Origin of the sequence: Lysobacter sp. S4-A87 (assembly GCF_022637455.1) — a bacterium.
Taxonomy (GTDB): domain Bacteria; phylum Pseudomonadota; class Gammaproteobacteria; order Xanthomonadales; family Xanthomonadaceae; genus Lysobacter_J.
Window position 1 is genome coordinate 2,851,629 of sequence record NZ_CP093341.1, and the last position, 115,343, is coordinate 2,966,971.

97 protein-coding genes and 2 pseudogenes (2 of these 99 cut by a window edge) are annotated in these 115,343 nt (G+C 67.7%); 52 read left to right on the forward strand and 47 right to left on the reverse strand.

The window, feature by feature from the left end; translation table 11 throughout:
* A protein-coding gene (locus MNR01_RS12780; protein WP_241918159.1) for a hypothetical protein crosses the window boundary here: on the forward strand, window positions 1-289 show its final stretch. 299 nt of this gene lie to the left of the window's left edge; only the last 289 of its 588 coding nucleotides appear in the window; its start codon lies beyond the left edge, outside the window; the stop codon is at window positions 287-289.
* A gap of 49 nt (window positions 290-338) precedes the next feature.
* Here MNR01_RS12780 and MNR01_RS12785 read toward each other — a convergent pair whose 3' ends face one another.
* From MNR01_RS12785 to MNR01_RS12800, 4 genes are read right to left on the reverse strand one after another with little or no spacing between them, the layout of a single operon-like run.
* Window positions 339-3,515 (reverse strand): CusA/CzcA family heavy metal efflux RND transporter, encoded by a 3,177-nt coding sequence (locus MNR01_RS12785; protein WP_241918160.1) that lies wholly within the window; start codon window positions 3,513-3,515, stop codon window positions 339-341.
* Window positions 3,516-3,525: 10 nt separating this feature from the next.
* Window positions 3,526-4,803: an efflux RND transporter periplasmic adaptor subunit gene (locus MNR01_RS12790; protein WP_241918161.1), complete on the reverse strand. Its 1,278-nt coding sequence runs from the start codon at window positions 4,801-4,803 to the stop codon at window positions 3,526-3,528.
* On the reverse strand, window positions 4,800-6,092 hold the full coding sequence (locus tag MNR01_RS12795; protein WP_241918162.1) for a TolC family protein: 1,293 nt from the start codon (window positions 6,090-6,092) through the stop codon (window positions 4,800-4,802). Before MNR01_RS12795 ends, MNR01_RS12790 begins: the two co-directional genes overlap by 4 nt.
* A gap of 54 nt (window positions 6,093-6,146) precedes the next feature.
* Complete coding sequence (locus MNR01_RS12800; RefSeq protein ID WP_241918163.1) at window positions 6,147-6,518, reverse strand: hypothetical protein; 372 nt, start codon at window positions 6,516-6,518, stop codon at window positions 6,147-6,149.
* A 171-nt stretch (window positions 6,519-6,689) separates the two neighbouring features.
* On the opposite strand from MNR01_RS12800, the gene MNR01_RS12805 reads away from it, so the two are divergent.
* The 3 genes from MNR01_RS12805 to hemC all read left to right on the forward strand — a co-directional run bounded on the left by MNR01_RS12805 (window position 6,690) and on the right by hemC (window position 9,174).
* Window positions 6,690-7,388: an alpha/beta hydrolase gene (locus tag MNR01_RS12805; RefSeq protein WP_241918164.1), complete on the forward strand. Its 699-nt coding sequence runs from the start codon at window positions 6,690-6,692 to the stop codon at window positions 7,386-7,388.
* 82 nt (window positions 7,389-7,470) lie between these two features.
* On the forward strand, window positions 7,471-8,208 hold the full coding sequence (locus MNR01_RS12810; RefSeq protein ID WP_241918165.1) for a LytTR family DNA-binding domain-containing protein: 738 nt from the start codon (window positions 7,471-7,473) through the stop codon (window positions 8,206-8,208).
* 51 nt (window positions 8,209-8,259) lie between these two features.
* On the forward strand, window positions 8,260-9,174 hold the full coding sequence (gene hemC / locus MNR01_RS12815) for a hydroxymethylbilane synthase (RefSeq protein ID WP_241918166.1): 915 nt from the start codon (window positions 8,260-8,262) through the stop codon (window positions 9,172-9,174).
* A gap of 22 nt (window positions 9,175-9,196) precedes the next feature.
* Here hemC and MNR01_RS12820 read toward each other — a convergent pair whose 3' ends face one another.
* From MNR01_RS12820 to MNR01_RS12840, 5 genes are all read right to left on the reverse strand, one after another.
* Window positions 9,197-9,847 carry a DUF481 domain-containing protein gene (locus MNR01_RS12820; protein WP_241918167.1) on the reverse strand — a complete coding sequence of 217 codons (651 nt, stop codon included), beginning with the start codon at window positions 9,845-9,847 and terminating at the stop codon, window positions 9,197-9,199.
* Window positions 9,848-9,944: 97 nt separating this feature from the next.
* Window positions 9,945-10,943 (reverse strand): DmsC/YnfH family molybdoenzyme membrane anchor subunit, encoded by a 999-nt coding sequence (locus MNR01_RS12825; RefSeq protein ID WP_241918168.1) that lies wholly within the window; start codon window positions 10,941-10,943, stop codon window positions 9,945-9,947.
* Window positions 10,944-10,970: 27 nt separating this feature from the next.
* Entirely contained in the window at window positions 10,971-11,756 is a 786-nt protein-coding gene (locus tag MNR01_RS12830) for a 4Fe-4S dicluster domain-containing protein (RefSeq protein ID WP_305852237.1), read from the reverse strand.
* Window positions 11,753-11,971, reverse strand: coding sequence for a hypothetical protein (locus MNR01_RS12835; protein ID WP_241918169.1), 219 nt, complete (start codon window positions 11,969-11,971; stop codon window positions 11,753-11,755). Before MNR01_RS12835 ends, MNR01_RS12830 begins: the two co-directional genes overlap by 4 nt.
* Window positions 11,968-14,967, reverse strand: a complete 3,000-nt coding sequence (locus tag MNR01_RS12840) for a molybdopterin oxidoreductase family protein (RefSeq protein WP_241918170.1) — start codon at window positions 14,965-14,967, stop codon at window positions 11,968-11,970. The genes MNR01_RS12835 and MNR01_RS12840 overlap by 4 nt, the downstream gene beginning before the upstream one ends.
* Window positions 14,968-15,386: 419 nt before the next feature.
* On the opposite strand from MNR01_RS12840, the gene MNR01_RS12845 reads away from it, so the two are divergent.
* The 11 genes from MNR01_RS12845 (at window position 15,387) to hslU (ending at window position 26,770) form a co-directional block, all read left to right on the forward strand.
* Complete coding sequence (locus MNR01_RS12845; protein ID WP_241918171.1) at window positions 15,387-16,355, forward strand: YafY family protein; 969 nt, start codon at window positions 15,387-15,389, stop codon at window positions 16,353-16,355.
* A gap of 68 nt (window positions 16,356-16,423) precedes the next feature.
* On the forward strand, window positions 16,424-16,786 hold the full coding sequence (locus MNR01_RS12850) for a hypothetical protein (protein WP_241918172.1): 363 nt from the start codon (window positions 16,424-16,426) through the stop codon (window positions 16,784-16,786).
* Window positions 16,787-16,963: 177 nt separating this feature from the next.
* Window positions 16,964-19,120, forward strand: a complete 2,157-nt coding sequence (locus MNR01_RS12855) for a prolyl oligopeptidase family serine peptidase (RefSeq protein WP_241918173.1) — start codon at window positions 16,964-16,966, stop codon at window positions 19,118-19,120.
* Between the two features lie 31 nt (window positions 19,121-19,151).
* Entirely contained in the window at window positions 19,152-21,284 is a 2,133-nt protein-coding gene (locus MNR01_RS12860; RefSeq protein WP_241918174.1) for a S9 family peptidase, read from the forward strand.
* 111 nt (window positions 21,285-21,395) lie between these two features.
* On the forward strand, window positions 21,396-21,824 hold the full coding sequence (locus MNR01_RS12865; RefSeq protein WP_241918175.1) for a YbaN family protein: 429 nt from the start codon (window positions 21,396-21,398) through the stop codon (window positions 21,822-21,824).
* A 53-nt stretch (window positions 21,825-21,877) separates the two neighbouring features.
* Window positions 21,878-22,183 (forward strand): lipoprotein, encoded by a 306-nt coding sequence (locus MNR01_RS12870; RefSeq protein WP_241918176.1) that lies wholly within the window; start codon window positions 21,878-21,880, stop codon window positions 22,181-22,183.
* The gene (dapF, locus tag MNR01_RS12875) at window positions 22,176-23,045 is read left to right on the forward strand and encodes a diaminopimelate epimerase (protein WP_241918177.1); all 870 of its coding nucleotides are present in this window, start codon (window positions 22,176-22,178) and stop codon (window positions 23,043-23,045) included. Before MNR01_RS12870 ends, dapF begins: the two co-directional genes overlap by 8 nt.
* A complete protein-coding gene (locus tag MNR01_RS12880; protein ID WP_241918178.1) occupies window positions 23,042-23,716 on the forward strand; it encodes a DUF484 family protein in 675 nt (224 codons plus the stop codon). The genes dapF and MNR01_RS12880 overlap by 4 nt, the downstream gene beginning before the upstream one ends.
* 73 nt (window positions 23,717-23,789) lie before the next feature.
* Window positions 23,790-24,701 (forward strand): tyrosine recombinase XerC, encoded by a 912-nt coding sequence (xerC, locus tag MNR01_RS12885; protein WP_305852238.1) that lies wholly within the window; start codon window positions 23,790-23,792, stop codon window positions 24,699-24,701.
* Window positions 24,702-24,825: 124 nt separating this feature from the next.
* Window positions 24,826-25,377: an ATP-dependent protease subunit HslV gene (gene hslV / locus MNR01_RS12890; protein WP_241918180.1), complete on the forward strand. Its 552-nt coding sequence runs from the start codon at window positions 24,826-24,828 to the stop codon at window positions 25,375-25,377.
* 4 nt (window positions 25,378-25,381) lie between these two features.
* Complete coding sequence (gene hslU, locus MNR01_RS12895) at window positions 25,382-26,770, forward strand: ATP-dependent protease ATPase subunit HslU (RefSeq protein WP_305852239.1); 1,389 nt, start codon at window positions 25,382-25,384, stop codon at window positions 26,768-26,770.
* A 76-nt stretch (window positions 26,771-26,846) separates the two neighbouring features.
* Here hslU and MNR01_RS12900 read toward each other — a convergent pair whose 3' ends face one another.
* The 4 genes from MNR01_RS12900 to MNR01_RS12915 all read right to left on the reverse strand — a co-directional run bounded on the left by MNR01_RS12900 (window position 26,847) and on the right by MNR01_RS12915 (window position 29,745).
* Entirely contained in the window at window positions 26,847-27,299 is a 453-nt protein-coding gene (locus MNR01_RS12900; protein ID WP_241918181.1) for an OsmC family protein, read from the reverse strand.
* A 46-nt stretch (window positions 27,300-27,345) separates the two neighbouring features.
* Window positions 27,346-28,413, reverse strand: coding sequence for a hypothetical protein (locus tag MNR01_RS12905; protein WP_241918182.1), 1,068 nt, complete (start codon window positions 28,411-28,413; stop codon window positions 27,346-27,348).
* Window positions 28,414-28,457: 44 nt separating this feature from the next.
* Window positions 28,458-29,174, reverse strand: a complete 717-nt coding sequence (locus MNR01_RS12910) for a helix-turn-helix domain-containing protein (RefSeq protein WP_241918183.1) — start codon at window positions 29,172-29,174, stop codon at window positions 28,458-28,460.
* Between the two features lie 115 nt (window positions 29,175-29,289).
* On the reverse strand, window positions 29,290-29,745 hold the full coding sequence (locus MNR01_RS12915) for a nucleoside deaminase (RefSeq protein ID WP_241918184.1): 456 nt from the start codon (window positions 29,743-29,745) through the stop codon (window positions 29,290-29,292).
* Window positions 29,746-29,871: 126 nt separating this feature from the next.
* Between MNR01_RS12915 and MNR01_RS12920 the strand changes: the two genes are divergently transcribed.
* Window positions 29,872-30,759: a DUF417 family protein gene (locus MNR01_RS12920; protein ID WP_241918185.1), complete on the forward strand. Its 888-nt coding sequence runs from the start codon at window positions 29,872-29,874 to the stop codon at window positions 30,757-30,759.
* On the opposite strand, the gene MNR01_RS12925 is transcribed toward MNR01_RS12920, so the two are convergent.
* The 3 genes from MNR01_RS12925 to MNR01_RS12935 all read right to left on the reverse strand — a co-directional run bounded on the left by MNR01_RS12925 (window position 30,756) and on the right by MNR01_RS12935 (window position 34,059).
* Window positions 30,756-31,226: a GNAT family N-acetyltransferase gene (locus MNR01_RS12925; protein WP_241918186.1), complete on the reverse strand. Its 471-nt coding sequence runs from the start codon at window positions 31,224-31,226 to the stop codon at window positions 30,756-30,758. The genes MNR01_RS12920 and MNR01_RS12925 overlap by 4 nt on opposite strands.
* Before the next feature lie 65 nt (window positions 31,227-31,291).
* Window positions 31,292-32,410, reverse strand: a complete 1,119-nt coding sequence (locus tag MNR01_RS12930) for an HlyD family secretion protein (RefSeq protein ID WP_241918187.1) — start codon at window positions 32,408-32,410, stop codon at window positions 31,292-31,294.
* Entirely contained in the window at window positions 32,407-34,059 is a 1,653-nt protein-coding gene (locus MNR01_RS12935; protein WP_345779011.1) for an MFS transporter, read from the reverse strand. The genes MNR01_RS12930 and MNR01_RS12935 overlap by 4 nt, the downstream gene beginning before the upstream one ends.
* A 71-nt stretch (window positions 34,060-34,130) precedes the next feature.
* Here MNR01_RS12935 and ubiE point away from each other — a divergent pair, with 71 nt between their 5' ends.
* Entirely contained in the window at window positions 34,131-34,907 is a 777-nt protein-coding gene (gene ubiE / locus MNR01_RS12940; RefSeq protein ID WP_241918188.1) for a bifunctional demethylmenaquinone methyltransferase/2-methoxy-6-polyprenyl-1,4-benzoquinol methylase UbiE, read from the forward strand.
* 110 nt (window positions 34,908-35,017) lie between these two features.
* Here the strand turns inward: ubiE and MNR01_RS12945 are convergent, their stop codons facing one another.
* On the reverse strand, window positions 35,018-35,332 hold the full coding sequence (locus MNR01_RS12945; RefSeq protein WP_241920620.1) for a multidrug efflux SMR transporter: 315 nt from the start codon (window positions 35,330-35,332) through the stop codon (window positions 35,018-35,020).
* Between the two features lie 205 nt (window positions 35,333-35,537).
* Between MNR01_RS12945 and MNR01_RS12950 the strand changes: the two genes are divergently transcribed.
* The 4 genes from MNR01_RS12950 to MNR01_RS12965 all read left to right on the forward strand — a co-directional run bounded on the left by MNR01_RS12950 (window position 35,538) and on the right by MNR01_RS12965 (window position 39,919).
* Window positions 35,538-37,481: a M1 family metallopeptidase gene (locus MNR01_RS12950; RefSeq protein ID WP_241918189.1), complete on the forward strand. Its 1,944-nt coding sequence runs from the start codon at window positions 35,538-35,540 to the stop codon at window positions 37,479-37,481.
* 82 nt (window positions 37,482-37,563) lie between these two features.
* Window positions 37,564-38,538: an alpha/beta hydrolase gene (locus MNR01_RS12955; RefSeq protein WP_241918190.1), complete on the forward strand. Its 975-nt coding sequence runs from the start codon at window positions 37,564-37,566 to the stop codon at window positions 38,536-38,538.
* An 11-nt stretch (window positions 38,539-38,549) separates the two neighbouring features.
* Complete coding sequence (locus MNR01_RS12960) at window positions 38,550-39,272, forward strand: hypothetical protein (protein ID WP_241920621.1); 723 nt, start codon at window positions 38,550-38,552, stop codon at window positions 39,270-39,272.
* 179 nt (window positions 39,273-39,451) lie between these two features.
* Window positions 39,452-39,919 (forward strand): YbaK/EbsC family protein, encoded by a 468-nt coding sequence (locus MNR01_RS12965; protein ID WP_241918191.1) that lies wholly within the window; start codon window positions 39,452-39,454, stop codon window positions 39,917-39,919.
* A 36-nt stretch (window positions 39,920-39,955) separates the two neighbouring features.
* Here MNR01_RS12965 and MNR01_RS12970 read toward each other — a convergent pair whose 3' ends face one another.
* Window positions 39,956-40,888 carry a carbohydrate kinase family protein gene (locus MNR01_RS12970; protein WP_200607328.1) on the reverse strand — a complete coding sequence of 311 codons (933 nt, stop codon included), beginning with the start codon at window positions 40,886-40,888 and terminating at the stop codon, window positions 39,956-39,958.
* 292 nt (window positions 40,889-41,180) lie between these two features.
* Between MNR01_RS12970 and MNR01_RS12975 the strand changes: the two are divergent.
* From MNR01_RS12975 to MNR01_RS13035, 13 genes and pseudogenes are all read left to right on the forward strand, one after another.
* Window positions 41,181-42,225: pseudogene (locus MNR01_RS12975) on the forward strand (rod shape-determining protein).
* A 238-nt stretch (window positions 42,226-42,463) separates the two neighbouring features.
* Window positions 42,464-43,462 (forward strand): rod shape-determining protein MreC, encoded by a 999-nt coding sequence (mreC, locus tag MNR01_RS12980; RefSeq protein WP_241918192.1) that lies wholly within the window; start codon window positions 42,464-42,466, stop codon window positions 43,460-43,462.
* Window positions 43,459-43,944, forward strand: a complete 486-nt coding sequence (mreD, locus tag MNR01_RS12985) for a rod shape-determining protein MreD (protein ID WP_241918193.1) — start codon at window positions 43,459-43,461, stop codon at window positions 43,942-43,944. The genes mreC and mreD overlap by 4 nt, the downstream gene beginning before the upstream one ends.
* A 2-nt stretch (window positions 43,945-43,946) precedes the next feature.
* Window positions 43,947-45,980, forward strand: coding sequence for a penicillin-binding protein 2 (gene mrdA / locus MNR01_RS12990; RefSeq protein WP_241918194.1), 2,034 nt, complete (start codon window positions 43,947-43,949; stop codon window positions 45,978-45,980).
* The gene (rodA, locus tag MNR01_RS12995; RefSeq protein ID WP_241918195.1) at window positions 45,977-47,089 is read left to right on the forward strand and encodes a rod shape-determining protein RodA; all 1,113 of its coding nucleotides are present in this window, start codon (window positions 45,977-45,979) and stop codon (window positions 47,087-47,089) included. The genes mrdA and rodA overlap by 4 nt, the downstream gene beginning before the upstream one ends.
* A gap of 213 nt (window positions 47,090-47,302) precedes the next feature.
* On the forward strand, window positions 47,303-48,409 hold the full coding sequence (gene mltB, locus MNR01_RS13000) for a lytic murein transglycosylase B (RefSeq protein ID WP_241920622.1): 1,107 nt from the start codon (window positions 47,303-47,305) through the stop codon (window positions 48,407-48,409).
* A gap of 11 nt (window positions 48,410-48,420) precedes the next feature.
* Complete coding sequence (locus tag MNR01_RS13005; protein WP_241918196.1) at window positions 48,421-49,611, forward strand: septal ring lytic transglycosylase RlpA family protein; 1,191 nt, start codon at window positions 48,421-48,423, stop codon at window positions 49,609-49,611.
* A 73-nt stretch (window positions 49,612-49,684) separates the two neighbouring features.
* Complete coding sequence (locus MNR01_RS13010) at window positions 49,685-50,905, forward strand: D-alanyl-D-alanine carboxypeptidase family protein (protein ID WP_241918197.1); 1,221 nt, start codon at window positions 49,685-49,687, stop codon at window positions 50,903-50,905.
* 220 nt (window positions 50,906-51,125) lie between these two features.
* A complete protein-coding gene (locus tag MNR01_RS13015) occupies window positions 51,126-51,404 on the forward strand; it encodes a DUF493 family protein (protein WP_241918198.1) in 279 nt (92 codons plus the stop codon).
* 68 nt (window positions 51,405-51,472) lie between these two features.
* A complete protein-coding gene (lipB, locus tag MNR01_RS13020) occupies window positions 51,473-52,114 on the forward strand; it encodes a lipoyl(octanoyl) transferase LipB (protein ID WP_241918199.1) in 642 nt (213 codons plus the stop codon).
* 55 nt (window positions 52,115-52,169) lie between these two features.
* Window positions 52,170-53,216, forward strand: a complete 1,047-nt coding sequence (gene lipA / locus MNR01_RS13025; RefSeq protein WP_241918200.1) for a lipoyl synthase — start codon at window positions 52,170-52,172, stop codon at window positions 53,214-53,216.
* A gap of 286 nt (window positions 53,217-53,502) precedes the next feature.
* Entirely contained in the window at window positions 53,503-55,752 is a 2,250-nt protein-coding gene (locus MNR01_RS13030) for a carboxy terminal-processing peptidase (protein WP_241918201.1), read from the forward strand.
* A 123-nt stretch (window positions 55,753-55,875) separates the two neighbouring features.
* Complete coding sequence (locus tag MNR01_RS13035; protein ID WP_241918202.1) at window positions 55,876-56,706, forward strand: methylated-DNA--[protein]-cysteine S-methyltransferase; 831 nt, start codon at window positions 55,876-55,878, stop codon at window positions 56,704-56,706.
* A gap of 5 nt (window positions 56,707-56,711) precedes the next feature.
* Here the strand turns inward: MNR01_RS13035 and MNR01_RS13040 are convergent, their stop codons facing one another.
* Window positions 56,712-57,185 (reverse strand): Lrp/AsnC family transcriptional regulator, encoded by a 474-nt coding sequence (locus MNR01_RS13040; protein WP_241918203.1) that lies wholly within the window; start codon window positions 57,183-57,185, stop codon window positions 56,712-56,714.
* 205 nt (window positions 57,186-57,390) lie between these two features.
* On the opposite strand from MNR01_RS13040, the gene yedA reads away from it, so the two are divergent.
* Window positions 57,391-58,350: a drug/metabolite exporter YedA gene (yedA, locus tag MNR01_RS13045; RefSeq protein ID WP_241918204.1), complete on the forward strand. Its 960-nt coding sequence runs from the start codon at window positions 57,391-57,393 to the stop codon at window positions 58,348-58,350.
* Window positions 58,347-59,252: an EamA family transporter RarD gene (gene rarD, locus MNR01_RS13050; protein WP_241918205.1), complete on the forward strand. Its 906-nt coding sequence runs from the start codon at window positions 58,347-58,349 to the stop codon at window positions 59,250-59,252. Before yedA ends, rarD begins: the two co-directional genes overlap by 4 nt.
* Before the next feature lie 208 nt (window positions 59,253-59,460).
* Here rarD and MNR01_RS13055 read toward each other — a convergent pair whose 3' ends face one another.
* From MNR01_RS13055 to MNR01_RS13105, 11 genes and pseudogenes are all read right to left on the reverse strand, one after another.
* A complete protein-coding gene (locus MNR01_RS13055) occupies window positions 59,461-60,768 on the reverse strand; it encodes an ABC transporter permease (protein WP_241920623.1) in 1,308 nt (435 codons plus the stop codon).
* Between the two features lie 21 nt (window positions 60,769-60,789).
* Window positions 60,790-61,947: an FtsX-like permease family protein gene (locus tag MNR01_RS13060; RefSeq protein WP_241918206.1), complete on the reverse strand. Its 1,158-nt coding sequence runs from the start codon at window positions 61,945-61,947 to the stop codon at window positions 60,790-60,792.
* 148 nt (window positions 61,948-62,095) lie between these two features.
* Complete coding sequence (locus MNR01_RS13065) at window positions 62,096-62,791, reverse strand: ABC transporter ATP-binding protein (protein WP_200607298.1); 696 nt, start codon at window positions 62,789-62,791, stop codon at window positions 62,096-62,098.
* Between the two features lie 78 nt (window positions 62,792-62,869).
* On the reverse strand, window positions 62,870-64,129 hold the full coding sequence (locus MNR01_RS13070) for an efflux RND transporter periplasmic adaptor subunit (RefSeq protein ID WP_241918207.1): 1,260 nt from the start codon (window positions 64,127-64,129) through the stop codon (window positions 62,870-62,872).
* A gap of 151 nt (window positions 64,130-64,280) precedes the next feature.
* On the reverse strand, window positions 64,281-65,654 hold the full coding sequence (locus tag MNR01_RS13075; RefSeq protein ID WP_241918208.1) for a leucyl aminopeptidase family protein: 1,374 nt from the start codon (window positions 65,652-65,654) through the stop codon (window positions 64,281-64,283).
* A complete protein-coding gene (locus tag MNR01_RS13080) occupies window positions 65,651-66,367 on the reverse strand; it encodes an HAD-IA family hydrolase (RefSeq protein ID WP_241918209.1) in 717 nt (238 codons plus the stop codon). Before MNR01_RS13080 ends, MNR01_RS13075 begins: the two co-directional genes overlap by 4 nt.
* A gap of 193 nt (window positions 66,368-66,560) precedes the next feature.
* Window positions 66,561-67,610: an AI-2E family transporter gene (locus MNR01_RS13085; protein ID WP_241920624.1), complete on the reverse strand. Its 1,050-nt coding sequence runs from the start codon at window positions 67,608-67,610 to the stop codon at window positions 66,561-66,563.
* A gap of 77 nt (window positions 67,611-67,687) precedes the next feature.
* Window positions 67,688-68,122, reverse strand: a complete 435-nt coding sequence (locus MNR01_RS13090; protein WP_241918210.1) for a hypothetical protein — start codon at window positions 68,120-68,122, stop codon at window positions 67,688-67,690.
* A 156-nt stretch (window positions 68,123-68,278) separates the two neighbouring features.
* Window positions 68,279-68,707: pseudogene (locus tag MNR01_RS13095) on the reverse strand (phage holin family protein); the annotation flags it as partial.
* 6 nt (window positions 68,708-68,713) lie between these two features.
* Window positions 68,714-69,076, reverse strand: a complete 363-nt coding sequence (locus tag MNR01_RS13100; protein WP_241918212.1) for a hypothetical protein — start codon at window positions 69,074-69,076, stop codon at window positions 68,714-68,716.
* A 69-nt stretch (window positions 69,077-69,145) separates the two neighbouring features.
* Window positions 69,146-70,579: a trypsin-like peptidase domain-containing protein gene (locus tag MNR01_RS13105; RefSeq protein WP_241918213.1), complete on the reverse strand. Its 1,434-nt coding sequence runs from the start codon at window positions 70,577-70,579 to the stop codon at window positions 69,146-69,148.
* Window positions 70,580-71,126: 547 nt separating this feature from the next.
* Here MNR01_RS13105 and MNR01_RS13110 point away from each other — a divergent pair.
* The 3 genes from MNR01_RS13110 (at window position 71,127) to MNR01_RS13120 (ending at window position 75,053) form a co-directional block, all read left to right on the forward strand.
* Window positions 71,127-73,295, forward strand: a complete 2,169-nt coding sequence (locus MNR01_RS13110; RefSeq protein ID WP_241918214.1) for an adenosylcobalamin-dependent ribonucleoside-diphosphate reductase — start codon at window positions 71,127-71,129, stop codon at window positions 73,293-73,295.
* Between the two features lie 287 nt (window positions 73,296-73,582).
* The gene (locus MNR01_RS13115) at window positions 73,583-74,176 is read left to right on the forward strand and encodes a hypothetical protein (RefSeq protein WP_241918215.1); all 594 of its coding nucleotides are present in this window, start codon (window positions 73,583-73,585) and stop codon (window positions 74,174-74,176) included.
* A gap of 91 nt (window positions 74,177-74,267) precedes the next feature.
* Window positions 74,268-75,053, forward strand: coding sequence for an NrdJb (locus MNR01_RS13120; RefSeq protein ID WP_241918216.1), 786 nt, complete (start codon window positions 74,268-74,270; stop codon window positions 75,051-75,053).
* A gap of 115 nt (window positions 75,054-75,168) precedes the next feature.
* On the opposite strand, the gene MNR01_RS13125 is transcribed toward MNR01_RS13120, so the two are convergent.
* The 3 genes from MNR01_RS13125 to MNR01_RS13135 form a co-directional block, all read right to left on the reverse strand.
* On the reverse strand, window positions 75,169-76,878 hold the full coding sequence (locus MNR01_RS13125) for an autotransporter outer membrane beta-barrel domain-containing protein (RefSeq protein ID WP_345779012.1): 1,710 nt from the start codon (window positions 76,876-76,878) through the stop codon (window positions 75,169-75,171).
* 38 nt (window positions 76,879-76,916) lie between these two features.
* Window positions 76,917-78,932: a hypothetical protein gene (locus tag MNR01_RS13130; protein WP_241918218.1), complete on the reverse strand. Its 2,016-nt coding sequence runs from the start codon at window positions 78,930-78,932 to the stop codon at window positions 76,917-76,919.
* Window positions 78,933-79,194: 262 nt separating this feature from the next.
* Window positions 79,195-82,776 (reverse strand): autotransporter outer membrane beta-barrel domain-containing protein, encoded by a 3,582-nt coding sequence (locus tag MNR01_RS13135; RefSeq protein WP_241918219.1) that lies wholly within the window; start codon window positions 82,774-82,776, stop codon window positions 79,195-79,197.
* A 269-nt stretch (window positions 82,777-83,045) separates the two neighbouring features.
* Here MNR01_RS13135 and MNR01_RS13140 point away from each other — a divergent pair, with 269 nt between their 5' ends.
* The 4 genes from MNR01_RS13140 (at window position 83,046) to MNR01_RS13155 (ending at window position 87,714) form a co-directional block, all read left to right on the forward strand.
* Window positions 83,046-83,237: a hypothetical protein gene (locus MNR01_RS13140; RefSeq protein ID WP_256451877.1), complete on the forward strand. Its 192-nt coding sequence runs from the start codon at window positions 83,046-83,048 to the stop codon at window positions 83,235-83,237.
* 212 nt (window positions 83,238-83,449) lie between these two features.
* The gene (locus tag MNR01_RS13145; protein WP_241918221.1) at window positions 83,450-85,411 is read left to right on the forward strand and encodes a hypothetical protein; all 1,962 of its coding nucleotides are present in this window, start codon (window positions 83,450-83,452) and stop codon (window positions 85,409-85,411) included.
* A gap of 2 nt (window positions 85,412-85,413) precedes the next feature.
* Complete coding sequence (locus MNR01_RS13150; RefSeq protein WP_241918222.1) at window positions 85,414-87,384, forward strand: TIR domain-containing protein; 1,971 nt, start codon at window positions 85,414-85,416, stop codon at window positions 87,382-87,384.
* 27 nt (window positions 87,385-87,411) lie between these two features.
* A complete protein-coding gene (locus tag MNR01_RS13155) occupies window positions 87,412-87,714 on the forward strand; it encodes a hypothetical protein (RefSeq protein WP_241918223.1) in 303 nt (100 codons plus the stop codon).
* A 31-nt stretch (window positions 87,715-87,745) separates the two neighbouring features.
* Here the strand turns inward: MNR01_RS13155 and MNR01_RS13160 are convergent, their stop codons facing one another.
* From MNR01_RS13160 to MNR01_RS13175, 4 genes are all read right to left on the reverse strand, one after another.
* A complete protein-coding gene (locus MNR01_RS13160) occupies window positions 87,746-88,885 on the reverse strand; it encodes a serine protease (RefSeq protein ID WP_241918224.1) in 1,140 nt (379 codons plus the stop codon).
* Window positions 88,882-90,921 carry a caspase family protein gene (locus MNR01_RS13165; RefSeq protein WP_241918225.1) on the reverse strand — a complete coding sequence of 680 codons (2,040 nt, stop codon included), beginning with the start codon at window positions 90,919-90,921 and terminating at the stop codon, window positions 88,882-88,884. Before MNR01_RS13165 ends, MNR01_RS13160 begins: the two co-directional genes overlap by 4 nt.
* Window positions 90,918-94,340: a caspase family protein gene (locus tag MNR01_RS13170; RefSeq protein ID WP_241918226.1), complete on the reverse strand. Its 3,423-nt coding sequence runs from the start codon at window positions 94,338-94,340 to the stop codon at window positions 90,918-90,920. Before MNR01_RS13170 ends, MNR01_RS13165 begins: the two co-directional genes overlap by 4 nt.
* Window positions 94,341-94,560: 220 nt before the next feature.
* Window positions 94,561-95,154 carry a dihydrofolate reductase family protein gene (locus tag MNR01_RS13175; protein ID WP_241918227.1) on the reverse strand — a complete coding sequence of 198 codons (594 nt, stop codon included), beginning with the start codon at window positions 95,152-95,154 and terminating at the stop codon, window positions 94,561-94,563.
* 151 nt (window positions 95,155-95,305) lie between these two features.
* On the opposite strand from MNR01_RS13175, the gene MNR01_RS13180 reads away from it, so the two are divergent.
* Complete coding sequence (locus MNR01_RS13180) at window positions 95,306-95,734, forward strand: hypothetical protein (RefSeq protein WP_241918228.1); 429 nt, start codon at window positions 95,306-95,308, stop codon at window positions 95,732-95,734.
* A 4-nt stretch (window positions 95,735-95,738) separates the two neighbouring features.
* Here MNR01_RS13180 and MNR01_RS13185 read toward each other — a convergent pair whose 3' ends face one another.
* Window positions 95,739-96,215: a 5-carboxymethyl-2-hydroxymuconate Delta-isomerase gene (locus MNR01_RS13185; RefSeq protein WP_241918229.1), complete on the reverse strand. Its 477-nt coding sequence runs from the start codon at window positions 96,213-96,215 to the stop codon at window positions 95,739-95,741.
* Between the two features lie 42 nt (window positions 96,216-96,257).
* A complete protein-coding gene (locus tag MNR01_RS13190) occupies window positions 96,258-97,025 on the reverse strand; it encodes a TerC family protein (protein ID WP_241918230.1) in 768 nt (255 codons plus the stop codon).
* 472 nt (window positions 97,026-97,497) lie between these two features.
* Between MNR01_RS13190 and MNR01_RS13195 the strand changes: the two genes are divergently transcribed.
* Both MNR01_RS13195 and MNR01_RS13200 read left to right on the forward strand, forming a co-directional pair.
* Window positions 97,498-99,174 (forward strand): NAD(P)/FAD-dependent oxidoreductase, encoded by a 1,677-nt coding sequence (locus tag MNR01_RS13195; RefSeq protein ID WP_241918231.1) that lies wholly within the window; start codon window positions 97,498-97,500, stop codon window positions 99,172-99,174.
* 218 nt (window positions 99,175-99,392) lie between these two features.
* On the forward strand, window positions 99,393-100,817 hold the full coding sequence (locus tag MNR01_RS13200) for a DUF1214 domain-containing protein (protein ID WP_241918232.1): 1,425 nt from the start codon (window positions 99,393-99,395) through the stop codon (window positions 100,815-100,817).
* A gap of 74 nt (window positions 100,818-100,891) precedes the next feature.
* On the opposite strand, the gene MNR01_RS13205 is transcribed toward MNR01_RS13200, so the two are convergent.
* The 3 genes from MNR01_RS13205 to MNR01_RS13215 form a co-directional block, all read right to left on the reverse strand.
* Window positions 100,892-102,715 (reverse strand): DUF885 domain-containing protein, encoded by a 1,824-nt coding sequence (locus MNR01_RS13205; RefSeq protein ID WP_241918233.1) that lies wholly within the window; start codon window positions 102,713-102,715, stop codon window positions 100,892-100,894.
* 195 nt (window positions 102,716-102,910) lie between these two features.
* Window positions 102,911-103,459: a DUF805 domain-containing protein gene (locus MNR01_RS13210; protein ID WP_241918234.1), complete on the reverse strand. Its 549-nt coding sequence runs from the start codon at window positions 103,457-103,459 to the stop codon at window positions 102,911-102,913.
* Between the two features lie 175 nt (window positions 103,460-103,634).
* On the reverse strand, window positions 103,635-104,684 hold the full coding sequence (locus MNR01_RS13215) for an oxidoreductase (RefSeq protein ID WP_241918235.1): 1,050 nt from the start codon (window positions 104,682-104,684) through the stop codon (window positions 103,635-103,637).
* A gap of 66 nt (window positions 104,685-104,750) precedes the next feature.
* Here MNR01_RS13215 and MNR01_RS13220 point away from each other — a divergent pair, with 66 nt between their 5' ends.
* The 3 genes from MNR01_RS13220 to MNR01_RS13230 all read left to right on the forward strand — a co-directional run bounded on the left by MNR01_RS13220 (window position 104,751) and on the right by MNR01_RS13230 (window position 108,153).
* Window positions 104,751-106,130, forward strand: a complete 1,380-nt coding sequence (locus MNR01_RS13220; protein WP_241918236.1) for a Xaa-Pro peptidase family protein — start codon at window positions 104,751-104,753, stop codon at window positions 106,128-106,130.
* Window positions 106,131-106,243: 113 nt separating this feature from the next.
* On the forward strand, window positions 106,244-107,794 hold the full coding sequence (locus tag MNR01_RS13225; protein ID WP_241918237.1) for an arylsulfatase: 1,551 nt from the start codon (window positions 106,244-106,246) through the stop codon (window positions 107,792-107,794).
* 119 nt (window positions 107,795-107,913) lie between these two features.
* A complete protein-coding gene (locus tag MNR01_RS13230; RefSeq protein ID WP_241920625.1) occupies window positions 107,914-108,153 on the forward strand; it encodes a DUF1272 domain-containing protein in 240 nt (79 codons plus the stop codon).
* 103 nt (window positions 108,154-108,256) lie between these two features.
* Here MNR01_RS13230 and MNR01_RS13235 read toward each other — a convergent pair whose 3' ends face one another.
* On the reverse strand, window positions 108,257-108,664 hold the full coding sequence (locus tag MNR01_RS13235) for a hypothetical protein (protein WP_241918238.1): 408 nt from the start codon (window positions 108,662-108,664) through the stop codon (window positions 108,257-108,259).
* Between the two features lie 412 nt (window positions 108,665-109,076).
* Between MNR01_RS13235 and MNR01_RS13240 the strand changes: the two genes are divergently transcribed.
* Window positions 109,077-110,069, forward strand: coding sequence for a CheR family methyltransferase (locus MNR01_RS13240; protein WP_241918239.1), 993 nt, complete (start codon window positions 109,077-109,079; stop codon window positions 110,067-110,069).
* Between the two features lie 80 nt (window positions 110,070-110,149).
* Here the strand turns inward: MNR01_RS13240 and MNR01_RS13245 are convergent, their stop codons facing one another.
* Window positions 110,150-111,082 carry an alpha/beta hydrolase gene (locus MNR01_RS13245; RefSeq protein WP_241918240.1) on the reverse strand — a complete coding sequence of 311 codons (933 nt, stop codon included), beginning with the start codon at window positions 111,080-111,082 and terminating at the stop codon, window positions 110,150-110,152.
* A 237-nt stretch (window positions 111,083-111,319) separates the two neighbouring features.
* Between MNR01_RS13245 and MNR01_RS13250 the strand changes: the two genes are divergently transcribed.
* Window positions 111,320-111,754, forward strand: coding sequence for a hypothetical protein (locus tag MNR01_RS13250; protein ID WP_241918241.1), 435 nt, complete (start codon window positions 111,320-111,322; stop codon window positions 111,752-111,754).
* Between the two features lie 22 nt (window positions 111,755-111,776).
* Here MNR01_RS13250 and MNR01_RS13255 read toward each other — a convergent pair whose 3' ends face one another.
* On the reverse strand, window positions 111,777-113,360 hold the full coding sequence (locus MNR01_RS13255) for a phospholipase D family protein (RefSeq protein WP_241918242.1): 1,584 nt from the start codon (window positions 113,358-113,360) through the stop codon (window positions 111,777-111,779).
* A gap of 66 nt (window positions 113,361-113,426) precedes the next feature.
* Window positions 113,427-114,512: a LysR family transcriptional regulator gene (locus MNR01_RS13260; protein ID WP_345779013.1), complete on the reverse strand. Its 1,086-nt coding sequence runs from the start codon at window positions 114,510-114,512 to the stop codon at window positions 113,427-113,429.
* Here MNR01_RS13260 and MNR01_RS13265 point away from each other — a divergent pair.
* Entirely contained in the window at window positions 114,505-115,134 is a 630-nt protein-coding gene (locus MNR01_RS13265; protein ID WP_241918243.1) for a TetR/AcrR family transcriptional regulator, read from the forward strand. The genes MNR01_RS13260 and MNR01_RS13265 overlap by 8 nt on opposite strands.
* Window positions 115,135-115,148: 14 nt before the next feature.
* On the opposite strand, the gene MNR01_RS13270 is transcribed toward MNR01_RS13265, so the two are convergent.
* Window positions 115,149-115,343 carry the 3' portion of an alternative oxidase gene (locus tag MNR01_RS13270; protein ID WP_241918244.1) on the reverse strand. Its footprint extends 453 nt past the window's final position, so 195 of the gene's 648 nt are visible here — the last part of the coding sequence; its start codon lies beyond the right edge, outside the window; its stop codon occupies window positions 115,149-115,151.

The window sequence follows — 115,343 nt, forward strand, 5'->3', positions numbered from 1 at the left end:
GAACGCACCACCGGGCGCGCCGCACTGGTCGTTGCCACCGCCGGATCACCGGATGGCGTGGATTGGCCTGCCTGCCGCGCAGCTGTGCGAGATGATCAAGGATCGCAAGAGCAACGGCGACCGCGACTTCAATGCACTGTTCAAGCACGTCGCCGAGGACAAGCTGGTGCTGTGGGGCTGGGCGCCCGGCGGCAACCGCGCGCCGGTGCCGGTGCCGCACGACCAGTTCGTGCTGGCGTTCAAGACCTGGATCGATGCCGGCGGGCCGTGCCCCGAAGCAAAGGGCTAGCGCATCGCGTGTTGCAGGAGCCAGCGGGCCGGCTCCTGCAACTGGATGGTCAGGCGTGATCGTTGCCGTTGTCCTTCCGGTGCAGCCAGCGATACAGCACCGGCAGCACCAGCAAGGTCAACAGCGTCGACGACACGATGCCGCCGATCACCACGGTCGCCAGCGGCCGCTGGACCTCGGCGCCGGCGCCCTGGTTGAACGCCATCGGCACGAAGCCCAGCGACGCCACCAGCGCGGTCATCAGCACCGGCCGCAGCCGTCCCAGCGCGCCGTCGACAATCGCCACGTCGAGACAAGCACCCTGTTCGCGCAGCTTGCGGATGAAGGCGATCATCACCAGTCCGTTGAGCACGGCCACACCCGACAGCGCGATGAAGCCGACGCCGGCGGAGATCGACAGCGCAATCCCGCGCAGGGCCAGCGCCACCACGCCGCCGGTCAGCGCCAGCGGGACGCCGCTGAACACGATCGCGGCGTCGCGCACCGAGCCCAGTGACCAGAACAGCAAGGCGAAGATGATCGCCAGCGTCACCGGCACCACCACCGACAGTCGCTGGCTGGCCGAGATCAGCTGTTCGAACGTGCCGCCGTAGTCGATCCAGTAACCGCTGGGCATCTCGACCTGGGCGCCGACACGCTCGCGCAGCTCGGCGACGAAGCCGCCCAGGTCGCGACCGCGCACGTTCGCCGTCACCACCACGCGGCGCTTGCCGTTCTCGCGATTGATCTGGTTGGGGCCGAGCCGGGTTTCGATGGTCGCGACCTCGCGCAGCGGCACGGTGCGCGGCGTGCCGGCGGTCCAGCTGCCGGCCAGGCTGGACTCGTCGGTGTCGCCGGAGTCCCGCTTGAGCGGAATCGGCAGGTCGGCCAATGCCGCCGGGTCCTGACGCAGCCGTTCCGGCAGGCGCACGACGATGTCGAAACGGCGGTCGCCTTCGAACAGCTGTCCGGCCACTTCGCCGCCGACCGCAGTGGCCAGCGTCGCCTGCACGTCGCCGGGGTTGAGGCCGTAACGCACCAGCGCCTGGCGATCGGGAACCACCGTCAGCAGCGGCAGGCCGGTGGCCTGTTCGAGCTTGACGTCGGCCGCGCCCGCCACCGACCGGGTCACTTCTTCTATCCGCCTGCCGACCTCGACCAGCGTCTCGAGGTCGTCGCCGTACACCTTCACCGCGACGTCGGCGCGAACGCCCGAGATCAACTCGTTCATGCGCATCTGGATCGGCTGGGTGAACTCGTAGTTGTTGCCGGGCAGGCTGCGCGCCGCCGCCTCGAACTCGGCGAGCAGCGTTGCCTTGGGCTTGCCCGGGTCGGGCCAGTCCTCGCGCGGCTTGAGCATCACGAACGTGTCGGTCACCGACGGCGGCATCGGGTCGTTGGCGATTTCGGCAGTGCCAATCTTGCTGAAGACGCGCTCGACCTCGGGCAGCGAGCCCAGCGTGCGTTCCAGCGTGGTCTGCATCGCCACCGCCTGGGTCAGGCTGGTGCCGGGGATGCGCATCGCATGGATGGTCAGGTCGCCTTCGTCGAGGTTGGGGATGAACTCGGTGCCCAGCCGCGTCGCCAGTACGCCGCAGCCCACCACCAGCGTGACCGCGGTGCCCAGTGCCCAGGCGCGGTGACGAAGCGTCCATGCCAGCAGCGGCGCATAGCGACGGCTGCACCACTGCATCACCCGGTTGTCCTTCTCCTCGACGCGACCGCCGAGGAACAGCGCGATCGCCGCCGGCACGAAGGTCAGCGACAGCAGCATCGCTCCGCTCAGCGCCAGCACCACGGTGATCGCCATCGGATGGAACATCTTTCCCTCGATACCGGTGAGGGCGAAGATCGGCAGGTAAACCGCGGTGATGATGCCGACGCCGAACAGGCTGGGCCTTATCACCTCGGCAGTGGCCTTGGCGGTCAGTTCGAAGCGCTCTTCCTTCTCCAGCGTGCGGCCCAGCGCATGCTGCATCTCGCCGAAGCGGCGCAGGCAGTTCTCGATGATGATCACCGCGCCGTCGACGATCAGGCCGAAATCGAGCGCGCCCAGGCTCATCAGGTTGCCCGACACGCCACCGCGGACCATGCCCCACACCGTGAACAGCATCGCCAGCGGGATCACGGCGGCGGTGATCAGCGCCGCGCGGAAGTTGCCGAGCAGCAGGAACAGCACGACCACGACCAGCAACGCACCTTCGGCCAGGTTCCTGGCGACCGTGGCGATGGTGCGGTCGACCAGCGCGGTCCGGTCGTAGACCGCCGTGGCTTCGACCCCCGGCGGCAGGCTGGCATTGACCTGTTGCAGTCGTGCGGCGCTGGCCTGGGCGACCTCGCGGCTGTTGGCACCGACCAGCATGAATACCGTGCCGAGCACGACTTCGCGGCCGTCCTGGGTGGCCGCGCCGTTCCGCAGTTCCGGACCCTCGCCCACGCTGGCGACATCGCGCACGCGGATCGGCACGCCGTCGCGGCGGTCGAGCACGATCTCGCCGATCGCGGCGATGTCGGCCACCTGGCCCGGCACCCGCACCAGGAACTGCTGGCCATTGCGCTCGATGTAGCCGGCGCCGATGTTCTGGTTGTTGGCGGCGACAGCGGCGACGAGGTCGCGCAGGCTGAAACCGAGCGCCACCATCCGCGCCGGCTCCGGCGTGATGTGGATCTGCCGGGCATGGCCGCCGATCGTGTTGACCTCGGTCACCCCCGGCGTGTTGCGCAGCTGCGGCCGCACCACCCAGTCCTGCAGCGTGCGCAGATCGGTCGCATTCCACGGCGTGCCATCGGGCTTGCGTGCCTCCGGGTTGGCCTCGACCGTGTACATGAAGATCTCGCCCAGGCCGGTGGCGATCGGCCCCATCTCCGGCTCGATCCCCGATGGCAGTTGCGAGCGCGCCTGCTGCAGCCGTTCGGCGACCTGCTGGCGGGCGAAGTACAGATCGGTGCCGTCCTTGAAGACCACCGTGACCTGCGACAGGCCGTAGCGCGACAGCGAGCGGGTGTAGTCGAGCCCGGGCAGGCCGGCCATCGCCGTCTCGATCGGGAAGGTGATGCGCTGCTCCGATTCCAGCGGCGAGTAGCCGGTGGCCTCGGCGTTGATCTGCACCTGGACATTGGTGATGTCCGGCGTGGCGTCGATGGGAAGTTGCCGGAAGCTCCATGTCCCCAGCACGACCAGCGCCAGGGTGAGCACGAGCATCAGCCAGCGATGGCCAATGGCGAAGCGGATGATTCTCTCGAGCATGTCGGCGTCCTCAGTGATCGTGCGAGGCGCCGGACTTTTCGATGTCCGCCTTGATGAGGTAACTCTGCTCGACCACGACCTGGTCGCCGGGCTTCAACCCGGACAGCACTTCCACGCGTTGTCCGTCGCGCTTGCCCAGCTCCAGCGGACGCACCTCGAAGGTGTCGCCGACACGAACGAACACCACCTCCCAGTCGCGGAAGGTCTGCAGCGCCGACAGCGGCACCACCAGTGCCGCCGGCTGCTGGGCGACGGTGATGCGCGCCTGCACGGCCGAACCCGGGCGCCACAGGCCGTCGACGTTGTCGAGGGTGGCGCGGGCAACGGTGCTCTGGCTGGCCGTGGCGGTGTTGGGCAGGACGCGCTCGAGTTGCGTGTCGATGCTGACGCCATCGCTGAGGCGGGTGACCCGGACCGGCACGCCCGGGCGGATGTGCTGGGCGTCGGCGCCGAAGATGTGCAGGTCCACCCACAGCTTCGAAAGGTCGGCGATTTCGAACAACGCCGCGCCTTCGGCGGCGACATCACCGACCGCGGCATTGCGCGCCAGCACGACGCCGTCGATGGGCGAGGTGACGGTGTAGGTGGTCAGGCTGAGGTTGCTTTCGATCGTCGCCAGCGGCTGCCCGGCACGGACGCGATCGCCGAGGTTGGCACGCAGCGAGCGGACCGGGCCGGGAAAGCGCGCGGCCACGTTCGCCTCGCGCCCTTCGACCGGGGTCAGCAGGCCTTGCACCTCGTGTTCGTCGGCGATCACGCCCGCCGCTGCAGGCGCGACCCGGATCCCGGAGGACTGCGCGGTCGCCGCCGGAAAGCGGGTGCGGCCTTCGTAGCTGGGGTAACTCCAGCGCAATGGCTTGCCTTCGATGTTGGCCAGCACCTCGACATCGAACGAATGCGGTTCGGCGACGATGCCGGTGGCGACCAGGCTGCCGTCGGGTCGTGGCGTGAGGGTGTGGCGCTCGCTGGCGCCACCGAGTCGCCGCAACCGCACTTCGACCGTGCCGGCCGTGGCCGGCAGTGGCGCGTCGCCGCGGTACAGCCAGGCCTGGTAGCGCGGCGGCATGCCCGCCTCGGCAATGGCCAGCTCGACGCGGAAGCCGGACTGCTCGAGCAGGCGACCGCCATGGACTCCCTTGCGGACCGCCTCGGCCTGGTCGTGCTCGTCGCCGGCTTCATGCGCATGCCCGGTTCCGGTGGGGTCATCGCCGCCGCCGCCGCAGGCGGAAAGGATCAGCGCCAGCACAGGTGCGAGCGCCAGTGCGCCGAATTTCGCAAACGTGTTCATGGGGTCTGGCCTCGTGCAGGAGTGGCGGCAACGACGAGTGGTTCGCCGGTGAGTCGCTGGATTTCGATCAGCGCGCGCTGTGCCGACAGCGCGGCATCGAGTTGCTGGCGACGCGCGGCGGTGGCTTCGGATTGCAGCTGCGCAAGTTCGAGGTAGCTGATGGCGCCGGCGGCGAATGCGCGCTCGGCCGCGGCCTGGGCGCGCGCCAGCTTGGGCAGCACGTCGTCGCTCAGGCGCAGCACTTCCAGTTGCGCCACGCGGTAGCGGCCGTGTGCTTCGACCAGGGTCGAGTACAGCGCCAGCCCCAGCGCCTCGCGTTCGACTTCGTTGACGGCCAGTTCGGCTTCGGCGGCGCGTATCTGCGGCTGCGCCCGGCGGCCGCTGGCCAACGGCAGCGAGATGCCGCCGATCAGCGCGACGTCATTGTCCTCGTTGAAGCCACGCAGGCCGGCCTGCCATTGCAGGTCTGGCGCGGCCTGCGCGCGGGCCAGTTGCAGGCGCGCTTCGCCGATGCGGCGCTGGTCGGCGAAGCGGGCAAGTTCCGGCGTGCTCTGCAGGAGCTGCGCGAGTGCCGCGAAATCGGCGATCTCGGGCAAAGCCAGCAGGTCGCCGCCGGCGACTTCGAAGTCGGGCTCGCGCTCGCCCCACAGCGCGGCCAGGTGCTGGCGTGCGGCCGCCTGTTCCTGCGTGGTGCGGCGTTGGTCGAGTTCGGCGCGGGCGAGCGCGGCCTGTGCGGTCAGTACGACCGACTCCGGCGAGGCGCCGGCCTGCAGCCGCCGTTGCGCGGCGGCGACGGTGCGGCGTCGCTGCGCGATGTCGTCGTTGGCGACCTGCAATTGCGGGCCGGTGGCGACGACGGCGAGATAGCGCCGCGCCGTTTCCGCCAGCAGGTCCAGGCGGGCGGCTTCGCGCTCGACGCCGAGCGCATCGATGCGGCTTTGCGCGAGCGCGCGACGGGCATCGCGCTTGCCGCCGCGTTCCAGCACCGAGGCCAGCGTCAGCGTCAGTTCGGCGCGGTCGAGGCCGCTGTAGCCGTTGCTGCCGAGCACGTTCTCGAGTTCGGCGCCGGCGACGAGCGCCGGGCCCTGTGCGGCGATGTCGCGTTCGGCGGCGAGCACGTCGCTGCGGGCACCGGCCAGGCGCAGGTCGGGGTGGATGGAGGAAGGTGCCTGGGGCCCGACGACGCGGGCGAACGCGTCATCCAGGGTCAGGCGGTCGCCGGCCTGTGCGGGCAGGGCCGCAGCAAGCACGACGACCAACGCGGCATGGGCCGCGAGTCGCGAATACATGGGGAACGCTCCGATGAAAGGGGGAACGGAAAGCCGGCACGGGGGCCGGACCGGTCACACCGCGATCGGAGGACGGAACGGAGCAGTCAGGCGCGTTGGCGCGAAGGCAACCGACAGCGTTGCCACCGGCGAAGTGGTCGCCGCGGCGGGAAGATCGAACTGCATGCGCGGCAGTACTGCCGCCTGCTGGCCACAGCAGTGCGTCAGGTGCCAGTGGTCATCGTCGTGGCCGGCCTTGCCGTCGTCCGGCGCGGGCGCGCCATCGTGGAGGGCGGGCGCATGCCCGTGCGCGCCGGCAGCGGCATGCTCGGTGAGCTCGTGCACTTCCTCGGCGAACGCCAGTGCCGGCTTCAGCACGAAGCTGGCCAGCAGCATGCCGAGCAGCATCAGGCGCAGTGCAGCGGCGAGGGCGGAAGGCGAGAGCATGGCGGCAAGCCTACGCGCCGACGGCTGCGATACACAATTTCGTTAGTGGCGGGGTTGGCACGCCGGCTTTGCCCGGAAGGCCGCCTGCCTTGGCCCGCGAGGCCGGATGGCAACGGCGGCGCTTGCGCGCAGGGCATGGCAGGGCAACCCCGCAGCGGCGACAATGCCGACATGGATTCCACCGCCCCCCTGCTCGAAACGGTCGAGCACGAAACCGCCCCTTCGCCGACCTGGACCGTGCTGTGGTTGCACGGACTGGGTGCCGACGGCCATGACTTCGCCCCGATCGTTCCCGAGCTGGTACGCCGCGACTGGCCGGCACTGCGCTTCGTGTTCCCGCATGCGCCGGTGCGCCCGGTCACGATCAACAACGGCATGCGCATGCGTGCCTGGTACGACATCGTCAGCTTCGACTTCGACGCACTGGCCGCCGGCAAGCGCGCTGACGAAGCCGGCGTGACCGAGTCGGTGGCCCAGGTCGAAGCCCTGATCGCCCGCGAAATCGCCCGCGGCATCGCGCCCGAGCGCATCGTCCTGATCGGCTTCTCGCAGGGCGGCGCGATCGCCCTGGCCTCGGCCCTGGGCCGCGAAACGCCCCTGGCCGGCATTGCCGGACTGTCGACCTACCTGCCGCTGGGGCAGCTGCAGGCGAAGGCAAAGCTGCGCCCGCCGGCGTTGTCGCAGCCGGTGTTCATGGCCCACGGCCAGTTCGATCCGGTGGTGCCGGCGGTGGTCGGCCAGATGGGTGCCGCGACCATGAAGGACCTCGGCTTCACCCTGGAATGGCACGACTACCCGATGGCCCACCAGGTCTGCGCCGAGGAGATCCAGGCCCTGGGCGACTGGCTGGATAAGCGATTTGCGGGCTGAGTCGCATCTGCCCGATTGGTAGCGGGCGCTGGCGGGGGCTACCATCAGTCCCGAGGCAGTGCCCACCGGGTAGAGGCGCCAAATGAGGATAGTGATCGCCGACGACGAGCCGCTGGCGCGCGAGCGCCTGCGGGGACTATTGGCCGAACAGCGCGGCGTTGAAGTCGTCGCCGAAGCGGCCGATGGCCAGCATGCGCTGCATGCCTGCGCCGAACACCATCCCGACCTGGTGCTGCTGGACATCGCGATGCCGGGCATCGACGGCCTCGAGACGGCGCGCCACCTGGCTGCATTCGAGCCACGCCCGGCGGTGGTCTTCTGCACTGCCTACGACGCGCATGCACTGTCGGCATTCGAGGCCGAGGCGATCGATTACCTGGTCAAGCCGGTGCGCGCCGAACGCCTGGCCGCGGCACTGGAGCGCGTACGTACCTTTGCCGCCGGACGCGATCGCACCACGCCCGCTTCCGGCGCCGGCATCGGCCAGCGCCGCAGCCACCTGTGTGCGCGCCTGCGCGGCAGCCTGCGCCTGATCCCGATCGAGGACGTGCATTACCTGCAGGCCGAAGAGAAGTACGTGGTCGTGCACCACGCCCGCGGCGAAGACCTGATCGAAGAGTCGCTGAAGTCGCTCGAGGACGAGTTCGGCGAGCGCTTCGTCCGCATCCATCGCAACTGCCTGGTCGCACGCCACGAAATCGTCGAACTGCGGCGTGCCGCCGACGGCCACGTGCAGGCGGTGCTGCGCCACGGCAAGCAGCCGCTGGAAGTCAGCCGGCGCTGCGTGGCGGGGCTGAAGGAAACGCTCAAGCACCTGTAAACGTCATCCCGGCCGGCACCGGGAGGGCGGGATGGCTGCGATAATGCCCGCATGACCACGCTCCGCATCGCCACCCGCAAGAGCCCGCTCGCCCTCTGGCAGAGCGAGCACGTCGCCGATCGCCTCCGCGCCACCCACCCCGCCCTGACCGTGACCCTGGTGCCGATGAGCACCCGCGGCGACGAAGTGCTCGACCGCTCGCTGGCGGCCATCGGCGGCAAGGGCCTGTTCCTCAAGGAGCTGGAGCTGGCGATGCTGCGCGGCGAAGCCGACTGCGCCGTGCACTCGCTCAAGGACGTGCCGATGGAGCTGGAGCCGGGCTTCGCCCTGCCGGCGATCCTGGCGCGCGCCGACTATGCCGACGCCTTCGTCAGCAACCACTTCGCCGACATCGCCGCGCTGCCGCAGGGCGCGCGCGTGGGCACCTCATCGTTGCGCCGCCAGGCGCAGCTGCGCGCGCTGCGTCCCGACGTGCAGCTGCTCGACCTGCGCGGCAACGTCAACACGCGCCTGGCCAAGCTCGACGGCGGCGAATACGACGCCATCGTGCTGGCCTGCGCCGGCCTGCAGCGCCTGGGCTTCGATGACCGCATCCGCGGTCGCCTCCAGGCCCCGGACTGGCTGCCGGCGCCGGCGCAGGGCGCGGTGGCGATCGAGTGCCGCGACGACGACGTCGCCACCCGCGAGCTGTGTGCGCTGCTGGACGACAGCGTCACGCGCACCTGTGCCGAGGCCGAGCGGGCGATGAACCGCGCCCTGCATGGCAGTTGCCACGTGCCGGTGGCGGCGTACGCGCAGCTTCATGGCGAGCACCTGTATCTGGCCGGTCTCGTCGGCTCGGCCGCCGACGGTCGCGTCGTGCGCGCACAGGGCGAAGGCCGCGGCGATGCGCCCGAATGCCTGGGTCTGGAAGTCGCGCAGATGCTGCTGGAGCAGGGCGCCGGCGAGTTCATCGCGGCTGCGTAATTGCTGGTGTCGGCGAACGGCGTCAGAACCTGCGCCGCAGCTCCAGCTTGCTCTCGGCCGTCTCGCTGCCGCCGCCATTCTGCGTGTCGTGGCGGATCGCGAAGTCGCTTTCCAGCGACCAGTTCGACCACAGCTCCACGTCCAGGCTCAGCGACTGCTTGACGAAGGCCTCGCCGCGTCCGCTTTCGAACTGCACGCGCTGCGTCCATTGCGCGCGCTCACCGATCTTCTGGCCGAAATTGAGTTCGCCGCGCAGCACCGGGCCGGCCTGGTTGATGCCGTCGTCGTACAGCGGCGCCAGGCGGTAGCCGGCACCCAGGGTGAGGCCCAGCTGCGTCGGACCGTCGCGCATCGCCTGCACGCCGTAGCGCGTGCCGATGCGGAAATCATTGGAATACGAGCTGCGGCTTTCGCGCGGCGTGGCCGGCGCGCTGAGTTGCGCATAGCGCTGGCTGCCGGGCAGGCGCAGCGTCTTCGCGCGTGCCGTGGTCGATGGCACGGTCGGGGTCGGGGATGTCGCCAGCTGCCATTCCTCGTCGCCGCAGCGCGTGGAAAAGCAGTACAGCCGCATCTGCGCCGGATCACTCGCAATGGCGATCAGCGTCGGGTCGCCATTCAACGCTGGCGAGGGCAGGGTGAGGATGGCGCCGCCCAGCAGGGCGACTCCGAGCACACCAAGCATGGTCGGAAGTGGCAGTGGTGGAGGGTCCGAATGATGCAGTGAAACCGGTTACAGGTCCACCCGACAGCGCGCAAAGTGCTGATTGCGTTCAGTAATAGAGCGTGACCAGGTGCCGCGCCTGGGCAAAAAACAGCCAGCGTTCGACGAATGCGCCGATCAGTGCCGACAGCGCCGCCAGCGGCATCGCCACCAGCCCGGAGCCGGGAAACGCCCATGTCAGGACCGCTGCGACCACCGGTATCAGACCGAACAGTGTCAACGCGATTGCCCGCAGCTTGTTCGCGTGTTTGCGCGCAACGACGAAGCCCATCTCGCGGGTCAGGTAGTTCTGCTCGCTGTGAGGACGCTCGAACACGCTGACCTCGCGCCCGGGCAACCCGACCGCATCGCCACGCGTCGCCGGCATGCCCTGGCCGTCGATATCGCGCCAGTAGCGCAGCTTGATCGCGACCAGGACAACGCTGACGACCGCGAGCACCAGCGCAAACGGTGTCGCCGTGTGCGGCACCAGGCCCGATGCCTGCGTGGCTGCGATGGCGGCACCGACGATTGCCAGGCCGCCCTGCACGGCGAAGCCGAGGTACGCCGGGACGACCAGCGCGTGCTGCCACGCCGGAATCGGCTTGAGCGAGGCGTAGATCATCGCGGTACAACCAACCGTAAGCAGCGCCAGCACGGCAGTGGCCCCGCCCAGCACGGCAGCCGACATGGCGAACGCATTGGCTTCGCGCTCGCTGCCGAGCCATGCAGCCAGTGTCAGCACGACCAGTGCCGCAGCCGGCACGTACGTAGCCAGCGCCAGCACGCCTTCGCGCGACAGCCATGAAGTGCGCCACTGCGAAAACGCACGCCACGCGCGCATCGGCTTGCCCAGGTGGAACGTCGAGCTGAGCAGGCCCACGGTGACCAGGCCCAGCGCCAGCAGCAGCGCGGCGACCAGCAACGGCAGCATCGACGTCGCCGGTTCGTTGTCGCCCACCAGCAATTGCGTGCGCGGGCTGACGAGCATCGCGCCGAGCAGGGCGAGCACGCCGTAACCGGCGCCGGACAGCGTGGTGAAGAAGATGACGGACAGGGCAGGATGCATGTTCAGTTCACTTCAGGCGGCCGGCATTCATCGCGACAGCACGCGATCGACCCAGCGCAGCAGCGGCGACAACGCAGCAGAGTCGAGCGTTTCGGGCGCTTCGGCCGGAGCCTGCGTCGCAGCCGGTTGCGCGTCGCCTGCGCGCCGCGGCCGCGGCGGCAGGTACTTGTTGACCGGCTGGTAGCCCAGCTGCGGCAGCAGATCCACGCCGCCGCGTTCGGCCACCAGTCGGGACACCTTCGACTCCGGATCGCCGAGGTCGCCGAAATGGCGGGCACGGGTCGGGCAGGCCTGCACGCAGGCAGGCTGGCGTTCGGCTTCGTCCAGGTTCTCGTTGTAGATGCGGTCGATGCACAGCGTGCATTTCTTCATCACGCCTTCGACCGGGCTGTATTCGCGCGCGCCGTAGGGGCAGGCCCACGAGCACAGCTTGCAGCCGATGCATTTGTCCTCGTCCACCAGGACGATGCCGTCCTCGGCGCGCTTGAAGCTGGCGCCGGTCGGGCAGACAGTGACGCAGGCCGGCTGTTCGCAATGCAGGCACGAGCGCGGGAAATGCAGGGTCATGGCCGGCAGCGGCGTGGCGCTGCCACAGGTGCCGGCTTCAGTCGCTTCCACTTCGTAGCTGTGGACACGGTTGAACCAGACCCCGGTCGGATCCTTGCCGTAGGGCTGCTCGTCGGTCAGTGGTGCGGAGAAACCGCCGGTGTTCCATTCCTTGCAGCTCACCGCGCAGGCGTGGCAGCCGACGCAGGTGTCGAGGTCGATCACCAGCCCCATCTTCTTCATCGATGGCGGCGGCAGGCCGGTCATCGCGGACTGTCCTTCAGCAACAGCCACACGCCGACCGCGAACAGCGCGATCGAGAAGGTCGTGCTGGGCAGCAGGCCCATCAGCGTCGGCAACATCGAGGTGGAACCGGTCGGGGTGATGAACGGAAGTTCGAATGCGCCGAAGCCGAGCAGCACCACCAGCACGAAGCTGAGCAGGATGCAGGTCCAGCCGGCCAGGTAGCGCACTACTTTCATCGCGACGATTTCCTGCGGAATTGCGCGCCGTAGCGCAGCGGTTGATCGTTGGCCTGGCCGAGCTCGAGCGGCGGGAACTGCGGCTGGCTTTCGGTGCTCTCGTCGGCCACCGAAGCGTTGGCGGCCTTGGCGATCCGCACGCGCAGATCGAACCAGGCCGCCTGCCCGGTCACCGGGTCGGCGTTGGCATAGTCGCCGCGCGGCGTGATGTCGGAGATCAGATGATTGAGCAGGAAACCCTGCCGCCCTTCCGGCGCATCCTTGCCCAGCCGCCAGGCGCCGCGTCGCTTGCCGATGGCGTTCCACGTCCAGACCGTGTCGGGCTGCACGTTGGCGGCGAACTTGGCCTGCACGGTGATCGTGCCGTTGTGCGAAGTCACATCGATCCAGTCCTCGTCGCCGATGCCATGGCGCGCGCCGGTATCGGGATGCATGTAGAGCCAGTTGCGCGCGGCGATCTGGCGCAACCACGCATTCTGCGAACCCCAGGCGTGGTACATGAACATCGGGCGTTGCGTGACCGCACTCAACGGAAACGCGTGCAATCCATTGGCCCCCTCCCCCTCAAGGGGGCGAGCGCTTGCGGACCACTGGTCCGCGCTCGACCGAACGCCCGCAGGCTGCGCCGGAGGGCCGGACGGGTCGGGGAGGGGATGGGTTCCAGCCGCCGCACCCCGCGAAGTCTGCTCCCCCTCAAACGGCTCAAACCAGATCGGCAACGGATCAAAGTAGGTAGCCACCCGCTCGCGATGCTCCTGCGGCGGCTGCAAAGCCCCGTGCCCCTGCGCCGCCAGCCTGAACTTCTGCAACGTCTCCGAATAAAGCTGCAACACGATCGGTTCGGCATGGCCGATGAAACCCATGCGCTGCGCCCAGTCCAGGTAGCCGCGATTGGCCATCTTGAAGTAGCGCGCATCCTCGGGCACTTCGCTGCGCCAGAACCCGCCGTTGTCGATGTAACGCTGCAACTGGTCCGGATTGGGCGGTCCCTTGGCTTCCAGCTCGCCATCGGCGCCGCGCCAACCGGCGAGCAGGCCGACGCCCGGCGCGCGCTCGTGGCGGGTGATGTAGTCGGCGTAGTCGCGGTACTTCGCCGAGCCGTCCTCGTTGACCAGCCCGGGCAGTCCGATCCGCGCGCCCAGCTCGATCAGCACCGACTGGAACCCGCGCACGTCGCGCCCGGGGCTCTGCTCGGCGGCATCGAGGACGGGGTGGCGGATCGCATCGGCGGCGCCGTCGGCATCGGAGATCGGCCGATCGAGCAGGCTGATCGCGTCGAAACGCTCCAGGTAGGTCGTGTCGGGCAGCACCAGGTCGGCATAGGCGACCATTTCCGACGCATAGGCATCGGCGTAGATGATGCGCGGGATGCGGTACTCGCCCGACTCGTCCCTGTCGGTGAGCCACTGCATGGTCTGCGTGGTGTTCATCGCCGAGTTCCAGCTCATGTTGGCCATGAACATCATCAGCGTGTCGATCCGGTACGGGTCGCCGGCCCAGGCATTGCGGATGACGGTGTGCATCATGCCGTGCGCCGACAGCGGATAGGCCCACGAGAACGCATGGTCGATGCGACGCGGTTGCCCGTCAGCGTCGACGACCAGGTCTTCGGGTGCGTGCACGAAGCCGAGCGGCGCCGCATCGAGCACGCCATTGTCCTGGCGGCGCTTGCCGGGCCGGTTCGGCGGCGGAATGGGCTTGGGGAACGGCGGCTGGTAGCGGAACGAGCCCGGCGTGTCGACCGCGCCCAGCAGCAGCTGCAGCAGGTGCAGCGCGCGGCAGGTATGGAAGCCGTTGCTGTGCGCGCTGATGCCGCGCATCGCATGCATCGCCACCGGACGTCCGCGCATGGTCGCGTGCTCGCGTCCCCAGGCATCCGTCCAGGCGATGGGCAGTTCGATGGCGTGGTCGAACGCCGCTTCGGCCAGCTCGCGCGCGATGCGGCGGATGGTGTCGGCGGGAATGCCGCAACGCTCGCTGACCGCGTCGGGCGAATACTGCGGGTCGAGGTAGCGCTCGGCGACCAGGTGGAAGACCGGAACGGCGCGACGACCATCGGCCAGGACGAACTCGCCGACCACGGCCGGCGACACGCCGACATCGCTGGCATTCGCCGGGCCCGCGGCCTGGCAATCCCAGCACAGCGCATCGCCGTCGTCATTGCGGGCGAACAGCCCGTCATCGGAGCCGCCGGGATTGCGCACCACCAGCCAGTGCGCATTGGTGTAGCGCACCAGGTAATCGAGGTCGATGCGATCGGCCTTGAGCAGCTCATGGGCGAGGGCGAAAGCGAACAGGCCGTCGGTGCCGGGACGGATGCCGATCCATTCGTCGGCAATCGCCCCGTAGCCCGAGCGCACTGGATTCACCGCGACTATCTTGGCGCCGCGTCCCTTCAGCTGGCCCAGGCCGAGCTTGATCGGATTGGAATCGTGGTCTTCGGCCACGCCCCACATCATCAGGTAGCGCGTGTGCTCCCAGTCGGGCTCGCCGAACTCCCAGAAGCTGCCACCTAGCGTGTACAGCCCGCCGGCGGCCATGTTCACCGAGCAGAATCCACCGTGCGCGGCGTAGTTGACCGTTCCGAACTGCTGCGCCCACCAGCCGGTCAGGGCCTGCGACTGGTCGCGGCCGGTGAAGAACGCCAGCTCGTCGGGATTGCGCGCGCGGATCGGCGCCAGCCACGAGCTGGCGATCTCCAGCGCCTCGTCCCACTCGATCTCGCGGAACTCACCGCTGCCGCGCTCGCCCACGCGCAGCAGCGGCTTGTCCAGCCGCGCCGGCGAGTAGTGCTGCATGATCCCGGCCGAACCCTTGGCGCACAGCACGCCGCGGTTGACCGGATGCTCCGGGTTGCCCTGGATGTAGCGGATCTGTCCGTCGCGCAGCCACACCTTGATGCCGCAACGGCACGCGCACATGTAGCACGTGGTGGTCCTGACCTCGTCGGCGGTCCGGGGTGACAGATCGATGGCTGGCTCAACGGGCGCGCGCATCCTGGCATTGTGCCTGCGACGCCGCGGGCAAGCGACCGGGCATGCAGGCGGACCGACGCTAGCCGCTCAAAGTCGGCACAGGCCCTTCTCGAATCGAGTGGTTGCTGCAATGCCGCACCGTCACCGGCGAGCCGGTGGTCTCGTGGCAAGCGCCCGCGCCAGCGCCGGGCATGACCATTGGCAGCACCGCTTCCCGCCGCGAACCCCGGGGGCGGATCCATTGCGACCCTGCCGCTCCTGCGCCCGTCGCCAGACGGCGGTTAAGCAACAGTTATCGAAATTAACCGGCGCCAGCGACCCGCCAGCGGCGCCAGCGCGCTGGCGCCGACCTTGACCGCAGACCCAGTCGTCGAGGTTCGTGCTGGCGGCGGATGCGCCGGCAGTGCGATCCTTGCGGCTGTTTCCCTGCCGTCACGCCCATGGAACGCATCGAACGCATCCACTCCCTGCACCGAATCCTCAGCGCCTCGCGCTACCCGGTCACGGTGCAGCGTCTGCAGGAGGACCTGGAGTGTTCGCGTGCCACGGTCTACCGCGACCTGGCCTACCTGCGCGACTACCTGATGGCACCGGTGGTAGGCAACGGTGAAGCCGGCTTCCGCTACGACCACAGCGAAGGCGAGCGCTTCGAACTGCCCGGCCTGTGGCTCAGCTCGGAAGAGCTGCATTCGCTGCTGGCCGCGCAGCAATTGCTGATCCGCAGCGGCGGTGGCGTGCTGTCGAATGCGCTGGCGCCGTTGCAGCACCGCATCGAGAAGCTGCTGGACGAACACGCTGGCGGCCGTCGTGTACCGGTCGAGCGCGTGCGGGTGATCCCGCACCGCACCCGCAAGCTCGATGAAACTTCGTTCCGGATCGTCGCCACCGCCGTGCTCGACCGCAAGCAGCTGAGCTTCGAATACCGCGCGCGCTCCACCGACGAGCAGACCCGGCGCCTGGTGTCGCCGCAGCGCCTCACCCATTACCGCGAGAACTGGTACCTGGACGCCTGGGACCACAACCGCGAAGCGCTGCGCAGCTTTGCCGTCGACCGCATCAGCGCGGCCAAGCTCGGCGAGCAGCCGGCACAGGACGTGGCCGACGAGCAGCTCGACAGCCACCTGGCCTCCAGCTACGGCATCTTCTCGGGCACGCCCAAGGGCTGGGCAACGATCCTCTTCAGCCCGAAGGCCGCGCGCTGGGTGGCCGACGAGCACTGGCATTCGCAGCAGCAGGGGCGCTTCCTGCCCGACGGCCGTTACGAGCTGAAGGTGCCGTACAGCGCCGGGCGCGAGCTGCTCATGGACGTGATGCACTACGGCAGCGATGCCGAGATCGTCGAACCGCCGGTGCTGCGCGAACAGGCGCGCGCGTTGTTGCAGCTGGCGCTGTCGAACTACGACCGCTGACCCGCACAGTCGCAACCCCTGAGACCCCGCCCCAGCACGCTCGCTCCATCCACCCAGGAGCCAGCGCCATGAACCTGCCCCGCCAAGACCGGTTTCTTCCCGAAGCGAGCCACACGGACGCAGCCGCATCCGGCCCTGACGCCGAAACGATCGGCCCCGGCCTGGACGACCTGCTGCGCCACGCCGTCGCCATCGGCGCGGTGCTGGTGCTGCTGCTCCCGGCCGCGCGTGGTTTCAGCGACACCTTCGGCTGGATGCCGCTGTGGCTGCTGGTGATGCCGCTGTGTGCCTGGTGGGCGCTGCATCGCTTCCGCCTGCCGGCCAACGAGCGCGACACGCAAGCCCAGCCGCGCCCGCGCCGTCGCATCGGCGAGCAGGCCCGCCGCCGCCGCCCGGCCAGTCCGCGCCGGAAGCACTCGCAAGCCGCCTGAGGGGGCGCAAAGGGCGGGGCCTGGCGGTCCGGGCGGCACCGCCGCCGTTGGCTTTCGGCACGGTGTCGGCCGCGGGCGCTGTGCTAGCGTTTGGCGTGATTGGTCGCAGCGCCCCCGGCGCCGGCGCCACGCCAAACCCCGCCAACGAAACCCCGCCAAAGAAGCCACGGATCGCCCATGCCGACGCTGACGCAGGCCTGTCGTACCTTGTTGATCACCGCAGGACTTGCCGCCTCGTCGGCCGTGGGCGCCGCCCCCAAGGAATCCCCCAACGTGTCCGAAGACCCTTATGCCTGGCTCGAGGATGTCCAGGGCGAGCGCGCGCTGACCTGGGTCAAGCAGCACAACGCCCAGTCCGAGGCCGAGCTGACGACCACGCCGCAGTTCAAGCAGCTTGAGTCCGACATCCGCGCCATCCTCGACTCCGACGCCAAGATCCCGGGCGTGGAGAAGATCGGCGACCACTACTACAACTTCTGGAAGGACAAGCAGCACGAGCGCGGCCTGTGGCGCCGCACCACGCTGGCCGAGTACCGCAAGGACAAGCCGGCGTGGGAGACCATCATCGACCTCGACGCCCTGAACAAGGCCGAAGGCGAGAACTGGGTCTGGCACGGTGCCGATTGCCTCAAGCCCAAGCTCCAAGGCGAAGATCCTGAGCGCTGCCTGATCGCGCTTTCGCGCGGCGGCGCCGATGCCGACGTCACCCGCGAGTTCGACCTGGCGACGAATACCTGGGTCGAAGGCGGCTTCTTCCGTCCCGAGGCCAAGGGCGGCCTGCAGTGGATCGATCGCGACACGGTGTATGCCTTCACCGACTTTGGCCCCGCTTCGAACGGCGCGTCCTCGATGACCAGCTCCGGCTACCCGCGCATCGTCAAGGAATGGAAGCGCGGCACGCCGCTGGAGCAGGCGCGCATGGTCTACGAAGGCCAGGCGAACGACATGTACATCGCCGCCAGCCACGATCACACCCCGGGCTTCCCCCGCGATTTCGTCAGCCGCACGCTGGCCTTCTACAACGACGAGCTCTACCTGCGCGATGCCGACGACAAGCTGCACAAGGTCGACGCGCCGAACTCGGCCAACAAGTCGGTCCACCGCGAGTGGCTGCTGCTGGAACTGCGTGATCCCTACAGCGCGGGAGGCCAGACCTACCCGGCCGGCAGCCTGATCGCCACGCGCTTCGACGATTTCATGGCCGGCAAGCGCGACTTCACCGTGCTGTTCGCGCCGAGCGAGAGCACGTCGCTGGCCGGCTTCAGCTGGACCCGCCACCACCTCGTGCTCAACGTCCTCGACGACGTCAAGAATCGCCTGAGCGTGCTCACGCCCGGCGACAAGGCCTGGAAGCACAGCGAGTTCACCGGCGCGCCGGGCTTCGGCACGCTCGCGGTCTCGGCGGTCGACGAGGACGACAGCGATGCGGTCTGGCTGACCGCCACCGATTACCTCACCCCGACCACGCTGTCGCTGGCGCAGGTGGGTGAGCGGCCCGGTGAGCGGCCTGAAGTGCTCAAGACCATGCCGGTGTTCTTCGACGGCGCCAACAACCTGATCGAGCAGCATTTCGCCACCTCCAGGGACGGCACCCGCGTGCCGTACTTCCTGGTGCGACCAAAGAACCTCAAGCTCGACGGCAAGGCGCCGACCCTGCTGTACGGCTACGGCGGCTTCGAGATCTCGCTGACACCGGCCTATTCGGGCAGCGTCGGCAAGGGCTGGCTCGAGAAGGGCGGCGTGTACGCCGTGGCCAACATCCGTGGCGGTGGCGAGTACGGCCCGCGCTGGCACCAGGCCGCGCTAAAGGCCAACCGCCACAAGGCCTACGAGGACTTCGCCGCGGTCGCCCAGGACCTGGTCGCGCGCAGGATCACCTCGAAGGAGCACCTGGGCATCCAGGGCGGCAGCAACGGCGGCCTGCTCACCGGCAACATGCTGACCCAGTATCCGGAGCTGTTCGGCGCGGTCGTGGTACAGGTGCCGCTGCTCGACATGAAGCGCTACAGCCACCTGCTGGCCGGTGCCTCGTGGATGGCCGAATACGGCGATCCCGACACCGCTGACTGGGACTACATCCGTACCTTCTCGCCGTACCACCTGTTCGATGCCAGGCGCGAGTACCCGCCGGTGATCTTCATGACCTCCACCCGCGACGACCGCGTCCATCCGGGCCATGCCCGCAAGATGGCGGCGAAGATGCTGGAGGCGAAGAAGGACGTGCGCTACTACGAGAACATCGAAGGCGGCCACGGCGGTTCTGCCAACAATGCCCAGGCGGCGCACATGAGCGCGCTGGCGTTTACCTTCCTGTGGAATGAGTTGAGCCCCTGAGGCCTTGCCCGAGCGAAAACGGACCCAATCTATGAACCCGACCTCCATCCTGCTTTCGGCCGTCCTCATGACCCTCGCCACCCCCACGGTCGCCGCGACCGCCGCCATCCCGCCCGATGCCACCAAGAAGCCGCACGTGGTCAAGGCGCCGCACGGCGCGCAGCGCAACGACGAGTACTACTGGCTGCGCGACGACAAGCGCAAGAATCCGGAGATGCTGGCGTACCTCAATGCCGAAAACGCCTACGCCGACGCGCTGATGGCGCCGCTCAAGCCGCTGGAGAACAAGCTGTACGAGGAAATCGTCAGCCGCATCAAGCAGGACGACAGCTCGGTGCCGTACCGCGAGCGCGGCTATCACTACTACAGCCGCTTCGAGACCGGCCAGGACTACCCGATCCATGCCCGCCGCAGCGGCAACATGGAGGCGCCGGAACAGGTCCTGCTCGACGTCAACGTGATGGCCCAGGGCAAGGACTACTTCAGCGTCGGCGACTGGGAAGTCAGCCAGGACAACCAGATCCTGGCCTGGGCCGACGACGCGGTCGGCCGTCGCCAGTACACCATCCGCTTCAAGAACCTCGCCACGGGCGAGGTCTACGCCGACGAGATTCCCGGCGTGTCGCCGAACCTGGTATGGGCGGATGACAACAAGACCCTGTTCTACGTCGAGAACGATCCGGAAACCCTGCTGACCGTGCGCGTGAAGAAGCACGTGCTCGGCACGCCCGCGTCGAAGGACGTGCTGGTGTACGAGGAGAAGGACGACAGCTTCTACATGGGCATCGACCGCTCGCGCGACGACAAGTACATCTGCATTGGCGTGGAGAGCACCGTGTCGAGCGAGATGCGCTGCGCACCGGCCGCCAACCCGGACAAGTTCGTGGTGCTGGCCCCGCGCGAGCGCGACGTCGAGTACCAGGCCGACCACCTCGACGGCCGCTGGGTGATCCGCACCAATGCCGACGGCGCCGCCAACTTCAAGCTCGTCACCGCGCCCAGCGATGCGACCTCGCGCAAGCAGTGGACAGACTGGGTGCCTCACCGCGAGGACGTCTTTGTCGAAGGCTTCGAGCTGTTCGACGGCTTCACCGTCGTGGCCGAGCGTTCCGATGGCCTCGAGCGCCTGCGCCTGCTCAAGAAGGACGGCAAGGAAGAGTTCGTCAAGGCCGACGAGCCGGCCTACGCGATGGGCCTGTCGGTCAACTCCGAGCACGACACGCCGTGGCTGCGCTACAGCTATACCTCGCTGACCACGCCCGGCACCACGTACGAAGTCAACGTCGAAACCGGCGAGCGCAAGCTGCTCAAGCGCGATCCGGTGCTGGGCTACGACCCGGAGAAGTACGTGACCGAGCGCGTCTGGGCCACCGCCCGCGACGGCGTCAAGGTGCCGGTGTCGCTGGTCTACAAGAAGGGCTTCGAGAAGAACGGCAAGGCGGCGATGCTGCAGTACGCCTATGGCAGCTACGGCAGCTCGACCGATCCGCGCTTCAACGGCCCGGTGGTGAGCCTGCTCGACCGCGGCATGGTCTATGCGATCGCGCACATCCGCGGCGGCCAGGAGATGGGCCGCAAGTGGTACGACGACGGCAAGCTGTTCCACAAGAAGAACACCTTCACCGACTTCATCGACGTCACCGACGACCTGGTCAAGCAGGGCTATGCGGCCAAGGACCGCGTCGCGGCGTACGGCGGCAGCGCCGGCGGCCTGCTGATGGGGGCGATCGGCAACATGGCGCCGGGCCATTACCGCGTGATCCTGTCGCAGGTGCCGTTCGTCGACGTGGTCACGACCATGCTCGATCCGACCATCCCGCTGACCACCAACGAATACGACGAGTGGGGCAACCCGGAGAAGAAGGAGTACTACGACTACATGCTGTCGTACTCGCCCTACGACAACCTGTCGAAGCAGGCCTATCCGGCGATGTTCGTCGGCACCGGCCTGTGGGATTCGCAGGTGCAGTACTGGGAGCCGGCCAAGTACATCGCGCGCCTGCGCGACCTCGATGCCGGCACGCAGCCGATCGTGTTCCGCACCAACATGGATGCCGGCCACGGCGGCAAGTCGGGACGCTTCCGCCGCTACCGCGAGCTGTCGGAGATGTACGCGTTCATGCTCGACCAGCTCGGCCTGGCCGAGGCGGCCGCGCGCCAGTAACCGAACCCGGAAGGGTCGTCGTTCCCGCGCAGGCGGGAACCCATGGACGTACAAGCCCGGAAGCAACGTCCATCGATCCCCGCCTGCGCGGGGATGACGAACCAGAACCAGATGTCCCTGCCACCGTCGAAACCGCCCGTGCCCGGGCCCGTCAAAATCCCGCCCAGCCGCTGGCGTTGGGCCTGGTGGCTGCTGGCCTATGCCAGCCTCGGCCTGGGCGTGATCGGGATCGTGGTGCCCGGGCTGCCCACGGTGCCGTTCGTGCTGCTGTCGGCCTTCGCCGCCGCGCGCGGCTCGCAGCGCCTGCACGACTGGCTGCTGGCGCACCCGCAGTTCGGCCCGATGATCCGCGACTGGCAGGCGCACGGCGCGGTCAGCCGCCGCGCCAAGTGGCTGGCGGTGTCGATGATGGCCGCCTGCGCGGTGATCATGTTCCTGACCGCGTCACGCTGGTGGATGGCGGCCACCGGGACGGCGATCATGACGGTCGTCGCGATCTGGCTGTGGGCGCGACCGGAACCGACGCGGCCGCCGCACTGACCGCGCCGCAAGGCCACGTCGAATCGTTCATCGCAGCGGGCTACACTGCGGCCATGAACGCAACTCCCGCCCCACGACAGATCCTCATCGCGCTGTCCCTGGTCGCGCTGCCGCTGGCCCTGGCCGGCTGCGGCAACAAGGGCCCGCTGATCCTGGCGCCCAAGTCGATCCCGGTCGACCCGTCGACCCTGCCGCCGATGACACCGCCGGCCGAGCCGACGCCCACCACCGACGAGCCGGCGACCGACGAGCCGGCCACGACCGTGCCGGCAAGCGACGCCGACGACGTCGACGGCAAGAAGAAGGGCACCGCCGAGCCGACTCCGGTCCCGAAGCAGGCCGACGAAACCGATGGCTGAGTCCGTGCACGCGCGCAAGCCCGTACGGTTCAGCAAGATGCACGGCGCCGGCAACGACTTCGTCGTGCTGGACCTTCGTGGCGGCGTTGCCGCCCCCGCACCCGACCTGTGCCGGTCGCTGGCCGACCGCCACTTCGGTGTCGGCTGCGACCAGATCCTGACCGTCGAGGACGCCAAGAGCAGCGACGTCGTCGCCCGCTACCGCATCTGGAACGCCGACGGTTCGTCGTCGCAGCAGTGCGGCAATGGCGCCCGCTGCATCGCCGCCTGGCTGGTGCGTGACGCGCAGGCCAGCGGTCGCGCGCTCGCCGGCGACTTCCTGCTCGACAGCCCCGTCGAAACGCACGCGGTGACCCAGCTCGGCGACGGGCGCTATCGCATCGTCATGGGCACGCCGCGTTTCGCCCCGGCCAGCATCCCGCTGCACGGCTTTGCCGGTGCGCAGGACGAATATGTCATCGAGCAGAACGACTCGGTGTTCACCTTCGGCGCGGTGTCGATGGGCAACCCGCACGCGGTGATCGAGGTCGAGGACGTCGATGCCGCACCCGTGGAGACGGTCGCCCCGGTGCTGCAGTCGCACGCCGCATTCCCGGAGTCGGTCAACGTCGGCTTCGCCCAGGTGCAGTCGCGCCAGCGCATCCGCCTGCGCGTGTACGAGCGCGGCGTAGGTGAGACGCTGGCCTGTGGCAGTGGCGCCTGCGCCGCAGCGGCGGTGCTGATGCGCCGTGGCCGCGTCGACCGCGACGTCACCGTGGCATTGCCGGGCGGCGATCTGCAGATTTCCTGGCCGGCCGACGACGCACCGCTGACGATGTCCGGGCCAACCGCATTCGTGTTCGAAGGGGAGTGGAACCAATGAACGAGACCCAGGAAAAGCTTGGCGCGCACGAAGTCGCGGCCTGGCTGCGCCGGCACCCGCGGTTCCTGCAGCAGTTCCCCGACCTGGCCGTCACCCTGGTGGTGCCGCGCGAGGAAGGCTCGGCGGCATCGCTGGCCAGCTACCAGCTGGAAGTGCTGCGCGACAAGAACCGCGAACTGTCGCGGCGCTTGCAGGAACTGTTCGGCAACGCCCAGGAGAACGAGCGCCTGTCGGTGCGCACGCACCAGCTCACCCTGGCGCTGATGCGCCAGGACAGCGCGGCCGACACGCTGCGGGCGATGGCGGCCAGTCTGGCCGAGGATTTCAACGGCGACCTGGTGCGGCTGGTGATGTTCAAGCCGGTCGAGGGCCTAAGCGACGTCGACTGGATGCAGGTCGTGGCGCAGGACGATGCGTGCCTGCAGCCGTTCCGCGATTGCCTTGGCGATGGCGAACCGCTGTGCGGGCGCCTGCAGCCGGAGAAGCATGCGGTGCTGTACGGCATGCGTGCCGAAGAAGTGCAGTCGACCGCGCTGCTGCCGCTGCCGGGCGTGGGCATGGTCGCGGTTGGCAGCCATGACGCGAACCGCTTCTTCCCCGGCATGGGCACGCTGTTCCTGCGCATGATGGGCGAGTCGCTGGTGACGGCGCTGAAGCGGTTCGACGGCTGAGTCGATGAAGGCGAAGCGGCCTGCTGGTGTCGCTCCCTCTCGCGAAGCGAAGGGCTTGGGCGGAAATGGTGGTGTGGGCGGGGATGACGCCCGCGGTATTGAGCCCACCGAGCCGACTGTCGAGCAATACCTCGCCCACCTGCAGGTCGAGCGCCGCATGTCCGCGCACACGCTCGACGCGTATCGCCGCGATCTGCTGGCACTGGCGCAGTGGGCGCGAACGCAGGCCGCCGACATCACCGCATTGCACGCCGAGCAGGTGCGCGCCTTCGTCGCATCCGAGCACCGCCGCGGACTGTCGCCCAAGAGCCTGCAGCGTCGTCTTTCGGCCTGCCGCAGCTTCTACGCCTGGCTGGTCCGGCAAGGCCGGTTGGGCGCGAGCCCGGCCGCAGCGATCCGTTCGCCCAAGGCGCCGCGCAAGCTGCCGCAGGTGCTCGATCCGGACGAAGCCAAGGCACTGGTGGAAGTGCCGACCGACGCACCGCTCGGGCTGCGCGACCGTGCGCTGCTGGAGCTGTTCTACTCGTCCGGATTGCGCCTGTCGGAGCTGTGCGGCCTGCGCTGGCGCGACATCGACCTCGCCGACGCGCTGGTGAACGTGCTCGGCAAGGGCAGCAAGCAGCGCAGCGTGCCGGTCGGCACGCATGCGCGCACGGCACTGCACGAATGGCGGGCGTCCACCGGTGCCGCGAACGATGCGCCGGTGTTCCCGGGGCGTGGCGGTGGCACGATCACGCCGCGCGCGGTGCAGATGCGGTTGCGCCAGCTGGCGCAGCGCCAGGGCCTGTTCAAGCGCGTGCATCCGCATCTGCTGCGGCATTCGTTTGCCAGCCACATCCTGGAATCGTCAGGCGACCTGCGCGGTGTGCAGGAGTTGCTCGGCCACGCCGACATCGCCACGACGCAGATCTACACACACCTGGATTACCAGCACCTGGCGAAGGTCTACGACGCGGCGCATCCGCGCGCCAAGCGCAAGCCGTAGAGCGCCCTTCTTTCGCTCTGCCGCAAGGGGAGGGCAGGCCGCAAAGCGGCCGGGCAGTGGGGGCGCGGCTTGAAAAGCCGCCCCGCCCGACCCCATCTCGTTCCGGTCCCCCCCGGAGCTCCCCATGGACCCGAGCCAGAACCCCACCGTCTTCCACGCCACCACCATCGTTTCGGTGCGCCGTGACGGCCGCGTCGCCGTCGCCGGCGACGGCCAGGTCACCCTTGGCCACACCGTGATGAAAGCCAACGCGCGCAAGGTCCGCCGCCTCGGCCGCGACGGCCAGGTGCTGGCCGGCTTCGCCGGCGCCGCCGCCGACGCCTTCACCCTGTTCGAACTGTTCGAAGCCAAGCTCGAGAAGCACGGCCAACTCGCCCGCGCCGCGGTCGAACTGGCCAAGGATTGGCGCACTGAGCGCCGCCTGGGCAAGCTCGAGGCACTGCTCGCGGTCGCCGATCGCGACACCTCGCTGATCATCAGCGGCACCGGCGACGTGATCGAGCCGGAGGACGGCATCATCGCCATTGGTTCGGGCGGCATGTACGCGCTGTCGGCTGCGCGCGCGCTGATCGCGCACACCCAGCTCGACGCCCGCACCATCGCCACCGAGGCCATCAACATCGCCGGCGACGTGTGCATCTACACGAACCGCAACGTCGTAGTCGAAGAGCTCTGACCCCATGCCCATCAAGCCCGATACCAGCCACGCCACGATGACTCCGCGCGAGATCGTGCAGGAGCTCGATCGCCACATCGTCGGCCAGCACGCGGCCAAGCGCGCGGTCGCCATCGCGCTGCGCAACCGCTGGCGCCGCATGCAGCTCGACGACGAGCTGCGCAACGAGGTCATGCCCAAGAACATCCTGATGATCGGCCCCACCGGCGTCGGCAAGACCGAGATCGCGCGCCGGCTGGCGACGCTCGCCAATGCCCCGTTCGTGAAGGTCGAGGCGACGCGCTTCACCGAAGTCGGCTATGTCGGCAAGGACGTCGAGCAGATCGTCCGCGACCTGGCCGACACCGCGGTCAAGCTCTACCGCGAGCAGGCCAAGCAGAAAGTGCGCACCCAGGCCGAGGAGCGTGCCGAAGAGCGCATCCTCGACGCTCTGTTGCCGCGCCGCGCCGGAGCCACCAGCACCGTGTTCGGATTCAACGCCGCCGAAGCCGCCAGGGACGAACCGTCGTCGCAGGACAACGAGACCCGCGCCAAGCTGCGCAAGCAGCTGCGCAGCGGCGCGCTCGACGACCGCGAGATCGAGATCGAAACCGCGGTCAACGTCGGCGTCGACATCATGGCCCCGCCGGGCATGGAGGAGATGGGCCAGCAGCTGCGGCAGATGTTCTCGCAGGTCGCCGGCGCCAAGACCCACAAGAAGACGATGGCGGTGCGCGCGGCACGCTCGCAGCTCACCGAGGACGAGGCCGGCAAGCTCGTCAACGAGGACGACGTGCGCGAGGCCGCGATCGAAGCCTGCGAACAGCACGGCATCGTCTTCATCGACGAGATCGACAAGGTCGCCAAGCGCGGAGAGAACGTCGGCGGTGGCGATGTCAGCCGCGAAGGCGTGCAGCGCGACCTGCTGCCGCTGGTCGAAGGTTCGACCGTGAGCACCAAGTACGGCCCGGTCAAGACCGACCACATCCTGTTCATCGCGTCCGGCGCGTTCCACCTGGCCAAACCCAGCGACCTGATCCCGGAGCTGCAGGGTCGCTTTCCGATCCGGGTCGAGCTGACCGCGCTGAGCAAGGACGATTTCGTCCGCATCCTGACCGAGCCGAAGGCGGCACTGGTCACGCAGTACATCGAGCTGCTCAAGACCGAAGGCGTCGCGGTGCAGTTTGGTGCCGACGCCGTGGAGCGCCTGGCCGAGATCGCGGCGCTGGTCAACGAGCGCCAGGAAAACATCGGCGCGCGGCGACTGCACACGGTGCTCGAGCGCCTGCTCGATACGCTGAGCTATGAAGCACCGGACCGCGGCGGGCAGGCGATCACCATCGACCGCGCGTACGTGGATTCGCACCTGGGCGAGCTGGTGAAGGATCCGGACCTGAGCCGCTACATCCTGTAGTGGCCTGAAGCCCCTCTCCCGCCCGAGCGCCATGCGCTCGGGCCGGGGTGCGGGTTGGGGTGAGGGCAAGCGCGCCTCAGCGCGCCTCCACCGTCACCTCGGTCTTCACCGAATTGGCAATGAAGCAGTTGCGGTGCGCCGACTCGTGCAGCTTCGTCAGCGCTTCCGCGTCGGCCGGCCCTTTGCCCTCGGCGAACACGATCCGCGGCCGCAACACCACCCGGGTGACCGCGAGCCGCCCGTCGCTGTTCTTCTCCAGCGTGCCGACCGCTTCGTCCTGGTAGTGGTCGACCACCCAGCCCTTCTTCGCCGCGATCGCCAGCAGCGTCAGCATGTGGCACGACGACAGTGCGGCGACCAGGGCTTCCTCCGGATCCACGCCTGCGACGTTGCCCAGGTATTCCGGCGCGGCCGAACCGGCGATGCGCTGGCCGCCGTCGAAGACCCATTCGTGGTCGCGTGAATAACCTTCGGAATCGAACCGGCCTTCATTGCGCAGCCAGTGGATCGAGGCACGATGTTCCGACATGGGCGGCTCCTGCATGGGGGGAGCCGCCACGATGCCACAGCCCAGGTTACTTCGCGGTCGCGCTGGCCGCTGCCCTGGCCTTGCGCTCGCGCGTGTCCTCCAGCAGCTGGTCGCGTGCGGCCACCTGCAGTTCATCGATGCTGACCGCGTCCGGCGACTTGCCCAGGCGCGTGGTCAGGTCGGCGACGACGCGCTTGTTGGCATAGGTGTGCGGCGAGCTCATGTCGTCGCTCTGGGCGGTGATCATGTAGCCCAGTCGCTTGGCGCTGACTTCGCGACCCTGCACCAGTTCAACCAGCTTGGCCCGGTATTCCAGCTCCCACGGCGCCAGGCCCGGGAACGCATTCTGGTCGGCGAAGTGCTGCGTTTCGTGGCCGAGGAACACGACCCGGAACGCCTCGCTGTCGAGGCCTTCGCTGTAGCTGGGCACGACCGCATACAACGCCTTGTCGGTCGCCCAGCCGCCGGCCGATCCGCGCTCGCAGCGGCCGTATGCAGTCCAGCCACGGCTGACGAAATCGTCGAGCAGTTCGACGCGGACCGTGTACGGGCCATCGGGCAGCTGCACGTCATACATGCGCGTGTCCTGCTTGCGCCACACCATCAGTTCGCGCAGGGGCTGGGTGCGGCCGAGCTGCGCGTGGTACCCGTGCTGTTCCAGCTGCGCCTGCAGGATGGGTTCGATCTCGTCCATGTTCGTCGCCTTGGCTGCGCCGGCGCCCAGGCGCTTGTGCAGCTTCGCCAGCAGCGCCGCTTCCTGCGTGTCGCGCTGCGCCGGTGCCGCCATCGAGCGCCACCAGTAGTCCTGGTAGTCGTCGAGCACGCCGCGCACGAATTTGTCTTCGATCGCCGCGGTGGTCAGCACCGGCTTGCTGGCGTGATAACGCTCGAGCATGCAGGCGCGGTAGTCCGCGTCCTTGCCGAGGAACCCGGTCGCCGGCTCGGCTTCCAGCGCCGCCAGGGCGCGGGCGCTGTCGCCCTGCAGGATGGCATTGGTGGATTCGGCGATCGCGGCGACGGCGGACTTGCTGCTGGGCGGCGCTTCTGCGGAGGTCGCGGCAAAGGCCGCGCAGAGCAGGGCTGACGACAGGATCAGGGGAGCCTTGGACTTCATCTGGATTCCATTCGGGGGTGGCGGTCGGGGTGCCGCCTTCGTCCCTATTGCAGTCGAAGGGCGGCCGACCGGTCTTGAACGCATTTGATCTGGCGCCGCAGTTGCGTCGGCGTCGCGCCGGTGGCCAGCCGCAGCGTCCGGTTCAGGTGGCTCTGGTCGCTGAAGCCGCTGGCCGCGGCGACCTCGGCCAGGGCTGTGTCGCCGCCGAGCATCGCCAGCGCCTGGCGGCAACGCAGTTCACGCCGCAGCAGCTGCGGCGGCATGCCGTGCGAACGCACGAAGCTGCGCGAGGCATGGGCCAGGGAAACCCCGGCGCGGCGCGCCAGCACCGAAACGGGCAGGTCGCCATGGGTCAGCGCGTGCAGGAATGCCGGCTGCCAGTCGTGCAGGGCAGGGGCGTCCGCCGGCACGCAGGCCCGCAGCAGGTCATCGAGACGATGATGCGCGCGCGCGAACACTGCGCTTGCCTCGCCCAGGTCCGCCACGCGCAGCACCCGCAAAGCCAGGCCGCCGGCACCGACCGGGAAGTCGTCGCCCAGTTCGAGGTTGATCACCTTGGCGCCGTTGTGGCCGAAGCGGTTGCCGTGGGCGTGCCAGCGCGGATGCAGCACCAGCGTGCCCGGAGTGCATTCGACCGGGCCGTCGGCGCTGGCTTCCACGTAGCTCCCGTCCAGCACCAGCGCCGCATAGGCGCCGTGGTGGCGATGCGTGCGCAGCGTGTCCCCGGCGTCGTGGCGGGTCTCGTACTCGTGGGCGGACATGGGCGGCATCCTGCGCGAAGGCGGCGGTGGGGGCATCGGGCAGAAGTCACGAGTGGCTCGTGCATCCGCGCACCGGGTTGGATGCCGCGACTGCGGCAAGCGTTGAAGCGGCCCTTCAGTCCTCGCCGATGTCCTCGTTCCACACGTCCGGATGCGCGGCGATGTAGTCGCCGAGCATGTCGATGCACTCGCTGTCGTTGAGGTCGATGACTTCGACGCCGTTCTCGCGCAGCCAGTCGATGCCGCCGCGGAAGTTGACCGATTCGCCGACCACCACCGTGCCGATGTTGAACTGGCGCACCAGCCCGCTGCAGTACCAGCACGGCGCCAGCGTGGTGACCATGATCGTGTCGCGGTAGCGGCGCTGACGGCCGGCCTTGCGGAAGGCATCGGTTTCGCCGTGCACCGACGGATCGCCTTCCTGGATGCGGCGGTTGTGGCCGCAGCCGAGCAGGCTGCCGTCGCGGTGGTACAGCGCCGCGCCGATCGGGATGCCGCCTTCGACCAGCCCCTGGCGGGCTTCGGCGACGGCGGTGGCGAGCAGTGCGCGGTAGTCCGGCGTGGCGATCATGCGGGCACCTGTGCTGTTCGCCGCAGTCTGCCCAGAACCGCTGGCCGCGTCGATAGCCGTGCCGGGGCGAATCCTTTCGCGCCGTGACGGCCTCTGTTGGGTGGATATCCCGTCCAGGAGCAGCGAATGCGACACCCCATCGACAACATCGGCGACAGGGTCTGGGCATTCGCCGCCCGCCTGCTCGGCCTGATCATGGTCTGGTTCGGCGCCATGCGCTTGATGCCGTTCGGCATCGAGGCGATGGCCAGGCAACTGGCGGCGTTTCCTGGCGGCGTGCCGGAGGCGTGGGTGCCGGTGCTGGCCTGTGCCGCCGGTGGGATCGAACTGCTGACCGGCCTGGTGCTGCTGGTGGCACCGGCGTGCCGCTGGCGGATGTGGGCGGGACTGGTGGCGATGGTGATCTGGGGGATCGGCCTGCTGCCGCTGTCGGGTGCCAGTGCCTGGGTGCATGCCGCGCCGTACGACGGCTTCCCGGTCATTGGCAGCGGCCAGACCCTGCTCAAGCACGTTGGCATCGCCGCCCTGGGCCTGGGCATCTTCGCGCGCCAGTTCGGCAGTGCCGGTGGACTGCGCACTGCCCGGGTCGGGCTGTGGCTGGGGCAACTCGTCGTGCTGACGTGGATCGGCCTGATGAAGTTCACCCTGATCGAGGCCGAGGGTGTCGAGGGCCTGATGCGCTCGAGCCCGCTGTTCTCGTGGCTATACCGATTCTTCGACGTGCAGGGCGCATCCAATGTCATCGGCGCGATCGAACTTGCGACTGCGGCGCTGATCCTGCTGTGGCCCTGGCAGCCGCGCATCGCGCGCTGGGGTCTGGCCATGGCGGCGGCCACGTATCTGCTGACGAACACCTTCCTGGTCACCCTGCCGGGGTGGCAGCCGGACCTGGGCTTCCCGTTCGTGGCTGGCACCGGCCAGTTCCTGCTCAAGGACCTGCTGCTGCTCGCCGGCGCACTGGTGCTGATGAGTCCACCACGGTGGCAGCCGGCGATGGCCCGTCGGACGTCCTAGCTGCGCGCGAGCCGCAGCATGTCGATGTGCGGCACGCCGTCGTCCAGATACGGTTCCGACGAGGGCACGAAGCCGTGCCTGCCGTAATAACCCTGCAGGTGTTCCTGCGCGCCGATCTGGATGTCGGCGCCGGGCCAGCGTGCCTCGATCTGTTCCAGTGCCGCGCGCAGCATAGGATCCCCGAGACCGCGGCCACGGTACGCCGGCGCGGTCAGCACCCGCCCGAAACTGACCTGCGGGTAGCTCAGTCCCGCCGGCAGGATGCGCAGGTATGCGGCGAGGTCACCGTTGTCGGCAATGCCGATCAGGTGAATGGTCTGCGGATGCCGGTCCTTGCCGTCGGGGTCGAGGTAGACGCAGTTCTGTTCGACCACGAACACTTCCGAGCGCAGCTTGAGCAGCGCATAAAGCGTGTCGATGTCGAGCTCGCGGAAGTGCCGCGGCTGCCAGTGGATCGATGGGGTCATGCTCAATGGGGCACGCTCAATGGGGCACGCTCATGCCGCCATGATGCCAGTGGCCGCGAGCAATCTCAGCGGCGTTCGTCGCCTTTGGCGGACGTGTCGATCTCGACCACCACCGACATGCCGGGGCGGAGCCGCGCGGCCGCCTCCTGCCCGCCATCGATCGACACCTTGACCGGGATGCGCTGGGCGATCTTGACGAAGTTGCCGGTGGCGTTGTCGGCCGGCAGCACGCTGAACTCGGAACCGGCGGCGGGCGAGATCTCCTGCACGCGTCCGGCCAGGCGCTCGCCGCCCAGTGCATCGACACTGAAGTGCGCCGGCTGGCCGATGCGCATGTCCTGCATCTGCGTTTCCTTGTAGTTCGCCACCACCCACAACGTGCCCGGTACCAGCGCCATCAACTGCGTGCCGTTGGTGACGTAGGCGCCTTCGCGCACCGTGACCTGGCCGAGCTGGCCGTCGCGCGGCGCTTCGATGTGCGTGTGGTCGAGGTTGATCTGGGCCAGCTTGACCGCGGCCTCGGCGCCGGCCACCGCGGCCTCGAGTGCGTCGCGGTTGACGCTGACGCTGCGCACGCTCTGCTCGGCCGCTTCGACGGCCGCGCGCGACTGGTTCAGTCCGGCCACGGCCTGGGCGTTGGCGGCATAGGCGTTGTCGAGGTCCTGCGCCGACAGCAATTGCTGGCCGGCCAGGCTGTCGGTTCGGCGCAGCGTCGCCGCGGTGCGCACGTGCAGGGCGTTGTTGCTGGCGACCGTGGCACGGGTCTGCGCGACGTTCGCCTCGGCGCTGCGCAATTGCTGGGTCCAGTTGGCGAGATTGGCGCGCGCCGCCTGCAGCTGCGCCCTGGCCTGGTCGACCTGCTGCCGGTACAGGCGGTCGTCGATCTGCACCAGCAGCTGGCCCTTGCGCACGTGCTGGAAATCGCGAACCGGCACCTGGGTGACATAGCCGCTGACCTGCGGGCTGATCACCGTGACCTGGCCGCGGACGTAGGCGTTCTCGGTGCTCTGGACGGGCGTGCGGAATGGCGGCAGGTGCCATGCGTACAGCACCACCAGCGCCCCGCCAATCGCGACCGCGGCGAAGATCGCGATCTGCCACAGCGGGCGTGGCGGCGGCGACGGGGGTGCTGCGGGTGCCGGTTGCGGTGGTGCCGTGGGCGGAGTGGGGGTCGGCGTGCTCATGGCGTCGATGCCGCGGTGGCGTGGGCGGCCATCCGTCGTTCGCGCCGGGCCTGCAGGCGCGCCCGGGTGGCGACGATGGTGAGCCAGATCATGGTCATCACGGCGATGGCGGCGATGGCGAAGTACACATCGTTATAGGCAAGCACATTGGCTTCGCGTGAAGCCGTGGCCGCAAGTTGCCGCAGCCCCTGTGCGTTGCGCAGCACCGGGTCGGTGACCGCCTGCCCGTAGCCGCTGGCGCCGGCCTGGATGCGCGCCGCCACCAGCGGGTCGAGCAGGGTCAGGGGCTCGACGAGCTGGCTGGAGTGGTACTTCTCGCGGATCACCTGGAACGTTCCCAGGAACGCCGAGCCGAACAGCGCCCCGACGTTCTGGGTGATGCTGAACATCACGAAGAAGCTGATCAGGTTGCGCGGCTGCGCGATCACGCTGCCGACGCCGGCGATCAGCGCCGGAGCGAGGAAGAACGTACTGCCGAAGCCGATCAGGAACTGGCTGACCAGCAACTGCGGCGGCCGCGTGAGGTTGTTGGAATAGGCATCCATCAGCGCGCCGACGAGGATGCAGCTCAGCGCGATCAGCGCCGGCACGCGGGTCAGCACCGGCCTGACCGTCATCGCACTGGTGGCGATGCCGATGACGCAGCCCAGCAGCACCACCGCGAAGAGGCCGCGCATCTGTTCGTTGTTGAGGCCCATCGCCTGCAGGAATCCCACCGCCCCGACGCTTTGCTCCGACAGGGCCATGCGCAGCAGGATGATCGCGATGCCCAGGCGCAGCATCAGGCCGCTGCTGAGCCAGCGGGTGTTGATCAGCGGATTGCTGCGGAAGTGCTCCACCGCCACCCCCGCGACCACCAGCACGATCGAACCGGCCAGGCACCAGCCGATCCAGGGCGCCTCCCGCCACCAGACGATCCGGCCCAGCGACAACACGGCGCAGAGCAGGGCCATGCCGATCGACAGCAGGGTGATGGACAGCGCATCGAGCCGCTCGAAGGCCTTGTAACGATCGCCCGGCGGCAGCCGCAGCAACAGCACCGCGCCCAGCGACAGCAAAGCCAGGCCCAGTTCGAACAGGTACAGGCCGCGCCACTCCCCGAACTCGAGCAGGTCGGGGGAGATCACCCGCGCGATCGGCGCACCGATCTGGCTCACGCCGATGCCGATGGCCAGCGCGCGCAGGCGGTGTTGCGCCGGCAGGGCCTGGATCATGTAGAACACGCCCAGCGAGGTCAGCGCCGCGCCTACGATGCCGTGGGCGGCGCGCACCGCGATCGCCGAGCCCAGGCCGTGCACGAACAGATGGCCGAAGGTCACCAGCGCATACAGCACCAGGCTGATTTCGGTGAACAGGCGCAGGCCGAACTGTTGGCGGAACTTGATCAGGATGAGGTTGGCCGAGACGTTGGTCATCACGTAGGCGGCCGGCAGCCAGGCGATCTCGACCGCGGACACGCCCAGCGACCCCTGCAGCTGCAGCAGGTTGGTGGTGACCATGGCATTGCCGAGGCTGCCGGTGATCGCCACCAGCGCGCCGGTCAGCCCGAACGCCCAGCGCAGCCAGGTCGGGTGGTGCGGGGTCGAGGGCGAGCCCGGAAACAGCGGCCGTTCGTGCGGCAGCCATTGGCGGGGTGCGACCTGGCTCATTGCAGCGAGGCTCCTCGGGGCCGGGCCTGGAGTCGGGCCCGGGAATTGCACGTTGATGCGATAATCGCCAGATGAACCAGTCAAGCTCCGACAAGCCCGGCGACAAGACCGGCACCACGCACTTCGGCTTTCGCGACGTTCCCACCGGCGAGAAGCAGAAGCTGGTCGGCCAGGTCTTCTCTTCGGTCGCCGGCAAGTACGACCTGATGAACGACCTTATGTCGCTGGGCGTGCACCGCGTGTGGAAGCGCTATTTCGTCGGCACCGCCCAGGTCAAGCGCGGCGACCGCGTCCTCGACCTGGCGGGCGGCACGGGCGACATCGCCCTGCTGCTGCGCGACCGCGTCGGCGACGCCGGCAGCATCGTGCTGGGCGACATCAACGGCGAGATGCTGCGCGTCGGCCGCGACCGCATGACCGACATGGGCAAGGTCGCCGGCTTCGAGTACGTGCAGATGAACGCCGAGAAGCTGCCGTTCCCGGACGCCAGCTTCGACCTGGTGACGATCGCCTTCGGCCTGCGCAACGTCACCGACAAGGACGCGGCGCTGCGCGAGATGCATCGCGTGCTGAAGGTCGGCGGGCAGGCGCGCGTGCTGGAGTTCTCGGAAGTGAAGGCCGACTGGTTCAAGCCGATCTACGACTTCCACTCGTTCAAGGTGCTGCCGCAGCTGGGCAAGCTGTTCGCGAACGATTCCGACAGTTACCAGTACCTGGCCGAGAGCATCCGCAAGCATCCGCCGCAGGACGAGTTGAAGGCGATGATGCAGGAAGCGGGGTTCGCGCGCTGCGACTATCGCAACCTGTCGGGCGGGATCGTCGCGATCCACACCGGTTACAAGGTCTAGTTTCACCGGTCAGGTCGGGCGTAGCCCGGGTAAGCGAAGCGCACCCGGGGTTTGCACGCACCGATCCCCGGGTGCGCTTCGCTTACCCGGGCTACGAAAGAAGCCGGGCCTCACTCCACCAGCTTCAGGCCCACCACTCCCGCCACGATCAGCACCAGGCACCCGAGCCTTGCCGCCGTGACACCGTCACCGAACGCGACGATCCCGGCCAACGCCACGCCGACCGTGCCGATGCCTACCCAGACCGCGTAGGCGGTGCCGACCGGCAGCCATTTCAGCGCCATCGCCAGCATGGCGAAGCTGACCACCGCAGCGACGATGCCGACGACGCTCGGCACCATGCGGCTGAAGCCCGCGCTCTGTTTCAGCGCGATCGCCCAGACCACTTCGAGCAGTCCGGCGCCCAGCAGCAGCGCCCAGGCGATGGTGTCGTGTCGATTCATGGCAGCGGTCACGGTTCATGGGGGAGACGGCCAGCCTAGTCAGGCCCGCGTCCCGCCACAGCCCGGTCCCACGGGAAGCACTGTTGCGCCTGCACACGCGGTCCGCGGGCCGGGGCCGCGATGGCCGATGCCCGCGGTCCGGCGAGGCGCTAAACTCGACCGCTCACCCTGTCCGTTGTGGGCCCACATGCGTTATTCGATCCTTTCGCTCTGCCTCGTTGCCGCCCTTGCCGCCGGTTGCTCGCGCGAAGCCGCGTCGCCGGCCGACACCGCTTCGAAGGAGGCCGCCACCATGGCCGCTGCCGACCAGAAGTCCGCCGCCGTCGTCGACGAGTTCTCCTACGCGCAGCCGTCCAAGGTCCGCATCAACGACCTCGCCCTGATGCTCAACGTCGACTTCGACAAGAAGGAACTCGGCGGCAGCGCGACCTACACGCTGGACTGGACCGATCCGAAGGCGACCCAGCTGGTGCTGGATTCGCGCGACATCACCGTGGAGAAGATCGTCGGCGAGCGCGCCGACGGCAAGTGGGACGACCTGACCTGGAAGGTCGGCGACAAGGACAAGATCCTCGGCAACAAGCTCGTCATCGACGCACCGGCGCGCAACAAGCGCATCCGCGTGACCTACCACACCTCGCCCGACGCGTCGGGCCTGCAGTGGCTGACGCCGGCGATGACCGAAGGCAAGAAGACGCCCTTCATGTTCAGCCAGTCGCAGCAGATCCACGCGCGTTCGTGGGTGCCGCTGCAGGACACGCCGCAGGTGCGCTTCACCTACACCGCGCACGTGACCTCGCCCAAGGACGCGATGGTGCTGATGAGCGCCGATAACGATCCCAAGGCGGTGCGTGACGGCGACTACACCTTCGCCATGCCGCAGAAGATCCCGTCGTACCTGCTGGCGATCGCCGCCGGCGACCTCGTGTTCAAGCCGATCAGCGGCCGCGCCGGCGTCTGGGCGGAACCGGCGATGGTGGGCAAGGCGGCCAAGGAGTTCGACGACACCGAGAAGATGATGCAGACGGCCGAGCGCCTGTACGGCCCGTACCGCTGGGAGCGTTACGACATCCTCGTGCTGCCGCCGTCGTTCCCGTACGGCGGCATGGAAAACCCGCGCATGACCTTCGCCACGCCGACCGTGATCGTCGGCGACAAGTCGCTGGTGTCGCTGGTCGCGCACGAACTGGCGCACAGCTGGTCGGGCAACCTGGTGACGTTCTCCACGCCCAAGGACAGCTGGCTCAACGAAGGCTTCACCAGCTACGTCGAGAACCGCATCGTCGAGGACCTGTACGGCAAGGAAGCGGCCGACATGGAGAAGGTGATCTCGCGCAACGAGCTCGCCGCCGAGTACAAGGAAATCGATCCGAAGCTGCAGGTGCTGGCACAGCGGCCGGGCACGGTGTCCAACCCGGACGATTCCAGCAGTTCGACCGTGTACACCAAGGGCGCCTGGTTCCTGCAGTTCCTCGAGGAGCGTTACGGTCGCGAGGCGTTCGATCCGTTCCTGAAGGGCTACTTCGACCATTTCGCCTTCCAGAGCATCCCGACCACCACGTTCATCGAGTACGCCAAGGCCAACCTGCTCGCCAAGTACCCGGGCAAGGTCAGCGAAGCCGAGCTGGACGAGTGGATCTACCAGCCGGGCGTGCCGGCCGATGCGCCGAAGACGGTGTCGCCGCGCTTCGATGCGGTCGATGCCGCGCGCAAGGCCTGGCTCGACGCCGGCACGCTGCCGGCCAAGGACGCGACCGCGAAGTGGAGCACGCAGGAGTGGGTGCACTTCATCGACGGCATGCCGCAGACGCTCACGCCCGAACAGCTGGCCGCGCTCGACGGCGCCTACCGCTTCACCGGCACGCCGAATGGCGAGATCGCCCAGCGCTGGTATCCGCTCGCCGTGCGCAGCGGCTACACGCAGGCCAATGACGCCATCGCCGCGTTCCTGGAGCGGATCGGCCGTCGCAAGCTGATCATGCCGACCTACAACGAGCTGGTGAAAACGCCGGCAGGCCTGAAACTGGCGCAGGACACCTTCGCCAAGGCGCGCCCGGGCTACCACCCGATCACCACCGAGTCGGTGGAGGCCGCGATCGCCAAGGCACAGCAGGCGACGGCGAAGCAGTAACGCACGGCTCCCTCCCCTGCGCGCAGGGGAGGGCTGGCGAGGGGTGGCGCGACACCCCTCCCACCTCACCAAGGAATCCGCCGTGACCCATCGCAGTCTCAGGCTCCTGGCGATCGCCATCCCGCTGATGCTGCTGCTGGTCGCCGCGATGGTGCTCTGGCGCGATCCTTATTCGGTGATACGCGCGGACTTCGCCCGCCAGCGCATGGCCGCGGGCCTGTCGCGCGAGAGTGTCCGCGTCGACGATCACCTCTGGGTCTACGCCTACAGCGACGATGCCCCGCGAGGCGCGCCGACGGTGGTGATGCTGCACGGCTTCACCGGCAGCAAGGAAAACTGGTACCCCGTCGCGCAACGCCTGCGCGGACGCTATCGCCTGCTGGTTCCGGACCTGCCGGGCTGGGGCGAGAGCCAGCGCATCGGCGGCCGCGACTATGGCTTTGCCGCGCAGGCCGAGCGGGTCGACCATTTCATCAAGCAGGTGGCCGCCGATCCGCGCGGCGTGGTGCTGCTCGGTCATTCGATGGGGGGCGGCATCGCTGCGGTCACCGCCGCGCGCCATCCGCGCGAGGTCGCGCGCGTGGGCCTGATCGACGCCGCCGGCGTGCGCTTCGCCGACAACCGCTTCGGCGAGCAGGTGCTGGCCGGCAAGAATCCATTCGCGGTAGAGGACGAGGCATCGCTGCAGCGCTACCTCGATACCGTGTTCCACGATGCCAGGGCACGACCGTGGGCGCCGTGGCCGGCCAGCCGCATCTACATCAACCAGCGCCGCGGCGACGCGCAATTCGAGCAGCAGGTGCTCGCGCGCATCGGCCGCAGCGACGAGAGCTTCCTGCCGGGCAAGGCCGCTGCCGCGATCCGCCAGCCGGCGCTGCTGCTGTGGTGCCGCCAGGATGCGGTGATCGATCCCAGTGCGCTGGAGTTGTATGCGCGGCAGATTCCACAGGCCAGTCGCGTGCTGCTCGATGGCTGCGGCCACATGTCGCTGGTGGAACAACCGGAAAAGGTCGCGCAGGCGATCGAGACGCTGATCGAACGAGGACGGACGCAATGAACGAACGCGGTATGAGCAGACTGGGCGGTGCAGTGATCATCGCCGCGACCCTGGCACTGGCCGCGTGCGGGCCGGCGCAGGATCCCAAAGCGGTGGAGGCGCAGCAGGCCGCTGCACGCGAGCAGGAGGCCGATGCCATGGCCGACGCCTTCGAGGCCGAGTACGGCAAGCAGAACTGGGAACTGGCGCGTGCGCACGGCGACGTGCTGATGGCCAAGTACCCGGCCAGTGCCGCCGCGGCACGCATCGAGGAGCGCCACAAGCAGGTCAAGGACAAGGCGGAGAAGGCGCGCGAGCAACGTCGCGTGGCGGCGCTGTGGACCTACCAGACGCAGCCGGTGAAGGGTGGCGAGCAGTTGTCGGCGTCGATCTACGCCAAGGACTACGTCGACACCGATGGCAGCGGCGCGCGGCCGGTGCAGCTGATCTTCCGCGACCATCCCGATTGGGGCCGCAGCAGCTACCTGGTGCTGGAAGCCGGCGACTTCGACTGTTACGGCGGCTGCAAGGTCAAGCTGAAGATCGGCGACGCCGCGCCCAGGCCGGTGGCCGCGAGCCGGCCGAAGACCGACCAGGCGATCGCGATGTTCATCGAGGACGAGCGCGCGCTGTGGAAGACGGTGAAGGCGGCCAGGACGATCGCGATCGAGTTCCCGGTCAAGGCCGGCGGAACGCGCACGGCGGTGTTCGAAGTCGGCGGCCTGGACCCGTCAAGGCTGCCGAAGTGGAACTGAGCCGTCGCCAGGGCGGGTCGCGGTTAATGGCATCACCACGCCGCCTTTGCACGCCGGGAGTAAGCTCGGCCTGAGCGGGGTCTGAGCCCTGCCATTGCGGCGCGCTGCCGGATGCGCGCGCCGGTCCACCCAGCGGCACGGCCGTGACTGGAGCGCAGCCGAGCCAGGCGGAGGCCGCCATGCTCTCACCACGCCTGCACAATCTGCTCGACCAGGGGCATGCGCCCTACACCACGCTCAACCACCCGCGCACGATCACCGCGCACGACACCGCATCGATCGCACACATCGAGCCGGTGCATTTCGCCAAGACGGTGATGATCAAGGCCGACGGGCGACTGGCGATGGTGGTGATGCCGTCGACCTACCGCGCCGATCTGTATCGCCTGGGCCTGGCCCTGGGCGGTGCGATGGTCGAGCTCGCCGAGGAAACCGAGTTCCGCGGTGCGTTCCCCGACTGCGAGCCCGGCGCGATGCCGCCATTCGGCCATCTCTACGGCATGCCGGTGTATGTCGACTCGCGCCTGGCGCACCAGGACGAGATCGCGTTCAACGCCGGCAACCACACCGAAGTGGTGCGGATGACCTACAAGGAGTTCGAGCGCCTGGCGGCGCCCGAGCTGCTGTGGCTGGCGCACATGATGTGAGTTGCTTCCTCCCCTGCGTGCAGGGGAGGGCAAGGATCAGAGCGAGTAGCCGAACTGCTGCTTGAACTGTTCGTTGAACTCGTCGTAGTCGAAGCGCTGGTTCTGCGTGCCCGGATGCTCGACCTTGAGCGCGCCCATCAGGTTGCCCATGCGGCCGATGGTGAGCCAGTCGTAGCCCTTCTCGATGCCGAAGATCAGGCCGGCGCGGAATGCATCGCCGCAGCCGGTCGGATCGGTGACGCGGCGCTCGTGCGCCGGCGGGATGTCGAAGGTCTTCTCCGGCGTGTGGATCTGCGAACCGTGCGGACCGCGCGTGGTGATGTACGCCTTGACGCGCTTGACGATGTCGTTCTCGCTCCAGCCGGTGCGTTCCTGCAGCAGGTTGGACTCGTAGTCGTTGACGGTGACGTAGTCGGCCTGCTCGATGAAGTGGCGCAGCTCTTCGCCGTTGAACAGCGGCATCGCCTGGCCCGGATCGAAGATGAAGGGAATGCCCAGCTCGGCGAACTCGGTGGCGTTCTGCAGCATGCCTTCGCGGCCGTCGGGGCTGACGATGCCGAAGCTCACGCCCTTCACGTCGCGCACGTGGTTTTCGTAGCTGCGCATCATCGCGCCCGGATGGAAGGCGGTGATCTGGTTGTTGTCGTGGTCGGTGGTGATGAAGGCCTGCGGCGTGAACAGCTCCTCGATCTCCTTCACCTGCGACAGGTTGATTCCCTGCTGCTCGAAGTGCTCGCGGTACGGACCGAAGTCCTGGCCGACGGTGGCCATCGGGATCGGGTCGCCGCCGAGCAGCTTGAGGTTGTAGGCGATGTTGCCGGCGCAGCCGCCGAACTCGCGGCGCATGCGCGGCACCAGGAACGACACGTTCAGGATGTGGACCTTGTCCGGCAGGATGTGGTTCTTGAACTGGTCGGGAAACACCATGATGGTGTCGTAGGCCAGAGAGCCGCAGATCAGCGCAGACATCGTCGATACCCCAAAAAGAAAATAGCGGCCGGAGCGCCGCGCGGGCGCTAGGGTAGCCGCTGGGGACCGGGACGGCCAGCAACCCGTGCCAGCCGATCTGTCCAGCCGGGCCGTCCGACCGATCCGGGCGACGCGCCTGACCGCATCCCGGGCCCGGATTCCGGCCGCGACCCCCGGGGTGACCACCGGCGGCACGAAGTGCCGGGAATTGCAGGTTTTTTCCTTGCTCGCAGGGGGGGCGGTTGCTAGGCTAGCGAACCCCTCGCGCCCACATTTGACGGCCTATCCCTCGATGTTCAAGAAGTTTCGCGGCATGTTTTCCAACGACCTGTCCATCGACCTGGGCACGGCCAACACCCTCATCTATGTCCGCGGCCAGGGAATCGTCCTGAACGAACCATCGGTGGTCGCCGTCCGCCAGGACCGCCTGCGGCGGCAACCGCACCGTCGCGGCGGTCGGCAGCGAGGCCAAGATGATGCTCGGGCGCACCCCGGGGCACATCACCACGATCCGCCCGATGAAGGACGGCGTCATCGCCGACTTCACCTACACCGAGGAAATGCTCAAGCATTTCATCCGCAAGGTGCACAAGTCGCGCTTCCTGCGGCCGAGCCCGCGCGTGCTGGTGTGCGTGCCCTGCGGCTCGACCCAGGTCGAGCGCCGCGCCATCAAGGAATCGGCCGAAGAGGCCGGTGCCCGTGAGGTCTACCTGATCGAAGAGCCCATGGCGGCCGCGATCGGCGCCGGCATGCCGGTCACCGAGGCGCGCGGCTCGATGGTCGTCGACATCGGCGGCGGCACCACCGAAGTCGCAGTCATCGCCCTGAACGGCATCGTCTACTCGGCCTCGGTCCGCATCGGCGGCGACCGTTTCGACGAGTCGATCATCAGCTACGTGCGCCGCACCTACGGCACCCTGATCGGCGAGGCCACCTCCGAGCGCATCAAGATCGAGATCGGCTGCGCCTACCCGCAGACCAAGGCGGCCTCGATCGAGGTCTCCGGCCGCAACCTCGCCGAGGGCGTGCCGAAGATGATCACGATCAACTCCAACGAGGTCCTTGAGGCGCTGCGCGAGCCGCTGGCCGGCATCGTCTCGGCGATCAAGCTGGCGCTGGAGCAGACCCCGCCGGAACTGTGCGCCGACGTCGCCGAGCGCGGCATCGTCCTGACCGGCGGTGGCGCCCTGCTGCGCGACCTGGACCGCCTGATCAGCGAGGAGACGGGCCTGCACGTGCAGGTCGCCGACGACCCGCTGACCTGCGTCGCCCGCGGTGGCGGCCGCGCGCTGGAACTGGTGGACATGCACGGCAACGAGTTCTTCGCGCCGGAGTAAGCGCGGTGCGCATGGGGAAGTAAACGAGGCCGGATGGCAGCCATTGGCGCAGCATCCGGCCCGTCCATATCCGGTTTCGTGAATTTCAGGTTTCTTGACCGATTCTCGCCCAGGGGCATGCGGGAAACGGGTAAAACAGTGCTCCACCCTCCCATTCCCACTCTGCCGACCCTGCCCTCCTGTGCCTTCCTACGCCGGTCCTCCCACCGCTGCCCGCACGGGTGATGTCGCCGGTACGTTGAAGCTGCTGGCTTACCTGGCGCTGTCGGTGATGCTGATCATGCTCGACCACCGCGGCGGCTGGCTGAGCCAGGCGCGGCGCCAGGTCACGCTGATGGTGCAGCCGCTGTGGATGGTCGCCGGCTGGCCGGGGCGCATGGTCGAACGCATCAGCGACGATGCCGGCACGCTGACCCGGCTGACCTCCGAAAACCGTCGCCTGCGCAACGATCTGATGCTGAACCAGGCACGGATGGCGCGCCTGCAGACGCTGGCGGCCGACAATGCACGCTTGCGCGGCCTGCTCGACGCCGCCGATCGAGGCAAGCTGGACGTGGTGCTGTCGCCGGTGCTCGACATCGACTTGGATCCGACCCGCCAGCGCCTCGTTCTCGATGCCGGTACCCGCGACGGCGTCCAGGTCGGACAGAGCGTGATCGACGCAGGCGGCCTGCTTGGGCAGATCATTGCGGTTACGCCGATGTACGCCAACGTGCTGCTGCTGACCGATCCCTCGCATGCCGTCCCGGTGGCGGTGGCGCGCAACGGCGTGCGCCTGGTGGTCTACGGCGAGGGCCGCAGCGACCTGCTGCGCGTGCCGAGCGTGCCGCTTTCGAGCGACATCAAGGTCGGCGACGTGCTGGTGACCTCGGGCCTGGGCGGGCGTTTCGCGCCGGGGTTCCCGGTCGGCACCATCGCCTCGCTGCGTCCCGACGACAGCCGCGCCTTCCTGATCGGTGAAGTCACTCCCGCCGCGCAGCTCGACCGCGGCCGCGAAGTGCTGGTGCTGCTTAGCCAGCCGAGCCCGCTGCCCGGCGCGACCGCGTTCAATGCCACGACCGCGCCGGCCAGTGCCGCCATCGCGATCGGGCAGGGCACTGCCGCCGTGCCGACGACGGCACCCGCGCAGAAGCCCGGCGCAACGGCGATACCGCCGGCGGCGGCGGCCAAACCGATTGCACCGGCAGCGACCACGCCGCCAAAACCGCAACCCGCCCCGACGGAGCCGCGCCGATGACCCGCGTCCGTCCGCAATGGGTGCTGCCGCTGAGCCTGGTCATGGCGCTGTTCCTGGGCCTGCTGCCGCTGCCGCCGACGCTGCAGCCGTTGCGCCCGTACTGGCTGGCGCTGGTGCTGGCCTATTGGGTGATCGAAGACCCCGACCATATCGGCCTGGGCGTCGCTTTCCTCGTCGGCCTGGCCGGTGACCTGGTCTACGGCAGCCTGTTCGGCGAGCAGGCGCTGCGGCTGGTGGTGATGGCGTACATCCTGCAGCGCTTCCGCGCGCGCCTGCGCTTCTTCCCGATGTCGCAACAGGCCCTGGCCATCGGCGGCCTGCTGCTCAACGACCGCATCGTCACCGCCGCGATCCATATAGCAGTGGGCGAGCCGACGCTGCCGGCCTCGTTCTGGCTGGCGCCGCTGGCGGGCATGCTGCTGTGGCCGCTGCTGTTCGTGGGCCTGGACTCGCTGCGACTGGGCCGCTGGCGGGGGCGTTGACGATGGGTCCGCGTCGTCGCGTCCTCAAGAACGCCGCAGCCGAAGCCAACCAGTTCCGTCTGCGCTCCGCGATCGCCTTCACCTGCGTGTTGCTGGCGCTGGCCGGGCTCGGGCTGTGGTACTTCCGCCTGCAGGTCTGGCAGCACGCCGATTACGCCACGCGTTCGGAAGCCAACCGCATCAAGCTGCGGCCGGTGGTGCCGGGGCGCGGGCTGATCCTGGACCGCAAGGGCCGGGTGCTGGCCGACAACGTGCCGGCGTACCGCATCGAAGTGACGCCGTTCGAGGCCGGCAAGACCGAGACCTGGCTGCCGGAGCTGGCCAAGGTCATCGCACTGACCCCCGAGGACATCGCCCGCTTCGAAGACGAGCGCCGCGCCACCCGGGGTTTCAAGCCGATCACCCTGAAGCTGCGCGTCACCGAGGAAGAGGCCGCGCGCTTCGCCGTCGACCGCTGGCGCTATCCGGGCATCGACCTGGTGTCGTACCTCAATCGTCGCTACCCCTATGGCGACCTGTTCTCGCACGTGATCGGCTACGTGGCGCGCATCGACGCCGACGACCTCAAGGCGCTCGGCGAGGGCGGCGCAGCGCTGACCCACATCGGCAAGACCGGCCTGGAGCGCTATTACGAGGAAGCGCTGCGCGGCAAGGTCGGCTACGAGCAGATCGAGACCAACGTCGACGGCCGGCCGATGCGCCAGGTCGGCCACGTCCCGGCCACGCCCGGCGCCGACCTGCGCCTGAGCGTCGACATGGACCTGCAACAGGCCATGGTCACCGCTTTCGGCGACATGGACGGTTCGGCCGTGGCGCTGGACCCGCGCACCGGCGAAGTGCTGGGCATGGTCAGCCTGCCCGGCTACGACCCCAACCTGTTCGTCAACGGCATCTCCAACGTCGACTACCGCTCGCTGATGGACAACCCGTCGCGGCCGATGTTCAACCGCAACGTGCTCGGCGGCGGCCCGCCGGGTTCGACGGTGAAGCCGCTGATCGCGCTGGCAGGCCTCGACAGCGGTCTGCGCCGCCCGGAAGACAAGGTGTTCTCGACCGGCACGTTCTACATCCCCGGCCAGCGCCGCGGCTGGCGCGACGCCCACGGTGGCGCCGGCTGGACCGACCTGCGCAAATCGATCGCCGCGTCGGTGAACTTCTACTACTACAAGCTCGCCTACGACATGGGCATCGAGCGCTTCGACCAGTACATGCGCAAGTATGGATTCGGCGAACCGACCGGTATCGACCTGCTCGGCGAGAAGTCCGGCGTGGTGCCGTCGCCGGACTGGAAGCGCACGCGCAGCAAGGAACCGTGGTACGCCGGCGAAACCGTCAACGCCGGCATCGGCCAGGGTTACTGGGTCGCGACCGTGCTGCAGCTGGCGCGCGGCACCGCGGCCATCGCCAATGGCGGCAACCTGGTCCGTCCGCACCTGGTGGCGGATCGTCGCGACGGTTATCTGGCGCCGTGGACGCCCCTGCAGCAGCCGACGCCGCCGCGCATCACCGACAACGCCAGCAACCTGCGCGCGGTGCAGGAAGGGATGATGGCGACCATGGGCCCGGGTGGCACCGGCCGCGCCATGGCCGTCGGTGCGCCGTATCTGATGGCCGGCAAGACCGGCACCGCGCAGAAGATCAGCCGCAAGGGCAACATCAGCTTCGACCCGCATTCGTTGCCGTACAACCTGCGCCACCAGGCGCTGTTCGTCGGCTACGCGCCGGCCGACAACCCGACGATCGTCGTGGCGATCTCTGTCGAGCACGGCGGTTTCGGCGGCAGCACCGCCGCGCCGATCGCGCGCAAGATCTTCGATGCCTGGCTGCTGGGCAAGATGCCCGAGCCGGTGCCGAGCGACCCGAAGTACGTGCGTCCGCCGCAGCCGGTGGCCGCGCTGCCGGCGGAAGTCGTCGGCGCGACGGCAGCAGCGCCGCCGGCAGCCGTCGCGCCTGCGGGCGCGGTGCAGGTCGCGGTGCCGCCAGCTTCCACCTCCGCAAACGCCAAGAGCACCCGGGACGCAGGTCCGATCCGATGAGACAGATCCTGCGCTGGCTGTTCGACCTGATCGTGCGCTTCATGCGCACGCTCGACCTGCCGCTGCTCGGCGCCCTGCTGGCGCTGATGGTGATCGGCCTGGCCGTGCTCTACAGCGCTGCCGACCACGCCGTGGGCCTGGTCGTGCGCCAGGGCGCCTTCTTCGTCGCCGGCCTCGGCATCATGTGGGCGCTGTCGCGCATTCCGCCCAACCAGCTGCGCAACTGGACGCCCCTGGTGTTCGGTCTGTCACTGATACCGCTGGTGCTGGTCCTGCTGATCGGCACCGGCAAGCACGGTCGCCACTGGATCAACCTGGGCGTGGTGTACGTGCAACCGGCCGAGCTGCTCAAGCTGAGCCTGCCGATGATGGTGGCCTGGTACCTCGACCGGCAGTCGCTGCCGCCGCGGTTCCGCACCGTGCTGATCGCCGGCGTGCTGATCGCGGTGCCGACCGGCCTGATCCTGCTGCAGCCGGACTTCGGCACGGCGATGCTGGTCGCCGTCAGCGGCGCGTTCGCGCTGTACCTGGCCGGCCTGCCGTGGTGGTGGTTCGGCATGGCCTTCGGCGCCGTCGCCGCGATCGCGCCGGTGGCGTGGTTCTGGCTGCTGCGCCCGTACCAGCAGAACCGCATCCTGACCTTCCTCAATCCCGAGTCCGATCCGCTCGGCACCGGCTGGAACATCATCCAGTCGAAGATCGCCATCGGTGCCGGCGGCCTCACCGGCAAGGGTTGGGGGCAGGGCTCGCAGTCGCACCTGAACTACCTGCCCGAGCACACCACCGACTTCATCTTCGCCGTGCTCAGCGAGGAGTTCGGCTGGATCGGCGTGGCCACGGTGCTGTCGCTGTACCTGTTCGTGATCGGCCGCTGCCTGTGGATCGCCGCGGAAGCGCGCGACGGCTATTCGCGCCTGATCGCCGGCGCCCTCGGCCTGGCGCTGTGCGTCTATGTGATCGTCAACGGCGGCATGATCTCGGGCATGTTGCCGGTGGTCGGCGTGCCGATGCCGCTGCTGAGCTATGGCGGTACGTCGGCGGTGTCGCTGCTGGCGGGCCTGGGCGTGGTGATGGCGGTGCGGGCGCATCGGCCGGTGTACGCGCGCTGAGCGTCTGCCCCTCGCCTTGACCGCCTGCGGCGGCCGGAAGGGACGGGAGAGGGGGCGCCTGAGCCCTCCTCCCATTCAGCAACCCCAACCTGACTACCAGTTCAGCCAACCCTGAACACACGGTTTTGGCGTCCTTGACCGCGTGCTACCCTCGCGGCGATGACCCGACGCCACACTCTCCGTAGCGCCGTGATCAGCGCGCTCCTGTTCGCGTTGGCCGGCTGCGCCACTCAAGCTTCGGCGCCAGCCCCCCAACAAACTCCCGCCAAACCTGCTGCCCCGGCCACCTCGGTCCCGGGCACGCCTGCGTTGCCCGAGCCGCACGTGCGCAAGGCGCTGCCGGAGGCGCGTGCCGCCTTCGTGCGCGATACCGCCGCCCAGTACGGCATCGACCCGGCCTACATCGAGTCGGTCCTGGACCGCGCCGAGATCCGCGACAGCATCATCGCCGCGATGTCCAAGCCGGCCGAAGCCAAGCCGTGGCGCGACTACCGGCCGATCTTCATCACCCAGGCGCGCATCGACGGAGGCCGCGCCTTCCTCGCCGAGCACCGGGCCGAACTCGATCGCGCCCAGGCGCAGTACGGCGTCCCGGCGGAAGTGATCGTTTCGATCATTGGCGTGGAAACCAATTTCGGCAAGAACACCGGCAGCTATCCGGTGGTCGATGCCCTGTACACCCTGGCCTTCGCCTATCCGCGTACCGGCGACCCGGCCAAGGCCGATCGCGAGAACCGCCGCGAGGCGTTCTTCCGCGGTGAGCTGGGCCAGCTGTTCGCGCTGGGCAAGGAAACCGGCCTGGACATCACCACGCTCACCGGCAGCTACGCTGGCGCCATGGGCTGGGGCCAGTTCATGCCGTCGAGCTACCGCGAGTACGCCGTCGACGGCAACGGTGACGGCAAGCGCGACCTGTTCAACAACCTCGACGATGTCTTCGCCTCCATCGCCAACTACTTCGCCAAGAAGGGCGGATGGGTGCGCGGCGGTCCGGTCACGGTGCGCGCCAACGCTGCCGCCGATGCCAAGGCCATCGAGCCGGAAAACCTCGACCCGGTGTATTCGATGGCGGACCTCGCCCAGCGTGGCTTCCGTCCGCTGACGACGGTCCCGTCCGGCCAGACCGCCACGGTGGTCAAGCTCGACGGTGTCGACGGCCCGGAGTACTGGTTCGGCTTCCGCAACTACTACGCCATCACCCGCTACAACATCTCCAAGCACTACGCGATGGCGGTGTACCAGCTCAGCGAGGCCATCGCCGGCCGCGCCAACGAACCCGCCGCCGCCACCGCCGTCGTTGCCACACCGCCCTCGACATGAGGTCCACGGCCATGCATTGCAGCCTTGTTCGTTCAACCCTCATCGCCGCGATGGCGTTGGGGCTGGTCGCCTGCGCCAGTGCGCCGAAGAAATCCGTTTCCCAGCCCGCCGGCATCCCCGACAAGGGCGGCGTCCAGCACAGCCAGCTGCCGGACGGGAAGGGCAAGAAGAAGTCACCGTACGCGCCGGCGCAGGAAGATCCGCGCACGCGCGGCAACTACACCGCCGGCGGTCTGTACAAGCCGGGTGTGTCCGACAGCACGCCCGACCACGTGCCGGATGTCGACTCCATTCCCGAACCCGAGGTCACCAACGAGCCGCGCTCGCCGGTCGGCAATCGCGCCAGCTACTCGGTGCTCGGCAAGAAATACCGCGTGCTCGACGACCCCAGGGGTTACGTCGAGAAGGGCACGGCGTCCTATTACGGCCAGAAGTTCCACGGCCGCCGCACCTCCAACCTGGAGGTGTACGACATGTACGCCTTCACCGCCGCGCACAAAACGTTGCCGCTGCCGAGCTTCGCCCGCGTCACCAACCTCGACAACGGCAAGTCGGTGGTGGTCCGGGTCAACGATCGCGGCCCGTTCCACGACGGTCGCGTCATCGACCTGAGCTACGCCGCGGCGGTCAAGCTCGGCATCACCGCGCGCGGCACCGGACGCGTGGAAGTGCGCGCGCTGGCGCCCGGCGACGATGATCGGCCGGTGCGCGCTTCTGCGCCGGCCAAGCCTGCGAATCCCGCCAGTCCCGCACCCACGCCGACGCCGATCGACCGCCTGATCGCGGCGATGCCGGTTGCCAGCGCCCGCGCCGGCGAGCTGCCCCCGGGCGTGCGCATCGCCACCGGCAAGCCGACATCGATGGTGGCCGCCGGCGCAGTTGCCGCGGCGACCGGTGTCGCGACCGCGCCGCTGCCGGCGGCGCCCGCATCGACCGTGACTGCGACGCCAGTACCGACCGCCAGCGCCGCCGATGGCGTGGTCCTGCAGGTGGCCAGTTTCACCGCCCGTGCCAATGCCGACCGCGCGCTGACGACGCTGCGCCAGGCCGGCATCGACACCGCCCAGATCAGCGATGCCAGCGCCAACGGCCAGACCATCTGGCGCCTGCGCGTGGGCCCGTTGCAGGCCGCGCAGGCCCCGGAACTTGCGGCCCGCATCGCAGGTCTTGGATTCGGCCAGCCGCAGCGCGTCCGCGACTAGAATTCCATCCCTCAGAACCACACACCCCAAAGAACGGGCCGGCACGTCGCCGGCCTCCGGAGCAGTTGAGACAATGAAAGTACCCGCTCTTGCCAGAGCCGCCGCCCTGGCCGCGGTCACCACGCTGGTGACCGGCCTCGCCATCGCCCAGGCGCCGACGCCGCAGCCGGCCGCCCCTGCGCTGCCGGCCGCCAGCGACTCGCTGCCGGTCCCGCCGCCGCCGCAGATCACTGCCAGCGCGTGGGTGCTGATGGATGCCGCCAGCGGCAACATCCTGGCCGGCGAGAACTACGACCAGCGGGTCGAGCCGGCCAGCATCACCAAGGTGATGACCAGCTATGTCATCGCCGCCGAGCTCGCCGCCGGCAAGGTCAAGGACACCGACCAGGTGATGATGAGCGAGAACGCCTGGCGCACCGGCGGCGCCGGCACCGACGGCAGTTACTCCGGTTTCGAGGTCAACAAGACCGCGCCGCTGGTGCAGATGGAAAAGGGCATGGTGGTGCAGTCCGGCAACGATGCCGCGATCGCCCTGGCAGAACACGTCGCCGGTTCCACCGACGCCTTCGCCGCACTGATGAACCAGTACGCCGCGCGCATCGGCATGAAGGGTTCGCACTTCGTCAATCCGCACGGCCTGTCGGCGGAAGGGCATTACTCGACCGCGCACGACCTGGCCCTGCTTGGCCGCGCCCTGATCCACGACTACCCGGTTGCGTACTCGTACAACAAGATCAAGGAATTCACGGTCGGCCCGATCACCCAGCCCAACCGCAACCTGCTGCTGTGGCGCGATCCGTCGGTCGACGGCATCAAGACCGGCCACCACTCCGGCGCCGGTTACTGCCTGATGGCCTCGGCGATGCGCGGCGACCAGCGCCTGATCTCGGTGGTGATGGGTTCGAGCAGCGAGAACCAGCGCGCCGTCGATTCGCAGGCGCTGTTGAACTGGGGCTTCCGCTTCTTCGAGACGCACAAGCTCTACGACGTCGGCAAGCAGATCGCCAAGCAGAAGGTGTGGAAGGGCGCCGCCGACGAAGTCCAGCTCGGCGTCGCCGAGCCGCTGCTGGTGACCGTGCCGCGCGGCAAGTACAACCAGCTCAAGCCGATGATGGACGTGCCCAAGACCCTGGTCGCGCCGATCGCCAAGGGCCAGAAGATCGGCACCGTGAAGGTGATGCTGGATGGCAAGATCGTCTCGCAGCGCCCGCTGGTGGCGATCAACGCGGTCGAGCAGGGCGGCTTCTTCAAGCGCCTGTGGGACGAGTTGTGGATGTGGTGGGAGTCGGAGTGATCCGCGCCTGACAGAGATCTGCACCTGACTGCAGCAACGGGAAGCCGGCGAAAGCCGGCTTCTTCGTTTCCGGACGGACGTAGCCCGGGTAAGCGCAGCGCACCCGGGGCATGGCCGCCCACGGCCCCCGGGTGCGGCCTGCGGCCTTACCCGGGCTACTGGTCTTCTGTGTTGCGCGCGAAGTCTTGGGTTCGCCCACCCCCGGACCCATAATCGGCCCATGGAAATCAAATCCGACAACCCCGACCACGGCTTCCAGTTCCCCGGCACCTTCGAGCTCAGCGCCATGGGCGCAGCCGAGAAGGACCTGGAGACGGTGCTGCCGACGTTGTTGCTGGATGCCGGCATCGAAGTCGTCAGCGAGTCCGTGAGCTGGAAGCACTCGAGCAACGGCCGCTACGTCTCGGTGCGGATCAGTTTCCGAGCCGACAGCCGCGAGCAGTACGACCTGGCGCATGCGGTGCTGCGGGAGCATCCGGAAGTGAAGTGGACGCTGTAGCTGTCGTGGACGCTGCCGGCGCTGGAACCCATCCCCTCCCCGGCCCTCCCCTTGAAGGGGAGGGGGCCATGTCTTCGGCCAGGGTTCGCGATCTTGGCAGGCAGGCCTACGAGCCGGTCTGGCGGGCCATGCAGGCCTTCACCGACGAACGCACCGCCGACACGCCCGACGAGCTGTGGCTGGTCGAGCACGACCCGGTCTTTACTCTGGGCCAGGCCGGCAAGGACGAGCACGTCCTGTTCCCCGGCGACATCCCGGTGCTGCACGTCGATCGTGGCGGCCAGGTGACCTACCACGGCCCCGGGCAGATCGTCCTGTACGCGCTGCTGGACCTGAAACGGCTCAAGGTCGGCGTCAAGGAATACGTCCACCGCATCGAGCAGTCGATGATCGACACGCTGGCTGACTGGAACATCCACGCCGAACGCCGCGAGGGCGCGCCCGGGGTGTACGTGAACGGGGCCAAGATCGGCGCGCTCGGCATCCGCGTGCGCCGCGGCTGCACCTTCCACGGCCTGGCCTTCAACATCGCCATGGACCTGGAGCCGTTCGCGCGGATCAATCCGTGCGGCTACCAGGGGCTGCAGGTGACCTCGATGCTAGACTTGGGCGGCCCTTCGGGGCTGGATGCGGTCAAGCCGGTGCTGATCGGGCATGTCGCCCGCCAGTTCGGTCTCCAGGTCGAACAGGCTCCCCCGCCGCCGCTTTGAACTCCCTTTCCCGCCAGCGGAGAGGGGGCAAACACCGCAGAGAACGCTCCCCGCCATGACCGAATCCACCGCCAAGTCCATCCCGCTCGCCATGGTCAGCGGCAATGCCGCGCCCGAGGCCCTGCAGCCGGGCGCGCTCCAGGCAGGCGCGCTCCAGCCAGGTGTGAAGCAGGTGGCCGGCGACAAGATCGCGCGCTCGCCGGTGCAGTTCGCCGATGCGCCGGTGCTGCGCAAGCCGTCGTGGATCCGCGTGCGCATCCCGTCGGGCAACTCGGTGCAGCAGCTCAAGGCCAAGCTGCGCGAGAACCGCCTGGTCACGGTGTGCGAGGAAGCCAGCTGCCCCAACATCCACGAGTGCTTCAGCCACGGCACCGCGACCTTCATGATCCTCGGCGAGGTCTGCACCCGCCGCTGCAGCTTCTGCGACGTCGCCCACGGCCGGCCCAAGCCGCCCGATGCCGGCGAGCCGCTGAGCCTGGCCACCACCGTCGCCGACATGGGCCTGAAGTACGTCGTGGTCACCAGCGTCGACCGCGATGACCTGCGCGACGGCGGTGCCCAGCACTTCGTCGACTGCATCGCCGCCATCCGCGAGCACAGCCCGAAGACCCGCATCGAGGTGCTCACGCCCGACTTCCGCGGCAAGGGCCGCATGGAGCGCGCGCTGGAGATCCTCGCCAGCAACCCGCCGGACGTGTTCAACCACAACGTCGAGACGGTGCCGGACCTGTACCGCAATGTCCGCCCGGGCGCCGACTACCAGTGGTCGCTGACCCTGCTGCAGAAGTTCAAGGCGCAGCACCCGAACGTCGCCACCAAGAGCGGCATCATGCTCGGCCTGGGCGAAACGATGGAACAGGTGCAGGCGACCCTGCGCGACCTGCGCGCGCATGACGTCGACATGATCACCATCGGCCAGTACCTGCAGCCCAGCCCCCACCACCATCCGGTGCTGCGCTACTGGACGCCGGAAGAGTTCAAGGAGCTCGAGGTCTACGGCATGGCGCTGGGTTTCACCCACGTCGCGTCCGGTCCGCTGGTGCGCTCGTCCTACCACGCCGACCGTTCGGCGATCGAAGCCGGCGTCGTCGCCGCCAACTGAGCGCAAGGGCGCACCAAGGCGTCACGTCTCGTTGACCGCCGCACCGGCAGCGTGGGCATGCCCCACACGCCTAACGCCCGCGTAACGCCAGCCGTCGCCCAGCTGAACGCTTTCGGATGAACGGGCGTTAGTGCAGGCCATGGCACGGTTTTTCCCACCTGTGGTGGGGTGACAGGCGCCGCAACTTTCGGCACTGTGGGGTTGTCGAACACCGGTACAAGCTGTCGGTTCCTGCGTCCGACCCCCCCGCACCAAAGATCAGGCCACCACGGCCGCGAGCCCCGCGATGAATGCCAAGACCACGTTATTCGCTTTCCTGCTGACCACACCGCTGGCATTGCTCGCGCAGTCCTCCGATGGCGTCGACAAGAAGACCACCCAGGTCGAACTGCCGCAGCACGAGAAGCCGAACCTGATCAAGTCGATGGAACCGTCGCCGCTGCCGCGCGCGCCCACCGCCGACCAGACCACCGCCGCCAAGCTCGTGTACGGACTGCTCTCCGACAGCCGCTACGCCTATCGCCCGGTGGCGCTCGACGACACCTTGTCGGCCGACATCTACAAGCGCTACCTGGAGTCGCTCGACGGCGGCAAGCAGTTCCTGACCGCGCAGGACGTCGCCAGGTTCGACGCCTACAAGCTCAAGTTCGACGACGCCATCAAGAGTGGCGACCTCGATCCGGCCTACGCGATCTTCGCCACCTACAAGCAGCGCGTCGACCAGCGCGTGACCTACGCGCGCAACCTGCTCAAGCAGGACATGTTCGATTTCACCGGCAGCGACCGCTACGAGTACGACCGCGAGGACGCACCGTGGGCGACCGATGCCGCCGCACTGGACACGCTGTGGAAGCAGTCGGTGCGCAACGACTGGCTGCGCCTGAAGCTCGCCGGCAAGAAGCCCGAGGACATCCGCAAGACGCTCGACAAGCGCTACGCCAACATGGGCAAGTCGATCGCCGAGCTCAAGGGCGAGGACGTCTTCCAGACCTTCCTCAACAGCTACGCCAACTCGGTCGATCCGCACACCGATTACTTCACCCCGAAGACCGCCGACAACTTCAACGTGTCGATGTCGCTGTCGCTCGAGGGCATCGGCGCGGTGCTGCAGAAGCAGGATGACGTCGTCGCGATCCGCGAGATCGTGCCCGGCGGTCCGGCCGGCAAGTCCAACAAGCTCAAGCCCGGTGACCGCGTCGTCGGCGTCGGCCAGGGCGAGAGCGGCGCGATGGAAGACGTGATCGGCTGGCGCATCGACGATGTCGTCGCCAAGATCCGCGGCGCCAAGGGCACCAAGGTGCGCCTGGACGTGATCCCGGCCGAGGCCGGCCTCGACAGCCAGCCGCAGCGCATCGTGCTGGTGCGCGACAAGGTGCGCCTGGAAGACCAGGCCGCCAAGTCCAAGGTCATCACCATTCCGGCGATCAACGGCGCGCCGCAGCAGCGCATCGGCGTGATCGAGCTGCCCGGCTTCTACCAGGACTTCGAAGGCCGCCGCAAGAACAGCGCCGACTACGCCTCGGCCACGCGCGACGTCGCCAAGCTGCTGACCAAGCTGCGCGAGGAGAAGGTCGATGGTGTCGTGCTCGACCTGCGCAACAACGGTGGCGGTTCGCTCAACGAAGCGATCGAACTGACCGGTCTGTTCATCGATCGCGGTCCGGTCGTGCAGGTGCGCGAATCCGGTGGCCGCGTCAGCGTCGAAGGCGACAACGACAGCGGCATTGCCTGGGAAGGTCCGCTGGCGGTGCTGATCAACCGCGGCTCGGCCTCGGCATCCGAGATCTTCGCCGGCGCCATCCAGGACTACGGTCGTGGCCTGGTCATCGGCGAAACCAGCTTCGGCAAGGGCACGGTGCAGAACCTGGTCGACCTCGACCGCTGGCCGGCCAACGAAGAAGCGCGCTTCGGCCAGGTCAAGCTGACCATCGCCCAGTTCTTCCGCGTCAGCGGTGGTTCGACGCAGAACAAGGGCGTGGTGCCCGACCTGTCGTACCCGGTTTCCGTCGACGCCAGCGAGTACGGCGAAAGCACCTACGACAACGCGCTGCCGTGGACCCGCATCTCGGCGGTGCCGCACACCGCGTACGGCAACTTCGCACCGCTCCTGCCCAAGCTCGAGACGCTGCACACCGCCCGCATCGCCAAGGACAAGGAATTCCAGTGGTGGTCGGACGACGTTGCCCAGTTCCGCGAGGAGCGCGCCAAGAAGTGGGTGAGCCTCAACGAGGCCGAGCGCCGCAGCGAGCGTGACCGCGACGACAGCAAGCGCAAGCAGCGCCAGGAAGAGCGCAAGGCGCTGGGCCTGGACCTGGATCCTCTCGCCGACGACTACAACGACGACGGCCTGGCGGCGAACGAGCGCGACATCGCCAAGGATGCCGAACGCGAGAAGCTGGCCGAGAACCGTCCGGACCCGCTGCTGCGCGAATCGGCGGCGATCCTGGCCGATGCGGTTCACCTGCTCAACAACGACCGCCAGCTCTCCACGCTGGTGCTGCCGACGGCGACCACGGTGGGTCACTGGGCGGACTGATTCCCGAACTTCCCCCTCTCCCGCTTGCGGGAGAGGGTCGGGGTGAGGGCAGGGCGCCCCTCGCGCCTGCCGCAACAAGAATCGGATAGCGGGCGCCTCAGGGCGCCCGTTACGCTTTGCCCCATGAACACTGTCCGCCAGCTCCGCGACAAGCTCGACCACGCCCGGCAACTGCTCGAGGCCGGCGAGCCGACGCTGACCGAAATCGCTGCCACGGTTGGCCTGAGTGCCTCGCACCTGCAGCGCCAGTTCGTCGCCCGCTTCGGCCTGAGCCCGGCCGAGTACCTCGCCCAGCGCAAGCTCGGCACCCTCAAGGTTGCGTTGCGCGAAGGCAGTGATGTCAGTGCGGCGCTATACGACGCCGGCTACGGATCGCCCTCGCGCGTGTACGAGGGTGGGGCGGCGAAGCTGGGCATGACGCCGGCACGCTATCGCGCCGGTGGTGCCGGCGAGCAGATCCGCTGGAGCATCGCCCCGACCGCGCTGGGCCAGGCGCTGGTGGCGACCACCGAACGCGGCGTGTGCATGATCGAACTGGGCGAGGACGCGCAGCTGCTCGAGGCGCGCCTGCAGGAAGAGTTTCCGCAGGCGCAGCTCCAGCGTGTGGATGTTGGCCGCGACGAGTTCCTCGCGCCGCGCCTGCGCGCCGTCGCCGACGCACTGGCCGACAAGCAGGCGCAGGTGCCGGTGGACCTGATCGGTACCGCGTTCCAGAAGAAGGTGTGGGACGCGCTGATGAAGATCCCGCGCGGCGAAACGCGCAGCTACGCCGAAGTCGCGCGCGCGATCGGACAGCCGCGGGCGACGCGCGCCGTGGCCAGTGCCTGCGCCGGCAACCACCTGGCGATCGTGGTGCCGTGCCATCGCGTGATCCGTGGCGATGGATCGCTGGGCGGCTATCGCTGGGGGCTGCCGATGAAGCAGAAGGTGCTGGCGCGCGAACGCGCCGCCTGACACCGCTACTTCCTGCGCTTGGCCGGTGCCCGCGTCGGCACATGCAGCCCCGCCTTCACCACGTCGAACACCATCCGCGTCTCGTAGCGCTTGATGTTGCCCTCGTCCATGAACAACCGGTCCGCCACTTCGCGGCAGTGCGCCACGCCGGTGGTCGACAGGATCACCAGGTAGTCCCACTCGCCGGCCAGCGTGTAGCACTGCTGCACTTCCGGTGCCGTGCGCATGCGCGCGTGGAACGCGGCGTGCAGCTTGGCCGACTCGCGCTCCATCGCCACCAGTACCGTCGCCAGCGTGGTGCCGAGCTGCGTGGGGTCGAGCACGGCGATCTGCCGCAGCAGGCCGCTCTTGCGGTAGCGGGTGAGCCTGCGCTGCACGGCGCTGGCCGACAGCCCGACCGCTTCGCCGAGCGCGGTCAGCGTCACCGAGGCATCGCGTTGCAGCAGCTCCAGCAGGCGATGGTCGAACTCGTCCAGCATCACGGGCGCCTCGCAAAATTTTTGCGTTTCTGCGCACGATATAACAATCGCGTCGCGGCCGCTGCCGTTACGATTCAGTCATCCGAACGTCTCCAGCACCGGCGGTGCGGCGTCCCGGCCGTCGCTGACGGCACGAGGTGCGCTGCACGGCGCGGTGCTGGTCGCGTCGGAGGGCAGCACCCACCCACCCCCACGTGGAATCCGCATGAGCACCGCTGCACCCACCGCCGCCCGCGCCGCTCCCGGCGCGCTTGCCGTCGCCATTGCCCTGGCCTCGGTCTACATCCTCTGGGGCTCGACTTACCTGGCGATCCGCTTCGCCCTGGAAAGCTATCCGCCGTTCCTGCTCGGCGCAGGGCGCATGTTCCTGGCCGGCGCGATCATGTACGCAGTGCTGCGCTGGCGCGGCGTGCCCAGGCCGACCGGCAAGCAGTGGCGCACGCTGTGGGTGCTGTCGATCTGGATGGTGCTGCTGTCCAACGGCCTGGTGAACCTGGCCGAGACCGAAGTCGGCTCCGGCCTTGCGGCCATCGCCGTGGCCTCGATGCCGCTGTTCGCCGGCGTGTTCGCGATGCTGCGCGGCCGTCACCCGTCGAAGATCGAATGGGTCGGCCTGATCATCGGCTTCCTCGGCGTGCTCTGGCTCAATGCCGGCGGCGAGCTGTCGTCGTCGATGCTCGGCCTGGTGTGCCTGGTGATCGCACCGATCGCGTGGGCCTGGGGCTCGATCTGGAGCCGTGACCAGGACCTGCCGCAACCGTTCATGTCCGCCGCCGGGCAGATGCTCACCGGCAGCGTGTGGATGCTGATCGCCGCCGGGCTGCACGGCGAGCGCATGACCGCGATGCCCAGCGCCAGCGCCACCACCGCGCTGCTGTACCTGGTCGTGGCCGGCTCGATCTTCGGCTTCACCGCCTACATCTGGCTGCTGCATCATGTGCGTCCGGCGCTGGCGACCAGCTATGCCTACGTCAATCCGCCGATCGCGGTGCTGTTCGGCGCGCTGATCGGCGGCGAGCACTTCACCGCGCACGACCTGGGCGCGATGGCGGTGATCCTGGTCGGCGTGGTCATCATCACCCTGGCCAAGGCGCGCGCGGGCAAGTCGACGCCGGCAGCCGCAGCTGCACAGCCTGCGTCTGCGCCTTCAGAGCCGGCAGCATGAGCGACCACGCCACCGTGCGCGGCGGCCTCTGGGTCGCGGCTGCGTCATTCGTGCTGTGGGGGCTGATGCCGTTGTACTGGCATCTGCTGAAGGTGGTGCCGTCGCTGCAGATCGTGATGCATCGCATCGTCTGGAGCGCGCTGCTGGTGGCTGCGTGGCTGGTCTGGAAGCAGGGCCGCGGCTGGCTGCGCGCGACCCTGGCGCGACCGCGCGCGGCGTGGATGCTGGCGCTCAGTGGCACGCTGATCGCGTTCAACTGGGGCCTGTACGTGTGGGCGGTGAACGCTGGCCACGTGGTCGAGAGCAGCCTGGGCTATTTCATCAATCCGCTGGTGAGCGTGCTGTTCGGCGTGGTGTTCCTGCACGAGCGGCTCAACCGCGTGCAGTGGCTGTCGGTGGCGCTGGCGGCGACCGGCGTGGCGTGGCTGACCTGGCAGTACGGCCAGCCGCCGTGGATCGCCATTGGCCTGGCGCTGTCGTTCGCGCTGTACGGGCTGATCCGCAAGCTGGTGGCGGTCGATGCGGTCAGTGGGCTGGGGGTGGAGAGTGTGTATCTGTTCCTGCCGGCGCTGCTGGTGTTGCTGTGGTGCGAGACGCAGGGCAGTGGCCACTTCGCCAGTGGCTGGAGCCTGGGCGTCGATGCGCTGCTGGTGTTCTGCGGGGTGCTGACGGCGCTGCCGCTGATCGGCTTCGCTTTCGCGGTGCGTCGTGTGCCGTTGTCGGTGGTCGGGCTGATGCAGTACATCGCTCCGACCATCCAGTTCCTGCTCGGCGTGCTGGTCTTCGGTGAGGCATTCGACCGTGATCGCGCCACCGGCTTCATCTTCATCTGGGTGGCGCTGGCGATCTTCGCGATCGACGGGCTGATGCGCGCGCGCAGGATGTCGGTGCAGCCTGCCTGAGGCCTGCTATTGAGCCCCTCTCCTGATTGCGGGAGTGGGGTTTGGGTGCGTTCCGCGAGCAACGTCCATGGATCCCCGCCTTCGCGGGGATGACGGTGAGGGGACGACGCCACTCCGCAGACGCAAGCCTTGCCCCCCCCAAAAGCCGTCATCCAGCCAGAAAAAAGGGACGCCGAAGCGTCCCCTTTCCTTGGAGCCGTTCTGATGATTACGCCGCGCGCAACGCCTCGGTCACCGGCAGGCGCGCCGCGCGCAGGGCCGGGAACAGGCCGCCGACCAGGCCGATGCCGAGCGCCCACTTCAGGCCGTTCCACAACAGCTCCGGCGAGACCTTGAACTGGAACATCACCTGGCTGAAGTTGTTGCCCAGCGTCGACACGCTGTAACCGTTGAAGATCAGCCACGCGATCGCACCGCCGACCAGGCCGCCCAGCAGCGCCAGCAGCATCGTCTCCAGCATCACCGCCACCACCACCGGCAGGCCGCGGAAACCAATGGCGCGCATCGTCGCAATCTCGCGCGCACGCCCGGCCACCGCCGCGTACATGGTGTTCAACGCGCCGAACACCGCGCCCACCGCCATGATGCCGCCGATGATCGTGCCGAGGATCTTGAGGAACTTGCTCAGGCCCTCGGACTGCTTGGCGTAATAGTGGCGCGTCGTGTCGACGTCGAGCTTCAGGCGCGGATCGGCGGCCATCGCGGCCTTGAGCTTCTTGAAGCCGTCCTTGCCGTCGAGCTTGGCCGTCACCGACTGGTACGCGTTGCGGCGATAGGTCGAGCCGAGCGTGTCGGCGTCGGCCCACAGTTCCGAATCGTGCGAATCGCCCGAAGCGAACACGCCGACCACGGTCCATACCTGGTTGGCGAGTTCGAGCTGCTTGCCGACTTCCAGGTTGACGTACTGCTTCTTCGCGCCCTGGCCGACCACCAGCTCACGCATGCCGGGGTTGAACTTGCGACCTTCGACGATCTTCACCTGCGGCCGCAGGGTCCACGCCGCCTCGCCGACGCCGCGCAGCTGCGCATTGGCATCGGTGTGGTCGGCCTTGGTCACCATGTTGACCACCTGCGACAGCTCCGGCGAAAGCGCCGGGCGGCCGTCGGCCCCCTTGGCGATGCCGGCCAGCGAACTGATCAGCGGCACCTGGTCGCGCGTGATCACCGAGTTGGTCTCGGCCTGCGAACCGCCGCGCAGGATGATCGCGGTTTCGTCGTTGCCGGTCTGCTTGAGCGTGGCCTCGAAGCCGGCGCCCATCGCCAGCATCGCCACCAGTACGCCGACCACGCCGGCGATGCCGACCACGATCACCGCCGACGGACCCCAGCGCTGCGGAAGGCTGGCAATGCCGATCTTCGCCGCCTCCAGCGCCAGTCGACCGGTCCGGGTCAGCAGCAGCCACAGCACCAGCGCCACCAGCACCGCCAGAACGCCATACCAGGGCAGCATCGTCCAGGCCACCAGGCCTGCGACCAGTGCCAGCACCACGCCGAGATTGCCCAGCCATTTCTTCATGCGGCTCATGTGTGATTCCCCTTATCGGCCCGCGAGGGCGTCGACAATGTTCAGGCGCATCGCGCGCAGGGCCGGCAGCAGGCCGACGCCCACGCCGATGGCGAGCATCAGGCCGATACCGAGCAGCCAGGTCGCGCGGGGCATGTGCGGGAGCTGGATCAGCCCCATGCTCGCCGCGCTCACCGCCGGCATCACGATCGCCGCGATGCCCAGGCCGATCAGCCCGCCGATCACCACCAGCAGCGTCGCCTCGGCCAGCACCAGCCACAGCACGCTGCGGTTGGAGAAACCGATCGTCTTGAGCACCGCCAGCTCCGGAATGCGCTCACGCACGGCCTGCGCCATCGTGTTGCCGGTCAGCAGGACAAGGGTGAAGAACACCGCGCCCATGATCGAGGTGACGATCAGGCCGATGTCGCCGATCTGCTTGAAGAAGGCCTGGTTGAAGGCCTGCTCGGTCTGCGTCTTGGTCTCGTGGTCGGAGTTGTCAGACAGCGCATCGATCGCGCGCGCGACCTGGGTCGACTGGTTGGCATTGACCAGGTCCACCACGTACCAGTGCACCTGGCCCTTGCTGAAGTCGTTGGCCTCGTCGAAGTACTTCCAGTTGAACATCAACTGCTTTTCTTCGCCCTTGCGACTGTTGTCGGCGAGCTTGAAGATGCCGACCAGCTTGAACGTCCAGTTGTTGCTGCCCTTGGTCGGGAAGATCGTTGCCTGCAGCGGAATCGTGTCGCCGATCTTCCAGCCGTGCAGCTTGGCCAGCGCCTCGCCGACGATGGCGCCGTTCTGCGTTGCGTAGAACGCCTTCAACTGGTCGGGCGGGATGATGTACTCCGGGTACAGCTCGATATAGCCCGGGCCGACGGAGAAGTTGGGGAAGAAGTTTTTCGGATCCTGGTAGATGCCACCGAACCAGGTCGCGTACGAGGCCTTTGCCACGCCGGGAACCTGTTCGATCTGCGTCTGCAGGCGGTACGGCAGCGACTGGGTGATCGACAGCTTGGACGTGGTGATCAGGCGATCGTAGCCGGCGACGTTGGCGCTGGAGTTGAACGCCACGCGCACCGAGTCGAGCATCCCGAACAGCAGGAATGCGGTGATCACCGACAACAGCGTCAGGAACGTGCGGGTCTTGCTGCGGAACAGCGCGGCCCAGATCAGGTGCAGGTATTTCATCTCTGCTTCCTCGAAACTCTGATGATCCCTTCACCCGCGCGCGGGAGAAGGTGCCCGAAGGGCGGATGAGGGAGGGCGGCCGAAACGTGTCCGCGCGCTGCCCCCACCCCAACCCCTCTCCCGCAGGCGGGAGAGGGGCTACGGAATGTCAGTGCTCCACCGCCAGCTCACGCTCGACCAGGGTGCCCTTGTCGAGATGGATCGTGCGCTGGGCGTGATCGGCGGCCTTGGGGTCGTGGGTGACCATGATGATGGTCTTGCCGTGGTCGCGATTGAGCGACTGCAGCAGCGCCAGGATCTCCTCGGCGGACTGGCGGTCGAGGTCGCCGGTCGGTTCGTCGCAGATCAGCAAGGTCGGGTCGGAAACGATCGCGCGGGCAATCGCCACGCGCTGCTGCTGACCGCCGGACAGCTCATTCGGGCGGTGCTTGCCGCGGTCGGCCAGGCCGACCAGCTGCAGGGCGATCTCGGCATTGCGCTTGCGCTGCGCCGACGACAGCTTGGTCAGCAGCAGCGGCAGCTCGACGTTCTTCTGCGCGTTGAGCGTCGGCATCAGGTTGTAGAACTGGAACACGAAGCCGACGTTGTGGCTGCGCCACTGCGACAGCTGGCCGCCGCTCAAGGTGTCGATGCGCTGGCCTTCCACCTGGATCTCGCCACCGCTGGGGGAGTCGAGACCACCGATGAGATTGAGCAGCGTGGTCTTGCCGGAGCCGGACGGACCCATCAGCGCGACGAAGTCGCCCTTGGGGATGTCCAGGTCGATGCCGTGCAGCACCTCCACCTTTTCCGGACCGCGTTGATAGGTCTTCCTGAGATTGCGGATCGAAACCAGCGTAGACATTGCGACGTCCTCGAAACGGTAGGAGGAGGAACTGCGTTGATATTTCTGCGTTGATTGCTGAGGTGGATTGCCTGGTGCCTATTCGCTTGCCGCGTCGCCGTCGGACTCGGCGCCGGCGGCGGCAACCTTGACGCGGTCGCCATCGGCCAGATCGGCCGGAGGATCGAGCACGACCGTCTCACCGCCTGAGAGGCCCTGGGTCACTTCGCGGTCCTCGCCCAGGCTGCGGCCGATGGTGACCTCGCGCTGCACGGCCTTTTCGTCGGCGACCACGAAGGCCAGCTGCTTGCCGTCGCGCGATGCGATCGCCGCGGCCGGCACCAGCACGCCCGGCTTCTGCTTGGGCGCGTCGGTCTTGCCGGGTTCCAGGAAGCTCACGCGCACGCCCATGTCGGGGACGATGCGCGGATCCTTGGCCTTGAGCGCGACGCGTACCTTGACCGTGGCCTTGCCGCGGTCGGCGGCAGGAATGATCGCGATCACTTCGGCCGGGATCTTCCAGTCCTGGTAGGCGTTGAGCGTCGCCTCGACCGGCATCTTCGGCTGCACGCGGCCGATGAAGGCCTCGCCGACCTCGACCTCGATCTCCAGCGAATCCATGTCGACGATGGTGCCGATGCCGGTGCGGGTGAAGCCGCCGGTAGCCAGCGGCGAGACTATTTCGCCCGGCTGCGCCGCCTTGGCCGTGACCACGCCGGCGAACGGCGCGCGCACGATGGTGTTGTCCACGCCCAGGTCGGCGATGTGCAGTCGGTCGCCGGCGACCTTGGCGTTGCGTTCGGAGGTGGTCAGCTCGGCACGCAGCGAATCGCGCGCGGCGATGGCCTCGTCGTACTGCGCCTTCGACACCAGCTGCTGGTTGACCAGCGTCGACAGGCGGCGGGCATTCGACTCGGCCTCGGACAAGCGTGCGCGCACGCTCTCGACCTGGCTGCGCGAGGCGCCGACCTGGGCATTGGCGAGCGTGCGTTCGGCATCGGCGTCGATCGGATCGAGCGTGGCCATGACCTGGCCTTCCTCGACCTTCTGGCCTTCCTCGATCATCACTTCGCGCACCTTGCCGGTGATCTTCGCCGACACCGTGGCCATGCGCCGGGCGACCACATAACCGGTGGCATCGAGCACCGAGGCGTTGCCGCCGTTGCCGATGGCAGTCACGGTCGCGGTCTGGACCTCGACCGCGCGATCGCGGCCGAACACGGCCCAGGCCGTCAGTACCAATACGAGTACTACCGCAATGACGGCGATCACGATCCACAGGCCGCGGCGTGAAGCCGGCGGCGGTGGCGCGCTACGGTCTATGCGCAATTCCTTGAGCAGGTCGGACGAGGCAGTCATATGCACACCAGACGCAAGACGGCGCCTAGTGTGACGTCACAGAACCGATTGCGCCAACCTGCCGGAAGTCAGTTTGTGCACAGCCCAGGAGTTATCGCTACCACCACCACCGGTAGCCCGGGTAAGCGAAGCGCACCCGGGGAACGCCCGACTACGTCGAGGACAGCTTCCTGAGCAGCCCATACGCGCCGCGCAGGCCCTGTGCTTCACCGCCGGCCGGACGGCCCGGGCGGTCGCTGTCATTCCAGCTGTAGACGTCCAGGTGCGCCCACTTCTGCGCGGCCGGGACGAAGCGCTCGAGGTAGATCGCGGCGGTGACACTGCCGGCCATCTTCGACGGACCACCGTTGGCGATGTCGGCGACGGTGCTGGTCAGGTAGCGCAGGTACGGACGCCACAGCGGCATGCGCCACAGCGGATCACGCTGCTCGATGCCGGACTCCAGCCACAGCCGCGCGACGTCCTCGTCGTTGCTGTACAGCGCCGGCAGGTCCGGGCCCAATGCGATGCGCGCGGCACCGGTGAGCGTGGCGAAGTCGAGCAGCAGCGCCGGCTTCATCTCGCCGGCATAGGTGAGGGCGTCGCACAGGATCACGCGGCCCTCGGCGTCGGTGTTGTCGATCTCCACCGACATGCCCTGGCGCGTGGCGACCACCTCGCCCGGACGGAACGCATTGGGGCCGACCGCATTCTCGACCGCCGGCACCAGCAGGGTCATGCGCAGCGGCAGCTTGCGCGTCATCACCAGCTCGGCCAGGGCGATGGCATGGGCGGCGCCGCCCATGTCCTTCTTCATGTTGCGCATGCCGTCGGCCGGCTTGAGGTCGAGGCCGCCGGTGTCGAAGCACACGCCCTTGCCGACGATGGCCACGTGCGGATGTGCCTCGTCGCCCCAGCGCAGCGCGATCAGGCGCGGCGCACGGTGGCTGGCACGGCCGACCGCATGGATCGCCGGGAAATTGCGGGTCAGCAGGTCGTCGCCACTGATCACTTCGATCTGCGCGCCGAAGCGCTCGGCCAGTTCGCAGGCCACCTGTTCGAGCTGGTCCGGGCCCATGTCCTCGGTCGGCGTGTTGACCAGGTCGCGCACGCGGATGCAGGCGGCGAGCTGGGCGAAGGCCTCGTCGTCGCCGCCAGTCTGCAACTGCGCCGGCTGGCGCAGCGGCTGCTTGTAGCGGTTGAAGCGGTAGCTGCCCAGGCCCCAGCCCAGGTGCAGGGCGGAGCGGGCCTCGGGCGCGAGGTCGGTCGCCAGCGACCAGGCGCGCAACGGCAGCGCGTAGGGCGCGTGGCCGTACGAGTAGGGGTCGAGCAGGTCGGCGACACCGATCACCGCAGCGGCAATGCCACCGTCGGCGGCAGGCAGCGTGATCGCGGTCCATGGCGAACCGTCGAAACCCTGCGCGTCCAGCCATGCCAGCGCCGAAGGGTCCTGCGTCGCACGCCACTGGCCGATCGTGTCGCGGCTGACCACGTGCAGCGGCAGGCTGTCGATGCTCGCGTCGGCGAAACCGTGCGGGATGCTCATGCAGTAAGGAGTTCCGGTTGTTGTGCCATGTCCAGCCAGTCTGCCAGTTCGGCGAGCGTGGTGAATTCGAGGTCGGGGCGGATGTCGGCGTGCGGCCAGCGCACGGCGTCGCGATTGATCCAGCAGCTGCGCAGGCCCGCGCGGTTGGCGCCGATCACGTCCATCTCGATGTCGTCGCCGACATGCAGCACCTGCGCAGGCGCGAGGTCGAGCTGGCGGCACGCTGCGTGGAAGATGCTCGCCGCAGGCTTGGGCGTGCCGTGTTCGCGCGCACCGAGTTGGAAGACGAAATGCGCCGACACCCCGACGCGCGCCAGGTCGGCATTGCCGTTGCTGATCGCCGCCAGCGGCACGCGCGCGGCCAGGCGTTCGAGCGCGGCGAGCGAATCGGGATAGAACTCGACGCGGTTGCGCTCGGCGTAGAACGTCTCGAAGGCGGCGTCGGCATGGGCCGGATCGTCGCCGCTGAGTTCCATCGCCCGCACCAGGCTCAGCTTGCGCAGCTGGCTGAAGTCGTGGGCGAGGTCGGGGCGTTCGACGAATACGCGCTCGCGCAGTTCGCGCATGGCGGCGATCGGGAAGCGCTGCGCGGTGCCGGGGCAATGCTGCAGCAGCCACTCATGCAGCACCTGCTCGACCCGCGCCCCGATCGGCGCGAACGGCCACAGGGTGTCATCGAGGTCGAGGGTGATGGCGCGGACGGGGAAATGCATGGCGATATTTTAGCCTGTTTGCAGTGGTGGACCCGTCACGTTGTCGCGCGCCTGGTCCCCGGGTGCGGCCTGCGGCCTTACCCGGGCTACACCAACGCCCCGCCGCGTGCCCCCGCCGTCACCCGAACGCCCCGCCGCGTAGCCCGGGTAAGCGAAGCGCACCCGGGTCACCGTCGCCCGAAGCCCCGATGCTTCACTCCAGCAACCGCGCCCAGCCCCCCATCCCCTCGATCCGGTCCAGCACCAGCTTCACGCACACCAGCAGCGGCACCGCCAGCAGCAGGCCGATGATTCCCCACAGCCAGCCGAACAGCATCAGCGCCAGGATCAGCACCAGCGGCGACAGGCGCATGCGCCGGCCAAGCACGATCGGGGTGACGATCTGCCCTTCGATGGTGTGCAGGATCAGGTAGATGCCCGCCGGCAGCAGCGACGGCAGCAGCTTGTCGAACGCGACGAAGCCCATCAGCAGCATGATCACGATGCCGATCAGCGGGCCCACGTAGGGCGCGAAGTTGAGGATCGCCGCCATCGTGCCCCACAGCAGCGCCTCCTGCAGCGGCACGCCGAGCCAGTACAGCGCACCGGCCAGGGCCAGGCCGAGGGCGAGATTGATCAGGGTGATGGTCAGGACGTAGCGCGAGATCTCGCTTTCGATCGAATGCAGGATGTCGACCGTCAGCTTCTTCTGCTGCCGTGTCGGCAACAGCGCGATCGCGTTTCGCTGCAGGCTGTCGCCATAGACCATGAAGAAGAACGTCAGCAGCACCACCGCCAGCACCGACGCCACCCGACGCGGGGTCGCGGTCAGCGCCTTGTAGGGTTCATTGAGTTCGGTGCGGATCACCTGCACCGGCTTGCCGGTGCTCTCGCCGCCGGCGGCGCGGGCAATGTTCTGCGCGGCCTTGTTGGCGTCGAGCATCGGCTTGGTGAGGTCGCGCAGCTTGGGCGCGATCGACTTCATCTCGCGCGGCACCTGCCGCACCCATTCGCCGGCCGGTTCGACCAGCTGGTTGCCGAGCGCGCCGGCCGCCGCCAGGCCGCCGACCAGCACCAGCACCGCGCCAAGGAAGCGCGGGATGAAGAGCTTCTGCAGACCGCGGATGATCGGGTTGCCGACCAGGGCGAAGAACATCGCCAGCAGGACCGGCAGGATCAGTTCCTGCGCCGCCCACAGCGTGTAGCCGACGGCGAGCGTGGCCAGCACCACCGCCGCGCTCGACGATCGCGGACGCGGCGGCAACGGGCTGGGCGGAACCTCGACGTCCTCCGGCGGAAGACGCGGGCCCTGCTCGGAGGGTGCTTCGGGTTCGGGGATGCTCAAGGTTCGACCGGATCGACGACGGCGACGCGTGCAGCTTGCACAGTTGCCTCGGCGCGCGCCAGCGTGGCCGCCTCATCGTCTTCGCCGGTGGTCGCCGCCACCGCACTCGCCGGTGTCGCCACTGCCTGCTCGGCGCTGGCGGCGGCCTGCTCGGCGCCTTCGGCCGCGACCTGGGCACTGCCGCCCGCAAACAGGCCGGACACCATCGTCACCAGTTGCATCAGCCCGCCGCCCTTGCCCAGCGTGCGCAACGGTTCGGCGCGGCCGACGACGAAGCCGGCGGCGAGGCCGGCGATCACGATCCGTCCCGGTGTCCAGGCTTCGCGCCAGGACGTGCGCAGCCTGGCAACGTCGGCGGCGACGGCGCGCTCGCTCACCTCGAGCGCATCCTCGGCCTGTTCGACCTTCTGGATCAGCTTCTCAAAGCGCATGGTGAGGGCTCATGGCGGGTGTCATGGCGGAGCGACGTCGATGCCCTGTTCGTCCTTCTGCGCCTGGCTGGCCTTGCTGGCCTGCGCATGGCGCCTGGCGGCGTCGCGCGCGGATTCGCTCGAGCCCGGGCCGGGCATGAAGTCGGCCAGTTCGCCGATACCCAGCCGCGCCAGCTGCCGGCGCGTGGCCTGCAGGCGCGTGTGGTCGAAGTAGTGCATCGCCCGCCAGCAGGCGTAAGCGGTGACGGCCAGGCTGAGCACCGCGGCGATCAGCATCGCCAGCAGCCACGACAGGCCCAGGCTGGTGAGGAGGGCGACCAGGCTGCCCATCAGGAACAGCCATGCCGAAGCACCGAACACGATCGCCACGCCGGCGAAGGCGACCGCGCGACCGAGCGCGCTGCGCGCCAGTGCCAGGTCGGCGGCGACCAGGCTGCGCATCGCTTTCGCCGATGCGGTCGCGGCGCCGAGGCTGGCGCGCGCGGTCGCGCCCAGGTCGCCGAGCGATTCGCCCAGGTCGGGCGGCGGCGCAGGTCGTTCGGCCTGGGGTCCGTCGGCCTCGCGCTCGTCCCCGGCCTGGCTCACGTGGGCTTACTTGTCGCCGCTGCGGGCGAGCTTGGCGATGATCCAGCCCGCCGCGAAGGCGACGCCGAAGGAGGCAAGCGGGCGCTCGCGGATCAGTTCGGCGGCGCTGTCGATCAGGTCGCGGCCCTTGTCCATCAGCGCATCCACCTGCTCACGGGCAACGCCACTGGCCTGCTCGGCCGCGGCGATTCCCGACAGCGCGGAGTCGGCCAGGTCGGCTTTCACGTTGGCCTTGCCGACGCGCAGCTCGTCGCCGGCGGCAGTCGCCGCGCCGCGCAGTGCTTCGCCTGCGTCGCTTGCCGCCTGCTTCAGGTGACCGCCTGCCTCGCTGAGATGGGCCTTCATGCCGTCGCTGGGGGTGGAATTCATCAGGTACTCCTCCGTAAGGGGTGCAGGTCCGTCCTGCCCAACATGACCCGGGTTCAGGGTGACCCAAGGTCACTGCATCGGCAAGTTGCCCTGCCGGCCGCCGCCGCGTACGACGCGCAGGATCAACTGTGCCGGAGCCTGCGTGAAGCTGGCGCGGAAACCTGAAAGGTCCTCGAACTTGCCGGAAGTAGCGGCAGTGACGATGTCGTCCTTCTGCAGACCGTTCTGCGCGGCGCGGCTTCCGCGCGCGACCGACTCGACCAGCACGCCCGAATAGCCCGACTGGCGCAGGCGCTCGGGCAGCTCGGCGAAGACGGCGCCGGCCAGGCGCGGATCCATCTCCAGTCCCTGGAACGACTTGGGTTGTTCGCGCAGCGAAGTGTTCAGCTGGATCACCTTGCCGTCACGACGCACGTCCAGCGCGACGCGGCTGCCGACCGCCTGCAGGCCTTCGAAGTTGCGCAGCGCGTCCGGGTCGTCGATGCGCTCGCCGTTGGCGGCGACGATCACGTCGCCCGGCTTGAGTCCGGCCGCGGCCGCGCCGCCACCGGAGTACACCTGCGTGACCAGCGCGCCGCGTGCTTCGTCCAGGCCCAGGCCCTGCGCCAGTCGCGCATCCACCGCCTGCGTTTCCAGGCCGAGCGTGCCGCGGATGACGACGCCGTTGTTGGCGATCAGCTGGCCCATGATGTTGCGCGCCAGGCTGGTGGGGATGGCGAAGCCCAGGCCGATGTTGCCGGCCATCGAACCGCGCGGGTTGAAGCTGGCGGTGTTGATGCCGACCAGTTCGCCGTTGAGGTTGACGAGGGCGCCGCCGGAATTGCCCGGATTGATCGAGGCGTCGGTCTGGATGAAGTTCTGGAAGCCCAGGCCACGCAGGCCGGTGCGACCGACCGCGGAAACAATGCCCGAGGTCACCGTCTGGCCGATGCCGAACGGGTTGCCGACCGCGACCACGAAGTCGCCGACCCGCAGCGCATCGGAGTTGGCCAGCGGCAGCGCGATCAGGTTGGGCGCGGTGATGCGCATCAGCGCCACGTCGGTATCGGGGTCCGACCCCAGGAACTCGGCCTTGAGCGTGCGCCCGTCGGCGAGCGTGATCGAGACTTCGTCTGCGCCTTCGATCACGTGGTGGTTGGTCAGCACGTAGCCGCGCTGGGCATCGACGATGACGCCCGAGCCGAGCGATTCGTTGATCCGCTCCTGGGTCAGCTCCGGGAACATGCGCCGGAACATCGGGTCGCCGCCGAACGGGCTCACCTTGACCCGCTGCTTGGTATGGACGCTGACCACGGCCGGCGTGACCTTGGCCAGCATCGGCGCCAGCGACGGCAGCGGCTGGCCGCTGACCACGGCTGGCAGCGCGGCGACCGCCGGAACGGCCGTGGCGGCGGCGGGTGCGGCCTGGGCCGGAGTTTCCAGGCCGTCGCGGATGGCCGTTGCGGCGAAACCGCCGAAGGCGGCCGCCAGGGAGAGGGTAAGCAGGGTCGGCAGAGGGCGCATCGCGTCGTTCTGGCTGAAGGGGAGGGGGTATGGAGCGCGCGCCGCATGCAGCGGCTGATCGGGCCCAGTGTCTGGCAAGACCACTAAATAGGCCATGAAGTTTCCGCCATTCGCGCCGGCGCCGCAGCCCCCTGTAGCGCGCATCGCCGACGGGCGGGTGTTGCAAGTGCACCTGCCGCACTGCATCGCTGACGGCCGTCACGCATTGTGACTGCGATCAAAAAAGCGTTGACTAAATCCAACACCGGGTTTAGCTTGAACCCTCGCCTCGGCCACTACATGTAGTGGTTTCCAGGCGACGGGAGCCCAAAGTTAGGGTTTTCCCGGCTTAGAGTTGCAGTACTGTGAGCGTCCTCGGGGGATGGCGCGGAACGGGAGCAAGATGAGCCCTAATTCGAACCAAAACCAATGTTTCGCGGACGTGCAAGACCGGTCGCGGGCATCGCCGTCGGCGGTTGTTTAGTCGCCAGTGGCTGAGTGGCAACCAATATAAGAATCCACCGGCAGCGGTCCCGATCCGTTGCCAGAACGAGGAGAAAGGACAGGCATGAGCACAGTGCGCCTCGAGGCGGTCAAGACGGCCGCGGCTGACCGGGGGGACCTTGAAAGGGAAATCCCGATGCAGCCCGCTTCCCAGGACATCTGGGACAAGAAGTACCGGCTGAAGACCAAGACGGGGAAGGCGGTCGATTCCGACATCGACGCCACCTACCAGCGCGTGGCCAAGGCCCTGGCCGAGGCCGAGCCCAATGCCGAGAAGCAGCAGTACTGGAACGAGCGTTTCGTGTGGGCGCTGCGCCGCGGGGCCATTCCCGCCGGCCGCATCACCTCCAACGCCGGCGCGCTCGAGCACAAGCCGGCCACCTCGACCATCAACTGCACCGTCTCGGGCACCATCGAAGACTCGATGGACGGGATCCTGGAGAAGGTCCACGAGGCCGGACTGACCCTGAAGGCCGGTTGCGGCATCGGCTACGAGTTCTCGACGCTGCGTCCGCGCGGCGCGTTCGTCGCCGGCGCCGGCGCCTACACCTCCGGCCCGATGTCCTTCATGGATATCTACGACAAGATGTGCTTCACCGTGTCGTCGGCCGGTGGCCGCCGCGGCGCGCAGATGGGCACGTTCGACGTCTCCCACCCGGACGTGAAGGACTTCATCCGCGCCAAGCGCGAAGACGGCCGCCTGCGCCAGTTCAACCTGTCGCTATTGATTACAGATGGCTTCATGGAAGCCGTCGACACCGACGCCGACTGGCCGCTGGTGTTCCCGGTCAACATGAAGGAAAAGGGCGACATCAACCTCGACGACGCGACCCAGGTCGTCTGGCGCGAGTGGCCGACCCACCGCAACTACATCGTCCGCGACGACGGCCTGGTGGCCTGCAAGATCTACGGCCACATCCGTGCCCGCCACCTGTGGGACATGATCATGGTCTCGACGTATGACTACGCCGAGCCGGGTTTCATCCTCATCGACCGCGTCAACGAGATGAACAACAACTGGTGGTGCGAGAACATCCGCGCAACCAATCCCTGCGGCGAGCAGCCGCTGCCGGCCTACGGCGCCTGCCTGCTGGGCTCGGTCAACCTGACCAAGTTCGTGCGCGACCCGTTCACCGACCAGGCGACCTTCGACTGGGAGGAGTACAAGGAAGTCGTGCGTGTGTTCACCCGCATGCTCGACAACGTGGTCGAGGTCAACGGCCTGCCGCTGGAGCAGCAGCGCAACGAGATCATGCGCAAGCGCCGCCACGGCATGGGCTTCCTCGGCCTGGGCAGCACCGTGACCATGCTGCGCATGAAGTACGGCAGCAAGGAATCGTGCGAGTTCACCGAGCGCATCTCCCGCGAGATGGCCGTGGCCGGCTGGGAAATGGGCCTGGCGCTGGCGAAGGAAAAGGGCGCCGCGCCGATCATGGACGAGCTGTTCGCCGTCGATGCCGAGATGCTGCGCAAGCGTCCGGAGATGGTGAAGGACGGCTGGAAGATCGGCCAGGACATCCCCGGCCGCGTCCTGCACGCCCGCTACAGCCGCTACATGCAGCGCGTCGCCTCGGTGGCGCCGGAGCTGGTGGACGAACTGGCCGAGACCGGCGCGCGCTTCACCCACCACAGCTCGATCGCGCCGACCGGCACGATCTCGCTGAGCCTGGCCAACAATGCCTCCAACGGCATCGAGCCTTCCTTCGCGCACCATTACAGCCGCAACGTGATCCGCGAAGGCAAGAAGTCGAAGGAAAAGGTCGACGTCTACTCCTACGAGCTGCTGGCCTACCGCGAGCTGATCAACGCCAAGGCCATGCCGTTCTCGGATGAAGAGCACGCCAGGCTGCCGGAGTACTTCATCTCCGCTGACGACATCTCGCCCAAGGAGCACGTCGACGTGCAGGCCGCGGCGCAGAAGTGGGTCGACAGCTCGATCTCCAAGACGGCCAACGTCCCGACCGACTACCCGTACGAGCAGTTCAAGGACATCTACCGTTACGCCCACCAGCAGGGGCTGAAGGGCTGCACCACGTTCCGCTTCAACCCGGCCGCCTTCCAGGGCGTGCTGGTCAAGGAAGCCGACCTGGAGAACACCACCTACCGCTTCGAGCTCGAAGACGGCAGCGTGCTCGAGGTCAAGGGCAACGAGCAGATCGAATACGACGGCGAGATGCACACCGCCGCCAACCTGTTCGATGCATTGAAGGAAGGGTATTACGGCAAGTTTTGAGCGCTGTCGTTCCGAGCGCAGGGAGGGACCTGCTTTCATGGCGTCAGGCAACATCGGCACCCGGGGGAAGCAGGTTCCTCGCCACTTCGGAACGACATCGGCGAAGGCAGGAGGCGGCCGTTTCATCGCCTCGACGCTGAACCAGGGCCGGTTCCGTGTTCATGTACCCGGCCCGTACGCGCGACGCATTCATCGTGTCATGCAGCTGCAGCAGGTATAGCATCGCCCTTGCAACACCCCGATTACCGTACCAGGCCAACCAGTTTTGACGCCCGTCAGGAGGGCACATGAGCAATGGCAACGGAGTGACGGCGACCCTGTCGCAGGCCGCCGATAACGTGAAAGAAACCGCATCCAACATTTCCAGCGCGGTGATGCACCGTGCCGAGGAAGCGGTGGCGTCGGTCAAGACCACCGCCAAGAAGGCACGCAAGGCCGCCAAGAAGGCGGTGGGCACCGCCAAGAAGAAGCTCGCCGCTGCCAGCGCAAAGGCCAAGAAGGAAGCTTCGTCGCTGAAGGCAAAGGCCGGCAAGAAGGTCGCGAAGAAGGCGACCAAGAAGGCTGCAACCAAGAAGACCGCGAAGAAGGCGGTGAAGAAGGCTGCTGCGAAGAAGACGGCGAAGAAGACGGCGAAGAAGACGGCGAAGAAGACGGCGAAGAAGACGGCGAAGAAGGCAACGAAGAAGGTTGCCAGGAAGGCCGTGAAGAAGGCCGCCAGGAAGGCCACGAAGAAGACTGCGACGAAGAAGGTCGCGAAGAAATCAGCCACCAAGAAAGCCGTGAAGAAGGCGCCGGCCAAGAAGGCCGCTGCCAAGAAGGTGGCGAAGAAGGCAGCCAAGCGACCCGCCAAGAAGGTCGCGAAGAAAGCTGCCAGGAAGTAAGTGCCCCGATTGGTCGCCGCGTCCCAGTGGCGCGGCGACCGCCTTAAGCGACACATAACTAGATCAGCGTTACCGCACCAGGAGCGGGTTCATGGCCGTCAAGATCGACAAGAAAATCAAGGGCTACAGCGTCGTCACCCCGGAAGACAAGGCGAAAGAGGCTGCGCGTCCCGCGCCCGTCGCCACGGTCGAATCGCTGCCGACCGCCGACGTCATCCAGATGCACGAGCGCATCGAGCGCCCCGAAATCCTGATCGGCTCCACCTACAAGATCAAATCGCCCCTGTTCGAGCACGCGCTGTACGTGACGATCAACGACATCGTCCTCAACGCCGGCACCGAGCATGAGCTGCGCCGTCCCTTCGAGATCTTCATCAACTCGAAGAACATGGACCACTTCCAGTGGATCGTCGCGCTGACCCGCATCATGTCAGCCGTGTTCCGCAAGGGCGGCGACGTCACGTTCCTGGTCGACGAGATGAAGGCCGTGTTCGACCCCAAGGGCGGCTACTTCAAGGCCGGCGGCGTGTACATGCCGTCGCTGGTGGCCGAGCTGGGCAGCATCGTCGAGGACCACCTCAAGTCGATCGGCCTGATGCACGACCCGGAAATGAGCGACGCCCAGCGCGCCCTGATCGCCGAGAAGCGTGCTGCTTACAACCAGCTGTCAAAAAAAAACTCTGACGTAGGCCACGGCGAGCTGTTCCCAGAGCCGCGCGTCAGCGACATCCCGCGCAGCGAGGACGTCGAAGTGACCGGTGAGGGCGCCAGCTTCCCGCCGAGCGCGACAATGTGCCACAAGTGCAACACCAAGGCGGTGGTCATCATGGATGGCTGCGCGACGTGCTTGAACTGCGGATATTCGAAGTGCGGCTGAGGTAGGCGCGCTGCTGGCTCCACGTGGGAGGCAGTTCGATGTTGCAGAAGAGGCCACTCCGTTGTCGGGGTGGCCTTCTCATTTGCGGAATCCATGTCTGCTCGACAGCGAGCATCTACCATTGCCAACGCAGCGCTACGTTCCCGTTCCAGGCCTCATCTTTGCCATCGAACGTTGACGAGTCGCCCGCCTCCACCAGGACGCGGAGAGTCTGCGACACCTGCATCGAAAGACCGATGCCAAGCTCCCCCCAGGTACCGCCCAGGTCGGCCTCGAACGGAATGAAGCCGCGGGAGGACGAGAATTCAACGCGTGGCGTTCCCTGGAACTCGTGCCAGACATTGGCGCGCAACCAGACGATGGTCCGGCGCGGTCGGCCTTGCGCGGTTTCACCCGCCCAATCGCGGTCGACACTGACACCCAGGCGCCCAATGAATGAGTCGGTGTCGTCAAAGCGGATGCCTGAAACGCCATCGACCATGTCGTCGATGCTGATGCGCTGATACATCAGCTGGGCCTGCGGGTTCAGATGCCATCGACCCGGTTCGTCCAGCGCCAGGGCCCATCCGCCTTCCACCGACGCGCCCCATCCAAAGCCATCGGCGCTGCTCGGGCCCAGGCGATTTGGCACGGACGTGAAGTCGTACCAGGTGGCGTGCACAACAGCATCGACGTAGCGTGCCTTCACGCCCTGGTGCGTCCAGTAGCCACCGACCGTGGCGGCATCGAACTTGTCGTGACCTGCATCGTAGGTAGCCACGTCGGCAAGGTGGTGAGTGACATCGGCATCGCCCTTGCCGTAGGCAATGAATACGCCCGCGCGGTCCCGGCGCCGATCCTGTGCGTCTTCGCCGCGATACAGATCAGTCCCTGCCTGCAATGCGCGGAACTGGTAGTCGAACCTGGGGCCGTCGAAACCGTAGATCCCGATTGGGTCGCCGCTGCGTTCGCCATCGACGACGAACACGCGCGCCCACGCGGTATTCGCGATGTCGTCGGTCCTTGCTCTTTCACTGGCGCTCTGCAACGGAGCCAAGCCGCCGGTGCGCGTCTCCAGCGTGCTGACGAGCGCCCGGTCGTAGTACAGCGCCATCGCCGGCAATGCGGCGACGAGCGATACCTCGCGACGATAATGCGGAATTGGCCGCGGAGTGGGTCCAGGATCAGGTGGGGGCACGGGTGGGGGCACGGGAGGCGGCGTGGGTGGTGCTGGGGGTGTTGGTGGCGCAGGAGGCGCCGGAGGTGCGGGCGGCTCCGGTGCCGGCGGTGTCGGCGCCGCTGGCGGGCAGGGTGGCGACGGCCGTCCGGGTGCGAAGCAGTCGAGCACCGAGCGCAGGTACCAGCTTTGCGGCGCGCTGCCGTCCGCGGAGCCGCGATACAGAAGATACTCATACGGACCGGCAACGACTGGCTGGTCCGGGTCGACAGTAAATGCGTTCGATGCCGTCGCACCACCGTTGCGCGTTCCGATGACCTCCAGGCCGTTCCCCGTAGTGACCGCGCCGGGACCGCCGGTATTGGTCACGCGCAACAACGACGTCCCAACCGCGAAGCCACCATCGATCACCAGGCGATCGGCAGGCGCGCCATCCTCGCCGAGATAGGCGTTGAGGGCGATCGTGCCGTCGCCGCTGTAGTTTGCTGTCGATAACGTCTTGTAGCTGGACGCCAGCGCCGGTTCGCCACCGGGGGTGGAGAACGCGATCAGGCTCGGGTCATTGACCAGCGTGGTGAGGGTGGAATCCCCGGTCACGTTCCACCTGCTGTCATGCAGGATCAGCGTGGACGTGCTTGTCGAGCCCAGTCGCGCGGCTCCGGTGAGCACGGAGTTGGCCGCGGTGAGGACGCTGTCGGCAAGCGCATCTACTTCGAGCAGGACGCCGTTGCCCGCGACAGACGAATCTGCCAGTTCGATGCTTGCACGGTCGCCGTAGACGTGGATCGCCGGCGCGCTGGCACTGGCCAGTGTGCTGCTGAGGAAGCTCGCACGTTGAGTCGAGCCTGGCGGCCACTCAGAACCAGCGCGCTGGCGCCCGGCCCGGTTGTGGATATCGTGCTGCCTGCCACGCCAATTCGCCCGTCGTCGAGGACTTCGGCGCCGTGGGCGCCGCCGCCGAGCGTGCTCACGCGCAGTCCCGTCGCAGTCAACCCGCTGCCGGCGCCCGAGGTACGCAGCGCTACGCCGAATGCGCCCTGGGTGGCAATGGTCGAGGTCGCCAGCGTGACGGTGGCACCACCCTGGACGAAGATCGCAAAAGCCCGCGAGCCAGTGGTCGTCAGGTCCAGGCCAGTACCGTCGATCCGCGTGCCTGGATCGATTGCGTACACACCGTAGGCATCGGCCCCCTGCGTGGAGATGGCGACGTCGCGGAGCGTGGGGGTCGATGATCCGGAAGTCGCGATGCGCCCGCCCAGCTGCGCTTGCACGCCATGCGCGAAGGCGCCGCGGGTCGTCACCGCCAGCAGGCCACCGGTGGTGATGGCCGAGCCGATGCCGGTGGCGAACAGGCCAATCGCGTTCTGGCCCTGCGTATCGACGGTGCCGCTGGCAAAGCTGATGTTGCCGGCATTGTCGGCCTGAAGGCCGTTCGCGGCCTCACCCAGCGTCGACACACGAACGGTGTCGGCCGCGATCGAGGAGTTCTCGCCGGTTGCAAGCAACCCGAAGACGTTGTCACTGGACGCGATGATGGTGCTGTTGCTCAGCGCGGCGGCTCCGGCCGAGATGGCACGCACACCGTGCGACTGACTGGACCGGACCGAGCCGTTGCTGAACTTGACGCTGCTGGAGTTGCCGACATTGACGCCGTTACCGGTCGCGTCAACCGTTACGCCGTCGGCGTTGATGATCGAGTCGGTTCCGCTGGCGGCGTTCATGCCGTGGCTGCCATTGCCCGTAGTGGTGATCGAGCCCCCGCTCAGATTGACCGTGCCGTGGTTGACGTTCACGCCGATTGCGCTGGCGCCTGATGCACTGAGGGCGACGTCGGTGGCGTCGATGATCCCGCCCTGCTGGACGCGCAGTGCGCTGGCGACGCTGCTGATCGAGCCCCCCCTGATGATCGCGTGTCCGCCGTCCTCCACCCCCACCCCGTACGCGCCAGCTCCCTGGTTGGGCGCAACGATGATGCTGTCGGTCAGCGTGAGGGTCGAGCCGGTGCCGAAAGCCGCGGCCCCCGCATCGGTGCCTGTTCCGCCACGGACGCTGATCTGCGCGGACGCAACGGTGACCGACGCGCCGCCGGTGGCCAATGCGCCGATCCCATCGTCGCCGTTGATGGTGATCAACAAAGGATTGCCCGCGGTGCCAGCCGCGCTGATGGAGCCGGTGCCGGAGGCCACCAGTCCGCGGGCTCCGTTCCCGCCTGTCTCGATGCTGCCGCCGGCGTACGTCACCGTTCCGCTTGCGGCAACGCCGTGCGCGCCGTCGCCGCTGGTGCGGATGGCCACGTTGGTCGCGTCGAGTCTCGCACTGGAATCCACCAACAAGCCCGCGACGTCGTCGGCTGCGGTGTCGATGGAGCTGCTCGCCAGGATCATGCGATTGGTGTTGGATCCATCGCCGAGGGTGGGCAGCCAGGCACCTGCGGTCTGCCCTGCATTGATCATGAGATTGGTTGCAGAAATGATGCCAGCGCCTTGCGACACGAGCCCGGCCTGTGTAGCAGTGACGAAACCGCCATCAAGCGTCACCGCACCTGCGACCGGTGCTCCGCCGCCGACGGGCGGTGATCCTGCGATCACGCCGTCGCCAAGCAGCGCGGTCAGGCCCAGTCCATTGGCCGTGATGCTCGCCCCGCTGCCGACGGCAGACAGCACGGCGCCCGAAGGCGCGGTGTAGGACATCTGCGGGAATTGTGTATCGGGCAGCGTGAACACTTCGCCATCGCCTGCCGTGCAGTTGATGCCTGGCGTGCACGCGGCTCTGGCATCGCTCGCAGGCAGACAGAGTGCAATGTGGAACAGGCACCCTGCGTGGAAGATCCATCCGCGCAGCCGCGAGGACGTTCGGCGTGGCCTTGCGCTATGCCGTTCGTGGCTCCCTGCGTCCAGGTGCATGCGAATCCCTCCTGCCAATGTCCGACTCAGCTCACGCGGGACTCCCGCGAACCAGCAGGCACCACGTACACGCGAGAAGCCGTCACCAGTTCGCCCGGAACCCGACCTTGCCTTCCCAGGCTTCGCGATCGCCGTCGAAACCATGCTGATAGCCCACGTTCGCGTAGAGGAAGACGCTGCTTCCAAGCTCCGTGGTGACGCCCAGTTCGATTTCGCCCCAGCCGCCGTGCAGATCGCCGTGGAAGGGGATGAAGCCGGAGGCCGATGAGAATTCCGTGATCGGTTCGCCTCGGAACTCGTACCAGGCACTCAACCTCGCCCAGCCGGTGGTAGCGAGCGGCTTTGCAGCATCGTCGTCGTCGATCCACGTCCGCGAAAGACCGGTGCCAAGGCGACCGACCAGGGAGTCCATGTCATCGAAGCGCACGGTCGCTCCGCGGTCCGAGGCGTCGTCCAGGGTGAGCGTCTGGTAGATTAGTTGACCCTGCGGCTCGATGATCCAGTCCTGGCCCACCCGCAACGGATACCCGCCTTCCAGCGAAGCGGCAAATCCGAAACCGTCGCTTTCCAGGCGCCCGATACCGCGGCCCGACTCGGCACTGGCTTCGTACCAGGTCGCCTGCACGATGGTGTCGAGATACCACTGCCGCTCGCCGTAGCGTGTCCAGTAACCTCCCAGCGTGTAGCCGTCGATGCGGTCGTCACCGGCAGCGGTGCCATTGAAATGGTCGACCTGGGTGTTGGCATAGCCGGCTGCGACATAGGCGCCGACGAGATCACGGTGGTCGCCTGGTTGCTCATTGCGATAGAGGTCGAGGCCCAGCTGCACCGCACCGAACAGATACTCGTAGCTCGGGCCGATGCCGAAGATGCCATCGCGTCCGCCGTCGTGTTCGCCGTTGACGTACATGATCCGGCCCCACATGCCGTCGACCAGGCCGCGCTCGGCAAGCTGGCCCGCTTCACCCGGGCGAATCGGCGCACCCATGCGTTCGTGCAGCGTGTCCAGCAGCGATCGACCGTACTGCAGCGCGGTCGGTGCCAGCGCCGTGTACAGCGACACCTCGCGGCGGAAGTTCGGTGGCTGCGGCGGCGGTATCGGAATCGGCGGATCCGGTGGTGTTGGCGTCGGCGGGCTTGGAGGCGTCGGCGGTGACGGCGGCGAAGGTGGCGGTTCGGGCGGCGGCGGTGGCGGTGCTGGAGGTGGAGGCACCGGCGGCGCGGGGCAGGGCGGCGACGGTGCATTGGCGGCGGTGCAGTCGATCGTCGAGCGCAGGTACCAGCTGTCCGGCGCGCTCGCGTCGCGGCTGCCACGTTGCAAGGTGTACTCGAATGGTCCGGCCAACACGCTGTCGCCGAGCGCGAACGCCGTTGGCGTGGTGGTGGCGGCGTTGATCGCGTCCACGATCAGGATCCCGTTTGCGACGGTCACCGCACCGTCGCCTCCAACAGGCTTGATCGATATCGTGGTGTTGCCGCTCGCACCACCTCCGTCAATGACCAGCTTGTCGGACGGGGACGAGTCATTGCCCAGCACGCTGTTGAGCGCAATCGTTCCATCGCCGCTGTAGTTCACGACGGTCAGCGTCTTGAAGGCGCCGCCGACGGGTGCGGCGAAATCGATGAGACTCGGGTCGTTGACCAGGGTGGTGAGATTGGAGTCGCCGGTCAGGTTCCAGGTGGAATCGATGAGCGTTACGTTCGCGACGCTGGCCGCTTCCGTGCGCGCAGAGCCGGTGATGATCGTGTTGGTCGCAACGACGTCGGCAACGCCGGCAGCGTCGCTGCCAAGCTCGGCGGACGAGAATCTCGATGTGTCGAACACCTGGGTCAGTATCTGGTCTTCATCGTCAGTGATGACCTCGACCGGCACTGGTGTCCTGACCAGGATGCCGCGAGCCGGCTCGGGAAAGGATGCCGCGCTGGCAACTTCCAGCCAGGTATCGCTTCCGGTGACGGTGGTGCCGGTCAAGGTGATGTTGGCCGGACCGCTGGCGACCGCGATCGTGGGCCCGGACGCGCTGCGCAAGCCGCCTGCGTCGATTGTCATCGTGTTCACGCCCGTGGACGCAGAACCCAGGAACAGGGCCGAAGCATCCGCGCCGCCAACCGTGGCAACGACGCCGCTCGCCGCGACGCTGCCGCCGTCGAGGCTGACGAGGCCATGTGCCCCGGTTCCGGTCGTCGTGATCGGCAGGCCGGTCAGCGTGAGTTCGCTGCCGACGGCACTGGCGACGGCACCATGCGCGCGGTCGCCAGCGGTCGCGATGCTGCCCCCCTGTTGCGTGATCACTCCACCGTCGAGGGCATGCACGCCCCAGGCGTCGACACCTTCGGTCGTTATCGGAACATCGACGAGCATCGCCCGCGAATCCGGGTTCAGTACCAGTACGCCGGCCGAGAACGAACCTTGGGTGCTGATGGAGCCGCGCGTTACTTCCAGCAGCCCCCGGTACAGGATGCCCTTGTCGACGTTTCCGGCTTCGGCCCCGTAGGCATTCTCACCGTGGGTCGTCACGTCCACGTCTGTCGTGGTGATGCGAGCCTGCGTGTTGCGCGCCCAGGCCCACATCGCGATGGAGCCATCATCGATGGTCTCCACGGTGGAGTCGCCCAGCAACACGAACGGGTCGGCCTGCCCGGCGAGCGCGGCGGCCAACCCGGCACGCACGCCGCTGGCGTTGGCCCCTTCCATCCGGATCGACGAGTGGGTCAGCTCGATCGAGCCCCCCTGGCTCCAGACGCCAACGCCCTCGATGACCTTCGAGTCGACGTTGACGTTGTTGCCGAGGATTCTGCCCGCGGCCGTAGCTGCCGTCGCCTGGGTGACGACCAGTGCTGTGCCACGCGGGAGATTGATCGAGACGCTGCCCGTCGAACCCGTCGGTTGCCCATCCAGCGGATTGATGTTCAGCCAGATGGTGCCGCCTGGCTGCGCCTGCAGGCCGGAGCTGCCACCGACGACCGCGCTGGCATCGATCTGGAAACTCGCGCCTGTCAATGCATAGCCAGCCCTGGCGCCGATTGCGTTGAGCACGCCATTCCTGAAAACGATGACGCCGCCGTTCCCCGCCTGCAATCCATGGCCACCGGCGTTGAGCGTCAAACCGTCGGCAACGATGCGGCCGGTGCCGCTGGTGGTCATCGCCAGCGATGTTCCCGCTGCCGTGGTGGTCAACGTGCCGCCGGTGAGTGTGACAAAGCCCGAAGCGGCCGATACCGCATTTCCGGTCGTCGTGAGGCTGGAATCAACCAGCGATACAGTGCCACCCTGGTTGGCATTGATAGCGCTTCCCGTGGCAGGCCCGCCAGGGGATCCGGCGGCGATATTGGTTTCGTTGATCGTGATGCCGGTGCCATTGATCACACCTGTGCCGGTCGCAAACAGGGAATCGGCACCGACCGTGGTCACCGTGACGGTCGGCTCCAGCACCAGTCGTCCGCCGGTGACGCTCGTCGCCCGGACCTTCTGCGGTGTGGCGAGCCTGGTGCCGGCGACCACCGTCCGCGTGCCGGATGCGACGGTCACGGTGGTCGTGACGTCGCCCGGACCGACGGTCTGCGCCCGCAGCGTTTGCGGCAGCCACAATGCCGGTGCGAACGCGCTGCCGACCAGCAGGGCACGCACGGCCTGCGCCATGAGGGTGACTGGGTACCGACGCACGCGCGCGCGTCCAGACCGGGACTGGTACATGTCGCCTCCTTGCAGCTTCGGCACATGCGGGCCGAGCGATGTGGCCATGACATGGCTGGCGCGGATAGGATTGGCGTCGCGCGCCGGTGTCGAATTGCACGTCGGAACCCGTGCTCATACCGCTCAGGATGTTATGCGGGCGTGACTCCAGTTGTTGAGGAGCGCGCACGGTCAGGTGCGGCGGCTGGAGGCCCGGTCACTCGTATTCAGAGACGTAAGCTGCCCGATCGTCATATCGGATTGGCGAAGTGGTGCATGTGCAGAACTCGATTCTCTTCGCCGACGAGCTGAACGAACGATTCGATCCTGCTCGCGTCAAGCATTACCTCGGCGAACGAACCACGACATCCGAGGACGGTCAGGAAATCTCGGAGTGGCTGGTCGACATGGCCGACATCCGAAGATTCGTTTCGGAAGCCCGGCTCTCCTGAAGGGCCATCGGTGCCTTCGCGCTCCTCGAAACACCGCGGGTGATGGTCGGCGCGCTGGCAGATGCCCATGACGGTGCCGGCTCGAGCCTGAGAATCCGGTGCTATGCTGCCCCGACTTCGCCGGCAAAGCGGGTACGAAGCATGTGGCAGCAACGTGCGCTACCCATCGCCGGAGCTGATCCGGTACCCGCATCTGGCCATCGGGTGTGTGCATGAGCCAGACACCTGCCGGCCTGCCCGTGCGCTTCGCGGTAGGCATCACCGGCCACCGGGGCGACAACCCGGCGCTGGCCGCCGACGGGACGCACATCGCGGCCGCGCTCGCGGACATCTTCGCCGAGATCGAGGCCGGCCTTGCTGCGGAACGCACCGCGACACCGGCACTGAGGATCCAGCCGACGCGGCTGCACACGTTGCTGGCCCATGGCGTGGATCAACTGGCCGCCTCGGCCGCCAGTGCATTGAACTGGCAGATCGTCGCGCCGCTGCCCTTCAGCCAGGCACTCAACGTTGCAGTCAATGCCCAGCCCCGTACGCACGCCGACGGCATGACGCTGCTCGCAGGTGGCGACGCATTCGATCCGGCCGTGCAAGCGCGCGCGCAGGGCATCCGTCACTGGAGTGCTCGTGCCCGCCTGTTCCAGCTGGCTGACCGCGACGACGAGATCGCTGCATTGTTCGAAGCCGCACTCGCCTCGCCGGAGGATGTGCTGCGCGCTCGCAACTTCCACGCTGCGGCCGGGGCGCAGGCGGCGCTCGCCGGCCGGGTCATGGTCGAGCAGTCCGACCTGTTGATCGGGGTCTGGGACAACGCCAGCCGCGATGGCGTGGGCGGCACCGGGCACACGATCGTGCAGGCGCTGGAGATCGGGACGCCGGTGCTCCTGCTGGACCCGGCGCGGCCGGAACACTGGTCGATCCTGTCGTCGACCGAGAGCCTTGCCGGCTGGCAGTCCCGCACCGGGCAGGATCGCGAACGGCTGCATGCGGTGGTCGGCAGCGCGCTGCATGCGCGCGACGGCAACATCGCGCGTGCACTGCGGGAAGAGGCCTGGCATGCACGTAGCACGCGCGCATCGACGCTGTACCGTCGAATCGAGGCGCTGTTCGGCGGCGAGCCGAAACCGCTGCGTTCGCTGGTTACGCATTACGAACCGCCGGAGCACATCGCCGGCGGAAGCGCCGCGCCGCTGGTGGCGGCAGCGGTCGCGCTGCCCGGCGCCGATCGCGAGTTCGTTGCCGCGGTGACGGACGATATCCTGCCGGCCTTCGCACGCGCCGACGGCATTTCCTCTCGACTGTCCGACAGCTACCGCAGCGGGATGGTCGCCAACTTCATCCTGTCCGCACTCGCAGTGATCGTCGGTGTCGCATGGATGCCGCTTGGCGTCGACAACGGCAAATGGCTGTTCGCGCTTGGCGAGTTCGGCCTGCTGGCCGCGATCCTGGTGATCACCTGGCTGGGCAGCCGTCGCCGCCTGCACGCACGCTGGTTCGAAACCAGGCGTGTCGCCGAGTACCTGCGGCACGCGCCGATCCTGCTGCTTGTCGGCGTCGCCCGCCCGCCCAGCCACTGGCCGCGGGCCACCGGCACGGCGTGGCCCGAGTACGCCGCGCGCCACAAGCTGCGCGCGCCCGGCCTGCCGGAGATGGCCGTCACCCGATCCTTCCTGCGTTGCGCATTGGAGGGCCTGCTCGCGCCTCATGTCGCGTCCCAGCGCACCTACCACCATGCCAAGGCCAAGCGTCTGAATGCCATCAGCCACCGTCTCGATCGCTTGGCTACGACGCTGTTCAAGATCGCGGTGGCCTCGGTCCTGGTCTGGCTGCTGATGCGCGTGGGCGCAGTGTTGCATTGGCTCCCATACGAGTGGCCGCATGCCACCTCCAAGGCCTTCGCCTTCCTGGGTATCGCATTGCCGACGCTGGGTGCCAGCATCGCCGGCATCCGCTACTTCGGAGATTTCGAGCGTTTCGCGGCGATCTCCGAGGTCACCGCCGACAAGCTGGAACAGGTCGAGACAAGGATCGCGCAGCTGTTGGCCGGACCGGACGCCGCGATCGATTACGAAGGCGTCTCGCGTCTTGCGCACGGGATCGACGACATCGTCGTTGGTGAAATCGAAAGCTGGCAGGCCGTCTTCAGCGGCAAACCCATCGCGCTGCCGGCCTGAGCATGCATCGCCCGCCCGCCAACCACGGCGAACCAGGCGGCACGGGGCAGGCGCATACCGTGTTCCTCAGCTATTCCCGTGCCGATCGCAAGGCAGCGCTGGCGGTCGTACGGGTTCTGGAGAATGCGGGCTACCACGTATGGTGGGACGGTCTGCTCGAAGGCGGCGAGCGCTTCTCCCACTCAACCGAGACCGCGCTTGAGAGCGCCCGCGCCGTGGTTGTGCTGTGGTCGAAGACATCGGCGTCTTCGCATTGGGTACACGACGAGGCCACACGCGGCCGCGAGAGCGGACGACTGGTGCCTCTGTCGCTTGACGGCAGCCTGCCGCCATTGGGCTTCGGCCAGTTCCAGGCGATCGACGTGTCGCACGTCCTGGCCAAGCCGGACAGCGAGCCGATGCGAAAGCTGCTCCGTGCGGTGGCTGCATTGCACGACGGCACCGCGCCGACGCCCGCCGCTCCGCGCGCAGGCATGGCATCGCAGACCCGCCGGAACGTGCTGATCGCCGGTGGCCTGGCGATGGTCGCGGCCGGTACTGGTGGTGGCATCTGGTTGTGGCGTACGCGCGCCCCGGGTGCCGCCCCGCGTGGTGCGAACGATCCGCGCCGCATCGCGGTACTGCCGTTCGCCAACCTCAGTGGCGATCCCGAGCAGCGCTACTTCTCCGACGGCCTGACCTCGGAAATCCGCACGCAGCTCTCGCGCAACGAACTGCTGCAGATTGCCGGCCAGACCTCGTCGAAGAAGGCCGGCGATGGACAGGACGACGCGCGCACGATCGCGAAGGCGCTGGGCGTCGACTTCCTCTTGGGCGGCAACGTGCAGAAAGCCGGCGCCCGGGTAAAGGTGGCCGCCGAACTCACCGATGGCAAGACCGGCCTGAGCCGTTGGGCCAACAGTTGGGAGCGCCCGCTGGCTGACATCTTCGCGGTGCAGTCAGAGATCGGCACTGCCGTCGCCGGCGCTTTGTCGGCCGAGATCAAGGGCCCGGCGACCAGTGGCAAGGCACAGGTTGGCGGTACCACCAACGTGGCGGCGTTCGACGCCTACCTGCACGGACGCGCGCTGTACGAGGCCGGGATCGACGAGGAAAGCGATCGCCGCGCCCTGGAGTACTTCGATCGCGCAATTGCCCTCGACGATCGCTACGCGGGCGCACATGCGGCGCGCGCGCGGGCCCTTGCAGTAATCGGAAACCTCTACGCAGACCATGACGAACGCGTGCGGCTGTACGATGCCGCGGAAGCCGCCGCGCGCGCAGCGACCACGCGGGCACCTGCTTTCGCCGAAGGCTTCTCGGCGCTTGGCTTCGCGCTCGCCAGCGGCAAGCTCGACATGCGCGGTGCGCGCGAACCCTTCGAGCGCTCCTACACGCTGGCACCGGGCGATGCCGACGTGCTCGCCCGCTACGCAACGTTCCGCTCGAACCTGCGCGACCACACCCGTGCTACCGAGGTGATCGTGCGCGCGGCGACGCTTGACCGTCTCAATGCACGCACGTTCCGCTCGCAAGGCGATATCCGCTACAACGCCGGTGACCATGCCGGAGCGATCGTTGCCTTTCGCAAGGCGATCGAGTTGAACCCGACACTGGCCGGCGTCCACGCGTCGTTGGGCTTCGCGCAGTTGCTGGCGGGCGCCAACGACGATGCTCGCGCTTCGTTCTCGAAGGAACGCAGCGCGGTGCGCCGGCTGCCCGGACTGGCGATACTCGCGCAGCGCGCCGGCGACCGTGCCGCGGCGGAAGCCACACTGGCCGAACTGGTTGCCGAGTACGGCGACAAGAGCCATTACCAGTACGCGCAGATCCACGCTCAATGGGCCGACACGGCGAAGGCGCTGGCGTCGCTGCAGGCGGCGTGGGAGCTGCGCGACGGCGGGATCATGCTGATGTACGCTGATCCGCTGCTGGAACGGTTGCGCAGTACCGCCGGCTACCTCGCGATTGCGAAAGCCGTCGGCTTCACATGATCTGCTGAGGACGAGAGGAGAAGCACCATGCGCCACGTTATCGGAACAGCGCTCTTGATCGCGCTTGCGTGCGGCCTTGCCGCGTGCAAGAAGCCCGCCGAACCTGCCGCCGCGGCCGTACCTGCGGCGACCGCGCCCGAAGCCCAGACCGGAACTGTCGAACGCACGGGGCCGGAAGAGCAGACCGGCACCGTGGAGCGCACGGGTCCAGAGGAGCAGACGGGCACTGTCGAACGCACGGGTCCGGAGGAGCAGACCGGCACCGTCGAGCGCACGACGCCTGAAGAGCAGACCGGCACGGTCGAACGCACGGCGCCGCCCGAGCAGTAGTTTCGAGCCGGGTGGCGCGGTTCGCGTCGCGTCAGCGCGAAGCGGCCGCGCCGCCTGGCGGCGGCACCCGCACCACCTCGCCGGACTTCGCCGCCGCCTTCGCGGCGGTGATCCAGTCGGCGTAGTGCGACACCCGCGTGTACACCGCCGGCTTGCCCGCGCCGCAGCCCTTGCCGCCCGAGACGACGCCGACCAGGCTGCGCTTGCCGCCATCTTCTTCGCGGGTCAGCGGCCCACCGCTGTCGCCCTGGCAGCTGTCCTTGCCGACCTCGATGCTGCCGTCCGCCGCCAGCGTGCCCGCACACAGCGCGCCGGGACCGTAGAACTCGCCGTACTCCTTCGCGCACTGCGAATCGGGCAGGTAGTTCAGTGTCAGTTGCTGCAGCTCGGCAGGGTTGTGCTGCAGGCGCTGTGCGCTGTCCAGGCGGGTGACCTTGTCGTCCTCGTTGCGCTGCCCCATCCACCCCCAGCCGGTGACGCGCAGCGCCTCGCCGGGATCGAAGTCGCGGTCGCCCGCGCCCATCAGCGCCACCGCTGACAGCCGACCGCCCGCCTCGAACGCGGCGATGCGGGGGTCGACCACCACCCGCGCCAGCGCGATGTCGTCGAGCTTCGTTGCCTTCGTGTAACCACCGTGGATCACCACCGCGTCGATGGTGAACAGGCCGTCGTCGACAGTCAGGTTCTGGGTGCCAAGTCGCATGCGGCGGTCGGTCAGTACATTGCCTTCACGGCCATCGAAGCCGGGGATGTTGTCCACGCAGTGCGCGGCAGTGGCCACCCAGCCGCCGCCGATGTAGGCGCCTCCGCACTTGTGCGCGAGCTCGTAGGACGCGCGTTGCGCGAGATAGATCTTGCATTCATCGCCGTCGGCAAGTTTCGCGTCATAGGCGCGGTCGGCCTCGTCATAGCGCGGCGAGGACAGGATTTCCACCTGCCACGGCGCGGAACCGGGCTTTGCCGGCTCGCCACCAACGATGCGGCCACCGGTGTCCTGGTCATGGCGTGCGCGGCGCGCTTCGCAATTCTCGGGCGTTGCGGTGCGCGTGGCCGGCTTCGGCGCGCTGGCGGTGGCGGTGGACTGGGGTGGCAGTGAGCGATCGCCGCAAGCGGCAAGCACGGCGCACGACAGCGCGCCGGTCAACAATGTGGGCAACGCAGCGCGGCTCATGGGACGTCCTCTGGTGTGGTGAGTACCGTGGATACCTGTGCGGACCAGTCTCCGACCGCGGCGACGCCGGCATCGCGCCGGCCTTCGCTGCTCGCACAGAGCAGGCGTTCGAGCGGCGAGGTGCAGGCGGCGAGATCACGCGTGCCGTTGCCGGCCTGCTGGAACGCGTCGGCGCGGATCGGTCGCGCGCTGGCGATCACGACGAAGCGGTAGGCGCCGGGTGCGTCGAACGACATGCCCGAGCGACGGTAGGGCTGGTTCGGCGGCAATGACTGGTCGAACTCGCCCGGCTTGGGCAGCACCAGGTCAACGGCGTTGTACGGGTCGATCGCGAGGACGTAGATGTAAGCCGGTTGCATGCCCCGGTTGATGACGGTGGCGGTGATCCGTTCGCCCATGCCGATGCGGCGGACTCCGCCGGCCTGCAGCGGTGGGCACGCCGTGGGGCGGTAGCCGTCGGCGGCGATGCAGGCAGCAACCGGCAGCGGATCGGCGTCATCGGCGGTGGCACCGCTGGTGCGCAGTGCGAGCAGCTGCTGCACGCGTGCGACTTTGCGCAACGCCTCGGTCAGGCGGTCGCCGAAGCCCGGACCGTTGGGGGGGCCAAGCGATCTGACCAGCAGCGTGCCGTCATCGGCGCGCAGCGCGACTGCTCCAGCATGCTCCATGTCGGCGACGAGGCGGGTGACACCGGTCGGCGACTCGACGGCGAAGCCGGTGGCACTCAGTGCCGCCTCGGCTGCATCGCGGGCCGGACCCGCAGGCAGGTCGATGGCGACGGTGAGTGCGTCACCGGGAAGGAAATGCGCGATCTCCTCCGCGACCAGCCGCTTCGGCAGTGCGCCCGGCGCGGCGTCGAGCGCCAGCGTGGCGGCGGTGCCGTCGACGGTGCTGATCGAACCGGCCGCGAGCCGCGAGCGGCGTGCGACGGCGTCGGCCTGGTTGGCGTACAGCGCGAAACGTGACCCGCTGGTGATGCCGCTGGTCGTGCCGGCTTGCAGCGTGGTAGCGGTGCCGGCGTGCTCGACGTCGTACAGCACGGCCGTGCGCGAACGCGCGCCCACCGCCGCCGTCAGCGCGCCTTCCGCGGACGGCGTCTGTGCGGCATGGCCGCGCGCGGCCACGCGCAGGCGCACTTCGTGGATCAGGTCGCCGAACGTCGCGTCGCGCATGCCCGGCATCCTCAACGTATCGAGAAGCGCGGTAGTGAACACGCCGGCGCGCGTACCGACCGTGCCACCGCCCGTTTCCTGTGCTTCTTCACCGTCCTGGGCGGCCGCGAGATGGACCCAGTAGCCGTTGCCTCCGGACGATGTCGCGACCGCCGCAGGCGCTGCCGCGACGGACGATGGCGGTGCCGGGACGTTGATTGTGGGCGCACTGCGCGATTGCCCGGCGGCACCGGTCCGCGTCGCGGTTGCCGAGTTGCAGGAATCGAACACGCTGACGAAATACAGGCCCTGCGCGGTCGCGCGATCTTTCAGCGCCTTCAGTTCGACGTCGAAGATGTCGCCCGGCGAGCCGTCCGGATTGCGGGCGTCGGTGGGCAGGATCGTGCCGTTGTAGCCGGTGTCCTGGTCGCGGGCTTCGTCGTCGCGATAGCGCGAGCCGTGGCCGGCGAAATAGAACAGCAGGGTGTCCCCTGCGCGCAGTGACGCGATCCGCTGCTGCAGGGCTTCGAGGATCCGCGCGCGGGTTGCGCAGTCGTCGGTCAGCGTGATGGTTGCGGCGTTCGACGAATCACAGGCGCCTGCTGCGGGAACGTCGACCTCGACGCCGTACAGATCAGCCAGCGCCTGTTTGAAGCGCAACGCATCGCCAACCGCGCCGCGCAGGTCGGAGAACACCGCGCTTGGCTGGTGTGCATCGGAATACCGGTAACGGTCGATGCCGACGATAAGGGCGTGGATGCGCCGCGTGTCCGGCGGGCGCGAAGCGGGAGCCGCCTCGGCCGGAGCCTGCGTGGGGGCGGACGGTGGCCCGCATCCGCATAGCAGCGACGTGAGGACGCAGGCCATCAACAGGATGCGCGTCATGGCGCCTCCCGGCGCAGCACCACCGCGCTTGCCCGCGGATTGAAGTCGAACAGGGCAGGTTGCTGCACGCGTCGCGCGGGCGCATCGGCCGGCAGGTCGTGGAAGGTGATCGCACGCGCGCCACTGCCGGCCGCGGTGATGCGGCCGACGCGTGCATCGGCTGCAAGCGTTGGCAGCCGTCGCACCGCGTAGGCCAGCCACTCGTCGATGCGGATACTGCCATCGCCGTCGAGGTCGGCGTCGCCGGCGCCCAGTCCGTCCACCGCCAGCGCATAGGTCAGCAGACCCTGGCCCAGGCGTGCATCCTCGAGCGCGACGTCGTCGGCCTGGGTCGCGGCGAGGATGCGGATGCCCTTGTCGTACGCCAGCTGGCCGAGCCCGCTGTCGCCCATCGGGCCGGGCTTGAAGCGCCCGTCGGCAACGCTCGCCGCGGAATGGCAGGCGTCGATCACCAGGGCGATTTCGCCCGCGCGCATCGCCTGGAACGGCATCACCAGGTCGGCGGTGGACAGCACGGTGGACAGGTCCGGCGCATCCGAGCCTTCCGGCCAGCGGCCGTCCGAGGGGATCAGGTAGAAATCCCCGCGCGGGTTCGCCCAGCCGTGGCCGGAGTAACTGACGATCACCGCATCGTCGGGCGTCGCCGCTTGCAGCATGCCGGCGTCGATGCCGTCGGCCCGCAATGCGGCGAGGGTGGCCTGGCGGTCGCCGTCGCCGGCCAGCAGCGACAGCACACGAGTGAGGGTGGCGCGGTCCACGCGCGTGCTCGGGCGGCCCTCGCTGCTTCGTTCGGCGGCGAGCAGCATCTGGTGCGTCTCGTAGCCGGGGATGGCGGACAGCCGCGCCGCCATCAGCCTGGCATCGGCAACGGCGTAGTTCAGGCGGAAGCGGGCCGTGTCGTAGTGGTCGATGCCGATCGCGAGCACGTAGGCGCGGCGCGAACGCGGGGCGACCGCGGGGCGCGTCCAGGCCAGAGTCGCCGTCTCGCCTTTGATGCGGTCTTCGTTGAACGCATACGCGGAGAACACCTGCGACGCCTCGTCCGCCTGCGTCGGCAACGGCACAGTGAACTCAAGACGGTGCACCCCGTCCGTTGCCTGCACCGCGTTGCGCGAACGCCATTGCACGAGGTCCGTATTGGCCGCATCCACCTGCCGCGGTGCCATTGCGACCAGTTTGCCGTTGCGGAACAGTCGCGGGTTGTAGAGGCCGGAACGGGTCTTGCCGTTGGGCGCGTCGGCATCGACGCCTTCCCGCACCTCGATCGCAACCACGGCTTGCGCGACATCGCTGCCTGGGTGCACGCCGGTGATCCGGACTTCCGGCAACACGCGGTTGAGGCTGGCGATGGCTGGCAGCGGCGCGAAGGCGCGCGCGCACGTGTCGCTGGCGCGGCAGTCGAGCAGCCGTCGGTACAGACCGGGCTCGTAGTAGTCGCGCATGAACGTCTGCGCGGCGAGGCTGCGCCATGGCGCATCGGGCACCAACCAGCGCACCAGGGCGGTGTCGGCACCCAGGTTGGTGTCGTAGCGACCACCGGGTGCGATCGCGAAGTAGCGGTTGTCGGGCAGCGTGTGCAGGGTCAGCTGCAAGGTGCCGTCGCCGCTGTCCCAGAAGAGGATCTTGCCGTCTTCGGTGGTCGCCCACAGCAGGCGGCTGCGTTCGATCCATCCGGCCCGGACCAGCGGCGTCCGTGACGGGACGTGCGCGACGGCGCGCCCGCTGTCCAGGTCGAGCAGCGTGCCGTCGTCCAGCCCGAGCACGCGGTTGTCGCCGACAGCGATCGCGCGGCGTGCGAACCCGGGGATCGTGCGTGCCTTCGCCGCCTCGTCGGTGTCGACGATATGCAGGTCGGCCTGCGCCTGGTTCGCGCGTGCCGCCTTCGCATGGGTGAAGACGAGGCGGCGACCGTCGGCGCTGAAGGACAGCGCACGGATCGTGTCGTCGTCGGTGAATTTACCCGCGTTTCCGAGTGGATCGATGACCTCGACCAACCGGCGCGGGGCAGTGGCGCCACCGTCGCCGAGGCCCAGCAGCCACACCCGCAGCACCTGTTTCGCGCCCGGCGCGTCAGCGCGATCCCAGGCGCGCGTCGCGACCGCCAGCCGGCGGTGGTCGGGTGAGGTTTCGATCGCGGTGATGACCTGGTCCGCCAACGCATCCGCTGCCAGCGGCTGCCAATTGCGTGCGCCGGCCGCGTGAAACGCCAGGCCCGTCGGCGGCGGGTCGTAGGTCTCGTTGCCGTCGTCCGGGCGAGTGTCGTCCATGCAGAAGGTGCCGCCGACAGAGGACGTAAAACAGGAATCGGCGAGGGACCCCAGCGCGACGAAGGCCCCAGCGTCCGCCGGCCGCATCTGCCAGCGGCTGTCGATTGCCGCGCAGTCCTCGCGCGTGGCGCACGCGGGATCGACCACCAGTGCCGGTGGGTACCCAGCCATCGCGTCCTCCGTGTCGTTGGTGATGCCGTAGCCCTCGCTGCCCAGCAGGTAGTGCGTGGCGTCGAGCCAGCGCACGCGGTGGTAGGCGCGCTTTGGCGCGAATGCGGGCTCGCCATTGCCGCCGGAGAGATCGAGCGCTTCCACGCGCGTGCCGGGTTCGTTGAAAGGACGCACGACGCGCAGCAGGCGCAACCCGTCGGGCGACAGGTCGGCGTCCACGAAATAACCGCGCGGATCAACCGTCAAGACCCGCTGTTCGGCGCCGTTGCCGGTGGCGAGCAGGGTGACGCCGTAGCGGCAGCGTTGCAGTGACGTACAGGTCGGATCGACGGAACCGAAGTGTTCGTCGCTCGTGTCGGGCAATCCGCGGCGGCCGTTGCCGTGGTTCGGTGCCGGGCGAAGCGTGCCGTCGGGCGAGGTGGGCCAGTGGTGTGCATCGTCGGCCGATGCTGCGCTCGGCATCGGCAGGGTCGCGTCGGCACGGACCGCGCGCGTCGCCAGGTCGATGACGTAGGTGCACGACAGCGTACCGGGCTGATGCGCGCCCGGACAGGCGAGTTTGGCTTCGCTTTCCGCAACACCCATGTACGCGATCGCCAGCGTGCCAGCGGCGGGCCCGTCGGTGATTGCGTGGAAGCGCAGCGGCGGCTCCTTCTGGCCGTCGGGAAGCAGCAGCTGCGCAGCGAGCGGAACCTGCGCGTGGTCAAGGATCGTGCCGCTGGCGATGTTCCAGATGACGAGGGAGCCGTCGCGCGCCAGTGAGACCAGGTGGCGGCCGCCATCGACCCAGTGCACCGCGAGCACCGGCGACTGGTGTCCCTGCTGCACGACGATCTTCGGTTCGAGTGCGGGATCGGGCGACGTGGTTGTCGCGGTTGTCGAGGTAGGCGCGGGGGGTGACGGCGTAGCCGCATCCTGCCCGGTACACCCGGCGGCGAGCAGGGCGGCGCAGCAGCACAGCAGCAGACCCGCGATGCGCATGGTGGCGCTCCGCTATCCGAGCCCCCGCAAGCCCGACAGCGGGTCGAGCATAGCACCGGCCCAACGCAGGGACTGCCTCTCGCGGTGGCTGCCAGAGCGCTGCGGATGGAGGCCGAACGCCTCTCCCTGGGCATCGTCGCGATCCATACGGCGCGCAAACCCTTCCCGCGCGAGACCAGTCGCCAGGTCGCTGCGGATCAGGCGATCTCATGACACGAGCTCAACGCGCTGTGCCAGGCGGCCCGGCGCGCATGCAGTCGTACTCCAGCACCACCAGGCCCTGCTGGAACTCCTGCATGGATTGCAGTGCCAGCGGGCGCCTGCCGAGATCGGGCGGGGCAAATGAGCGTCCGGCGCCTATCAGCACCGGCACCATGCGCAGGCGCAGGAGATCGACTTCGCCTGCCAGCAGTAGGGCGTCGCACAGGGTCAAGCTACCCCAGATGATGAGGTCGCCGTCGACGCGTGCACGCAGGGCGCGCACCGACGCGACGCCATCGCCGCGCAGAACGGTAGCGGAGTCGCGGGTCCCCCAGGGCGCCGCGTCCAGCGTGTTCGAGACCACGTACTTCGGCAGGGTGTTGATCGGCACCGCCACGGGTTCCTCCACCGGGTCGGCGTCCGGCCAGTAGTCGGCGAACATCCGATACGTCGTGCGCCCCAGGACGATGGCGCCCGCGCCCTCCAGGAGCTGCAACTGGCCCGGGTCGACCTCATTGACCGCACGCGCATCGATGAAGAAGCCGATGCCGCCGTCCGTTTCGGCCGCAAAGCCGTCTGCGCTGATGATCTGCTCGATGATGAGCCTGCCCATATCCCGTTCTCCGCTCGCGGTGTCCTTCCTATCGACGAACGGGGGCGGGCGGCATCGACATCCGCGGCTGCCTGAATGGGCCTGGCCTGGAATCCCCTTCTCGTGGACTGAACGCCAGTCCCCGGATGATGGTCAGGCGAGGAGAGATCCCATGGCAGACGAACTGGCTGCAGCCAATGTCAACCGGTCGTATCAGCTCGCAGCGTCGAGCATCGCGATCTTCACGTTCCTGCTGTTCTTCCTGTATCCGAAGTTCATGAGCGGCCAGGTCGATGGCTTCTCGTACCAGGCCACGCTGATCGTCATGGGCGTAGCGACGTTCTCGTTCGCGTTCTCGTCCTTCTACTACTACGGCGCCTCGCTGGGCGGGCGAATCGACGATGCCGAACGCGCCCGCTACGCGCGTCGGGGCGATCGCCTGTGGCTGACCGGATGCGTCCTGCTGTTCCTGGCTCCAAGCCTGATCCTCTTCACGGTCAGGCTCCTCGCCGTTGCGTCCGCGTGGTTCGCCCTGTGGCTGGTGTACCTGTTCTTCGTGATCCGCTACTTCCCTCGCATCCAGACTGCGTGGAAGAGCTGAGACGTCACATCATCGTGCGATTGAAATAAGTCGCCTTCTCGAACTCGGCGATGTTCACGGCAATGCGGGGAAGCAGTGGAAACATCCCGGCCAGCTCGCTGACGATGGCCTTCGACAAGGCGGCGCGCTGCTCGATACTGCGACCCTGCATGATCCAGGCGAAGGTGTGGATGAAATCCTCCCGTTCGCCGCCGACGGCATAGATATCGAAAGGGCGCATGCGGACCTTGATGTCGGATTCGTCGAACAGCCCGGAAGCACTCGCCACCCGATGCAGTCGGGTGATGATCGATTCCTCGCTGTGAATCTGCAGCAGCCCCTGGGAACAGTCGACTACGAAGTGCGGCATGCTGGCTCCATGGGTACGTGTGTGAATCGATCGTAATCCGCCAGGTCGATGCGCGGGCCACGTTTGCCAGGATTTCTGCCATTTCAGGATCGAATCCATCCGGGCCAAGGCGATGGGCGCGACGCTGATCAAGCAGAAGGCGCCGGCCCGAAGGCCGGCGCCCTGCGTCTGGCATCACGAAGACGGCGCGTCGTCCGTGAACCGCTCGTGCAGCTTCACCGGCGCGACCTTGGATTTCTCGCGCTTGCGGATCCACAGGTTGATCATCTCGACGAACACCGAGAAGGCCATCGCGGCGTAGATGTAGCCCTTGGGGATGTGCTGGCCGAAACCGTCGGCGATCAGCACCAGGCCGATCATGATCAGGAAGCTGAGCGCCAGGACCTTCACGGTCGGATGGCGTTCGACGAAATCACCGATCGGTCGGGCGAACATCAGCATGAAGACGATCGAGATCAGGATGGCGGTGACCATCACCCAGCGCTCGTCGACCATGCCCACGGCGGTGATGATCGAGTCCAGCGAGAACACGATGTCCAGCACCATGATCTGGGCAATGACGCTGGCGAAGGTGGCCGTCGCCGCGCCGACGCCGACGTGCTCGCTGGCACCTTCCAGCTTCTGGTGGATCTCGTGCGTGGCCTTGCCAATCAGGAACAGGCCGCCGCCGATGAGGATGAGGTCGCGCCAGGAGAACTCGTTGCCCAGTAGCGAGAACAGCGGGGCGGTCAGGCCGACGATCCAGGCGATGGCCAGCAGCAGGCCCAGTCGCGTCACGGCCGCCAGGGTGATGCCCAGCCGGCGGGCCTTGTTGCGCTGTTCCGGCGGCAGTTTGCCGGCCAGGATCGAGATGAAGATGATGTTGTCGATGCCTAGCACCAGTTCGAGCGCGGTCAGTGTGGCCAGTGCAATCCAGATCTCGGGGTTCAGTAGGGCGTCCATTGGGGTCTCGTAGGAAGGGCAGGGTGGCCGTGGGCCGTTGGTGGCCGAACCTGCTTTCCACACGCACGTTGCCTGCCGCGGGCGGCGGGGCGACGTGATGGGCGGCGGAGGTCTGCGGCGGCGGAAAAGGCCACGACGCCAGTGCATTCAATGGACGCACCTTCGCCGTGGGACGGCGAAGGTCTTGCTCGCAGGCCGCCTAGGCGACCTGCTGCTGCACCGGGGACGAATCCCGTAGTGACGGTGACAGCATGCGGGAGCTACTCCCCTTCGAGGTCGGGATAGTAAAGCAATTGCCGCCGCAGGAGCCATAGGCGGGCCTGATGGCACATCCGGTCTCCCGGTCCAGGCGCATCCGGTGCGTTGGGACGCCCGCGGGATTATCCTTGCAGATCAGGTGCTTCACCGCGCCACGTGCGCCTGCCACGGCCCCCAGAATCACGGCGACGACCCGCGCCATCGGATGCACCGGATGCTCAGACTGACCGACCTCACCCTGCCACTGGACCACCCCGAGCCGGCGCTGCGCGACGCGATCCTGGCGCGACTGGGCATCGCCGCCGACGAATTGGCCGGGTACACGGTCGCCAAGCGCAGTTATGACGCGCGCCGGCGTGGCGCGATCGTGCTGATCTATTCGGTCGACGTGGATACCCCGCGCGAAGCCGACGTCCTTCGGCGGCTGCAGCTGGAGGCCGAAGCCGCAGAGGTCGCGCGCACCGGCGACAGAAGCAAGGTGATGCCCACGCCGGACACGAGCTACAAGTTCGTGGCGCGCGCGCCGCAGAACCTTCCGCTGCGCCCCCTCGTCATCGGCATGGGGCCGTGCGGCCTGTTCGCGGCCCTCGTGCTTGCGCAGATGGGCTTCCGGCCGATCGTCCTGGAGCGCGGCAAGGCCGTGCGCGAGCGCACCAAGGACACCTGGGGCCTGTGGCGCAAGAAGGTGCTCAACCCCGAATCCAACGTGCAGTTCGGCGAAGGCGGGGCGGGCACGTTCTCCGACGGCAAGCTGTGGAGCCAGATCAGCGACCCCAGGCATTTCGGGCGCAAGGTCATCGACGAGTTCGTCAGGGCGGGCGCGCCGGACGAGATCGCTTACGTCAGCAAGCCGCACATCGGCACGTTCCGCCTGGTATCCATGGTCGAGGAGATGCGGGCGACGATCGAGTCCCTGGGCGGCGAGATCCGGTTCAGCCACCGCGTCGACGATCTGCTGGTCGAGACCGACCGCGCCGGTACGCGCCACGTGCGCGGTGTGACGCTGCAGGGCGGCGAGCAGCTGCGCGCCGACCACGTCGTGCTGGCGCTGGGCCACAGCGCACGCGACACGTTCGCGATGCTGCATGCGCGCGACGTGTTCGTCGAAGCGAAACCCTTCTCGATCGGCTTCCGCATCGAGCATCCGCAATCACTGATCGACACCGCCCGCTTCGGCCCGCAGGCCGGGCATCCGCTGCTCGGCGCGGCCGACTACAAGCTCGTGCACCATTGCCGCAACGGCCGCTCGGTGTACAGCTTCTGCATGTGCCCGGGCGGCACGGTGGTCGCCGCGGCCAGCGAGCCAGGACGCGTGGTCACCAACGGCATGAGCCAGTACTCACGCAATGAGCGCAATGCGAATGCGGCGATCGTCTGCGGCATCACACCGGAGGATTACGCGCGCTACGGCGAGGGTCCGCTCGCCGGCATCGAGCTGCAGCGGCACTGGGAAGCGCGCGCGTTCGAGCTCGGCGGCGGCGAATACGAAGCGCCGGGGCAACTGGTGGGCGACTTCCTGAAGGGCAGGGCGTCGAGCGAATTCGGCACGGTGCTGCCCTCGTACAAGCCCGGCGTGCGTCTGGGCGACCTCGCGCCATCGCTGCCCGAGTACGCGATCGAGGCGATCCGCGAGGCGTTGCCGGCGTTCGAAAAGCAGATCCGCGGCTTTGCGATGCACGACGCGATATTGACCGGCGTGGAAACCCGCACCTCTTCGCCGGTGCGCATCACGCGCGGCGAGGACGGCCACAGCGTGAACACACGCGGCCTGTTTCCGGCAGGCGAAGGTGCTGGCTACGCGGGCGGCATCCTGTCGGCCGGCGTCGATGGCATTCGCACAGCCGAAGCGGTCGCGCTCGATATCGTGTCCCGCACCACGCGCGCCGCGTAGCGTTCAGGTGTCACCTTCGATCTGACTCAGATTCTGACGATCGTCCACTTCTGGCTGCGGTTTCAAGCGGTCATTGGGGTGCAGCAGTCGCCTGTTGCTGATGTCCGCTTCCGACCCGAACCGGCCATGCCGCCTGGATCGCAGGCACGTCACGCCGTGTTCACGCCCGAGCCTCCGACACTCACGCCTCTGCCGATCGGCATCCCGGAGTCGTAGCCATGAAGCTCTTCTCGATCGCAGCAATGATCGCAGCGCTGGCCCTGGCGAGCTGTGCGCGCCAACAGGAGCCCACTCCTGCCGGATCTGACTCCGCAAAGCCGCCGCCGGCCGAATCCGCAGCCGTCTCCCCGAATGAGGCCTTCGAGATTGCGCGGGATGCGTACATCTTCGCCTTCCCGCTGAACTACTACTACCGCACGGTCCATTCGGAGATCCTCGACCCCGGCAACCCGAAGAGCATCGGAGGTTTCGGCAAGTGGCGGCACGACGGCCTCGCCAAGCCCGCCGACACTGAAACGACGATGCCGAACAACGACACGCCCTATAGCTGGGCGTGGGTGGACCTGCGCGCCGAACCGTGGGTGCTCACCCAGCCGCCGGCGGACGGCAATCGCTTCTACAGCAGCGTGTGGGGTGACCTGTGGGGCTTCATCATCGACTACCCGGGCTCGGTGATCGATGGACAGAAGGGAGGTCGCTACCTGCTCGCTCCTTCCAACTGGCAGGGCGAACTCCCGAAGGGGGTCAATCGCGTCATACGCGGCGAAACCACCATCGTGGGCACGCTGACCCGCACCGCGGTATCTGGCCCGGCCGACTTGGGGAAGATGGAAGCCATCCAGCGCGGCTACAAGCTCGAGCCCCTGAGCGCGTATCTGGGCCAACCGGCACCGGCGGCAGCGGCCACCCCTGCGTGGCCTGCATGGGATGAGGCCGCCATGACCGATCCGCGTTTCTTCGAGCTGACCAACTTCCTGCTGCAGTTCGTTGTCCCCAACGAGGGCGACAAGTCCATCTACGAGCGCATGGCGCGCCTGGGCATTGGCCCCGGTGGCACCTACAAGGCTGATGCGCTGGCGCCTGAAATTCGTGATGCGGTGGCGCGCGGCATCGCCGACGCGCACCAGCAGATCGTCGACGGCGCTGCGAAGGCGGTGGACTCCACCCTGCTGTATGGCACGCGCGACTACATGACCACGCGTTACCTGGATCGTGCCGTCGGTGTCGAGGCGGGAGGCATCATTCCCAACGTGGTGAAGCAGGCCAAGTACGGGCAGTGGACGAAAGACGCCAGTGGTCAGCCGATGACGGGCGCGAACAAGTACACGTTCACCCTGCCGGCCTCCGACTTGCCGCCTGTCAGGTTCTTCTGGAGCTTGACGATGTACGACCTCAAGACTCGCTTGCTGGTCGATAACCCCATCAACCGCTACTCGATCGGCGACCGCACGCCCAACCTGAAGAAGAACCCGGATGGCTCGCTGACGATCTATGTCCAGCACGAGTCGCCGGGCAAGGCGCGGGAGAGTAATTGGCTACCGGCGCCTGCCGGCGAGATGAGCATCATCTTGCGCATGTACGGACCGGAGGACCGCATCCTCAACGGCCAGTACAAGCTCCCGGATCCGGTGACGGTGCAATAGCGTTCCCGCCGGCGGAACCCCGGTACCAGCGACACGCCCTCTCCAGCAGAGGGCGCGTCGCGTCAAGCGTGGGTCTATTTTGGTCGCGTGGCGATCCAGTCATCGACTGACGCTTCCAGCACCGCCAGCGGCAACGCGCCGTTGCCGAGCACCAGGTCATGGAAGGCGCGAATGTCGAAACGCTGCCCCAGCGCCGTGCGCGCACGCTCTCGCAACGCGACGAACTTCAGGTGACCGACCTTGTACGAGCAGGCCTGGCCTGGCTGGACAAGGTAGCGGTAGACCTCGTTGCGCACTTCGGTTTCCGGCATGCCGGTGTGCGCGCGCATGTACGTGATGGCCTGTTCGGGTGTCCAGCGCTTGCGGTGGAGCCCCGTGTCGACGACCAGTCGCACGGAGCGGAACAGCTCGGCGCGAAGTCGCCCCAGATCGCCCCACGGGTCGTCCCTGTACAGGCCCATCTCGGAGGCCAGTTGCTCCGCGTACAGCGCCCACCCTTCGGTGAACGCGCTGGGGTTGAGGCTGCGGCGCAGCAGCGGCAGATCGGTCAACGTTTGCGCGATGGCAATCTGGAAATGGTGGCCAGGCGAGCCCTCGTGGTAGGTCAGCGTGGGCAAGCTCCACCGCGTGTTCGCCTTCAGGTTGCCGAGGTTGATGAAGAACACGCCCGGACGCGAGCCATCCATTGCCGGCTGCACGTAGTAGGCGCCGGGTGCGTTGGCCTCGGATTGCCGAGGTACCGGGCGCACGTCCAGGGGCTCGGGCGGCGTGCGACCGAAATAGGTCGGAATGTGAGGCTCCAGCGCCGCCAGATTGTGGCGGATGTCGGCGATGAGCTCGGCGCGTCCGGCCTCCGTATCGGCGTACTGGAACCGCGGGTCCGTCAACAACGCCGACATCCGCTCGCCAACGCTGCCCTCGGTGCGGCCCTGTGTGCGCAGGCGCGCGTCCATCTCGCGTTCGATGCGCGCCACTTCGGAAAGTCCGAGGGCATGGATCTGATCCGCGTTGAGGTCGGTGCTCGTGTTCCAGCGCAGAGCGGCGTCGTAATACGCATCACCGCCTGGCAGCGCCCACACGCCACGGTTGCCCGGCTTGCGCGCGACTTCAGCGTCGAGCCGCGCCAGCAACCGGGCGTAAGCGGGATTGGCATCAGTACGTACGGCGTCGACCGCTTGGGCGAGCAACTCGTCTCGACGGGCTGTCGGCACCTGGGACAGCGCCTCGAGCTTGCGCTTGAAGGAGAGCACCAGCGGACTCAGTGCAGGCTCGGGCGAGATCAGGGCGCGGATCTGCGCGGCGGCGCCTTCCATGGCGACTTGCGGAGGCAGCACACCGTGCGCCTTCTGCATATCGAAGTTCGCACCGACCTCGTCGATCTTCTTCGCCACCGCATGCAGTCGCGACACGTACGAGCGTGCGCCGGCCTCATCGCGCACGGCATGCTGGTTCTCGAGGAATTGCGGCAAAGACACCGGGATGCTGAACAACTGATCCACGGCGTAGGTGGACGCGCCGGCCGGTAACCACGCCGGCGCCCATTCGGGCTGCATCAGTTCAATCTGGCGATGGTAGAACCATACAGCCAGGCCATAGCTCCAGCGATCCTGGCCGGTCAGCTGCATTTGATCGAAGTGCTCGACCTCATCCAGGTTGTGCTGCATCTGCGTGCGCAGCACGGCCCGTCGCTGCAGGGAGACGTCGGTGAGCTGGCCTGACAGGTCGATGCCATCGCCGCTGAGCCCGAGCAATGTCCGCAGCTCGGGATCCTGGCGCACTGCGCCCATCATCTGCGTGTCGAGCAGGGCGCTGACTGTGCGAGGTTTCTCGGCCGCAAGGGCGGGGGTGGCCAGGCCGAGCGCGGCGGCGACCAGCAGCGCGATGGAATGACGGGGCATGCGGACTCCATGGAGCGAAGCGGTGCTTACGCGAGGGCGCTATGGTGCGGGCGCACCGCGCACGCGTCGAGTGCTCTGGTCACGTATTGCGAGCCCATGACGCATCGTTGGGCATGAACATGCATGGGGTGCCTTGCACGAGGCCGCACTGCCTCCGACAAGGGGTGCTGTGAGCCATCGCGTGGCTGCGGTGGCTCAGCCCGCTGTCCCCTCGACGGGTTCCGCTGCCTTGGTCGGGTAGGTCAGCAGATAGAGCAGCACCAGGATGCCTCCCACCGGCGCCAAGCTGATGAGCTGCCACCAGGGATTGAGGCCGGCGTCACGCAGGCGCCGGGTGCACGCCGCGACCCACGGCAGCAGCACAAGCAATGAGGCGATCTGCAGGGGCAACTGACCGACAGCTTCGGCCAGTACCTGGGCGACGGCCAGCAGCATTGCCACGGCGAGCGCGAACCACCAGAAATCAGCGCGTGGCGTCGTGCCGGTGAAGTCCAGGCCGCGAAGCACGCCTTCGCGCATCGCGTCCAGGGCCGGCTGGCTCGGCGACGGATCGCCTGCCAGCAGGCTCTCGGCCGGCACCTCGAAGACGGCAGCCAGTGCCCGCAAGGATTCCGTCGAAATCTTCGCGCCTGACTCGAGGCGCTGGATGGTCCGCAGGTTCAAGCCACTCAGTTTGGCCAGTTGCTCCTGCGACCATTGGCGGGCAGTGCGTAGTTCTCGAAGGCGGGTGCTGTTGACGTGCATGGATGCTCCTGGTCATCAGTGCGCGGGTCACGCCATCATCCTGCCGCATGCCCGCCCCCGTGACGACACGGCCCCGACAGGGGGACGACACGAGGCCGACGGCGCGCCGCCGGGTGCGCAATGGGGTAGGGTGGCGACGGCCGGCGCTGATGTCCGCCCCCGGCCCCGCGGAGGACTACAGCGGAAGCTCTGGCGAAACCGCTCGCCCCTCCGACGCCGCGCGCATCGCCGCTTCCATGACGGCCATCACCCGGATGGCCTCCTCGGGTAGAACGGGATTGGGCCCTTCGCCCGCGATGGCCTGCGCGAGCTCCACATAGAACCGGGACTGGTCACCCGGGACGGCGGCCCGCGTCTGGAGCGGGCCGTCATCGCATCGCCATTGCAAGGGATCGGGATCGATACCCCATTCCGGGTCGCCGGGTCGCAGTCCCGCAATCAGCTGCTGCTCCTGGCGATCGGGCTGCGCCTTGACCAGGGATCCCCGCGTTCCATGCACGACGAAGCGCGGTCCGGGAATCGCAGCGAGCATCCCTGCATGCAGGATGGCCCTGATCGCTCCGAAACCGAGCACGACGTGTGCCCAGTCGTCCGTCGTTGCGCCGCTGCGTTGCTGCGCCAGGTTCGCCTGCACGGTATCGGGCCATCCGAACAGGGCCAGCGCCTGATCCACCAGGTGAGGTCCAAGATCCCACCACAGGCCCGTTGCCGGTCCCGGTCGCTCGCGCCAGCGATCACGCACTTGCGGACGGAAGCGTTCGATGCGCGATTCGAAATGACGAGCCTCGCCGATGAGGCCTTCGCGCATGGCCTGCCGCACCGAGATGAAATCGCTGTCCCAGCGACGGTTGTGAAACACCGACAGGATCCGGCCATGGGCCTTCGCCGTCGCGCTCAGTTCGCGTGCTTCCGACAGGTCGGGCGTCATCGGTTTGTCGACGACGACGTGCTTGCCCGCGCGCAGCGCAGCTTGCGCGAGCGGGAAGTGCGTGTCGTTGGGTGTGGCGATCACCACCAGGTCAATGCCGGGGGCGACGACCGCCCGCAGGGGGTCGCTTTCGACCGGCACGCCGGGAAGTTCGGCCTGCACCTGCCCGGGTCGGCTTGAGGCAACCAGCTCCATGGACAGTCCGGCGACCGACTGGATCAGCGGTGCATGGAATGTGCGCGCGGCATAGCCGTATCCGATCAGCGCAATGCGAATTGGACTGGAAGCGCTGCTCATCGCGGATACCTTCGTGGCTGCTTCATCGTGCGTGTCAGTTTGGGTTTGCATGGCCAGGGCTGTCCAATGCACTGGACCATCAGCCTGGCCTGGTCCATCAAGCGCCAGCGGGGCCATTTGCGGTCATATGCCCGGATGGGGCGGCCAGACGGTGGTAACGTCCGCTCCGATCCATATCGGTTGGGAGCCTCCATGCGTCGTCGCGACTTCCTCACTGCAGCTATCGCTGCCACCGGGGCAGCGTCCACTGCCTTCGTGCCGGCCATGGCTGCGCCCCCCGGGGTTACCGGGTTGACCTCCCTGACCACTGGCGCCAAGCCGATCTCCGTGGAGGAGCGCCTGGCGCGGATCGCCAAGCTGCAACGGCTGATGGTCGACCGGAAAATCGGCGCCCTGATCCTGGAGTCGGGTTCGAGCCTGGATTACTTCACCGGGGTCCAGTGGCATCGCTCGGAGCGTACGACGGCCGCCGTGATCCCGGCGCGTGGCGACGTCGTCGTCGTCACCCCGGCCTTCGAAGTGCCCTCGGTACGCGAGACACTGGCGGTGGGCGGTGAGGTGCGGCCGTGGAATGAGCATGAAAGCCCGTTCGCCCTCCTGGTGGGCGCCCTTCGCGACCGTGGCGTTACTTCCGCACCGATCGCATTCGAATCCACCACGCGTCTGTTCATCGTCGATGGCGTGCGCCAGGCAAGCGCCGGTGCCTACCAGGTGGTGTCGGGCGACGCCCTGGTGAAAGCCGTCCGGCTGATCAAGTCCCCGGCCGAACTCGCGCTGATGCAGGCCGCCAGCAACGTCACCCTGGCGGCGCTGCGCCACGTCCATGGCAACGTCCGCCCCGGCATGCGCCCCGACGAGATCGCCGCCATGACGGATGCCGCCACGGTGGCACTGGGCGGCGTGCCGGGGTTCGCCCTCGTGCTGCTGAACGAGGCCAGCGCCTATCCACACGGCTCCAATCAGCCGCAAACCCTGCGCGAGGGCTCGGTCATCCTGATGGATGTGGGTTGCACCGTGCATGGCTATCAATCGGACATCTCGCGCACCTGGGTGATGGGCAAGCCAACGGCGAAACAGCGGAAGGTCTGGGATACCGTCAAGCGCGGCCAGGAACTTGCGTTGAAGACGGCAACGTTGGGCACGCCGGTGGGCACCATCGACGACGTCGTGCGCGCCTACTACGAAAAGGAAGGCTGGGGCCCCGCCTACCGCCTGCCCGGCCTTCCCCACCGCACCGGCCACGGCATCGGCCTGGACGGTCACGAGCCGCCCTATCTGGTCCACGGCGACACCACACCGTTGGCACCCGGAATGTGTTTTTCCGACGAGCCGGGAATCTACATCCCGGGAGAATTCGGCATCCGCCTGGAAGACTGCTGGTACATGACCGAAGGCGGCCCGAAACTTTTCACCGGTTTGGCCAGGTCGATTGACGATCCGATCTGATCGTCGTTTAGGTTCGTGACGCCGATGCGACGCCAGTGACAGGCGACGCTGCTTTCACCGGCGGAGGACAACAATCCTCCGCCGCCCTCCCGCGGCGTCTACGGAGACAGGTGATGGCCGCGAAGCCAGCCGCAGGCAAGTCCGGAAAAAGTGCGGAGAAGGGCTCCGCGCGTCCCAACATTCTCGTGATGTGGGGCGATGATATCGGCCAGTCGAATCTGAGTTGCTATACCAAAGGCGTGATGGGTTATCGAACACCCAACATCGACCGGATCGCGAAGGAAGGCATGATCTTCACCGACTCCTACGCGGAGCAGAGCTGCACCGCGGGGCGGGCCTCCTTCATCACCGGCCAGTGCGGCCTGCGTACGGGCCTGACAAAAGTCGGCTTGCCGGGCGCGGAGCTGGGCCTGAAGGCCGAAGACGTTACTACCGCCGAAGCGCTCAAGCCGCTCGGCTACCGCACCGGCCAGTTCGGAAAGAACCACCTGGGCGACCGCGACGAACACCTGCCGACCATGCACGGCTTCGACGAATTCTTCGGCAACCTCTACCACCTCAATGCAGAGGAAGAGCCCGAGCATGTCGACTACCCGAACGAAAAGGACTTCCCCGACTTCAAGAAGAAGTTCGGCCCCCGTGGCGTGCTGCACTGCTGGGCCGACGGCAAGGGCGGGCAGAAGATCGAGAACACCGGCCCGCTGACCAAGAAGCGCATGGAAACCTGCGACGATGAATTCCTGGCGGCGGCCAAGAAGTTCATCCAGGCCGCCCATGACGCGGGCGAGCCGTTCTTCGTGTGGTTCAACACGTCACACATGCACGCCTGGACGCACGTGAAGCCCGAGAGCCGCGGACAGTCGGGCCGGTGGCAGTCCGAATATCACGACGTGATGATCGACCACGACAAGTGCATCGGCGAGATGCTCGACTTCCTGGACGAGCTCGGCATTGCCGACAACACCTTCGTCCAGTACAGCACCGACAATGGTCCGCACATGAACACCTGGCCAGACGCCGGCACCACGCCGTACCGCAACGAGAAGAACTCGAGCTGGGAGGGCGCGTACCGGGTTCCCTGCATGGTCCGGTTTCCCGGCAAGATTGCGGCCGGCTCGGAGTCCAACGAGATCGTCAGCCACCTCGACTGGTTCCCGACCATCCTCGCGATCGCGGGGGAGCCCGACATCAAGGACAAGCTCAGGAAGGGCTACAAGATCGGCAGCAAGACCTACAAGGTCCACCTCGACGGTTACAACCTGCTGCCGTATCTGACGGGAAAGGAAAAGAAGAGTCCGCGCCCGGGCTTCATCTACTTCACCGACGAAGGCGAAGTCGCCGCGCTGCGCTACGACAACTGGAAGCTGATGTTCATGGAGCAGCGTGTCCCCGGCACGCTCAAGATCTGGCTGGAGCCATTCGTGGAGCTGCGCGCGCCTTACATCTTCAACCTGCGCATGGACCCGTACGAACGGGCACAGATCACGTCGAACACGTACTACGACTGGCATTTCCGGCACATCTATCTGTGCGTGCCTGCGCAAGCCATCGTTGCCGACTTCATCGCGACCTTCAAGGAGTTCCCGCCACGCCAGAAGGCGGCCAGCTTCAGCCTGGATCAGGTCCTCGCGAAGATGACGAACGCTTCCTCCGGCGGCGCGTGAGTGTCGTAGTCCGGCGAGTGTCCGGTTACGGCCCGCCTGGCGGGCCGTAACCTTGTCGGGGGTACTTTGGCCGCGCGATAAGCTGGAGCCCCTCGCGATAGGAGTCCGACATGTTGCAGATGCGTCCAGGCTGCGAGTGCTGCAATGTTGATCTGGCGCCGGATTCGACAGACGCCTGGATCTGTTCGTTCGAGTGCACGTTCTGCACGACCTGCGTCGAGTCAGTTCTGGGCGGTCGGTGCCCCAACTGCGGCGGTTCGTTCTCCAGGCGTCCCACCCGCGTAGGTGGCGCCCTGGAAAGAAACCCGGCATCTACAGAGCGCGTTTTCAAACCCGGTGGTTGCCCTCCGGTGGGCTGATCGGGAGTTAGGGGCTGAGTGGCCCGGTGATGCCGTCTCGACGACGCCAGGAGCGCGACCGATGGCTGGCCCCTCGCACTGAAATCCCGTGGCCGCTGCGGCTTCATTCCCCACAGACACTCTGGTGGGGGCCAAGGAACGAGTCAGAGGTGGTCACAGGCATCGCGTTGTCGGGGGTACTGAAGCGAGGGCCGGTTGTGGCTGTCAGGATGGTTGGAGGCGCGCTCCCCTCGTCTGGTGATGGCCGGCCCGCGGGCTCGGTCGCGTTGGTACACGTGCTGCAACTTGATCGGCGGCCATGCTTCCAAGTGCCCGACAACTCGTGTCCGTTCTGCGTGCCAGCTTCATGGCGCTGCTTCTGCTGGGGCTGGCGACGCAGCCAGTCCTGATAGCGGCTGGGCAGCTCCACGAAGTCGAACACGCCGCGGCCGGTATCTGGGGCCATGACCACGACCACGACCATGACCATGACCATGTTTATGGCCATGATCACGACCATGATCACGACCATGATCACGATCGTGGTGCGGAGCCCGGGAAGCTTGGCTCCCCCAGCACTGATCCCGGCCACGCAACAGGATCCCACGGCCTTTTGCACCACCACGCGGTGATCGTGGCGGCCGACGTCCTTTCGGTCGCCCCCATATGCGTAATCGTGAAGACGACGTCCACGATCTTCCGCCTGCCCGAGCGCGACGTTCCTGCGGGCAGATGCGCGGGGCCATTCCGTCCGCCAATCGCCTGGGTTCCCAGACCTAGCGCCACCGATCGAAGAAGCTTCGACGCCTAGCGTGTCCGGCATCTGCTGGCGTGCCCATCGGCCCGTTTGGTCGATGGCGGGCCTTGGGTGCGCCCTCGCTACTCGGTGCCTCGCGGCGTCGAGCCAGGCGTCCGTATCGGTGACCAATCCCCCGGATTGGACGATGGACACCATGAAAAACCATTCGAACGGGCTGCTCGCCGCCCCGCTGCTGCCGCTCGCGCGTCGATTCTGGCAGCGACTTCCCCCCGCTGTCCTCGCGAGCAGACCAATGCGCCGGTTGGGCGCAGTCATCTACAACCATTACGTGCGGTACACGGACAGATCCCAGTCTCACTACACGTGGTTCCTGCGCAATCCGCCGCAGCTGGCGCTGGCGGCGGACCTGATCTGCAGCGCACGTCCCGAAAGGACCTCCCTGCGAGTCATGTCGGTCGGCTGTAGTGTGGGGGCTGAGCTCTACTCACTTCTGTGGCTTGTACGCAAAACGCAACCGGACATCTCAATCGATGCGAGAGGCATCGACATAGTCCATGACGCTATTGCATCGGCACGGCAGGCAACCTATCGCCTCGAAGCGCCGTCGTCATCCGGTGGCACTCTTTGGGTCGATGGAAAGAACGTCCTGTCGACTTCTTCGGACGCCGTCGATGAGATATTCGATCTCTGCCCGAACGGTGCCTATCGGGTCAAGGACACAATTCGTGCCGGCACGTCCTGGCATGTCGACGACGCAGCCGATCCCGGGCTGTCAGATCGGCACGGACTGCAGGACGCCGTGCTCGCATGCAACTTCCTTGGACCAATGGGGCCGCAATTGGCGGAGAGGTGCCTTCGCAACTTGGCGAACCTGCTCGTACCGGGAGGCTATCTCATCCTGGACGGGATCGATCTCGACCTGAAGGCACGTGTGGTGAAGGATATTGGATTGCTTCCCATAACGGAGGATGCGCAATGCATCCACGAATCCGATCCGACCAAGCAGGATTGGCCTTGGACCCGCTGGTCCTTGGAGCCATTTGATGAATCACGGGCCGACTGGCCTTACCGCTATGCGACGATCTTCCAACGTCCCATGTTGCTGGAGCGGACGTCCCGCGCTTTCCGACCCCCTGCTCCAGCGATGACCGTGGTGCCGGTTGACTCATTGGGATAGACCTGACTCCTTCGACCCTCCAGCCAGTACAAGGCCCGGGCTGGTAGCGATGCCGGCCGGCTGCATCCGGCCGGCCACCCTCAATGCTTTGCCAGGAACGGGACGATCAGGTCGATTGCCTGCTGGGGTTGCTCCTCCATGATCCAGTGCCCCGAATTCTGGATGACAGCGCCTTCGACATTCGACGCGACGTAGTCGACTTCCGGTTTCATGGAAGCGCCATAGGAGTGGTCGCCGCCGATCGCCAGTACGGGAATCTGCAGCTTGCCAACCTTGGCGAAGTTCGCCTTGTTCTCCTCCGCATCTCGTGAGAACGCCTCGAACTGTCCGCCGAAGGAATTGTGGATGGCGCCAGGCAATGCATAGAGCTCGGCGTAATGCTGGCGCGTCTGCTCGTCGATGCCGGCGGGGTCGCCGCCGAGTTCGTTGTAGAACCGGTCCAGCAGGATGCGTTCGCGACCGGCGACCAGGCGCTCGACGTCCGGGCCGCGGAAATTGAAGTGCCAGACCTTGGGATTGATCAGTTGCGCCTGCCACGTTCCCATTCCCGGCAAGGGTGCATCCATCACCACCCATGCGGTGACGCGGCCGGGATAACGGGCGGCGAGGGCATAGCCGACCATGTTGCCGATGTCGTGGGTGACCAGCTGCACCTGCTTCACCTTCAGGCTGTCGAGAATGGCAACCAGGTCGCGGGCCTGTGCTGATTTCTCGTAACCATCTTCGGGATGCGACGACAGCCCCATGCCGCGAAGATCGGGAACGATCACCAGGTGGTTCTTGACGAGCCGGGCTGCCAGCGGTTCCCACATGTCGCCGGTGTCGCCGAAGCCATGGAGCAGCACGACGGCCGGCCCCTTGCCGCCGACCCGCACGTACTGCGTGCCACCGGCTACCGGCATCTGGCTTTCGCGGAAGCTGGCGGGAAATGGCTTTACCTCCGCCGCAGCCGGCAGGGCGCAGAGCATCAATGCGAACAGCACGGCGCGTGCCATGGACTTCGAACGGGACATGTCAGTCTCCTGGTTTCGATCACCAGCGGCGAACTGGCGCAGGGGCTTGCCCGGCCAGACATTGATTGTCACGGCTGGTCGATGACGGACGACTTCACGCGTCCAGAGCGTCGGACCTCATCGTGCCTGGTTTGGGAGCGGCGGAAATCTCGCCGCCGCGTCCCTTAGTATGCAGACGACAGTTCGCGCAGCTCTGGGGGCAAGCAGATGGATTGCAGGGCATTACCGGGAAGTTTGTTGCTGGCGGTGGTTCTTGTGGCGAACGCGGCCGACACCTCGACCGAAGTTCGGCTGCTGGGCGCGTCGCCGTCGTGCGTGAAGGATCGGCTCGGCCAGGTCTCGGTCACGCTCGGCAGCCGGGAACCGAACCTCCGCACCGGCATGGCGCCGACGACGGTGAGGTATCGGGATGCATTCGCGAAGTTGCAGGCGGCCGCCAGCGCCAAGGGTGGCGAAGCGGTGGTTCTCCGTGGCCACGAAGCGGGCTATTTCACGAAGGGTGCGAAGAAAGCGCGCCGACCCACGTTCCTGTCGCTGCAGGGGGCGGTGGTCACTCTTCACGCCCATGGTGCAGGGTGTGCCCTGGCCGCACTGGATCCGGCGGAGTACGAGCGTGATGTCAGCGGCAAGGAGCCTGAAGACGTCGTCATATTCACGGGCACTGCCTTCTAGCGCTGCCTTGAAGCACCGCCCGCTACAGCTGCGATTCGATCGGGAGCCAGCCCGAGGCCCACGCCAGGGCGCGACTCCAGAAACCGGCATCGGGCTCGCGATCCAGGGCGACCGGGGAGGCCTGGGCACGGTCGAGCCAGCGCAGTTCCCCGGCCCTGTCGCGATAGACCCAGTAGCTCATCGCCGGAGCGGTCAGGCGCAGGTACTCATCGCGCAGTTGCCTGGCCATGACCGGATCGTCGAACAGCACGCCCATCTCCGTGTTGAGATTCTTCGAGCGCGGGTCGACGTTGAACGATCCGACGAAGCCACGGGCATCGTCCAGGACGAAGGCCTTGGTGTGCAGGCTCGCACCGGGGCGGATCAGGCCCGGTGACGGCTGGTCGCGCGGGTGTGCGCGCAGCTCATGGAGGTCCGCCCCCTCGCGGATGAGCCGTTCGCGGTACTGCGCGTATCCGCTGTGCACCGGGTAGACGTCGGTTGCGGCCAGCGAGTTGGTAACCACGCCGACGTAGGCGCCCCGCCGGGTCAAGGCGGCGAGCCTGGCCGCGCCATCCTCGCCCGGAACGAAGTACGGGGAGATCACCAGCACCTTCTTGCGAGCTGCGGAAATCGTTGGCCCGAGACGCCCGATCAGCCATTGCGCGCGGTTGTCGTCCGACCACTTCACGGGCGGGTCGGCGACGACCTCGATGCCTGCACTCCAGTGTGGCTGCAACGCGCGCCCGTAGTAATCGCGTACCAGCTGCGATCTGGCCACGCGATCGAGATAGCGTCGTGCGCCTGTGCTGCGGGCATCGCGGTAGACCTCGCGGAGCAGGGTGCGCAGTGCCTGCGGATCCTTTGTGTCCAGCGTCGTGATCGGCACCGCGGCGCTGCTGTTCCAGTAGCGGTCGAAGATCGTGCTCGCCTGTTGCACGGCCGGCCCCAGCAACAACAGGTCGAGGTCGCGGAAGTTCACCTCGGAATCAGCGCTGAAGTACTGCTCACCGATATTGCGCCCACCGATGATCGCGATCCGGCCGTCGGCGATCCAGGCCTTGTTGTGCATGCGGTGGGTCATGCTGAACGACCGGCGCGCCAACTCGAAGGCACGCCCGGTGCCCTGGCGATTGCGGAACGGGTTGTACAGCCGCAGCTCGATGCCGGGATGTGCGTCCATCGCCAGCAGGTGTGGATCCAGGCCCGCGGCATTCATGTCATCGAGCAGGATGCGTACACGCACGCCGCGCTGCGCAGCGTCGTAGGCCTCGCTAGCCAGCAGGCGCCCGGTCAGGTCGTTGTGCCAGATGAAGTACTGCAGGTCGAGGCTGCGGCCCGCCTTGCGCGCCGAGATTGCCCGCGCCGCAAAGGCGTCGACGCCATCGGTAAGGAAGATGGCGCCCGTCTTGCCCGGGTTGGCTGCCAGCAGGGGCGCCAGCTCGCGATCGATCGCGGTCTGCGCCGGTTGCAGCGGCAATGCATGGCCTGGTCTACCTGTGGCCGGTGGCGCCAGGTGGTTGGTGAGCAGCAAGGCGCCGCCGACCGCGGCGAGCAGGACAAGCAGGGCGATGGCGGACCAGCCAAACAGGCGTCGCATCGTTTCCTCCCGGGTCCAGTGCGACATGTTGATTGCGGGGCGGTGGCCCGGAAGCGTACTCCCCGGCGGACACCTGGGCAGCTTCGCCCGGCTTCAGCACGGTTCGCGGATGCGGCTGGTCATGAAGTCGACGAAGGCGCGGATACGGTTTGGCAGCTGCTTGCGACTGGGATAGCAGATGTAGTGGCTGCGGTCATCCGGCGCGATGTCGGCCAGGCAGGTCACCAGTTCGCCGGAGCGGACGGCATCGCGGACCTGGCAGGCCGCCAGCTGGGCCAGTCCGTGGCCATCGAGCACGGACTGCAGAACCAGCGCGGTATCGTTGAAGACGATACGGGCATTGGGCGACAGGCTGCGCGTGTGTCCGTCGGTCTGGAACTGCCAGGCCTGCAGGCGGCCGTTGGGCAGACGCAGGTTGATGCATGCGTGCCGCGCCAGTTCATCCACCGACGCCGGCAAGCCGTGCCTGCGCGCATAGTCGGCAGACGCGCACACCTGCATGCGCACCGGCACCAGCTGCCGGGCAATCACCTGGCTGTCCTGCAGGGGGCCGTCGCAGAACGCCACGTCGATCCGGTCGGCGGCGAAGTCCACGACGCCTTCATCCAGCAGCAACTCGACCGACAGCTCGGGGAACCGCGCCCGGAATTCAGACAGCAACGGCGCTATCACCTGCCGCCCGAAGCCCTGGGTTGCCCTGACTTTCAGCTGCCCGCGCGGAGGGCCGTCGCGAAGGTCGCGCACGCCTTCCATGGCCGCGACGATCCTCTCCACACCGGGGCGGCAAGCTTCGTAGAACACCTCGCCTTCGCCGGTAAGCGACACGCTGCGCGTGGTTCGCCGCAGCAGCCGCGCGCCGAGCTGTTCTTCCAGTTTCTGCACGCTGCGACTGACCGCGGACCGGCCAATGCCCAGCCGATCAGCGGCGCGGGCGAAGCTGCCCTCGCTGGCCACGGACACGAAGGCGATGACGCCGGCGCAACTGGTCGAGAAGCATGCGGCCAGTGGTTCGGCTCGGGTTGTCGTCGACTGCGGGGAGGGTACTGGCATGGTCGGATCGGAAGCCGTGGCGATCCTGCGAAGGAAGTTGTCGATAGGTACCAAACGGTACCGTTGATCCGTAAGGTAATTGGCGGTACCGTTCGTGTCAAGCCAGGAACGCACCACGCCAATGCCCAAGGAAGCATCCCGCCGCACTCGTCGAAGCTCCAATGAGCTGAGGGACCAGATCCTGGATGCGGCCTGCGAGCTCTTCCTCCGGGACGGCTACGCGACCACGAGCATCGATGCGGTGATCGAGAAGGTCGGGGGCTCCAAGCGGGCGATCTACAGCCATTTCGGCGGCAAGGAAGACCTGTTCGCCGCGATCATGACCAACCTGTCGGAAGAGGCGTTGGAAGCGCTGCCGGATGCCGAGGACTCCGCCGGCGACGACGTTCGCGAATCGCTGCTGATGTTCGCCCGCGCGATCATGCGGATCCTGATGGATCCGCGGACGGTGGCGCTGTACCGGCTCATCATCGCCGAGGGCACGCGCATGCCCGGCCTGGCGCAGGCATTCCTCGACAATGGCCCGCGCCGCGCGACATCGGGCCTGGCGCAGTTGTTGAAGCGGCATCGCGATGCCGGCCTGCTGGACATCCCGCGCCCGACGGAAGCAGCCGAGCACTTCGTCGGCATGCTGCGCGACGACGTCTACCTGGAGGTCGTCCTGGGCGTCCGGCCACCACTGGCGGAACGGGTGTGGAAAGCGCGGGTGACGCAGGTCGTGGACATCTTCCTCGACGGCACGAGGGCCTGAGGCCCCCGCAGCGGTTACAGCGTTTCCGTGGCCGGCACCGAGTGCCCCTGCTGTCCCGCGATGGCATGGTTCACGTCGCGATGGCCTGCCTCGTCCTCGCGCACCGCGATGACCACCTCGCGCAGGCGAGCGTCGGGCGACAGCTTCCAGTACTCGATGGCGATCAGCGGTGCCGGCACGTTGTCGATCCGGCCCGCGTCGATCTCCTC

Bases quoted from the DNA above. Each gene is read 5' to 3' on its own strand.
- MNR01_RS13060 (WP_241918206.1), bottom strand. From the start codon at position 61,947: ATGAAATACCTGCACCTGATCTGGGCCGCGCTGTTCCGCAGCAAGACC.
- MNR01_RS13240 (WP_241918239.1), top strand. From the start codon at position 109,077: ATGGACACCATGAAAAACCATTCGAACGGGCTGCTCGCCGCCCCGCTG.
- MNR01_RS13075 (WP_241918208.1), bottom strand. From the start codon at position 65,654: ATGAGCATCCCGCACGGTTTCGCCGACGCGAGCATCGACAGCCTGCCG.
- MNR01_RS13005 (WP_241918196.1), top strand. From the start codon at position 48,421: ATGCATTGCAGCCTTGTTCGTTCAACCCTCATCGCCGCGATGGCGTTG.
- MNR01_RS12965 (WP_241918191.1), top strand. From the start codon at position 39,452: ATGCTCTCACCACGCCTGCACAATCTGCTCGACCAGGGGCATGCGCCC.
- MNR01_RS12800 (WP_241918163.1), bottom strand. From the start codon at position 6,518: ATGCTCTCGCCTTCCGCCCTCGCCGCTGCACTGCGCCTGATGCTGCTC.
- MNR01_RS12860 (WP_241918174.1), top strand. From the start codon at position 19,152: ATGAACCCGACCTCCATCCTGCTTTCGGCCGTCCTCATGACCCTCGCC.
- ubiE (WP_241918188.1), top strand. From the start codon at position 34,131: ATGAACCAGTCAAGCTCCGACAAGCCCGGCGACAAGACCGGCACCACG.
- MNR01_RS13175 (WP_241918227.1), bottom strand. From the start codon at position 95,154: ATGGGCAGGCTCATCATCGAGCAGATCATCAGCGCAGACGGCTTTGCG.
- MNR01_RS12855 (WP_241918173.1), top strand. From the start codon at position 16,964: ATGCCGACGCTGACGCAGGCCTGTCGTACCTTGTTGATCACCGCAGGA.
- MNR01_RS13035 (WP_241918202.1), top strand. From the start codon at position 55,876: ATGAACACTGTCCGCCAGCTCCGCGACAAGCTCGACCACGCCCGGCAA.
- MNR01_RS12925 (WP_241918186.1), bottom strand. From the start codon at position 31,226: ATGACCCCATCGATCCACTGGCAGCCGCGGCACTTCCGCGAGCTCGAC.
- MNR01_RS13015 (WP_241918198.1), top strand. From the start codon at position 51,126: ATGGAAATCAAATCCGACAACCCCGACCACGGCTTCCAGTTCCCCGGC.
- MNR01_RS13055 (WP_241920623.1), bottom strand. From the start codon at position 60,768: ATGAAGAAATGGCTGGGCAATCTCGGCGTGGTGCTGGCACTGGTCGCA.
- MNR01_RS12960 (WP_241920621.1), top strand. From the start codon at position 38,550: ATGAGCAGACTGGGCGGTGCAGTGATCATCGCCGCGACCCTGGCACTG.
- MNR01_RS13105 (WP_241918213.1), bottom strand. From the start codon at position 70,579: ATGCGCCCTCTGCCGACCCTGCTTACCCTCTCCCTGGCGGCCGCCTTC.
- mrdA (WP_241918194.1), top strand. From the start codon at position 43,947: ATGGGTCCGCGTCGTCGCGTCCTCAAGAACGCCGCAGCCGAAGCCAAC.
- MNR01_RS12920 (WP_241918185.1), top strand. From the start codon at position 29,872: ATGCGACACCCCATCGACAACATCGGCGACAGGGTCTGGGCATTCGCC.
- MNR01_RS12865 (WP_241918175.1), top strand. From the start codon at position 21,396: ATGTCCCTGCCACCGTCGAAACCGCCCGTGCCCGGGCCCGTCAAAATC.
- MNR01_RS12785 (WP_241918160.1), bottom strand. From the start codon at position 3,515: ATGCTCGAGAGAATCATCCGCTTCGCCATTGGCCATCGCTGGCTGATG.
- MNR01_RS13255 (WP_241918242.1), bottom strand. From the start codon at position 113,360: ATGTCGCACTGGACCCGGGAGGAAACGATGCGACGCCTGTTTGGCTGG.
- MNR01_RS12915 (WP_241918184.1), bottom strand. From the start codon at position 29,745: ATGATCGCCACGCCGGACTACCGCGCACTGCTCGCCACCGCCGTCGCC.
- MNR01_RS13070 (WP_241918207.1), bottom strand. From the start codon at position 64,129: ATGACTGCCTCGTCCGACCTGCTCAAGGAATTGCGCATAGACCGTAGC.
- MNR01_RS12970 (WP_200607328.1), bottom strand. From the start codon at position 40,888: ATGTCTGCGCTGATCTGCGGCTCTCTGGCCTACGACACCATCATGGTG.
- MNR01_RS13120 (WP_241918216.1), top strand. From the start codon at position 74,268: ATGGCCGTCAAGATCGACAAGAAAATCAAGGGCTACAGCGTCGTCACC.
- MNR01_RS13065 (WP_200607298.1), bottom strand. From the start codon at position 62,791: ATGTCTACGCTGGTTTCGATCCGCAATCTCAGGAAGACCTATCAACGC.
- MNR01_RS13080 (WP_241918209.1), bottom strand. From the start codon at position 66,367: ATGCATTTCCCCGTCCGCGCCATCACCCTCGACCTCGATGACACCCTG.
- MNR01_RS13150 (WP_241918222.1), top strand. From the start codon at position 85,414: ATGCATCGCCCGCCCGCCAACCACGGCGAACCAGGCGGCACGGGGCAG.
- hslV (WP_241918180.1), top strand. From the start codon at position 24,826: ATGGACCCGAGCCAGAACCCCACCGTCTTCCACGCCACCACCATCGTT.
- MNR01_RS12930 (WP_241918187.1), bottom strand. From the start codon at position 32,410: ATGAGCACGCCGACCCCCACTCCGCCCACGGCACCACCGCAACCGGCA.
- MNR01_RS13210 (WP_241918234.1), bottom strand. From the start codon at position 103,459: ATGCACGTCAACAGCACCCGCCTTCGAGAACTACGCACTGCCCGCCAA.
- MNR01_RS12950 (WP_241918189.1), top strand. From the start codon at position 35,538: ATGCGTTATTCGATCCTTTCGCTCTGCCTCGTTGCCGCCCTTGCCGCC.
- MNR01_RS13160 (WP_241918224.1), bottom strand. From the start codon at position 88,885: ATGAGCCGCGCTGCGTTGCCCACATTGTTGACCGGCGCGCTGTCGTGC.
- lipB (WP_241918199.1), top strand. From the start codon at position 51,473: ATGTCTTCGGCCAGGGTTCGCGATCTTGGCAGGCAGGCCTACGAGCCG.
- MNR01_RS12935 (WP_345779011.1), bottom strand. From the start codon at position 34,059: ATGAGCCAGGTCGCACCCCGCCAATGGCTGCCGCACGAACGGCCGCTG.
- hslU (WP_305852239.1), top strand. From the start codon at position 25,382: ATGCCCATCAAGCCCGATACCAGCCACGCCACGATGACTCCGCGCGAG.
- MNR01_RS13170 (WP_241918226.1), bottom strand. From the start codon at position 94,340: ATGCGCATCGCGGGTCTGCTGCTGTGCTGCTGCGCCGCCCTGCTCGCC.
- MNR01_RS12840 (WP_241918170.1), bottom strand. From the start codon at position 14,967: ATGCGCGCGCCCGTTGAGCCAGCCATCGATCTGTCACCCCGGACCGCC.
- MNR01_RS13225 (WP_241918237.1), top strand. From the start codon at position 106,244: ATGGCCGCGAAGCCAGCCGCAGGCAAGTCCGGAAAAAGTGCGGAGAAG.
- lipA (WP_241918200.1), top strand. From the start codon at position 52,170: ATGACCGAATCCACCGCCAAGTCCATCCCGCTCGCCATGGTCAGCGGC.
- dapF (WP_241918177.1), top strand. From the start codon at position 22,176: ATGGCTGAGTCCGTGCACGCGCGCAAGCCCGTACGGTTCAGCAAGATG.
- MNR01_RS13040 (WP_241918203.1), bottom strand. From the start codon at position 57,185: ATGCTGGACGAGTTCGACCATCGCCTGCTGGAGCTGCTGCAACGCGAT.
- MNR01_RS13110 (WP_241918214.1), top strand. From the start codon at position 71,127: ATGAGCACAGTGCGCCTCGAGGCGGTCAAGACGGCCGCGGCTGACCGG.
- MNR01_RS12900 (WP_241918181.1), bottom strand. From the start codon at position 27,299: ATGTCGGAACATCGTGCCTCGATCCACTGGCTGCGCAATGAAGGCCGG.
- MNR01_RS13180 (WP_241918228.1), top strand. From the start codon at position 95,306: ATGGCAGACGAACTGGCTGCAGCCAATGTCAACCGGTCGTATCAGCTC.
- MNR01_RS12850 (WP_241918172.1), top strand. From the start codon at position 16,424: ATGAACCTGCCCCGCCAAGACCGGTTTCTTCCCGAAGCGAGCCACACG.
- MNR01_RS12810 (WP_241918165.1), top strand. From the start codon at position 7,471: ATGAGGATAGTGATCGCCGACGACGAGCCGCTGGCGCGCGAGCGCCTG.
- hemC (WP_241918166.1), top strand. From the start codon at position 8,260: ATGACCACGCTCCGCATCGCCACCCGCAAGAGCCCGCTCGCCCTCTGG.
- MNR01_RS13265 (WP_241918243.1), top strand. From the start codon at position 114,505: ATGCCCAAGGAAGCATCCCGCCGCACTCGTCGAAGCTCCAATGAGCTG.
- yedA (WP_241918204.1), top strand. From the start codon at position 57,391: ATGAGCACCGCTGCACCCACCGCCGCCCGCGCCGCTCCCGGCGCGCTT.
- MNR01_RS13165 (WP_241918225.1), bottom strand. From the start codon at position 90,921: ATGACGCGCATCCTGTTGATGGCCTGCGTCCTCACGTCGCTGCTATGC.
- MNR01_RS13190 (WP_241918230.1), bottom strand. From the start codon at position 97,025: ATGGACGCCCTACTGAACCCCGAGATCTGGATTGCACTGGCCACACTG.
- MNR01_RS13245 (WP_241918240.1), bottom strand. From the start codon at position 111,082: ATGTCCCGTTCGAAGTCCATGGCACGCGCCGTGCTGTTCGCATTGATG.
- MNR01_RS12805 (WP_241918164.1), top strand. From the start codon at position 6,690: ATGGATTCCACCGCCCCCCTGCTCGAAACGGTCGAGCACGAAACCGCC.
- rodA (WP_241918195.1), top strand. From the start codon at position 45,977: ATGAGACAGATCCTGCGCTGGCTGTTCGACCTGATCGTGCGCTTCATG.
- MNR01_RS12830 (WP_305852237.1), bottom strand. From the start codon at position 11,756: ATGACCGGCCTGCCGCCGCCATCGATGAAGAAGATGGGGCTGGTGATC.
- MNR01_RS12880 (WP_241918178.1), top strand. From the start codon at position 23,042: ATGAACGAGACCCAGGAAAAGCTTGGCGCGCACGAAGTCGCGGCCTGG.
- MNR01_RS13155 (WP_241918223.1), top strand. From the start codon at position 87,412: ATGCGCCACGTTATCGGAACAGCGCTCTTGATCGCGCTTGCGTGCGGC.
- MNR01_RS13090 (WP_241918210.1), bottom strand. From the start codon at position 68,122: ATGCGCTTTGAGAAGCTGATCCAGAAGGTCGAACAGGCCGAGGATGCG.
- MNR01_RS13230 (WP_241920625.1), top strand. From the start codon at position 107,914: ATGCGTCCAGGCTGCGAGTGCTGCAATGTTGATCTGGCGCCGGATTCG.
- MNR01_RS13030 (WP_241918201.1), top strand. From the start codon at position 53,503: ATGAATGCCAAGACCACGTTATTCGCTTTCCTGCTGACCACACCGCTG.
- MNR01_RS13145 (WP_241918221.1), top strand. From the start codon at position 83,450: ATGAGCCAGACACCTGCCGGCCTGCCCGTGCGCTTCGCGGTAGGCATC.
- MNR01_RS12845 (WP_241918171.1), top strand. From the start codon at position 15,387: ATGGAACGCATCGAACGCATCCACTCCCTGCACCGAATCCTCAGCGCC.
- MNR01_RS13220 (WP_241918236.1), top strand. From the start codon at position 104,751: ATGCACTGGACCATCAGCCTGGCCTGGTCCATCAAGCGCCAGCGGGGC.
- MNR01_RS12790 (WP_241918161.1), bottom strand. From the start codon at position 4,803: ATGAACACGTTTGCGAAATTCGGCGCACTGGCGCTCGCACCTGTGCTG.
- MNR01_RS13100 (WP_241918212.1), bottom strand. From the start codon at position 69,076: ATGAATTCCACCCCCAGCGACGGCATGAAGGCCCATCTCAGCGAGGCA.
- rarD (WP_241918205.1), top strand. From the start codon at position 58,347: ATGAGCGACCACGCCACCGTGCGCGGCGGCCTCTGGGTCGCGGCTGCG.
- MNR01_RS12910 (WP_241918183.1), bottom strand. From the start codon at position 29,174: ATGTCCGCCCACGAGTACGAGACCCGCCACGACGCCGGGGACACGCTG.
- MNR01_RS13215 (WP_241918235.1), bottom strand. From the start codon at position 104,684: ATGAGCAGCGCTTCCAGTCCAATTCGCATTGCGCTGATCGGATACGGC.
- MNR01_RS13115 (WP_241918215.1), top strand. From the start codon at position 73,583: ATGAGCAATGGCAACGGAGTGACGGCGACCCTGTCGCAGGCCGCCGAT.
- MNR01_RS13235 (WP_241918238.1), bottom strand. From the start codon at position 108,664: ATGGTCGTGATCATGGTCGTGATCATGGCCATAAACATGGTCATGGTC.
- mreD (WP_241918193.1), top strand. From the start codon at position 43,459: ATGACCCGCGTCCGTCCGCAATGGGTGCTGCCGCTGAGCCTGGTCATG.
- MNR01_RS12835 (WP_241918169.1), bottom strand. From the start codon at position 11,971: ATGAAAGTAGTGCGCTACCTGGCCGGCTGGACCTGCATCCTGCTCAGC.
- MNR01_RS12825 (WP_241918168.1), bottom strand. From the start codon at position 10,943: ATGCATCCTGCCCTGTCCGTCATCTTCTTCACCACGCTGTCCGGCGCC.
- MNR01_RS12905 (WP_241918182.1), bottom strand. From the start codon at position 28,413: ATGAAGTCCAAGGCTCCCCTGATCCTGTCGTCAGCCCTGCTCTGCGCG.
- MNR01_RS13010 (WP_241918197.1), top strand. From the start codon at position 49,685: ATGAAAGTACCCGCTCTTGCCAGAGCCGCCGCCCTGGCCGCGGTCACC.
- MNR01_RS13195 (WP_241918231.1), top strand. From the start codon at position 97,498: ATGCTCAGACTGACCGACCTCACCCTGCCACTGGACCACCCCGAGCCG.
- MNR01_RS12795 (WP_241918162.1), bottom strand. From the start codon at position 6,092: ATGTATTCGCGACTCGCGGCCCATGCCGCGTTGGTCGTCGTGCTTGCT.
- MNR01_RS13205 (WP_241918233.1), bottom strand. From the start codon at position 102,715: ATGCCCCGTCATTCCATCGCGCTGCTGGTCGCCGCCGCGCTCGGCCTG.
- MNR01_RS12870 (WP_241918176.1), top strand. From the start codon at position 21,878: ATGAACGCAACTCCCGCCCCACGACAGATCCTCATCGCGCTGTCCCTG.
- MNR01_RS13200 (WP_241918232.1), top strand. From the start codon at position 99,393: ATGAAGCTCTTCTCGATCGCAGCAATGATCGCAGCGCTGGCCCTGGCG.